The organism is Rhizobium sp. BK251 (assembly GCF_004345245.1).
In the GTDB taxonomy this organism is placed as follows: Bacteria; Pseudomonadota; Alphaproteobacteria; order Rhizobiales; family Rhizobiaceae; genus Rhizobium.
In genome coordinates this window covers 1-113,525 of record NZ_SLUQ01000013.1, presented here as the reverse complement: position 1 = coordinate 113,525, position 113,525 = coordinate 1, and the positions used below count along the sequence as shown (strand labels likewise).

The 113,525-nt window shown below is 62.8% G+C and carries 106 protein-coding genes (1 of these 106 running past the window's edge); 44 read left to right on the top strand and 62 right to left on the bottom strand.

From position 1 onward, the window contains the following. From EV286_RS28200 to EV286_RS28075, 26 genes are all read right to left on the bottom strand, one after another. Positions 1-183, bottom strand: partial view of an SDR family oxidoreductase gene (locus EV286_RS28200; protein ID WP_132960567.1) — the 5' end (the start) only. It extends 585 nt beyond the left edge of the window; 183 of the gene's 768 nt are visible here — the first part of the coding sequence; its start codon is at positions 181-183; the stop codon falls past the left edge of the window. Positions 184-307: 124 nt separating this feature from the next. Then, the gene (locus tag EV286_RS28195; RefSeq protein ID WP_132960566.1) at positions 308-1,420 is read right to left on the bottom strand and encodes an NADH:flavin oxidoreductase/NADH oxidase; all 1,113 of its coding nucleotides are present in this window, start codon (positions 1,418-1,420) and stop codon (positions 308-310) included. 191 nt (positions 1,421-1,611) lie between these two features. Next, positions 1,612-1,941 carry a cytochrome C oxidase subunit IV family protein gene (locus EV286_RS28190; protein ID WP_132960565.1) on the bottom strand — a complete coding sequence of 110 codons (330 nt, stop codon included), beginning with the start codon at positions 1,939-1,941 and terminating at the stop codon, positions 1,612-1,614. 9 nt (positions 1,942-1,950) lie between these two features. Next, entirely contained in the window at positions 1,951-2,619 is a 669-nt protein-coding gene (locus EV286_RS28185) for a heme-copper oxidase subunit III family protein (RefSeq protein ID WP_245500862.1), read from the bottom strand. A 72-nt stretch (positions 2,620-2,691) separates the two neighbouring features. Beyond that, complete coding sequence (locus tag EV286_RS28180) at positions 2,692-3,396, bottom strand: cytochrome c oxidase subunit 3 (RefSeq protein WP_132960563.1); 705 nt, start codon at positions 3,394-3,396, stop codon at positions 2,692-2,694. Continuing rightward, positions 3,393-5,177, bottom strand: coding sequence for a cbb3-type cytochrome c oxidase subunit I (locus EV286_RS28175; RefSeq protein WP_132960562.1), 1,785 nt, complete (start codon positions 5,175-5,177; stop codon positions 3,393-3,395). Before EV286_RS28175 ends, EV286_RS28180 begins: the two co-directional genes overlap by 4 nt. Positions 5,178-5,231: 54 nt before the next feature. Beyond that, positions 5,232-6,047: a cytochrome c oxidase subunit II gene (gene coxB, locus EV286_RS28170; protein WP_132960610.1), complete on the bottom strand. Its 816-nt coding sequence runs from the start codon at positions 6,045-6,047 to the stop codon at positions 5,232-5,234. 203 nt (positions 6,048-6,250) lie between these two features. Next, complete coding sequence (locus EV286_RS28165) at positions 6,251-6,637, bottom strand: cytochrome c family protein (RefSeq protein ID WP_132960561.1); 387 nt, start codon at positions 6,635-6,637, stop codon at positions 6,251-6,253. Between the two features lie 212 nt (positions 6,638-6,849). Further along, positions 6,850-7,881, bottom strand: coding sequence for a LacI family DNA-binding transcriptional regulator (locus EV286_RS28160; RefSeq protein ID WP_132960560.1), 1,032 nt, complete (start codon positions 7,879-7,881; stop codon positions 6,850-6,852). Between the two features lie 207 nt (positions 7,882-8,088). Then, positions 8,089-8,871 carry an SDR family NAD(P)-dependent oxidoreductase gene (locus EV286_RS28155; RefSeq protein ID WP_132960559.1) on the bottom strand — a complete coding sequence of 261 codons (783 nt, stop codon included), beginning with the start codon at positions 8,869-8,871 and terminating at the stop codon, positions 8,089-8,091. 195 nt (positions 8,872-9,066) lie between these two features. After that, entirely contained in the window at positions 9,067-10,062 is a 996-nt protein-coding gene (gene dhaK, locus EV286_RS28150) for a dihydroxyacetone kinase subunit DhaK (protein WP_132960558.1), read from the bottom strand. 97 nt (positions 10,063-10,159) lie between these two features. Next, the gene (locus EV286_RS28145; protein WP_132960557.1) at positions 10,160-10,570 is read right to left on the bottom strand and encodes a hypothetical protein; all 411 of its coding nucleotides are present in this window, start codon (positions 10,568-10,570) and stop codon (positions 10,160-10,162) included. 1 nt (position 10,571) lies between these two features. Continuing rightward, positions 10,572-12,182, bottom strand: coding sequence for a putative PEP-binding protein (locus tag EV286_RS28140; protein ID WP_245500858.1), 1,611 nt, complete (start codon positions 12,180-12,182; stop codon positions 10,572-10,574). Then, positions 12,166-12,510 carry an HPr family phosphocarrier protein gene (locus EV286_RS28135; RefSeq protein ID WP_132960556.1) on the bottom strand — a complete coding sequence of 115 codons (345 nt, stop codon included), beginning with the start codon at positions 12,508-12,510 and terminating at the stop codon, positions 12,166-12,168. Before EV286_RS28135 ends, EV286_RS28140 begins: the two co-directional genes overlap by 17 nt. Continuing rightward, positions 12,510-12,908, bottom strand: coding sequence for a dihydroxyacetone kinase phosphoryl donor subunit DhaM (gene dhaM, locus EV286_RS28130; protein ID WP_132960555.1), 399 nt, complete (start codon positions 12,906-12,908; stop codon positions 12,510-12,512). The genes EV286_RS28135 and dhaM overlap by 1 nt, the downstream gene beginning before the upstream one ends. Then, positions 12,905-13,519 (bottom strand): dihydroxyacetone kinase subunit DhaL, encoded by a 615-nt coding sequence (dhaL, locus tag EV286_RS28125; protein WP_132960554.1) that lies wholly within the window; start codon positions 13,517-13,519, stop codon positions 12,905-12,907. Before dhaL ends, dhaM begins: the two co-directional genes overlap by 4 nt. Before the next feature lie 27 nt (positions 13,520-13,546). Beyond that, the gene (locus EV286_RS28120) at positions 13,547-15,187 is read right to left on the bottom strand and encodes a dihydroxyacetone kinase subunit DhaK (RefSeq protein WP_132960553.1); all 1,641 of its coding nucleotides are present in this window, start codon (positions 15,185-15,187) and stop codon (positions 13,547-13,549) included. A gap of 52 nt (positions 15,188-15,239) precedes the next feature. Further along, positions 15,240-16,247, bottom strand: coding sequence for an ABC transporter ATP-binding protein (locus EV286_RS28115; protein ID WP_132960552.1), 1,008 nt, complete (start codon positions 16,245-16,247; stop codon positions 15,240-15,242). Continuing rightward, complete coding sequence (locus tag EV286_RS28110; protein ID WP_132960551.1) at positions 16,240-17,337, bottom strand: ABC transporter ATP-binding protein; 1,098 nt, start codon at positions 17,335-17,337, stop codon at positions 16,240-16,242. The genes EV286_RS28115 and EV286_RS28110 overlap by 8 nt, the downstream gene beginning before the upstream one ends. A gap of 3 nt (positions 17,338-17,340) precedes the next feature. Then, positions 17,341-17,550, bottom strand: a complete 210-nt coding sequence (locus EV286_RS28105; RefSeq protein WP_132960550.1) for a hypothetical protein — start codon at positions 17,548-17,550, stop codon at positions 17,341-17,343. Next, positions 17,547-18,500, bottom strand: a complete 954-nt coding sequence (locus tag EV286_RS28100) for a carbohydrate ABC transporter permease (RefSeq protein WP_132960549.1) — start codon at positions 18,498-18,500, stop codon at positions 17,547-17,549. The genes EV286_RS28105 and EV286_RS28100 overlap by 4 nt, the downstream gene beginning before the upstream one ends. Continuing rightward, on the bottom strand, positions 18,497-19,465 hold the full coding sequence (locus EV286_RS28095) for a sugar ABC transporter permease (protein WP_165932967.1): 969 nt from the start codon (positions 19,463-19,465) through the stop codon (positions 18,497-18,499). Before EV286_RS28095 ends, EV286_RS28100 begins: the two co-directional genes overlap by 4 nt. 104 nt (positions 19,466-19,569) lie before the next feature. After that, entirely contained in the window at positions 19,570-20,895 is a 1,326-nt protein-coding gene (locus tag EV286_RS28090) for an extracellular solute-binding protein (RefSeq protein ID WP_132960547.1), read from the bottom strand. A 315-nt stretch (positions 20,896-21,210) separates the two neighbouring features. Then, positions 21,211-21,852 carry a ThuA domain-containing protein gene (locus tag EV286_RS28085; protein WP_132960546.1) on the bottom strand — a complete coding sequence of 214 codons (642 nt, stop codon included), beginning with the start codon at positions 21,850-21,852 and terminating at the stop codon, positions 21,211-21,213. Between the two features lie 20 nt (positions 21,853-21,872). Beyond that, positions 21,873-22,973: a Gfo/Idh/MocA family oxidoreductase gene (locus EV286_RS28080; RefSeq protein WP_132960545.1), complete on the bottom strand. Its 1,101-nt coding sequence runs from the start codon at positions 22,971-22,973 to the stop codon at positions 21,873-21,875. A 35-nt stretch (positions 22,974-23,008) separates the two neighbouring features. Continuing rightward, positions 23,009-24,208 (bottom strand): ROK family transcriptional regulator, encoded by a 1,200-nt coding sequence (locus EV286_RS28075; protein WP_132960544.1) that lies wholly within the window; start codon positions 24,206-24,208, stop codon positions 23,009-23,011. Between the two features lie 212 nt (positions 24,209-24,420). Here EV286_RS28075 and EV286_RS28070 point away from each other — a divergent pair, with 212 nt between their 5' ends. The 4 genes from EV286_RS28070 (at position 24,421) to ugpC (ending at position 28,685) form a co-directional block, all read left to right on the top strand. After that, positions 24,421-25,728 (top strand): ABC transporter substrate-binding protein, encoded by a 1,308-nt coding sequence (locus EV286_RS28070; RefSeq protein WP_132960543.1) that lies wholly within the window; start codon positions 24,421-24,423, stop codon positions 25,726-25,728. 79 nt (positions 25,729-25,807) lie between these two features. Then, positions 25,808-26,746 (top strand): sugar ABC transporter permease, encoded by a 939-nt coding sequence (locus EV286_RS28065; RefSeq protein WP_132960542.1) that lies wholly within the window; start codon positions 25,808-25,810, stop codon positions 26,744-26,746. Continuing rightward, the gene (locus EV286_RS28060) at positions 26,739-27,587 is read left to right on the top strand and encodes a carbohydrate ABC transporter permease (RefSeq protein ID WP_132960541.1); all 849 of its coding nucleotides are present in this window, start codon (positions 26,739-26,741) and stop codon (positions 27,585-27,587) included. Before EV286_RS28065 ends, EV286_RS28060 begins: the two co-directional genes overlap by 8 nt. Before the next feature lie 24 nt (positions 27,588-27,611). Continuing rightward, positions 27,612-28,685, top strand: a complete 1,074-nt coding sequence (ugpC, locus tag EV286_RS28055; RefSeq protein ID WP_132960540.1) for a sn-glycerol-3-phosphate ABC transporter ATP-binding protein UgpC — start codon at positions 27,612-27,614, stop codon at positions 28,683-28,685. Positions 28,686-28,698: 13 nt separating this feature from the next. Here ugpC and EV286_RS28050 read toward each other — a convergent pair whose 3' ends face one another. Next, a complete protein-coding gene (locus tag EV286_RS28050) occupies positions 28,699-28,998 on the bottom strand; it encodes an antibiotic biosynthesis monooxygenase (RefSeq protein WP_132960539.1) in 300 nt (99 codons plus the stop codon). Positions 28,999-29,085: 87 nt separating this feature from the next. Beyond that, positions 29,086-29,541, bottom strand: a complete 456-nt coding sequence (locus EV286_RS28045) for a flavin reductase family protein (RefSeq protein ID WP_348633588.1) — start codon at positions 29,539-29,541, stop codon at positions 29,086-29,088. Between EV286_RS28045 and EV286_RS32155 the strand changes: the two genes are divergently transcribed. The 4 genes from EV286_RS32155 (at position 29,531) to EV286_RS28030 (ending at position 33,161) form a co-directional block, all read left to right on the top strand. After that, a complete protein-coding gene (locus tag EV286_RS32155) occupies positions 29,531-29,812 on the top strand; it encodes a hypothetical protein (RefSeq protein WP_165932964.1) in 282 nt (93 codons plus the stop codon). The genes EV286_RS28045 and EV286_RS32155 overlap by 11 nt on opposite strands. After that, positions 29,809-31,224 carry an FAD/NAD(P)-binding protein gene (locus tag EV286_RS28040; RefSeq protein ID WP_132960537.1) on the top strand — a complete coding sequence of 472 codons (1,416 nt, stop codon included), beginning with the start codon at positions 29,809-29,811 and terminating at the stop codon, positions 31,222-31,224. The genes EV286_RS32155 and EV286_RS28040 overlap by 4 nt, the downstream gene beginning before the upstream one ends. A 79-nt stretch (positions 31,225-31,303) precedes the next feature. Next, positions 31,304-32,662, top strand: a complete 1,359-nt coding sequence (locus tag EV286_RS28035) for an LLM class flavin-dependent oxidoreductase (RefSeq protein WP_132960536.1) — start codon at positions 31,304-31,306, stop codon at positions 32,660-32,662. A gap of 70 nt (positions 32,663-32,732) precedes the next feature. Then, a complete protein-coding gene (locus tag EV286_RS28030; protein ID WP_132960535.1) occupies positions 32,733-33,161 on the top strand; it encodes an OsmC family protein in 429 nt (142 codons plus the stop codon). A 15-nt stretch (positions 33,162-33,176) separates the two neighbouring features. Here the strand turns inward: EV286_RS28030 and cysG are convergent, their stop codons facing one another. From cysG to EV286_RS27985, 9 genes are all read right to left on the bottom strand, one after another. Beyond that, on the bottom strand, positions 33,177-34,664 hold the full coding sequence (cysG, locus tag EV286_RS28025) for a siroheme synthase CysG (RefSeq protein ID WP_132960534.1): 1,488 nt from the start codon (positions 34,662-34,664) through the stop codon (positions 33,177-33,179). Next, positions 34,636-37,290 (bottom strand): nitrate reductase, encoded by a 2,655-nt coding sequence (locus EV286_RS28020; protein WP_132960533.1) that lies wholly within the window; start codon positions 37,288-37,290, stop codon positions 34,636-34,638. Before EV286_RS28020 ends, cysG begins: the two co-directional genes overlap by 29 nt. Continuing rightward, positions 37,291-37,629: a nitrite reductase small subunit NirD gene (gene nirD / locus EV286_RS28015; protein WP_132960532.1), complete on the bottom strand. Its 339-nt coding sequence runs from the start codon at positions 37,627-37,629 to the stop codon at positions 37,291-37,293. 4 nt (positions 37,630-37,633) lie between these two features. Beyond that, positions 37,634-40,084 carry a nitrite reductase large subunit NirB gene (nirB, locus tag EV286_RS28010; protein ID WP_132960531.1) on the bottom strand — a complete coding sequence of 817 codons (2,451 nt, stop codon included), beginning with the start codon at positions 40,082-40,084 and terminating at the stop codon, positions 37,634-37,636. A 4-nt stretch (positions 40,085-40,088) separates the two neighbouring features. Then, positions 40,089-40,886 carry an ABC transporter ATP-binding protein gene (locus tag EV286_RS28005; protein ID WP_132960530.1) on the bottom strand — a complete coding sequence of 266 codons (798 nt, stop codon included), beginning with the start codon at positions 40,884-40,886 and terminating at the stop codon, positions 40,089-40,091. An 11-nt stretch (positions 40,887-40,897) separates the two neighbouring features. Continuing rightward, positions 40,898-41,788: a nitrate ABC transporter permease gene (gene ntrB, locus EV286_RS28000; RefSeq protein ID WP_132960529.1), complete on the bottom strand. Its 891-nt coding sequence runs from the start codon at positions 41,786-41,788 to the stop codon at positions 40,898-40,900. Positions 41,789-41,847: 59 nt separating this feature from the next. Then, entirely contained in the window at positions 41,848-43,146 is a 1,299-nt protein-coding gene (locus EV286_RS27995; protein ID WP_132960528.1) for a CmpA/NrtA family ABC transporter substrate-binding protein, read from the bottom strand. A 367-nt stretch (positions 43,147-43,513) separates the two neighbouring features. Continuing rightward, positions 43,514-44,797, bottom strand: a complete 1,284-nt coding sequence (locus tag EV286_RS27990; protein ID WP_207909938.1) for a CmpA/NrtA family ABC transporter substrate-binding protein — start codon at positions 44,795-44,797, stop codon at positions 43,514-43,516. Positions 44,798-44,837: 40 nt separating this feature from the next. Next, positions 44,838-45,425, bottom strand: a complete 588-nt coding sequence (locus EV286_RS27985) for an ANTAR domain-containing response regulator (protein WP_132960526.1) — start codon at positions 45,423-45,425, stop codon at positions 44,838-44,840. Positions 45,426-45,595: 170 nt separating this feature from the next. Here EV286_RS27985 and EV286_RS27980 point away from each other — a divergent pair, with 170 nt between their 5' ends. Next, on the top strand, positions 45,596-46,531 hold the full coding sequence (locus EV286_RS27980) for an alpha/beta hydrolase (protein WP_245500857.1): 936 nt from the start codon (positions 45,596-45,598) through the stop codon (positions 46,529-46,531). Further along, positions 46,528-46,932 carry an ACT domain-containing protein gene (locus tag EV286_RS27975; RefSeq protein WP_132960525.1) on the top strand — a complete coding sequence of 135 codons (405 nt, stop codon included), beginning with the start codon at positions 46,528-46,530 and terminating at the stop codon, positions 46,930-46,932. Before EV286_RS27980 ends, EV286_RS27975 begins: the two co-directional genes overlap by 4 nt. 28 nt (positions 46,933-46,960) lie before the next feature. On the opposite strand, the gene EV286_RS27970 is transcribed toward EV286_RS27975, so the two are convergent. The 5 genes from EV286_RS27970 to EV286_RS27950 all read right to left on the bottom strand — a co-directional run bounded on the left by EV286_RS27970 (position 46,961) and on the right by EV286_RS27950 (position 53,458). Beyond that, positions 46,961-47,743 (bottom strand): carnitinyl-CoA dehydratase, encoded by a 783-nt coding sequence (locus EV286_RS27970; RefSeq protein ID WP_132960524.1) that lies wholly within the window; start codon positions 47,741-47,743, stop codon positions 46,961-46,963. A gap of 6 nt (positions 47,744-47,749) precedes the next feature. Beyond that, positions 47,750-49,807, bottom strand: a complete 2,058-nt coding sequence (locus EV286_RS27965; protein WP_132960523.1) for an acetate--CoA ligase family protein — start codon at positions 49,805-49,807, stop codon at positions 47,750-47,752. 4 nt (positions 49,808-49,811) lie between these two features. Then, positions 49,812-50,972, bottom strand: a complete 1,161-nt coding sequence (locus tag EV286_RS27960; protein ID WP_132960522.1) for an acyl-CoA dehydrogenase family protein — start codon at positions 50,970-50,972, stop codon at positions 49,812-49,814. 9 nt (positions 50,973-50,981) lie between these two features. After that, a complete protein-coding gene (locus tag EV286_RS27955) occupies positions 50,982-52,472 on the bottom strand; it encodes a carnitine 3-dehydrogenase (protein WP_132960521.1) in 1,491 nt (496 codons plus the stop codon). Between the two features lie 83 nt (positions 52,473-52,555). Beyond that, the gene (locus EV286_RS27950; RefSeq protein ID WP_132960520.1) at positions 52,556-53,458 is read right to left on the bottom strand and encodes a 3-keto-5-aminohexanoate cleavage protein; all 903 of its coding nucleotides are present in this window, start codon (positions 53,456-53,458) and stop codon (positions 52,556-52,558) included. 101 nt (positions 53,459-53,559) lie between these two features. Between EV286_RS27950 and EV286_RS27945 the strand changes: the two genes are divergently transcribed. Continuing rightward, entirely contained in the window at positions 53,560-54,537 is a 978-nt protein-coding gene (locus tag EV286_RS27945; protein WP_132960519.1) for a GlxA family transcriptional regulator, read from the top strand. A 48-nt stretch (positions 54,538-54,585) separates the two neighbouring features. On the opposite strand, the gene EV286_RS27940 is transcribed toward EV286_RS27945, so the two are convergent. Then, the gene (locus EV286_RS27940; protein ID WP_132960518.1) at positions 54,586-57,771 is read right to left on the bottom strand and encodes a multidrug efflux RND transporter permease subunit; all 3,186 of its coding nucleotides are present in this window, start codon (positions 57,769-57,771) and stop codon (positions 54,586-54,588) included. Further along, positions 57,768-58,946: an efflux RND transporter periplasmic adaptor subunit gene (locus tag EV286_RS27935; RefSeq protein WP_132960517.1), complete on the bottom strand. Its 1,179-nt coding sequence runs from the start codon at positions 58,944-58,946 to the stop codon at positions 57,768-57,770. The genes EV286_RS27940 and EV286_RS27935 overlap by 4 nt, the downstream gene beginning before the upstream one ends. A 741-nt stretch (positions 58,947-59,687) precedes the next feature. Between EV286_RS27935 and EV286_RS27930 the strand changes: the two genes are divergently transcribed. The 5 genes from EV286_RS27930 (at position 59,688) to EV286_RS27910 (ending at position 65,219) form a co-directional block, all read left to right on the top strand. Continuing rightward, entirely contained in the window at positions 59,688-60,908 is a 1,221-nt protein-coding gene (locus EV286_RS27930; RefSeq protein WP_132960516.1) for an oxalate decarboxylase family bicupin, read from the top strand. Between the two features lie 39 nt (positions 60,909-60,947). Continuing rightward, positions 60,948-61,775 (top strand): formate/nitrite transporter family protein, encoded by an 828-nt coding sequence (locus EV286_RS27925; protein ID WP_132960515.1) that lies wholly within the window; start codon positions 60,948-60,950, stop codon positions 61,773-61,775. Between the two features lie 226 nt (positions 61,776-62,001). Beyond that, complete coding sequence (locus tag EV286_RS27920) at positions 62,002-62,466, top strand: MarR family transcriptional regulator (protein WP_132960514.1); 465 nt, start codon at positions 62,002-62,004, stop codon at positions 62,464-62,466. Then, entirely contained in the window at positions 62,459-63,685 is a 1,227-nt protein-coding gene (locus EV286_RS27915) for an HlyD family secretion protein (protein WP_132960513.1), read from the top strand. The genes EV286_RS27920 and EV286_RS27915 overlap by 8 nt, the downstream gene beginning before the upstream one ends. Beyond that, the gene (locus tag EV286_RS27910; protein WP_132960512.1) at positions 63,678-65,219 is read left to right on the top strand and encodes a DHA2 family efflux MFS transporter permease subunit; all 1,542 of its coding nucleotides are present in this window, start codon (positions 63,678-63,680) and stop codon (positions 65,217-65,219) included. The genes EV286_RS27915 and EV286_RS27910 overlap by 8 nt, the downstream gene beginning before the upstream one ends. Positions 65,220-65,225: 6 nt before the next feature. On the opposite strand, the gene EV286_RS27905 is transcribed toward EV286_RS27910, so the two are convergent. From EV286_RS27905 to EV286_RS27895, 3 genes are all read right to left on the bottom strand, one after another. Further along, positions 65,226-65,834, bottom strand: a complete 609-nt coding sequence (locus tag EV286_RS27905) for a DNA-3-methyladenine glycosylase (protein ID WP_132960607.1) — start codon at positions 65,832-65,834, stop codon at positions 65,226-65,228. A gap of 25 nt (positions 65,835-65,859) precedes the next feature. Then, positions 65,860-66,204, bottom strand: coding sequence for a hypothetical protein (locus EV286_RS27900; RefSeq protein ID WP_132960511.1), 345 nt, complete (start codon positions 66,202-66,204; stop codon positions 65,860-65,862). Positions 66,205-66,288: 84 nt separating this feature from the next. Continuing rightward, entirely contained in the window at positions 66,289-67,191 is a 903-nt protein-coding gene (locus tag EV286_RS27895) for a LysR family transcriptional regulator (RefSeq protein ID WP_132960510.1), read from the bottom strand. 116 nt (positions 67,192-67,307) lie between these two features. Between EV286_RS27895 and EV286_RS27890 the strand changes: the two genes are divergently transcribed. Together EV286_RS27890 and EV286_RS27885 are read left to right on the top strand one after the other, a co-directional pair. After that, positions 67,308-68,048, top strand: coding sequence for an SDR family oxidoreductase (locus tag EV286_RS27890; protein WP_132960509.1), 741 nt, complete (start codon positions 67,308-67,310; stop codon positions 68,046-68,048). Between the two features lie 97 nt (positions 68,049-68,145). Next, positions 68,146-69,048: an SDR family oxidoreductase gene (locus EV286_RS27885; protein WP_132960508.1), complete on the top strand. Its 903-nt coding sequence runs from the start codon at positions 68,146-68,148 to the stop codon at positions 69,046-69,048. A 50-nt stretch (positions 69,049-69,098) separates the two neighbouring features. Here EV286_RS27885 and guaD read toward each other — a convergent pair whose 3' ends face one another. From guaD to EV286_RS27855, 6 genes are all read right to left on the bottom strand, one after another. Then, a complete protein-coding gene (guaD, locus tag EV286_RS27880) occupies positions 69,099-70,460 on the bottom strand; it encodes a guanine deaminase (RefSeq protein ID WP_132960507.1) in 1,362 nt (453 codons plus the stop codon). 49 nt (positions 70,461-70,509) lie between these two features. Continuing rightward, the gene (locus EV286_RS27875; RefSeq protein WP_132960506.1) at positions 70,510-71,367 is read right to left on the bottom strand and encodes an aromatic ring-hydroxylating dioxygenase subunit alpha; all 858 of its coding nucleotides are present in this window, start codon (positions 71,365-71,367) and stop codon (positions 70,510-70,512) included. Between the two features lie 76 nt (positions 71,368-71,443). Beyond that, entirely contained in the window at positions 71,444-72,379 is a 936-nt protein-coding gene (locus EV286_RS27870) for an ABC transporter permease (RefSeq protein ID WP_132960505.1), read from the bottom strand. Between the two features lie 13 nt (positions 72,380-72,392). Beyond that, positions 72,393-73,436, bottom strand: coding sequence for an ABC transporter permease (locus EV286_RS27865; protein ID WP_132960504.1), 1,044 nt, complete (start codon positions 73,434-73,436; stop codon positions 72,393-72,395). Between the two features lies 1 nt (position 73,437). After that, on the bottom strand, positions 73,438-75,012 hold the full coding sequence (locus EV286_RS27860; RefSeq protein WP_132960503.1) for an ABC transporter ATP-binding protein: 1,575 nt from the start codon (positions 75,010-75,012) through the stop codon (positions 73,438-73,440). A gap of 94 nt (positions 75,013-75,106) precedes the next feature. Then, a complete protein-coding gene (locus EV286_RS27855) occupies positions 75,107-76,228 on the bottom strand; it encodes a BMP family ABC transporter substrate-binding protein (protein WP_132960502.1) in 1,122 nt (373 codons plus the stop codon). A 508-nt stretch (positions 76,229-76,736) separates the two neighbouring features. Between EV286_RS27855 and EV286_RS27850 the strand changes: the two genes are divergently transcribed. The 5 genes from EV286_RS27850 to EV286_RS27830 all read left to right on the top strand — a co-directional run bounded on the left by EV286_RS27850 (position 76,737) and on the right by EV286_RS27830 (position 80,604). Next, the gene (locus tag EV286_RS27850) at positions 76,737-76,973 is read left to right on the top strand and encodes a hypothetical protein (RefSeq protein ID WP_245500856.1); all 237 of its coding nucleotides are present in this window, start codon (positions 76,737-76,739) and stop codon (positions 76,971-76,973) included. A gap of 34 nt (positions 76,974-77,007) precedes the next feature. After that, on the top strand, positions 77,008-77,688 hold the full coding sequence (locus tag EV286_RS27845; protein ID WP_132960501.1) for a Rieske (2Fe-2S) protein: 681 nt from the start codon (positions 77,008-77,010) through the stop codon (positions 77,686-77,688). Further along, a complete protein-coding gene (locus EV286_RS27840; RefSeq protein ID WP_132960500.1) occupies positions 77,688-78,320 on the top strand; it encodes a glutathione S-transferase family protein in 633 nt (210 codons plus the stop codon). Before EV286_RS27845 ends, EV286_RS27840 begins: the two co-directional genes overlap by 1 nt. A gap of 17 nt (positions 78,321-78,337) precedes the next feature. Continuing rightward, positions 78,338-80,140, top strand: coding sequence for an adenine deaminase C-terminal domain-containing protein (locus EV286_RS27835; RefSeq protein ID WP_132960499.1), 1,803 nt, complete (start codon positions 78,338-78,340; stop codon positions 80,138-80,140). 194 nt (positions 80,141-80,334) lie between these two features. After that, a complete protein-coding gene (locus tag EV286_RS27830) occupies positions 80,335-80,604 on the top strand; it encodes a hypothetical protein (protein WP_132960498.1) in 270 nt (89 codons plus the stop codon). A gap of 140 nt (positions 80,605-80,744) precedes the next feature. Here EV286_RS27830 and EV286_RS27825 read toward each other — a convergent pair whose 3' ends face one another. Further along, on the bottom strand, positions 80,745-81,656 hold the full coding sequence (locus EV286_RS27825) for a LysR family transcriptional regulator (RefSeq protein ID WP_132960497.1): 912 nt from the start codon (positions 81,654-81,656) through the stop codon (positions 80,745-80,747). Between the two features lie 161 nt (positions 81,657-81,817). Here EV286_RS27825 and EV286_RS27820 point away from each other — a divergent pair, with 161 nt between their 5' ends. From EV286_RS27820 to EV286_RS27800, 5 genes are all read left to right on the top strand, one after another. Further along, positions 81,818-82,630 (top strand): alpha/beta hydrolase, encoded by an 813-nt coding sequence (locus tag EV286_RS27820; protein ID WP_132960496.1) that lies wholly within the window; start codon positions 81,818-81,820, stop codon positions 82,628-82,630. 47 nt (positions 82,631-82,677) lie between these two features. Beyond that, on the top strand, positions 82,678-83,862 hold the full coding sequence (locus EV286_RS27815) for an efflux RND transporter periplasmic adaptor subunit (protein ID WP_132960495.1): 1,185 nt from the start codon (positions 82,678-82,680) through the stop codon (positions 83,860-83,862). Between the two features lie 130 nt (positions 83,863-83,992). Continuing rightward, positions 83,993-87,193 carry an efflux RND transporter permease subunit gene (locus tag EV286_RS27810; RefSeq protein WP_132960494.1) on the top strand — a complete coding sequence of 1,067 codons (3,201 nt, stop codon included), beginning with the start codon at positions 83,993-83,995 and terminating at the stop codon, positions 87,191-87,193. 308 nt (positions 87,194-87,501) lie between these two features. Beyond that, on the top strand, positions 87,502-88,413 hold the full coding sequence (locus EV286_RS27805; RefSeq protein ID WP_132960493.1) for an NAD(P)-dependent oxidoreductase: 912 nt from the start codon (positions 87,502-87,504) through the stop codon (positions 88,411-88,413). Between the two features lie 2 nt (positions 88,414-88,415). Continuing rightward, positions 88,416-90,200, top strand: coding sequence for an IlvD/Edd family dehydratase (locus tag EV286_RS27800; RefSeq protein WP_132960492.1), 1,785 nt, complete (start codon positions 88,416-88,418; stop codon positions 90,198-90,200). A 58-nt stretch (positions 90,201-90,258) separates the two neighbouring features. On the opposite strand, the gene EV286_RS27795 is transcribed toward EV286_RS27800, so the two are convergent. The 3 genes from EV286_RS27795 to EV286_RS27785 all read right to left on the bottom strand — a co-directional run bounded on the left by EV286_RS27795 (position 90,259) and on the right by EV286_RS27785 (position 94,395). Continuing rightward, positions 90,259-91,287 carry an NAD-dependent epimerase gene (locus EV286_RS27795; protein WP_132960491.1) on the bottom strand — a complete coding sequence of 343 codons (1,029 nt, stop codon included), beginning with the start codon at positions 91,285-91,287 and terminating at the stop codon, positions 90,259-90,261. Positions 91,288-91,493: 206 nt separating this feature from the next. Beyond that, entirely contained in the window at positions 91,494-92,921 is a 1,428-nt protein-coding gene (locus tag EV286_RS27790) for a mannose-1-phosphate guanylyltransferase/mannose-6-phosphate isomerase (protein ID WP_132960490.1), read from the bottom strand. A 49-nt stretch (positions 92,922-92,970) separates the two neighbouring features. After that, positions 92,971-94,395, bottom strand: coding sequence for a phosphomannomutase (locus EV286_RS27785; RefSeq protein WP_132960489.1), 1,425 nt, complete (start codon positions 94,393-94,395; stop codon positions 92,971-92,973). 365 nt (positions 94,396-94,760) lie between these two features. Between EV286_RS27785 and ung the strand changes: the two genes are divergently transcribed. The 6 genes from ung (at position 94,761) to EV286_RS27755 (ending at position 99,897) form a co-directional block, all read left to right on the top strand. Continuing rightward, positions 94,761-95,462, top strand: a complete 702-nt coding sequence (gene ung, locus EV286_RS27780; protein WP_132960488.1) for a uracil-DNA glycosylase — start codon at positions 94,761-94,763, stop codon at positions 95,460-95,462. 156 nt (positions 95,463-95,618) lie between these two features. Then, positions 95,619-96,551, top strand: a complete 933-nt coding sequence (locus tag EV286_RS27775; RefSeq protein ID WP_132960487.1) for a VOC family protein — start codon at positions 95,619-95,621, stop codon at positions 96,549-96,551. A gap of 15 nt (positions 96,552-96,566) precedes the next feature. Continuing rightward, positions 96,567-97,178 carry an alpha/beta hydrolase gene (locus EV286_RS27770; RefSeq protein WP_132960486.1) on the top strand — a complete coding sequence of 204 codons (612 nt, stop codon included), beginning with the start codon at positions 96,567-96,569 and terminating at the stop codon, positions 97,176-97,178. 208 nt (positions 97,179-97,386) lie between these two features. After that, entirely contained in the window at positions 97,387-98,280 is an 894-nt protein-coding gene (locus EV286_RS27765) for a DMT family transporter (RefSeq protein WP_132960485.1), read from the top strand. Between the two features lie 194 nt (positions 98,281-98,474). Beyond that, a complete protein-coding gene (locus EV286_RS27760; protein WP_132960484.1) occupies positions 98,475-98,813 on the top strand; it encodes a hypothetical protein in 339 nt (112 codons plus the stop codon). Positions 98,814-99,048: 235 nt separating this feature from the next. Next, a complete protein-coding gene (locus EV286_RS27755; protein ID WP_132960483.1) occupies positions 99,049-99,897 on the top strand; it encodes a GNAT family N-acetyltransferase in 849 nt (282 codons plus the stop codon). Positions 99,898-99,903: 6 nt separating this feature from the next. On the opposite strand, the gene EV286_RS27750 is transcribed toward EV286_RS27755, so the two are convergent. Further along, on the bottom strand, positions 99,904-100,818 hold the full coding sequence (locus EV286_RS27750; protein ID WP_132960482.1) for a DMT family transporter: 915 nt from the start codon (positions 100,816-100,818) through the stop codon (positions 99,904-99,906). A gap of 198 nt (positions 100,819-101,016) precedes the next feature. Here EV286_RS27750 and EV286_RS27745 point away from each other — a divergent pair, with 198 nt between their 5' ends. Both EV286_RS27745 and EV286_RS27740 read left to right on the top strand, forming a co-directional pair. Continuing rightward, positions 101,017-102,315, top strand: a complete 1,299-nt coding sequence (locus tag EV286_RS27745; protein ID WP_132960481.1) for an adenylosuccinate synthase — start codon at positions 101,017-101,019, stop codon at positions 102,313-102,315. Positions 102,316-102,375: 60 nt separating this feature from the next. Next, positions 102,376-104,676, top strand: a complete 2,301-nt coding sequence (locus tag EV286_RS27740) for a hypothetical protein (RefSeq protein ID WP_132960480.1) — start codon at positions 102,376-102,378, stop codon at positions 104,674-104,676. Positions 104,677-104,758: 82 nt separating this feature from the next. Here EV286_RS27740 and rpoH read toward each other — a convergent pair whose 3' ends face one another. Then, positions 104,759-105,667, bottom strand: coding sequence for an RNA polymerase sigma factor RpoH (gene rpoH, locus EV286_RS27735; RefSeq protein WP_132960479.1), 909 nt, complete (start codon positions 105,665-105,667; stop codon positions 104,759-104,761). Between the two features lie 165 nt (positions 105,668-105,832). Next, positions 105,833-106,861: an RluA family pseudouridine synthase gene (locus EV286_RS27730; protein WP_132960478.1), complete on the bottom strand. Its 1,029-nt coding sequence runs from the start codon at positions 106,859-106,861 to the stop codon at positions 105,833-105,835. A gap of 41 nt (positions 106,862-106,902) precedes the next feature. Between EV286_RS27730 and EV286_RS27725 the strand changes: the two genes are divergently transcribed. Next, positions 106,903-107,289, top strand: coding sequence for a hypothetical protein (locus EV286_RS27725; RefSeq protein ID WP_132960477.1), 387 nt, complete (start codon positions 106,903-106,905; stop codon positions 107,287-107,289). Positions 107,290-107,300: 11 nt separating this feature from the next. Then, positions 107,301-108,131, top strand: coding sequence for an RNA methyltransferase (locus tag EV286_RS27720; protein ID WP_132960476.1), 831 nt, complete (start codon positions 107,301-107,303; stop codon positions 108,129-108,131). A 6-nt stretch (positions 108,132-108,137) separates the two neighbouring features. Here the strand turns inward: EV286_RS27720 and EV286_RS27715 are convergent, their stop codons facing one another. Then, positions 108,138-109,343, bottom strand: a complete 1,206-nt coding sequence (locus EV286_RS27715; protein WP_132960475.1) for a hypothetical protein — start codon at positions 109,341-109,343, stop codon at positions 108,138-108,140. Between the two features lie 127 nt (positions 109,344-109,470). After that, positions 109,471-110,013 carry an EipA family protein gene (locus tag EV286_RS27710; protein ID WP_245500855.1) on the bottom strand — a complete coding sequence of 181 codons (543 nt, stop codon included), beginning with the start codon at positions 110,011-110,013 and terminating at the stop codon, positions 109,471-109,473. Positions 110,014-110,354: 341 nt separating this feature from the next. Here EV286_RS27710 and EV286_RS27705 point away from each other — a divergent pair, with 341 nt between their 5' ends. The 6 genes from EV286_RS27705 to EV286_RS27680 all read left to right on the top strand — a co-directional run bounded on the left by EV286_RS27705 (position 110,355) and on the right by EV286_RS27680 (position 113,471). Next, on the top strand, positions 110,355-110,600 hold the full coding sequence (locus EV286_RS27705) for a hypothetical protein (RefSeq protein ID WP_132960474.1): 246 nt from the start codon (positions 110,355-110,357) through the stop codon (positions 110,598-110,600). Then, the gene (locus tag EV286_RS27700; RefSeq protein ID WP_132960473.1) at positions 110,590-110,787 is read left to right on the top strand and encodes a hypothetical protein; all 198 of its coding nucleotides are present in this window, start codon (positions 110,590-110,592) and stop codon (positions 110,785-110,787) included. The genes EV286_RS27705 and EV286_RS27700 overlap by 11 nt, the downstream gene beginning before the upstream one ends. A 97-nt stretch (positions 110,788-110,884) precedes the next feature. Further along, entirely contained in the window at positions 110,885-111,094 is a 210-nt protein-coding gene (locus tag EV286_RS27695) for a helix-turn-helix domain-containing protein (RefSeq protein ID WP_132960472.1), read from the top strand. Between the two features lie 166 nt (positions 111,095-111,260). Continuing rightward, positions 111,261-111,728 (top strand): hypothetical protein, encoded by a 468-nt coding sequence (locus EV286_RS27690; protein ID WP_132960471.1) that lies wholly within the window; start codon positions 111,261-111,263, stop codon positions 111,726-111,728. Between the two features lie 187 nt (positions 111,729-111,915). Further along, positions 111,916-112,881 carry a bifunctional DNA primase/polymerase gene (locus EV286_RS27685; RefSeq protein ID WP_165932965.1) on the top strand — a complete coding sequence of 322 codons (966 nt, stop codon included), beginning with the start codon at positions 111,916-111,918 and terminating at the stop codon, positions 112,879-112,881. Then, entirely contained in the window at positions 112,878-113,471 is a 594-nt protein-coding gene (locus EV286_RS27680; RefSeq protein ID WP_132960469.1) for a hypothetical protein, read from the top strand. The genes EV286_RS27685 and EV286_RS27680 overlap by 4 nt, the downstream gene beginning before the upstream one ends. Positions 113,472-113,525: the final 54 nt, after the last annotated feature.

The window sequence follows — 113,525 nt, the reverse complement described above, 5'->3', positions numbered from 1 at the left end:
TACGCGGTAGCCCTGGTCTAGGAGCTGCTGTGCGGCGGCGACAAGCTTCCCCTCGTCGCGCCCGTTCATCACGACTTCCGCCCCGTGCTCGGCCAGTCCCTGCGCAATCGCAAGGCCGATGCCCTGGCTCGATCCGGTCACCAGCGCCCGCCTGCCGGTCAGGTCGAAGAGAGAGGATGTCATGGTCTTTCTTTCCGTCGTCATCGATAAGGGCCGCCTACGATATGTCGCCAATGCTTCATTGACGACATATCGCAGTTTCCTCGATTGCGCGATGGTGTGTTGCGGTTCAGACGGGCGGGGAAGCTCAGCGTCCGCCGAAGCTTGCATTGCGGAAGAGATCGCCATGCTCGCGGGGAAGCGCACGCCAGTAGGAGGGAGGCGCGTCGACGGCTGCGCCCAGCAGCGCCGCGGCGTGCCAGGGCCAGCGCGGGTCGTAGAGGATCGCGCGAGCCAGCGCGATGAAGTCGGCCTTGCCCGTGGCGATGATGTCTTCCGCCTGGCGCGGTTCGGTGATGAGGCCGACCGAAATCGTCGTCACGCCGGTTTCCTTCCTGATCGCCTCGGCGAAAGGCACCTGATAGCCCGGGCCGACCGCTATCTTCTGAAGCGGCGAGATGCCGCCCGAGGAGGCATCGATCCAGTCGACGCCGCGCTTCTGCAGTTCCTTTACGAAGATGAGGGTCTGGGCGATATCCCACCCGCCTTCCATCCAGTCACTCGCGGAGACCCTGACGCCGACCGGCTTGTCGGCCGGGAAGGCGGCACGAACGGCATCGAAAACCTCGAGCGGGAAACGCATCCGGTTTTCCAGCGAGCCGCCATATTCATCGGTGCGATGATTGGAGATCGGCGAGAGAAACTCGTGCAGCAGATAGCCATGGGCGGCGTGGATCTCGACGCCGTCGACCCCGAGCCGGGCTGCGCGGTGCGCCGTCGCCACAAAGGCGTCCCGGACGCGGGCAAGACCAGCGCTGTCCAGCGCCTTGGGTGCGCGCTCGCCTTCCTTCTGCGGCACGGCGGAGGGCGCATAGGTTTCCCAGCCGCCTTCGCCGAAGGGGATGAGTTGGCCCGTCTCCCAGGGGACATGGCTCGATGCCTTGCGGCCGGCATGGGCAAGCTGCATGACGACGGCCGCCTTGGAGACGGTGTGCACCGCCTCCAGCACAGGACGAAGCGCCGCTTCGGTCTCGTCGTTGTAGAGGCCGAGATCACCGGGCGTGATCCGGCCGCTTGGCTCGACCGCCGTCGCCTCGATGAAAACCATGCTTGCGCCTGAAAGAGCGAGATTGCCGAGGTGGACGACGTGCCAAGGCGTCGCCTTGCCGTTGTCGGCGACATACTGACACATCGGCGAAACGACGATGCGATTGGGGAGATTGAGATTGCGCAGGGTAAAAGGGGAAAAGAGGCTGCTCATGAGCGCTTGTCCGTGCTGGGCTATGGAGATCGGTTATGCGAAGTGGCTGATGCCATGACGACAATAGTGAGGAATACTCTATATTGCCTTCCCGCAGCCCGAACTCAATGGCCGGTCACGCGATTGTTGCTGCGCCGCGATCCGTGTGTGCACCGCGGCAAACGACGATCACATCGCCGGAATGCGCTCGCTCAGGGCCCCGTGCCGAAGAAGACGAGGCGGGTGAACAGCGTATAGTTCGATTCCGAAACCATCATCGCGACGAAGACGAGGACGAGGATCGGTGGCAGCAGCATGGCGTAGACAAGCGCCAGTCTCTCCCAGGCCATGTGCATGAAGATCGCAACGATCAGCCCGGCCTTCAGGACCATGAAGATGAGGATCAGCGACCATCGTAGGTATCCCTGCAGGCCCACATAGTCGACGAGATAGGAGCACGCGCTGAGAACGAAGAGCAGGGCCCATATCACCAGGTAGAGTTTGATCGGGTGCTGCTGGGTATGCGAAGCCGCTTGTGCCATGGGATGACCTCACCACAGATAGAAGAACGCGAAGATGAAGACCCAGACCAGGTCGACGAAGTGCCAGTAGAGGCCGGTGATCTCGACGATTTCGTAGCGACCCTTCCTGCTGGTGAAGAAGCCTCGTCGCTCCTGGTCGAAATCCCCACGCCATACCTTGCGGGCAATGATCAGCAGGAAGATCACGCCGATCGTGACGTGAGTCCCGTGAAAGCCGGTGATCATGAAGAAGCTCGAGCCGAACTGCGCGGCGCCCCATGGATTGCCCCAGGGCCGCACGCCCTCGGAGATGAGCTTGCTCCATTCAAATGCCTGCATCCCGACGAATGTCGCGCCGAAGAAGGCCGTCACCAGCATCAGGATGGCGGTCATGCGGCGGTCGCGCCGGTATCCGTAGTTGACGGCCATCGCCATCGTGCCGCTGCTCGATATCAGCACGAAGGTCATGATCGCGATCAGGATCAGGGGAATGTGGTGGCCCGCTATGGTGAGGGCAAAGACCTCGCTGGGGTTCGGCCAGGGTACTGTCGTCGACATGCGCGCCGTCATGTAGGCAAGCAGGAAGCACCCGAAGACGAAGGTGTCGCTGAGGAGGAATATCCACATCATCGCCTTGCCCCAGGAGACGTTCTTGAACGCCCGCTGATCGGATGCCCAGTCGGCGGCAAAGCCGCTCATGCCGGGCTTGAGCGGCAACGGTTCGGAAATCTGCGTCTGCGTCTGGGTGCTCTGATGCATCTTCGGTTTCCCTTAGGTCAGCAGTTGACGGCAGATGTCGATGAGATTGTTGGCCCAGCCGCCAAAGAAGGCGAACAGCACGAGCCAGACAAGCAGCATGAAGTGCCAGTAGATGGCGCAGAGCTCCACCCCGAGGTGGGTCTTCGCAGCGCTCGTTCCGCCGATGCTCCGACGAATCGTGCGCCCGAGGGCGAACAGGCCGCCGAGAATATGCAGGCCATGCATTCCCGTGATGAGGTAGAAAAAGCTGTTTGCCGGGTTGTCGGCAAGCACATAGCCTTCGGAGACGAGCTGCCGCCACGCGAGGATCTGTCCTACCAGAAAGACGATGCCTAAGGTGAATGCGGCAAGGAGGCTGATCCGCATGAGGTCGTCCCGGCCGCGCTTGGCATCGACGCTCGCCCAATGCAGCGCCGCGCTGCTTGCCGCCAGCACGCCGGTATTGACCCAGAGCAGGCGCGGCATCGGAAGCGACCACCAGTCCGAGCCCTGCATGCGCATGAAATAGGCGCTGATGAACAGCGAGAACAGCGCGCCTACGACCGCCAGGAAGACGCCAAGCCCGATCTTTGCCGTCGGCGCCGGGGAACGGTTCGCGAAGGAGGTGTCGGCTGCCGTTCCGACCTCGAGCCAGGGCTTGGAGAGCAGCCGCTGCTTCGCCATCCACCAGATGATGATCGCGGCAAGGGCAGCCATGAAGACCAGGATGACACTCACGCCACTGCCTCCCCGGAGCGTCCGGCGATGCCCGGCTGGTTCTGCGGAATGAAGTCCTCGGGCGCGCCGGGCACGCTGTAGTCATAGGCCCAGCGATAGACGATGGGCAGTTCCTTGCCCCAGTTGCCGTGCGCCGGCGGCGTCTGCGGCGTCTGCCACTCCAGCGTCGTGGCCCGCCATGGGTTGCCGCCGGCGAGCTTGCCCTTCGTCAGGCTCCAGGCGAGATTGAAGAGGAAGAGCACCTGTGCGGCGCCGACGATAAGCGCCATGACGGTGATGAACTCGTTCAGCGTATGTGCCGATGGCGGGACGAAGGCCGTGTCGCCAAGCTCGAAATAGCGGCGGGGCACGCCGATCAGCCCGACATAGTGCATCGGGAAGAAGATCAGGTAGGCGCCGAGGAAGGTGACCCAGAAGTGTATCTTGCCCATGGTTTCGTTGAGCAGCCGGCCTGTCACCTTCGGATACCAGTGATAGATTGCTCCGAAGATCACCATGATCGGGGCAACGCCCATGACCATGTGGAAATGCGCGACGACGAACATGGTATCTGACAGCGGCACGTCGACGACGACATTGCCGAGGAAGAGTCCGGTCAGCCCGCCATTGACGAAGGTGACGATGAAGCCGAGAGCGAAAAGCATCGGCAGCGTCAGGTGAATGTCGCCGCGCCAGAGCGTCAGGACCCAGTTGTAGACCTTGATCGCGGTCGGCACTGCGATGATCAGCGTCGTGGTCGCAAAGAAGAACCCGAAGGCCGGGTTCATGCCGCTGACATACATGTGGTGCGCCCAGACGACGAAGCTCAGTGCGCCGATGATGACGATCGCCCAGACCATCATGCGATAGCCGAAGATGTTCTTGCGGGCGTGCGTGCTGATGAGGTCGGAGACGATACCGAAGGCGGGCAGCGCGACGATATAGACCTCCGGATGGCCGAAGAACCAGAAGAGGTGCTGGAAGAGGATCGGGCTGCCGCCACTGTGCTGGAGTTGCTCGCCCATCTCGACGATCGCCGGCATGAAGAAGCTGGTCCCGAGCACCCGGTCGAAAAGCATCATGACACAGGCGACGAAGAGGGCGGGGAAGGCGAGAAGCGCCATCACCGTCGCGGTGAAGATGCCCCAAACGGTCAAGGGCAGGCGCATCAGCGTCATGCCGCGGGTGCGACCCTGCAGCACCGTCACGACATAGTTCAATCCACCCATCGTGAAGCCGATGATGAACAGGATGAGCGACGACAGCATCAGCAGGATGCCCCATTCGCTTCCGCCGGGCGTGCCAGAAAGCACGGCCTGTGGCGGGTAGAGCGTCCACCCGGCGCCGGTCGGGCCGCCGGGCGCGAAGAAACCGGCGACGAGGACGAGGACGGCCACCAGATAGAGCCAGTAACTCAGCATGTTGGCATAGGGAAAGACCATGTCGCGAGCGCCAACCATCAGTGGGATCAGATAGTTGCCGAAGCCGCCGAGGAAGAGGGCGGTCAGAAGGTAGATCACCATGATCATGCCGTGCATGGTGATGAACTGGTAGTAGCGGTCGGCGTCTATGAAATCGAAATACCCCGGAAAGCCGAGCTGCAGCCGTATCATCCAGGAGAGCACGAGTGCGACCATGCCGATCGCGATCGCGGTCATGGAGTATTGGATCGCAATGACCTTGGCATCCTGGCTGAAGACGTATTTCGTCCACCAGCTTCTCGGATGGTAGAGGTCAACATCCTCCACCTCGGCTGGTGGGACAGGGACGCCAATACCCCTGCCTGTTCCGATATCGACCATGGTTCTTCCTCCCACATGGTTCGGCGATGCTTCCCTCCTCAAAGAAGCATCAGGTCATTTTGCTGCCACGGCCTTTCCTGACTCCAGCAATTGGGCAAAGGTCTGCTGCTGCTCCAGCCAGGCCTGGTAGTCCTGTTCGCTGTCGACGACGACGGTGCCGCGCATCTGCGGGTGGCCGACGCCGCAGAGTTCGGCGCAAAGGATCTCGAAAGTGCCGGTGCGCGTCGGGGTGAACCAGAAATAGGTCACCATGCCCGGAACCATGTCCATCTTGGCGCGGAATTCCGGCACGTAGAAATCATGCAGTACGTCGATGGAACGAAGCAGCATCTTGACGGGCTTACCAACCGGAAGATGTAATTCCCCGCCTTCGACGATCACGTCGTCGAGATTGTTGGGATCGTTCTTGTTGAGGCCGAGCGGATTGTCGGGATCGACATCACGCGTCTCGGACGTGCCGAGCTTGCCGTTGGCGCCGGGCAGGCGGAAGCTCCAGAGCCACTGCTGGCCGACGACCTCGACTTCGGTCGCCTCCTTCGGGACGGTGACGAACTGGTGCCATACGAAGAGGCCCGGTGTGAGCATCGCGACGACGCCGACGGCCGTGACGATCGCGAGCCACCACTCCAGTCGCCGGTTCTCAGGCTCGTAGGCAGCCCGATTGCCGGGCCGATGCCGAAAGCGAAGAACGCAGTAGGCCATGAAGACCACGACCGCGACAAAGACGACACCGGTGATCCAGAACGTGATGATCAGGGTATTGTCGATATAGCTCCAGTTCGACGCTATCGGTGTCCACCACCACGGGCTGAACAGGTGGAACAGCACGGAGCCCACCGCCAGCAGAACGAGAATCACCGCTACCGCCATTTCCTGCCCCTCCCTGCCGCGATCGGCTGTGGACATGAACCCGCATGCGTCGAAATCTGCTTCTTATTATCGCACCAACAATAAAAACAAGCAATTAGCCCGGTCTGTGAACTAGAAGCATCCAATCGGACAAAGCGATGCTCCTCATCTTCTGCGGACGGACCCCTGCCATGCTGCCGTAAGGCGAGGCACTGCGAGGGTTCCTATTGGGAATACTGCTTCAGGTAGGCGATGAGGTTGGTAATGTCGGTATCTTCCTTGAGGCCGGCGAATGCCATCTTGGTTCCCTTAACCTTGGCCTTGGGATCATGCAGGTAGTCGCGCAGCGTCGTATCGTCCCAGACAAGGCCGTTCTTACCGGCATCGACCATCGCGTTCGAATATTTGAAGTCAGGGTGAGTCCCCGCCGTTCGGCCGAAGACGTGGTTGAGCGATGGCCCCACCTTGTTCTTGTCCGAGTCGGCGATATGACAGAGTGCGCATTTCTTGAAGACGGTTCCACCTGCGGCAACATCCCCCTCCTGTGCGGAAGCTCCGGATGCGCAAAGCAGGGCAAAAGCCGCGGCAGTCAAAGGGACACGGTAAAGCATGGTTCCTCCCCATTTTTGCAAGATGGCCTACCAGTAGCCGCTCACCTCCTTCCAGAGGTGGCGTCGGCCCACGGGGCTGTCATCTTATTCCTCGTCCCAAAGGCGAAAATATATTAGTTGATTCAGAAATACTAGACGGTGCGACGACGTCGTCCACCGACCTTTCCGCGCCGGGCGCAACGGCCGTGAAGCGGGGCCGGGACGCTGGGAAATTATTGCTCTGCCAGCTTCAAAGTTCGTGAAAGCCAGCCCTTTTCCGCCGCGGGTCCGATGGATTCCCGCTTTACGATTTCGGAGAGGAGTGCCACGCGCAAGGGTGGCCGTTCCCTGGCCTCGGCGTCGAACAGCCGATCGGCGATGCGGCGAACCATCTCGGCTCCCATCTCAACCTGCGGTGTACGGACGGTCGTGAGCGGCGGCGACATTTCGGAAGCCAGGGCGAAGTCATTGAAGCCGACGACGGATATGTCTTCGGGAATGCGGATGCCGAGGCCGACAAGCTCGAAGATCACCGATGCGGCGAGCCCGTCATGGGCGCAGAAGAGGGCGGTCGGCGCCCGTCCCGAGCGAAGGTAGGTGAAGAACGCGTCGCGGAACCCATCCCTGGCATCCATCGCCACGTCGTCGATCATGGCCCCGGTCATCGCCAGCGCGCCATCGCGAAAGCCACGAAAGCGCTCGGATCGGCGAAGCGGGGTGATGTCGCGATGAACATATGCCATGTCGACGTGGCCGAGTTCGGCAAGCATTCCCGCCACCGCATAACCGGATTCCCAATCGGCGCCGACGACCTGGTCAATGGACTGCATCGGGCTGACGTGGCCGGCGCAGACCACGGGCAGGCCGGTGCCCATCGCGAGCGTTGCCCAGTCCGAGGGGTGGGGAACGGCAAGGATCAGGCCGACGACGGAGTCTTCGATGTGGTCCGTGTCCTGGAGGTAGCGGGCTTGCCGAGGAACGATAGCGAGCCCCAGTTTCTCGCCCTCCCGCTCCGCTCCATGCATGACGTTCAGCCAGACCTCGTTGCTGGCGGTGTCGATCTCGTCGCGGATGAAGAGGACCTGGCTCGTCGCCGCGCTCGCGTCCTGGGTGAGCGGATAGCCCATGGCCTGGGCGGTGCACAGGACGAGGTTGCGGGTCGCCTCTCCGACACCCCTCTGGCCGGAAAGGGCGCGCGATACCGAGAATTTAGAAAGACCAAGTTTATCGGCAATATCCTGGATCGTGACCTTCGTTCGGGCCATCAATTTCGCGCTTTCTCAGGAGAACTCGTCCGGATCGCCTGCAATCGCTCTTTCCATGCGACGGGCGGGATCTGCGAATGTCTCTCTGCTATCTGCGTGTGAGTATAGCAAACACATACGTATGGTTGAAGATAGCAACCTGTAGCCTCTTTGGTACTGCGCCGTGCTACTACGGCAGAGGTTGCGGCGACGAGCGGGGTTGACGGGTTAGCGTAGCAGGCTCTGGCCACCATCGATCCAGATCGGACTGCCGGTTATGTGCCGCGACCGGTCGGAGGCAAGGAAGGCGACGAGGGCTGCCACGTCCTCGCTCTTGCCACCCTTTCCGCCGGTGATGGGGATGTCACCTTCCGGCCAGATGACGGGGATACCTGCTATCTCCTCCTTTCTCTTGACGGTGCTGTCAGCGATTTCGGTTTCGATGAACCCTGGGCAGACGGCGTTGACGCGAACGCGATGCCGTCCGAGTTCCAACGCAAGCTGCTGGACCATGGCGACCTGCCCGGCCTTCGTAGCCGCATAGGCGGTGGCGCCGGGCGTGGTGAAGGTCCGCGTGCCGTTGATGGAGGAGATCACGATCACCGAGCCACCGCCCGCCGCCTTCAGGTGCGGAACGGTCAGATGCAGGGTCAGATAGGTACCCCGCAAGTTGACGGCGATCGTGTTGTCCCACTCCTCGGGCAACAGGTCGTCTACCGGCGCCCAGACGCCGTTGATCCCGGCATTGACGACTACGATATCCAGTCGTGAAAAGCGGTGGATCAGCGCGGCGACGGCGCTTCGCATGTCGCTCTCCTCGGAGACGTCGGCCGTCAGTGAAATTGCCTGGCCCCCGGCAGCTTCGATTTCGTCCCGGGTGCGATCGACCTCGTCAGCGGTGCGGCTCAGCACGGCGACCGCGGCACCGTTGGCCGCCAATTGAAGCGCCGATGCCTTTCCGATACCGGAGCCTGCACCGGTGACAAGAGCGACTTTGCCGGACAAATCCATTCGCGCGCCTCCGCAGGGTGGATTGGGCAGCGCCGGTCGTGATCGGGAATTTGCAACCGGGCCTCTCGGGTTTTAACTCCGTAACAGGCGCTCAGTTCCGGAAAACAAGGCATATTGTGAATGGACCGCGCATCAAAGCCGTCAAAAGTCGCGTAAAGCGCGAGATATCGCGTTGGAATTGGCCCAATGGCGAAGCTACGCTCCCCAGCGGAGCGCCGCGGTAGCCACGGGATCGTCCCATAGCTTGAGTTCCCGCTCGTCGAGAAGTGCAAGCGTCACCGAGAGGCCCGCCATGTCAAGCGAGGTGACATAGGTGCCGACAAGCGAGCGGGCGATCCGGAAATCCGCCGCTTCGCACAGGCGCCGTGCGATGCCGTAGGCAAGGTAGAGCTCGGCCGGTGGCGTTCCCCCGAGGCCGTTGACGAAGAGGAGGGCATTCTGACGGCCCTGCGACGGCAGGTCAGCAATGACGTTCTCGCACAGGCGCGCGACAATATCGTCCGCCGGGGTGAAAGCCTCGCGCATATGGCCGGGCTCGCCATGGATGCCGACACCCAGTTCCATCTCGCCGTCGGCCAGCGAGAAGGTGATGCGCTGCGTATCTGGCACGGTAACGCCGCGAAGAGCCACGCCCATCGTGCGGATTCGTGGGCTCAGGGCCTCGCCGAGCAGCTTCAGTTCGCCGAGACCCATTCCGCTTTCGGCTGCCGCGCCCAGCAGTTTCTCGATGACGACCGTGCCCGAAACGCCGCGGCGGCCGTGACTGCGGGTCGCGCCGTCCGTATCGATATCGTCGCGGACGATGATGGTTTCGATCCGGTGCGTGCCGGCGGCCATTTCGGCCGCCATCTCGAAGTTCATCACGTCGCCGTCGTAGTTCTTGACGATCAGAAGACAGCCCGCGCCTGTATCGGTCTCCTCGATCGCATTGACGATCTGGTCGGGAGTTGGCGAGGTGAAGACATGTCCAGTGCAGGCGGCATCGAGCATGCCGCGGCCGACGAAGCCGACGTGCATGGGCTCATGCCCGGCTCCGCCGCCCGAAATGACGGCAACCTTGCCGCGGGCGAGGTCTTTCCGGCGCACGCATTTGCGCTCGGCGCTGAACACGACCAATTCCTCATGGGCGCGCACGAAACCATCCAGGCTTTCGGCGACCATCGATTCAGCCGTGTTCATGAATTTCTTCATCGTGCCCCTCCCAGGCAGCGATCCTATTTAAGACGGCGATCGTTTGCCAGTGCGTTCCCCGAGTGCGCGGAATGCGGCGACAGGCCTTGCCGGGGCATCACTCGCCATCTCCCGAAATCGCGACGATCTTTACGACCAGATCGGCGATCGCCTCCTCCAGAAGACGGTTTTTCTTCTCGTCGCCGAAATCCGGCACCATCAGCGAGAGCTGCCGCAGCTTCTCGGAATTGCCGAGGTCGGGGAGCTTTCCGGGGTGGGCGGCCTGGTAGGCTTCGAGGAAACGTTCCTGTTCGGCCGGGCTGAAGTGGCAGACCCTGAAGATCGCCGCAAGGTGGCGCGCGGGAAGCGGGGTCGAATAGGCGGGGCTCGTAACCTGGGTGACAAAACTGCGATGCTTGCCCAGTGCGGTCGCAAGGCGCTGGCGCGTGCCGGAGGGACGGTTGTCGATGATCTGTGCCAGGATCGACTTGTAGGCGATGATAGCATCCTCGGTGGTTTCGCGCGCCATCCTATTCTCCCGCCACCGGGTCGCCATCGGCTCTCAGGGCTGCAATCCCGTCCAGCGTCGCTTCGAGCCGCGCAGGCGGCACCGAAATGTGCCGGAGCCCTGTCGCGAGCAGATCGGGGAGGCAACGCGGATCGGCTGCCATGTCTCCGCAGATGCTGACCGCCTTGCCCATTGCCGTTGCGTGGTCCACCGCAATGCGGATCAGGCGGAGCAGGGCCGGTCGGGCCTGCACATAGATCGGAGCGACCAGCGGGTTGTCGCGGGCGGCGGCGGTGACATACTGGGCAAGGTCGTTCGTCCCGATGGAGAAGAAGTCGGCCTCGCCGAAACTGTCCAGCATCAGGGCGGTGGCGGGGACCTCGACCATGATGCCGATCGGCGGAAACCGATGTGCAACGCCCTTTCCAGCTAGGTCCAGGGCCTCCTGGCGGAAGATCGCTACCATCTCCTCGACTTCGGAAGCCAGCGTCACCATGGGCAGCAGGACCCTGATGTCGCCTTGGGCCGCGGCCCGCAGGAGCGCGCGCGCCTGAGGCCGGGCAAGCTCGGTCCGAGCAAGCAGGAGCCGGATGCCGCGCATGCCGAGGAAGGGATTGCGCGTCTCCTGCGCAAGACCGGGGAGCGGTTTATCGCCTCCGAGGTCGAGCATGCGGATGATGACAGGCTTTTTGCCGGCGTGTTCGAGGATGCCGCGGTAGACCACGAATTGCCGATCCTCATTCGCGGCATCGGCTGGCGAGGGCAGCACGAATTCCGAGCGGACAAGGCCAATGCCTTCGACGGCCCCGAGGCTGGCATAGGCCGCCTCGGCCAGGTCGTTGACGTTGATGGAGACGCCGATCGGCACACCGTCGGCGGTCAGTGGCCGGCCGGTCTTCGAAAGCCTTTCGGTGGGTCCCGGCCGACGGTCGATCGCCGCGCGCGCCCTCGCAACATCTTCCCGATCCGGCTGCAGGAGGACCGTTCCGGCATCGCCGTCGACCAGAACGGAGGCGAGCTCCGCTACCGAAAAGGAGCCCGTACCGACCACCATCGGTACCGACTTCGCCTGTGCAAGCATGGTGACGTGGCTCGCCGTGCTGCCGCTGAAGAGCGCTATCCCGCCGCCCGAAGACCAGTCATGTGCGAGAAACCTGCTCGGCTCGAGTTCGCGCCCCACGAAGACGGAGCCCGCGGGAAAATCCTCTACCGGATTGCCGGCGATGGCGCCGAGAACGCGGTTCCTGATGTCGGCGACGTCGACCGCCCGCGCGCGCACCTGCTCGTCGTCGGCATCCTCCATGTCGCGAATATAGCTGTCGAGCGTGCTGCGCCAGGCGAAGGCGGCGGCCTCTCCGGCTTCGATTTGCTCGGTCACCATATCCGTCAGCGCCGGATCGGAGAGCATCTCGATCTGAAACTCGAGGATCGCCGCGCTGTCATGGTCCGACCGCCCGATCAATTCGGTGAGGGTGTCGATCGAGGTGCGGATCGCCTCGGCAAGCTCGCGCCGTTCGGCACCCGTGTCTCCTCGCGGCCACGGGCATTCCTCGATCTCGCCAGCCAGATGCGCAGGCCCGATGGCAATGCCTGGCGAGGCAGCCGTGCCTCGCACCTCATGCGCTCCGGCCATGCCGCTTTTCCTCATCAAAGTTGCGCTCCACCAGTTCCTTGAGCGCGACGATCGCCTCCTCCGCGCGGAACCCCTCGGCCCTGATCCTCAGGATGGATCCGCGACGGATGCGGGCGCCCATGATCTTGATGATGCTCTTGCCGTTCAGCCAGACGTCGCTGCCGTTCACCTCGATCTCGATCGTGCATGGAAAGGTTTTGGCAAGGCGCGTGAAGACGACCGACGGGCGGGCATGCAGCCCGATGCCGTGCGTGACTTCGATCTCGGTCTGGCAGTGCGCATGCACGTCGGATGCCTCCTGTGCTCCTGGTAGCGGCTTGTCGCTCATCAGGGCGAAAGTTCCTCGGCGGTAGCGACCACCCGGGCGAGCGAAGCACCTCCCGAAGCCTCCGCCGCCGCGATGACCGCCCCTTCGACAAGCGGCGCATTGCAGATGGAAACGAGCCCGGAGCGTGGCGGCCCCAGCATCTCGATCGCCATCTCGCTGTTGGTCTCAGCGCCGCCGAGATCAACGAAGACGGCGACGCCGGCGTTGGACCAGGCCGCCTCGATTGCAGCCATGATGCCGGCCGGATGGGTGCCAAGGCCGCCGTCCGCATTTCCGCCGGACCAGGAAAGCGGCACGCAGTCCCCCACCATCTGGCGCACCATGTCCGCGATGCCGCGCGCCACCAGCGGCGAATGCGACACGACTACGATACCCACATTGGCAGCCTTCCCGTTCATGCGGCGCGATGCTCCCCCAGATACCGGCAGATTGCGGCCGTCAGCAAAGCGCAGCTCGACGCGCCCGGATCAACATGACCGATCGACCGGTCGCCGAGATAGGCGGCTCGCCCGCGCATCGCCCTCATGGGCGCGGTGCGATCCGCCGACAGGCGCGCCCTTTCGGCAATATCGGCAAGTGCGGCACGCCGGGTGAGTTCGGCATGGATCGGATAGAGCACGTCGAGAAGCGTCTTGTCGCCCGAACGCGAGCGTCCGCGGCGGGCGACGGCATCGACGGCGCGCTCGAAGGCGGTCGCGAAATCCGAGGTCTTGTCCCGATCGCGCAACTCCCTGCCGATTTCCATCAGCAGGGTGCCATAGAGCGGTCCGGCGGCGCCGCCGATGTTCATGACGAGCGTGATGCCGATCTTTTCGACGGCCTCCGGAAAGGACAGGCCCGAGAGGTTCTGGCGCTCGGCGCAGACGGCGTCGCAGCCGCGCCGCATGTTGGTGCCGTGGTCGCCGTCACCGATCGCGCTGTCGAGCTCGCACAGGTGCTCGGCGTTCTGCGCGATCGCCTCGCGGCACGCTTCAATCAGCCCGGCAATGAGCGCCTGATCCGACTGCACTGCATCTCCCTCCCGACCCCGCTCTGTTCAGGCAAGGCCTGCCACGACCTGGAACACATTTGCGACTGCGACTGCGCCGGGGTCTGCTACGCCGTCAAGATTGCTTTCGCCGACGTAGGAGGCACGCCCGGCCCGCGCCTTCCTCATGGATTTCGTCGATTCCGCACCTGCACCGGCCGCAGCGGCGGCAGCCGTCGGGCCGGCGGAGGCCAGCGAGTTCAGGGCAGGGGCGAGCGCATCGACCATGGTGCGGTCGCCGACCTTGGCCCCGCCGTAGAACGTCATCCGATCGAGGCCGGCGAGCAGGGCCTTTCGCACATCTTGCCCCTCGCTCATGGCCTTGCCCGTCGAGGTGAAGAAGATCGACAGCAGGACGCCGCTCGATCCACCCATGCTCGTGCTCAGGATGTCGCCGATGGCCGCCATCGTGGCGGCGGGGTCGGCAAGCGGCAACGTGTCAATTCGCGAGAGGATGCTGCGTGCGCCGGTTGCGACCGTCGAGCCGGTATCGCCGTCGCCCACTCGTGCGTCGAGGCGGTTCAACTCCTCTTCGAGTGAAACGAGGCGCTCGCAGACGGCGCGCAGCAGCGCATCCACCTGGCGATCATGGCTCGCGCGCGCTGTCTCTCTCGAAGCCGCCGGCGCGGCGGGTGCGGCGACAATCTCAGGCTTGTGACGCGTGACGGGCGGCACCCATGCATGGACTGCAACCACCGAGGAGAGAGCCGCCTCCCGCACTGGGTCGAGGCGGATCAGCGATAGCGAAAAGCCGTTCATGTTGAGCGCCGTCATCATCGGCGCCGGGCCGACGATGAGTTTCACTCGTTTCGAGAGCGACGAGGCAAGCACGGCATTGGCGATCACTCCCATCTCGAGCGGCGGCACGGCGCCGAGATTGTTGATGAGGAGAGCGTGATCGGCCGATGCCGTCAGGGCAGGGGCCAATCTTTCGGCCATCTTGTCGATGATGGCGCCCACCTCCTGGATGGCGATCCGCTCCGCGCCGGGCTCGCCGTGGATTCCGAGGCCAAGCTCGCCTTCATTGCTGCCGAGCCGGTCCTCGAAAGCCTGGCCTGGAATGGAGACGGAAGAAAGCGAGACGCCGAGCGAGACGATCTCCCTGGCCGCGGCAGCCGCATGGAAAGCGACTGTCTTGAGATCTTCGCCGGCTTCGGCGAAATGCCCGGCGATCTTGTGCACGAAGAGCGTACCGGCAACGCCGCGCGGCTGGGTGATCTCGGGCAGGGCGATGTCGTCAGCGACGATAACCATCTCGACGGCGAAGCCCTCGGCCCTTGCCTTCTCGGCGGCGAGGCCGAAGTTCAGGCGGTCCCCCGTATAGTTCTTGACGATGAGCAGGCAGCCCTTGGGCCCGGCCACCGCGCGGATCGCCGTCAGGACGGCATCGACGCTCGGCGAGGCGAAGATTTCGCCCGATACGGCCGCAGTCAGCATGCCCTTGCCGACGAAGCCCGCGTGGGAAGGCTCGTGGCCGGCGCCGCCGCCCGAGATTACCGCAACCTTCGACTTGTCCCAGTCCGCCCGCAGGATCACCTTGATGTCGGGATAGGTGTCCAGCCGGGCAAGCGATCCCGCCGGGCTTGTCTGTAACAAGCCGTCCAGCGCTTCGGTGACGATGTTTTCCCTGCGGTTGAAGAAGTGTTTCATCGATCGATTCCAGTTGGTTGCATTGTCCGCTGGCCGATTTGCTGCCGAAACCTCAGCCCATCCGCCGGCCATCGGCGTTGAAATAGAGTGGATCCTTCAAGGTAAGACTGATGCGATCGCCGGGCTTGACGGTCAGGTACGGGTCGGCAAGCGTGACGAGCTTGTGGTCGCGGACGCGGATATGCAGATGGTTCTGGTCTCCGAGGTGTTCGATCCAGTCTATTTCGGCATTGGTCTCGCCGCCAAGAGCGATTTCGAGATGTTCGGTACGGGCGCCGATCGTCTGCGCGCCGGCAGGCATGTTCCCGCCGGGCAGCAGGCCCTCCGGAATGAGGTTGATATGCGGCTGGCCGAGGCGGGCGGCGACGTGGAGGTTGGCGGGATTTGCGTAGATTTCCTTTGGCGTTCCGATTTGTACCAGCCGGCCTTCGGCGAGAATTCCGATACGGTCCGCCATGGTCATCGCCTCGATCTGGTCATGGGTGACGTAGAGCAAGGTCGAGCCAAGTTCCTTCTGGATGCGCTTCAGTTCGAGCCGGAGTTCGGCGCGCAGCTTTGCGTCTAGCGAAGAGAGCGGCTCGTCCATCAGATAGATCGCCGGTCGGCGCACCAGCGCACGCCCGATCGCCACGCGCTGCATCTCCCCGCCCGAGAGGCGCGTCGACCGGTTCTCCAGCTTGTGGTCGATGCGGACCATCTTGGCGACCTCGCGGACGCGTCGGTCGATCTCCTCGGCGCTGAGCTTGCGCACTGGCGCCTTCAGGGGAAAGGCGAGGTTTTCGTAGACCGTCATGTGCGGGTAGAGCGAATATTGCTGGAAGACGAAGGCAACGTCTCGTTCGGCCGGGGCCTCGCCGGCGACATTGCGGCCACCAATCGTGACATGCCCGCTGTCGGGCCGCTCGAGCCCCGCGATCAGCCGCAGCGTCGTCGTCTTTCCTGCGCCCGTCGGGCCGAGAAGCACGATGAATTCTCCGTCGCGGATGGCAAGGTCGAGATCGCGGATCGCCTGCGTCTCGCCGAACGCCTTGTTTAGCCGATGGAGGACGATATCAGCCATGGAGGGCCTCCGAGTAGAGCGAGGAGGGAACGGCCCGGCCCGACTTGCAATCGAACAGTGCGAGCTTCGCCTGATTGAATTCAAGGCCCACCGTCTCGCCGATGCGGAAGTTCCTGTTGGCCGGCAGCCGCGCCTTGATGAGGCCGTTGGCCGTCTCGACCGCTACGATCTGGTTGGTGCCGAGATACTCGCTGCCATAGACCGAGCCACGCAGCGCCGAAGCATCGCTGAAGCGGATATGTTCGGGGCGCACGCCCAGCGCCAGTTCGCCGACGGCCATGTCCTCGCGCACTTCCGGTACGCCGACCTCGACATCTCCGAGCGAGACGGAATGCGCGCCTTTCTGAAGGCCGGAGGTGAAGCGCAGGAAGTTCATTGGCGGCGAGCCGATGAAATCGGCGACATACATGGTTGCCGGGCGGCTGTAGATTTCCTGCGGCGTGCCGAACTGCTCGATGATGCCGTGGTTCATCACCGCGATCTTGTCGGCCATCGCCATGGCCTCGTGCTGGTCGTGGGTGACGTAGACCGTGGTAGCGTGGATACGGTTGTGCAGTTCGCGCAGCTCATGCACCATGACCTCGCGGAATTCCGCGTCCAGCGTGCCGAGCGGCTCGTCCATCAGGAAGCATTTCGGTCGCCGGACGATGGCACGGCCGAGCGCGACGCGCTGGCGATCGCCGCCTGCAAGCCCGGACACCGACCGGTCGAGAATATGGTTGATCTGCAGCAGTCTCGCCGTCTCCTCGACGCGCTCGCGGATTTCGGCCTTCGGCACCCCTTGGGAAAGCAGCGGGAAGCCGATGTTCTTGCGGACGTTCATGTGGGGGTAGAGCGCGAACAGCTGGAACACGAAGGCGATGTCGCGAGCGCTCGCACGGTTGAAGGTGACATCCTCGCCGTCGAGGTAGATCTTGCCGCTCGTCGGCAGCTCGAGGCCGGCGATCATCCGCAGCGTCGTCGTCTTGCCGCAGCCGGAGGGACCGAGCAGGGCAAGGAACTCGCCGTCATGCGTGACGAATGTCGAATTCTCGACCGCGGCGAAATCGCCGAATTGCTTGCGCAGGTTTTCGATCCTGATCTCGGCCACGGCTCACTCCGGAAATTTCGAGACGATGATGTACATGGCCGTTCCCGCCAGCAGCGTCGCCAGCGAATAGGTGTAGAGCACCAGCAGGAAGGGCTGGAACAGCATCAGGAAGCCGGCCGCGATGATGGCCGTGGCAATGTTTTCCATCGGTCCGCGCCGCAGGAAGAAGGGTCGCTTTGGCCGCGCCGGAGGTGTGTCGAGAAGGTTCGTCATTTGCGCACCGCTCCGAAGGTGATGCCGCGCAGCAGCTGCTTGCGCAACAGGATGGTGAAGACGAGGATCGGGATCAGGAAGATCGTCGTTCCTGCGGCGACCGCCGGCCAGTCCTGTCCGCCTTCGCCGATGATCGTCGGGATGAAGGAGGGTGCGGTCTGCGCCTCGCCGGAGGTGAGGAGCACCGCGAAGGCATATTCGTTCCAGGCGAAGATCAGGCAGAAGATCGCAGTCGCGGCGATGCCCGTCGTCGCTTGCGGCAGGACCACCCGCCAGAAGGCCTGTAGGCGGGTATAGCCGTCGATCATCGCCGCCTCCTCGTATTCGCGCGGGATCTCGTCGATGAAGCCCTTGAGCAGCCAGACCGCGAGCGACACGTTCACGGCCGTGTAGAGCAGGATCATGCCCATCGCCGTGTCGGAGAGGCCGAGCTGCCGGTACATCAGGTAGATCGGGATCGCTACGGCAATCGGCGGCATCATGCGCGTGGACAGGATGAAGAAGAGCAGGTCGTCCGCAAGCGGCACCCGGAAGCGCGAGAAGCCATAGGCGGCGAGCGTGCCGAGCAGAACCGCGAGGAAGGTCGAGCCGAAGGCGATCACCAGGGAATTCTGGAAACGCGGCCAGTAGTTCGACGGACCGGCGATGACCATGTTGCGCTTGCGGGTGATTGCGTCGCAAGTCGTCGTCGGTTCGCCCAGCGAGGCGATATAATCAGGTGTCTGGCGCGTGCGGGTGGTGAAGAGGTTGCAGTAGCCCTCAAGCGTCGGCGAGAAGACGAGCTTCGGCGGATAGCTGATCGAATCCGGCGGCGACTTGAAGCTCGTGAGAAAGATCCAGCCGAGCGGGATCATCGTGACCAGCGCGTAGAGAATGACGATCGCGCCGGCAATGCGCTTGCTGGTGAGGCTGGGCTCGACGACGGAATGGGCGGCGTTGGCGGAGCTCATCGTTGTTTCACCCTGTTGAGCGTCTTGACGTAGATGTTGGCGAGGCCGAACACCGCGACGAAGAGGACGATGGCGAAGGCCGACGAGCGCCCCGTCAGCCAGCTTTCGAAGGCCTGGCGCTTGAGCGTGATCGAGGCGACCTCGGTGGTCGAGCCGGGACCGCCGCCGGTAAGCAGCATCACCATGTCGAACATCTTGAAGTTCTCGATGCCGCGGAAGAGCACGGCCAGCATTATGAAAGGTAGCGCCATCGGAATGGTGATCGACCAGAACTGCCGCCAGCCCGAGGCGCGGTCGACTTCCGCGGCCTCGTAGATGTAGTCCGGGATCGACCTGAGACCCGCAAGGCAGATCAGCATCACATAGGGCGTCCACATCCAGGTATCGACGATGATGATCGCCCAGGGTGCCAGCGGCACGCTGCCCAGCATCTCGAATGAGGAGGGTGGTATGCCGGTGAAGAAGGAGACGATGTAGTTGAAGAGGCCGATCTGCGGCTGGTAGAGGAAGCGCCAGAAGTTTCCGACGACGGCCGGCGAGAGCATCATCGGGATGAGGATCACCGTCGTCCAGAAGGCATGGCCGCGGAACTTCCGGTCGATGAGATAGGCCAGAGTAAAGCCGATCAGCGTCTGCAGCAGGATCGTCCAGAAGACGAAATGCGCGGTCGTCTGCATCGCCTGCCATATGTCGACGTCGGTCAGGACACGCTCGTAATTCCGCGTGCCCACGCTCTCGACCACCGCGTTTGGCCGGTTGGCACGGTAATTCGTGAAGGAAAGGTAGATTGCCCAGATAAGCGGAAAGATGTTGATTGCCAGAAGGAGAACGATCGTCGGAGCGATGAAGAGCCATGCGATCGAGCGATCTGAAAGGCCCCTTATGCGCATGGCAACCGGCTCCGGCGTGGCGTGGGCGGCCGTCTTGAGCGCCCTTTCCACCAAAGAAGAATTCGTATCTGTCACTGGCATCACCCGCATACGAGAACGACTGGTTTTTCGGCTGAGCAGCCCGGCACTCTTCCATGCCGGGCCGTCATCACGGGAACTGGTTCCCGGGGCGGTTGCCCTTACAGTTTCCCGTCGTCTTCGAAGACGCCTGTCCAGTCCTTGACGAGGTTATCCAATGCCTCCTGGGCAGTGCCCTGGTCGGCGACCACGTAGTCGTGGAGCCGCTTCTGCATGGCCTGCAACAGGATGGCGTAGGATGGTTCCTGCCAGAAGTCCTGCACCTGGTTCATGGCCACGAGGAAGTCGGCCGCAAAGGGCTGGCTGTCCTTGAAGCTCGGATCATTCAGAACCGCATTGTGGACAGAATAGCCGCCGAGCGACCACCACTTCTTCTGGACCTCGGGATCGGCGAACCATTTGATGTAGGCAAGGGCGCCGTCCATGTTGTCGGTGTTGGCGACGACTGAAATCCCCTGTCCGCCAAGGGTGGAGGCAGCAGTCGTTTCCTTCGGATTGACGAAGAAGCCGATCTTATCGCCGCCGACGTTCTCATCCTTCACGAGGCCCGGGAAGAAGGCGAACCAGTTCATCGCCATCGCCGCCTGGCCGGATTTGAAGGCGTCGAGTGACTCCGTCATGTAGGCGTCGGTATAGCCGGGCGGGGTGCAGCACTTGTAGAGCTCTTTGTAGGCCTCGAGCCCCTTTACGGCGCCTGGCGAGTTCACGGCCCCGTCCATGTCGTATTTTCCGGGCGTCTTCTCGTACTTGAAGCCGTACGGGTACAGCGCCTGCGTCGCGCCCATGGTGATGCCTTCAGAGGCGCGCTCGGTGAAGATCGCGGCACCGTAGACCTTCTTGCCGTCGATCTCCTTGCCGTTGAAGAATTTCGCGGTCTCGAGCAGTTCGTCCCAGGTCGCGGGCACGGTCAGGTCACGGCCGTATTTCTCCTTGAACTCGGCCTGGAGTTCGGGCTTTGCAAACCAGTCCTTGCGATAGAACCAGGCATTGGCATCGCCCATGGCCGGCAGCGCCCAGTAGTTCGGCGTGCCCTTCGGCCAGGTCGAATAGGCATAGACCGCCGCGTCCGCGAAGTCGGTCATCTTGATTCCTTCCTTGTCGAAGAAATCATTGAGCTTGATGTAGTAGCCGTTCTCGGCGGAGCCGCCGATCCACTGGCTGTCGCCGATCAGCAGGTCGCAAAGCTTGCCGCCGGAATTGAGCTCGTTGAGAATGCGGTCGGCAAAATTCGGCCAGGGCACAAACTCGAACTTCATCTGCGTGCCGGTCTTGGCCGTGAAATCCTTCGACAGCTCGACGAGCGCGTTCGCCGGGTCCCAGGCGGCCCAGCAAAGGGTCAGTTCATCGGCTTTTGCGAGATTGGGTGCCGCCGTCGACAGCAGAAGCGCCGAGGCTATGCCAAGCAGGGTCTTCGTCTTCATTTGCATGCGTTCCTCCCCAGAACCGAAAGCCGGCCCGAAGGCCAGCCGTGCAAAATCTTCCACTCCCGGAAATGCTCCCCACGACCTCACTCCTGTCATGTTTAGCATTATGTTTAGTAAATCCGACAATGCTAAACAATGCAAGTGTCATTCGTTGTTGCGGCGCACAACGAAAAGCCCGCGTGCGCACGGCATTGCGGCATTCTCTGCAAGTCGGGGGATTGTTTAGGAAGAAGTCGGGAATGAGAGCTGGCGAGGCGATGAGGCGTCGGCCGGGTAGGGAGCAGCGGGCGACAAAGCCCGCCACTCCGTATCTTTTCGTCAGCGGGCGGCCCAGTTGGCGCCGCGGCGGAAGATCGTCTTCATCTGCGGAACGTCGAATTCCTTCGCCTGGTGGCCGAGCGCGGAATAGAAGACGCGGCCCTTGCCATGCTTGCGCTTCCAGACGACGGGCATGACGACGCCATCGATCCAGTAGGCATGGTCGCCGTTGAAGGTCGTCGTCGCCAGCACCTCGTTTGAGGGGTCGACATGCATGTAATACTGCTCGGAGGTATAGGGAAAATCCGTGATGCCTTCCATGACCGGGTCATCCGAGCGGGTGATGTTCACCTTGTAGTCGATGATGTTGCCGGGATGGGCAACCCATTGCCCGCCGATGATGAACTGATACTCGACGGATTCGCGGAAGGCGTCGCCCGCGCCGCCATGGTATCCGGCAATGCCGACCCCGTTCTGGACCGCTTCGGCGAGGTTCTTCACCTCTTCCTTCTCGATCTTCGACATGGTCATGATGGGCACGACGAGGCTGAGGTCATGGACCGAGGGGTCGGCGAAGGCCTCCGTGCTGTGCTCGACATAGACCTTGAAGCCGTCTTCCTCCAGCATGTCCTTGATGATGACGGCGCATTCCTGCGGCTCGTGGCCGCTCCATCCGCCCCAGACGATCAGTGCTTCGCGCATGAATACTCCTCCTTATTGCTTTATCTGGCCAATCGTCCGTCGACGATGGATTCCGAGAGCGGGGCAGGGCGCTCCGTCGCGGTGGTGATTGTCACCGTCCTGCCGGTATCCGAGGCCGTCTGGAACGCCTCCATCACCTCGAGGACGTGCAGCGCCAGGCTGCCGTTCGCCCGATGCGGCCGGTTGGAACGGATCGCGTGGGCGAGGTCGGCCACCCCGAGCGACCGGTAGTTGCCGTCGGCATAGGGCGCGGTCACCTCGCGCTCCTCGAACTGGCCGCCCTTCTTCAGATATTCCACCGGCCCGCCGAAACGGTTCGGGTCGGGCACAACAAGCGTGCCTTCTGTCCCGTAAACCTCGATCGGCACATGCTTGTGCCCGGCGACGTCGAAGCTCATGCCGATCTGAACGACGGCGCCATTCGCGAAGGCCATGACGCCGGCGACATGGGTCGGCACGTGGACGGGGATGCGTTCGCCGTTGCGCGGCTCGCTGGTGATGACGCGCTCCTTGCGGGGGGTGACGGCAAAGCCCGCGACCTGCGCGACCGGGCCCAGCAGGTTCACGAGGTCGGTGATGTAATAGGGGCCCATGTCGAGCATCGGACCACCGCCGACCTCGTAGTAGAAGGCCGGATTAGGATGCCAGCGCTCATGGCCGGGGCACATGAAGGTCGCGGTGCCGCCGACCGGCTGGCCGATGGCGCCCGTGTCGATGAGTGCTCGCGCCGTCTGGTGGCCGCCGCCAAGGAAGGTGTCAGGTGCTGCGCCGATCCTTAGCCCCTTCCCCTTTGCGGCCTCCGCGAGCTTCTTGCCCTCGGTGAAGTTGATGCCGAGCGGCTTTTCCGAATAGGCGTGCTTGCCGGCCTCGAGCGCCTGCAGGCCGACGGCCACGTGGGCCTTGGGGATCGTGAGGTTGACGATGATCTCGACCTTTGGATCGGCCAGAAGCTGCTCGACGGTCGCGAAGGGGACGTTGAACTCGGAGGCCTTCGCCCTGGCGAGATCACTGTTGAGGTCGGCAACGCCGCGGATATCGAGAACCGGGAAGGACGCCATCGCGGTGAGATAGGCGCCCGAGATGTTGCCGCAGCCGATTATGCCAATGCCAACTTTGTCCATTCATTCCTCCCAAATGGATTTTGTGCCGTTTGTTGCTAAAGCGCGGGGCCCGTCGTGCTCCACGGCGACTCGTAGAGCTCCCATAAGGCGACGGCAGCGGCACCCTGGGCCCAGATCTCGTCGGTCGACTGGTCGAAGACGAGCTCGGCGACGCCCTTGATCGATGGCGGGATGGCCGCTTCATAGGCATCGCGCAGGCTGTTGAGGAAGGGTTCCCCGAGCGCCAGGCTGGAGCCGACAATGATGACGCGCGGCGGCGCGAAGAGGGTCACGATATTGGCAAGGGCAAGGCCGACCGCCTCGCCAGCGCGTGTTGCTGCGCTCAGGAGCGTGTTGTCCTCGGCCTCGATGAGCGCCTGTGCGTGGGCCATGCCGCGGCCGAGCCTTATCGCCTCCGCGAAGCGTCCATCGGGCGGCTGGTTGGCCAGGATGGCGCTTTCGCCTGCGAGGCTCGACAGTCGCACCATGCCCTGCGGCGTAACGCCCAACACGAGATCGCCGAGATTGTGGCTGAGCCCGCCAGCACCGCGAAAGAGTTGATTGCCGTGCAGCACGCCGAGACCGATGGTCTGCTCCAGCGAAATCAGCACCATGTCCTGCAGGTCTCGCGCCTTGCCGAACCAGTGATGGGCGAGGGTGACGGCCTCGGCATCGCTTTCGACGATGGCGCGCACGCCGAGGCGATCAGACATTTCTCTAGCGAAATCAACATTCTGCTCGCGGAAGATCGGGCTGCTTCTTACGCGGCCGGTGCGGTGCTCGATGACGCCGGGAAGGCCGAGGCAGACCGAATCCACGTCCTCGAGCGACAGGCCGGCATCGACGACGCAGCGGCGCACACCATCCTCGATGAGATCGGCGATGACGGCAATCGGCTGGCGGTCGACGCGGATGGGCAGGGTGAGCTTCGAAAGCATGTCGCCGCGGAAATTCGTGACGACGAAGACCATGCGGCTTGCCGCGATCTTGGCACCGACGACCCGGGCAGCATCCGGATTGATCTCCAGCATGACGCGCGGGCGCCCTCTGGAGGCCTCGTTGCGCAGGTCGCCTTCATGGCGCGGCAGGATCAGGCCATCGTCAAGCAGGGAGGCCGTGATCGCCGAGACGGTCGTCGTCGAAAGCTCCGTCCGCTCGCTGATTTCCACCCTGGCAATGGGGCCATGCCGCCGGATGGTGTCCAGCACGTTGAAGCGATTGATCGCTCGCATCAGTTCAGGATCTGCGGTCTTCATGAGGTTCCAGCCGACGGTCGCCTATCGTATCCAGGGCTAGGATCGGAATATTTTTGACGGGATGCGAATTAAATAACAAGATGTTCGACGGCCATGTCAAGGAACTTGGCGAAAAATATATCGAATGAGGTTGACATTCGGCGGAAGCTTCGTTGAATTAATCCGCATAGGGGAAAAATTGGTGAGGAAATTGCCCCTGGGAGGAGATAGTCATGACTGATGTGCACAAGGGCTCGGCCCTTCGTGGCAAGCGCGCTGCCGTATTTGCCGCGGCGGCAGGACTTTCCATGTTGACGGGTGCAGGTGCCGCTTCGGCGACCACCGTGGTGAAGTGGATGCATCTGGAGCTCGACCCGAAGTTCGTGGCTGTCTGGGAGGACATCGCCAAGAAATACGAGGCCCAGCATCCGGACGTGGACGTCCAGCTTCAATTTCTCGAAAACGAAGCCTTCAAGGCCAAGCTTCCGACGCTTCTGCAGTCGAACGACGTGCCCGACTTCTTCTACAGCTGGGGTGGCGGCGTCCTGAAGCAGCAGTCGGAAACCGGCGCGCTGCAGGACGTCACAGAAGCGCTCGACGCCGATAGCGGCAAGCTGCGCAATGCCTACAACCCGGCTGCGGTGACCGGCCTTACCTTCGACGGCAAGGTCTGGGCCATGCCCTACAAGGTGAGCCTCGTCAGCTTCTTCTACAACAAGGACCTCTTCGCCAAGGCCGGCGTAAAGGCTGAAGACATCAAGACATGGCCGAATTTGCTCGATGCGGTCGGCAAGCTCAAGGCAGCAGGGATCGTGCCAATCGCCGGCGGCGGCGGTGAGAAGTGGCCGATCCACTTCTACTGGAGCTATCTCGTGATGCGCGAGGGCGGCCAGAAGGTGTTCGATGCGGCCAAGAACGGCAAGGGAGAGGGCTTCCTCGACCCCACCATCATCAAGGCCGGTGACGACCTTATCGAACTCGGCAAGCTGGAGCCGTTCCAGCCCGGTTATCTCGCCACGACCTGGCCACAGGCGCTCGGCGTCTTCGGCGACGGCAAGGCTGCCATGATCCTCGGTTTCGAGAATACGGAAGCCAACCAGCGCAAGAACGCCGGCGACGGCAAGGGGCTCGATCCGGCGAATATCGGCCGCTTCGCGTTCCCGGTCGTCGAGGGCGGCGCGGGCAAGGCGACCGATACGCTCGGCGGCCTCAACGGTTGGGCCGTGACCAAGAACGCCTCCAAGGAAGCGATCGATTTCCTCGCCTTCCTAACCAATGCGGACAACGAGCGCGAGATGGCAAAGGCCGGAATGATCCTTCCGGTCGCGGTCGGCGCCTCCGACGGCGTGACGAACCCGCTGCTTGCCGAATCCGCCAAGCAGCTTGCAGCCTCGACCTGGCACCAGAACTATTTCGACCAGGATCTCGGGGCAGCCGTCGGTCGCGTCGTCAATGACGTCGCCGTGGAGATCGTCTCGGGGCAGATGACCTCGCAGGATGGCGCCCAGCAGATCCAGGATGCCTTCGAGCTGGAGCAATAGTCGCATCGCATCCGCGGCCCCGGCGCAACGGCTCGACCTCGCCGGGGCTTACCGCCCTGAATCCAAAGGTCAGGACTAGATGACGAATATCTCCGTACCCACTTCGCTCGGCACGACGCGCCCAAGCGCACGATCCGCCCGGAAGCGGAGCTCGATCGCGCACGATCGCGGTGCCGTGCTGCTGCTCTTCCTTCCGCCCGCGCTCGTCCTCTTCACGCTCTTCGTCATTCTGCCGATGGGCGAGGCAGCCTGGTACAGCCTTTACAAGTGGAACGGCTACGGCACGCCGACCGAATTCATCGGCTTTCGCAACTTCGAGGTCCTGTTCCGCAACGGTGCCTTCACGCAGGCGCTGGTCAATAACGGCCTCATCATCCTGATCTCGATCGGCATACAGGTCCCGCTGGCGATCTGGCTCTCGACGATGCTTGCACACCGCATTCCCGGCGTCGTCGCCTTCCGGCTGATCTTCTTCCTGCCCTATGTGCTCGCCGACGTTGCGGCCGGCCTCATCTGGCGCTTCGTCTATGACGGCGACTACGGCCTCTTCGCGGCGATCTCGAACTTCTTCGGCTTCGCCAATCCTTACGTGCTGGCGGACAAGGACGTCGCGATCTACGCCGTTCTCGGCGTCATTGTGTGGAAGTATTTCGGCTTCCACATGATGCTCTTCATCGCGGGCCTCCAGGCCGTCGACAAGAGCGTGCTCGAGGCCGCCGAGATCGACGGCGCCACCGGCTGGCAGAAGTTTCGCTACGTGACGCTTCCCTTGCTCGGCTCCACGCTCAGGCTTTCCATCTTCTTCGCGGTCATCGGCTCGCTGCAGCTCTTCGACATGATCATGCCGCTCACCGGGGGAGGGCCGTCGAACTCGACCCAGACGATGGTGACCTTCCTCTACACCTACGGCGTGATGCGCATGCAGGTCGGTCTCGGCAGCGCCGTCGGCGTGGTGCTGTTCGTCATCTGCGTGACGCTCGCCTTCGGCTACAAAAGGATATTCATGCGCAATGACTGACACGACCTCCTCCATCCGCATGAACGTGCAGACACGGGTCTATCTCTACGTGTCGCTCGGGCTCATCGCCGCGATCGTCCTCGTGCCGCTCATCACCACCGCGCTCGGCGGGTTCAAGACGCTCGGCGATCTCAGGACCAATCCGTTCGGCCTGCCTTCCGTATGGCAGTGGTCGAACTACACCGACATCCTGTTCGGCGAGCGCTATTGGCTGCAGATCGCCAATTCGCTGATCATCGCGGTGCTGACGGTGTTCCTGACGCTCATCGTCTCCTCGATGGCGGCCTTCACCTTTGCGCATGTGAGGTTTTTCGGCTCGTCCTTCCTGCTGAACTACTTCCTGCTGGGGCTGATGTTCCCGGCGGCAACGGCGATCCTGCCGCTCTTTATCCGTATCCGCGATCTCGGCCTGCTCGACACCTATTGGGGCGTCGTGCTGCCTCAGGTCGCCTTCGGCCTCGGCATGAGCATCCTTCTCTTCCGCAACTATTTCCGCAACCTGCCGGAGGAGTTGTTCCAGGCCGCCTTCGTCGACGGCTGCGGCTACATGCGCTTCTTCTGGCACATATCCCTGCCGCTTTCGCGGCCGATCGTGGCGACCGTCAGCATCATCTCCTTCGTCGGTAGTTGGAACAGTTACATCCTGCCGCTGATCATGCTGAACTCGGAATCGAAGTATCCCTGGCCGCTCGGCATCATGGTCTATCGCGGCGAATTCGGAACCGAGTGGCAGCTGGTGCTCGCGTTCATCACGCTCACCATCCTGCCCACCGTCATCGTTTTCTTCCTGGCGCAGAAACACATCATCGCGGGCCTGACGGCCGGTGCGGTGAAGTCCTGACGCCGCAATATCGGAGTTGCAATCATGGCATCCGTCGAACTCAGAAACATCCGCAAGTCCTACGGGGCGCATGGCGTCATCCACGGGGTGTCCCTTTCCGTTCCGGACGGCGAGTTCATCGCGTTGGTCGGTCCTTCCGGCTGCGGGAAATCGACCTTGCTGCGGATGATCGCCGGCCTGGAAGAGATTACCGAGGGCGAAATCGCGATCGGCGGGATCGTCGTCAACGGCATGACGCCGCGCGAGCGCAACATCGCGATGGTGTTCCAGTCCTATGCGCTCTATCCGCACATGACCGTCGCGGAGAACATGGGCTTCAACCTGAAGCTCGCCGGCGAGACCAAACCGGCGATCGCCGCGCGTGTGGCGGAAGCGGCCCGCATGCTCGACCTGACGGCACTTCTCGATCGCAAGCCGTCGCAGCTTTCCGGCGGCCAGCGCCAGCGCGTCGCCATGGGGCGGGCCGTCGTGCGGAACCCAGCCGTTTTCCTCTTCGACGAGCCGCTTTCCAATCTCGACGCAAAGCTGCGCGTGCAGATGCGCTCCGAGATCAAGACGCTGCACCAGAAGGTGGGAACGACGTCGATCTATGTCACGCACGACCAGATCGAGGCGATGACGCTCGCCGACCGCATCGTCGTCCTGAACCAGGGCAAGGTCGAACAGGAGGGCACGCCGATCGAGCTCTACAAGAAGCCAGCCAATCTCTTCGTCGCCGCTTTCATCGGATCGCCCGCCATGAACCTGCTCGAGGGCATCATCGACGGAGAACAGGGCCAGCCGGCCGCACGCCTCAGCGACGGCACGGCGATCCGCATCGCGCCTGATCGCAAGGTGCGGCCGGGGCAGGCGATCACCGTCGGTCTCAGGCCGGAGCACTTCAATCCGGCGGGCAACGGCGGCACCGCGCTTGCAGGGCAGACCCTGCTGGTGGAGCCGACGGGTGCGCAGACGCATGTCGTCTTTGACCTTGCCGGACAGCCGGTGACGGCCGTCGTCGACGGCGAATTTCCGGCGCGATACGGCGCCCGCTTCGAGGCGAGCGTCAGCATCGACCAGGTCCATGTCTTCGACCGTGGCACAGGTCTCGCTCTCTAAAGAGCGACATCGCTCAGGGCAGGACGTCCGCAAGCACCTCGGGCTTCTTGATCTCGGGCGGCGTCTCGAACAGTTCGGCGGCGCGCGCCATCAGGGCGGCCGCGACCTTGCCGTTCAGGTGCGCCTGACGCCCGCCGTCGGTGTCGAAGGCGTCGAAGATCGCGAAGGTGCGGCTGTCGAAGCGGACTGCGAACCAGGCCACCGTTTCCGCCTCCTGCTTTACGAGGCTGCGGGCGCCCGCGAGAAATTCCGCGACTTCGGCTTCCTTGCCGGGCTTGGCCTTCAGTTCCACATAGAGCGCAAGCTTGGTCATGACAGTTTCTCCTCTTGTGGAGAAACCAGATAGGGCCGTGCTGAAGGCGTTAAAGACTGCGACGCCGCCGCAGACCGTCGCCTGACATCAAAGCTCAGTGAACGTGCCGTATTTGCCGTTCGCGTAGGTGAGCGGCTCGCCGCCGCCCGTCACGACAGACACGACACGGCCGAGGATGATGCCATGGCTGTATCGCTCGATGAGCTCCTCGACCTCGCAATCGATGACCGCAAGCGCATCCTTGAGGGCAGGCGCGCCGCTCGCAAGCGTGGTCCACGAAGCGCCCTGGTAGCGATGCGGTCCCTTGAGCCCATCCGCGCCGGAGAAACGGCGGGCCACGAGATGCTGCTCGGCGGAGAGTATGTTGACGCAGAAGTGCCGGTAGCGGCTGATGATCGGCCAGGACGAGGAATTGCGGTTGATGTTGACGATCATCGTCGGCGGGTCCATCGAGAGCGCAGTCGCCGACGTTACGGTCGCGCCCGTACGCTCGTCGCCTTCGCCGGCGGTGATCACCGAAATGCCTCCGGCCATGTTCCGCATAGCAGCCTTCACCTCGGCGGCACTGGCGGCGAAAGCGGCATCATCAGTCACTTTTTCAAAGCCGGTGACGGCTCTGGCAATCGACATTGGCGGCTCCGTGATGTCTCATGGGCGGCACGGCCCGGAGTTCGTTCGGCGTGTCGCGCAAAAGTGGGGGGCTGCATCGCTATTGTCAATAAAAATTGTAGACTATAATGATGCGCGGGCGGATTTGCCGAAGATTGATCAGGAAATTGCTGATATTTCATCAGCATCAGGAATGCAGGCATGAGTGACAGAGACGGCAGACCCGTTATTGCGATCATCGGCGGCGGGGTCTCCGGGGCCGGTGTTGCCTTCAATCTGGCACGGGCGGCCGATCCTTGCATCGGGCAGATCATCGTCTTCGAGCCTAGAGAAAAGCTAGGGGCGGGCCTCGCCTACGACACGGCCGATCTTGCGCATCGCATAAACGTGCCGGCCGCGCGCATGAGCCTGGTTCCTGCCGAACCCGAACAGTTCGAACGGTGGATTGCCGATCATCACGCGATCGACGACGATCCGAAAGCGCGCAGGCCGGATGGCCAGCTTTTCCCGCGCCGGCGTGTCTTCGGCGAATACGTCGATTCCAAGCTGCAGCCGCTCGTGAGAAGCGGGCGTATTCGCCATGTCAGATCAATAGTGACGGATGTCAGCCGGCATGGCGGGCGCTGGCGCCTCGCCTCGGACAGCGGCGCGGTTCTGGAGGCCGATATCGTGGTGATCGCGACGAGCCATCCGCCGCCCACCGCGCCGGAACCGCTTGCCTCCGTGCTTAGGGATCATCCGCGCTTCGTGGCCGACCCGACGACGCTGAAGGCGCTGGACAGGGTTCGCGCGGACGACAGCGTTCTCGTCGTCGGCAACGGGCTGACTTCGGCCGATGTGATCGCCTCGCTCACGGCGCGCGGACATAAGGGGAGGATAACGGCGATTTCCCGCCGTGGCCTGCGTTCGCGGGGCCATGCTCCGTTTCCGCAGGAGCCTTATAGCGACTTTCTCGATCCGCCCGCGAAAAGCGCGGTGAAGCTTCTGGGAAGGGTGAGGCGCGCCATCCGTGAGGCGGAGGCAGCGGGATTGACGTGGCACCCGGTCATCGACCAGGTGCGGGGACAAGGCCAGGATATCTGGGCCGGCTTGCCGCTCGCGGAGCGGCGCCGCATCGTCCGGCATCTGCGGCCCTATTGGGACGTACACCGTTTTCGCGTCGCGCCACAGGTCGAGGAGGTCCTAGACGAGGCGCTCGCCGAGGGCCGCCTGGAGCTGCTGGCCGCCTCCGTGGTGGATACCTCCATTGAAGGAGAGCGGATCAGGTGCATTCTGCGGACACGGGGCAGGGGCGGGCTATTGGAACGGCTCTATGACGCGGTGGTCATCACCACCGGGCCGGGCCATCGTGGCATATTGGTCAGCCAGAAATGGATCGCGAGGCTTGCCGACGAGGGCTATCTGGCGCTCGATGCGGCCGGCCTCGGCTTTTCCTGCGATCGCGAGTCACGCGCGCTCGGCGCCGCGGGGCAGGTTTCGCCATCGCTCTTTATCTCCGGGCCGCTGGCGAGGGGCACGTTCGGCGAGCTGATGGGGCTGCCCCAGGTAACCGAACATGCGGTCTTCGTGGCCGAACAGGTTCTTGCCCATGTTCGCGGGGCCACGACCAAGGCTTGACGGAATGGTTCTAGCAATTGAATGACGCGATCGAGCGGGTGGGGCTGCTCGCCAGATTGAAGCAGTCGAAGGATATTTGATGACCAAGATGCAGATCTATGCGTTCGACATGAATTGCGTCGGCCATATCAACCACGGCATGTGGACGCACCCGCGCGACGCTTCGCTCCGCTATACCGACCTCGACTATTGGACCGATCTTGCGCGCACCGCCGAACGCGGCATGCTCGACGGCATATTCCTGGCTGACATCGTCGGGGTTTACGACGTCTACAAGGGCAGTCCGGCAACGACGATCGAGACCGCAGCGCAGATACCGGTCAACGACCCCGTCATCCCGATCTCGGCCATGGCCTATGTGACGAAGCACCTCGGCTTCGGCGTGACGGTGAACACGACCTACGAACCGCCCTTCCTGCTCGCACGGCGGATGTCGACGCTCGACCATCTGACGAGAGGGCGGATCGGCTGGAACATTGTCACCGGCTATCTTGACAGCGCGGCGCGCTCCATGGGCTTTGAACGCTTGCCTGAGCACGATGCGCGCTACGATGCCGCCGAGGAATACATGGAGATCCTCTACAAGCTCTGGGAGGGCAGCTGGGACGACGACGCTGTCCTGAAAGACAAAGAGCGTGGGATATTCGCCGATCCTTCGAAGGTGCGCGCGGTGCGCCACGGAGGGCGGCACTACCGCATGGAGGGCATCCATCTCAGCGAGCCTTCCCCGCAGCGCACGCCTCTGCTTTTCCAGGCCGGAGCCTCGGCGCGCGGGCAGGACTTTGCCGCACGGCATGCCGAATGCGTCTTCATTGCAAGTGCTGCGCCTCAGGCGGCGCAGCCGATCGTCGGGGGTCTGCGTGCAAGGGCGGCGGAATTCGGCCGCGGTGCGGATGCCCTTCGAATCCTGAACCTCATGACGGTTGTCGTCGGCCGCACGGAGAAGGAAGCCCGCGACAAGCTGGAGGAGTATCGCCGCCATGCCAGCGTCGAGGCATCGCTTGCGCACTACTCCAGCTCGATAGGCATCGATCTCTCCAGGTATGGGCTCGATGAACCGATCCTGCAGACCTCCACCAACGCCAACCAGTCTGCGCTCGCGGCGATCACCAAGCAGGCGGCAAAGCCGGTCACCCCACGCGAGATCATCGACCAGATGGTGCTCGGAAGCCGGATGAAACCGGTTGTCGGCTCGCCCGAGCAGGTTGCCGACCATATGCAGGAGTGGGTGGAAAAGGGAGGCGTCGACGGCTTCAACCTGGCCCGGACGGTAGCACCCGAGAGCCTTCGGGACTTCGTCGATCTCGTCATTCCGGTGCTGCAGGAGCGGGGGCTGTTCAAAACGGAATATGAGGAGGGGCCGCTGCGCCGGAAACTCTTCGGCGGGAGGGATGGCCGGTTGCCCGCGACGCATCCGGCGGCTGCCTTCCGCGCGTGATTGCGCACGGGGCGGGAAATGCCTATGTGAATGAAAATGTCCTTCGGACAACAGGATTGCGAGGTTCGAGATGGTGGAGTTGAAGGTGAAGTTGCGCCCCGTGGGAGCGACGGCGGTCTTGGGGCGCACGGGCTTTCCGCATGTGACGTCCGCGACAGGGGGCGAGATCGACATCGTTACCGGCGCCTCTCAGCCGGGCTTCAATCCGCTCGACCTGCTTTACTGCTCACTGTCGGCATGTCTGGTGCTGAGCGCGCGCATGGCGGCAAGCCAGATGGGCGTGCTCGACAGGCTGACCGAGGTGACGGCCCAGGTGACCGGCGAAAAGGCGGCCGAGGGGCTCTCCCGCGTGGTCAAGTTCAACATCGCCTTCACGGTCAAGGGCGATCTCGACGAAGAAACCCGCGAGGCGATCGTCAGGGCGGCCGAGGACGAAATCTGCACGGTCAGCAACACGATCCGCGGCAATCCCGAATTCGTTACGACGATATCGGGCTGAGGCGGAAGCGGCCGATCACGCCGACCGCTTCCGTGGCATTTGCGGCGCGTCCTGCATGACGGCTTCTTTTCTGCTGAAGACCGCGCCGATGCCGATGATGACAGGGTCGTGGTAGCCAATCTCGGCGATGCCTTCCTGCAGCCGGGCAAGCGTGCCGAACCAGCGCCGCTCGTTCTCCCGGCTGACATTGGCGCAGATAGCGACCGGAGTGGTTTCCGGCATGCCCTCCGCGATCAGCCGACGGGCGATCGCCGGTGCCGTCCGGCCGCCCATGTAGAAGATTGTCGTCGTCCGCCTGTCTGCGAGTGCCGGCCAGTCGATATCCGCGGGCAGGGTGCCGTGCCGCGAATGGCCGGTGACGAAGCGGACGGACTGGGAATGGTCCCGATGGGTGAGGGAGACGCCGAGGCGCGCTGCCATGGCGCTTGCGGTCGTGATGCCGGGCACGACATCGACGGGTATGCCTTCCTGCTCCAGCCTGGCGATTTCTTCCCCTGCACGGCCGAAGATCATCGGGTCGCCGGATTTCAGCCGGACGACGCGTTTTCCCGCTCGCGCGAAGGTGACCATCATATCGTTGATGTCTTCCTGCCGGCAGCTTTCGCGCCCGCCACGCTTGCCGACGAGCATGCGCTTTGCCTCACGACGGGCGAGCTCCAGCACTTCATCCGATACAAGATCGTCGAAGAGGATCACATCTGCCGCCTGAAGCGCGCGGACCGCCTTCAGTGTCAGGAATTCCGCATCGCCGGGGCCGGCGCCGACCAGGGTGACGCGGCCATGTCCAGAAGAGTTGGCGGGCGCTTCCAGGAGCCTTTCGGCTTCATCCAGAAGCGACCCGCCGGCGCCCTCCTCCGGCGTATGGGAAGCGGCAAAGGCATGATCGACGAAACGCTCCCAGAAGGCGCGCCGCAGCGGGCCGGGGGCAAGACGTGCGTTGATCTTCTCCCGCAGAGACTGGGCAAGCTCCGCCCAGGCCTTCAGCGATTGCGGCAACAGGGTCTCGATGCGCCTGCGGATCGCCTGGGCAAGGATCGGGGCGGCGCCGTCCGTCGAGATCGAGACAACCACGGGCGAGCGATTGACGATCGAACCGAACTGGAACTGGCAGAAGGCGGGCTTGTCGATGACGTTGACCGGTACGCCTGCCGCCCGCGCCGCATCGAAGAAGGCTTTTGCCTCCTCCTCTTCCTCGCAATCCGCGATGGCCAGTGTGGCGCCGCAAAGGAGGGCAGGGCTCCAGTTCTCAGGATGATGAGTGAACCTGCCTTGCGGATGCTCGGCGCCCCGCATGATGCGCTTTTCGAAGGTATCGGAGAGCTCTTCCGCATAGACGTGCACCTCGGCGCCGCAGGCGGCCAGGAGCTCGGCTTTCCAGGCGGAGGCATCCGAGCCGCCGACGACAACCACGCGCTTGCCTTCGAGCGCCCAGAAGACGGGAAGCTTGGCGAGCGGCGCCATGCGGGCGGGCGCTTCATTCCGCGGCTGCAGCAAGACATCCATCGATGATCCCCCTGATCTCGGCACGGCAGGAGCCGCAATTGGTGCCGGCACTGGTTTCCCTGCCGACGGCTTCGACGCTGCGGCAGCCATTGCGCACGGCGGCAAGGATCTGGTTTGAACCGACGCCGTAGCAGGAGCAGACGGTGGCGCCCGGATCCGGCTTGTCGGCACCTGGCCTGCCGGCAACGATCGCGAAGCGCTTGCGCAGGTCGGAATGTTCGGCGGTGAGTTGGCCGATTGCCCAGTTGCGGGCAACGGCCACCGGCTCGCGTGCGAGAAAAAGTACTGCGAGCAATTTTTCGCCGTCGAAGAAGGCAAGCCGCAGGTCGCCGGACTGGTGATCGGCATAGCCTAAGGGCTCGATCGTCGGCGGGATTGAGAAGGTTTCGCGGCACCAGTCCGTCCAATCTTCGACTGGTTCCTTGAAGGCCAGCTCGACCCGCCAGCCGCCTTCGGCGCGGGCAAGAGCCCAATAAGTAGAATCTGTTGCGACGGGTTTTTGAGACGAGACGGCAAAGCCATAAAGCGAAACTTCAAGTCTGCGGGCGGCGACCGCGACATTCTTGGAAGCGGGCTGGCCCGAGAATGGATCGGTAACGGGCGCGACGAGTGCGTCGATGCGGGCCTGCGCCGCGAACTGGTCGTTCCAGTGCATCGGCACGAAGATGTTGCCCGGCATCTGCCGCTCGGTGACAAGCGCCCGCACGACAGCGGTGCCATGCGGACTTTCGAGTTCCACGAGGCTTGCGCCTCGAATGCCAAGCTCCATGGCGTCGCGCGGGTGGATTTCGGCAAAGGGTTCGGCGATATGGCCGGAGAGGCGGGCGCTCTTTCCGGTCCGGGTCATGGTGTGCCAGTGGTCGCGGATACGGCCGGTGTTCAGCGTGAATGGGTAGGCGGAGCTGGTGCGATCCGTGGCGGCGGCCTGGACGGGGATGAAGCGCGCCCTGCGATCAGCGTGATAGAAACGGCCTTCAGCAAAGAAGCGGGTCAGGCGAGGCCCGGTGCCTGCCGGCTGCGGCCATTGGAAAGGTTTCATCGCGTCGTAGGCGTCGCCGTCGACCTCAGCGTGTGCGCCGATGTCAAAATCGCGGCTGCCGCTGTTCTCGAAGGCCGAAAGCGCGGCGTGTTCGGCGAAGATGTCTGCCGCGTTGCGGTAGTCGAAGCCGGTAAAGCCCATTCGCCGTGCGACCTGGGCAAGCTGCCACCAATCGGCCCTCGCTTCGCCGGGTGGGCCAAGAAACGGGCGCTGGCGGGAGATGCGCCGCTCGGAATTGGTGACCGTGCCGTCCTTCTCGCCCCAGCCGAGCGAGGGGAGGAGAACATGGGCGTGGCGGGCCGTGTCGGTTTCCTTGAGAACATCGGAGACGACGACGAAGGGACAGGCGGCAATCGCCGCCTCGACAGCATTCGCATCGGGCATAGAGACGACGGGATTGGTGGCCATGATCCAGAGCGCCTTGATGCGCCCGTCGGCAACGGCGCGGAACATGTCCACCGCCTTCAGCCCCGGCTTCGGCGTGATCCCGGGTGAGGCCCAGAAGCGCTGCACGCGGTTGCGATCTTCAGGATTTTCGATCGCCATATGGGCGGCGAGCATGTTGGCAAGCCCGCCGACCTCACGGCCGCCCATGGCGTTCGGCTGGCCGGTCAGCGAGAAAGGCCCCATGCCGGGGCGGCCGAGGCGCCCGGTTGCCAGGTGGCAGTTGATGATGGCGTTGACCTTGTCGGTACCGGAGGAGGACTGGTTGACGCCCTGGCTGTAGCAGGTCACGACCTTTTCCGTGGTCTCGAACAGGCGGTAGAACTCCCGCAGTTGCGCGACCGGAACGCCTGTCTGCTCGAGGAGGTCGCCGGCACTGAGCGAGGACGCTGCAAGGAAGGCCTCGGCGAAGCCGTTCGTGTGCCGGGCAACGAAGTTCTGTTCGATAGCGTTACTGGTTGCGAGATGGGCCAGAAGACCCATGAACAGGGCGACGTCTCCATCCGGACGGATCGCCAGATGCAGGTCGGCGATATCGCATGTCATCGTCCGGCGCGGATCGATGACGACGATCTTCATATCCGGCCTTGCTGCCTTTGCGGCCGCAAGACGCTGGTAGATCACCGGATGGCACCAGGCGAGGTTCGACCCGGTGAGGATGACGAGATCGGCAAGCTCGATATCCTCGTAGGTACCGGGCACCGTGTCGGAGCCGAAGGCGCGGCGATGGCCGGCGACGGAGGATGACATGCAGAGCCGCGAATTGGTGTCGATATTGGCCGAGCCGATGAAGCCCTTCATCAGCTTGTTGGCGACATAGTAGTCCTCGGTCAGGAGCTGTCCTGAAACATAGAAGGCGACCGAATCCGGACCGTGCTCTGCGATTGTCTCCGAAAATTTCCGCGCCACGAGATCGAGCGCTTCGTCCCAGCCGGCGCGCCGGCCGCCGATTTCCGGGTGGATCAGCCGGCCGTCCAGATCGATGGTTTCGGCGAGCGCAGAACCCTTTGAACAGAGCCGGCCGAAATTGGCCGGATGCTCCGGGTCTCCCCTGACGCTGACAGCTCCATCGTCAGCTACCTTGGCGATGATGCCGCAGCCGACGCCGCAATAGGGGCAGGTTGTCTTGACCTCGCTCCCCATCTATTCCGCTGCCGCCAACATCAGGCTTTCCAACGCGATGAACAACGCGCCGTCCTCGTTCTTCAGCGGGATGGTGCGCACCTCGCCCTCATCGGCGCCGAGCGCCTTTCCGGTTTCGAGCGAGATCACCCAGTTGTGCAGCGGGCAGGTGACGGCCTTGGCGTGGACGATACCCTGGCTGAGCGGGCCGCCCTTGTGCGGGCAGTGATCCTCGATGGCGAAGACTTCGTTTTCGGCCGTGCGGAAGACGGCGATCTTGCCCTGGGGCGTCTTCACGCAGCGTGCGCCGCGCAGCGGGATATCAGAGATGTTGCCGATCGGATGCCAGTTCATATCCATCTCCTTACTCAGCGGCCTGCGGGTAACCGACGGTCGCCATCGGCTTGAACTCATGCTTGTCTTTGCCGGAGACGCGCTCCGACCAGGGATCGACCTGGGCGAATTTCTGGGAGAAGACGAAACGCTCGTAGTAGGCTTGGCGCTTTTCCGTATCCTCCATGATCTGCCGGCGGATTTCGTCGAGGCCGATGCGTTTGGCCCATTTGTAGATGCGCTCGAGATAGCGCCCCTGTTCGCGATACATCTGGGTCAGCGCCACGATATGCTCGAGCGCCTCGTCTTCGGTCTTCACGAGGCCGAGCACTTCAGTGCCCTTGATATCGAGGCCCGCGGCACCCGCGAAATGGATCTCGAAGCCTGAGTCCACACATATGACGCCGATGTCCTTGCAGGTGGCTTCGGCGCAGTTTCGCGGACAACCCGACACCGCCATCTTCAGCTTCGCCGGCGTCCAGGAACCCCACATGAACTTTTCGATGCGGATGCCGAGGCCGGTCGAATCCTGTGTGCCGAAGCGGCACCAGTCGGAGCCGACGCAGGTCTTTACGGTACGCAGGCCCTTGGCATAGGCCTGGCCGGAGACGAAGCCCGCCTTGCCGAGATCGGCCCAGACGGCCGGCAGGTCTTCCTTCTCGATGCCGAGGAGGTCGATGCGCTGTCCGCCCGTCACCTTCACCATAGGGATTTCGAACTTGTCGACGACATCGGCGATGGCGCGCAGTTCGCTGGAGTTGGTGACGCCGCCCCACATGCGCGGCACGACCGAATAGGTGCCGTCCTTCTGGATGTTGGCGTGGACACGCTCGTTGATGAAGCGCGACTGGTAGTCGTCGGCATATTCGTCCGGCCAGTCGCAGACGAGGTAATAGTTCAGTGCCGGGCGACATTTGGCGCAGCCGCAGGAGGTCTTCCACTCGAGTTCCTGCATGACCGCGGGGATGGTCTTCAGACCTTTGGCCTTGATCAGGCGGCGCACGTCGTCATGGCCGAGCTCGCTGCAGTTGCACATCGGCTGCACGGCCTTGGGGTTATAGGTATCGCCGAGCGTCAGCGCCATCAGCTGTTCGACGAGGCCGGTGCAGGAGCCGCAGGAGGCGGATGCCTTGGTGTGGGCGCGCACGTCGTCCAGCGACGTCAGGCCCTTGCCCGAAATCGTCGAGGTGATCTTGCCCTTGCAGACGCCGTTGCAGCCGCAGATTTCCGCATCATCCGGCAAGGCTGCAACGGCCGCCATAGGGTCCAGCGGAGACCCTCCCTGGTAGGCCTGTCCGAAGATCAGCGTCTCGCGCATCTGTGAGATATCGGTCGCCTTCTTCTTGAGATCGTTGAACCAGGCGCCATCGGCCGTCTCGCCGTAGAGCACGGTGCCGATGATCCGGTTGTCCTTGAGCACGAGGCGCTTGTAGACGCCGGCTGTCGCATCGCGAAGCACGATCTCCTCGCGGTCGTCGCCATCGGCGAAATCGCCGAGCGAGTAGAGCTCGATGCCCGTGACCTTCAGCTTGGTCGGCGTGTCCGAATGGACGAAGGCGGCGGATGCCTCGCCGGAGAGATGCGAGGCGGCAACGCGGGCCATTTCATAGAGCGGCGCTACAAGGCCATAGACCTGTCCGCCTACTTCGGCGCATTCGCCGAGAGCCATGATGCTGCCGTCCGAGGTCTGCATGCCCGCATCGACGACGATGCCGCGGTTGACGGCGATGCCGGCTTCCTTGGCGAGTCCGACATTGGGGCGGATGCCGACGGCCATGACGACAAGCGTCGCCGGGATCATGCGGCCATCATCGAGCTCGATGCCCTCGACCTTGCCATTGCCGACGATCGCCTTGGTATTGGCCTTGGTGATGACCTTGATGCCACGCTCTTCGACCGCCTTCTGCAGCAGATAGCCGGCAGCCGGATCGAGCTGTCGCTCCATCAGCGTCGGCATGACATGCAGCACGGTCACGTCCATGCCACGTTGGGCAAGGCCGGCCGCGGCTTCGAGGCCGAGCAGGCCGCCGCCGATGACAATCGCCTTTTCGCGCGACTGGGCGGCCAGCAGCATGGCCTGGACGTCGTCAAGGTCGCGGTAGGTGATGACGCCGGGCAGGTCCTTGCCGGGAACCGGAATGATGAAGGGCACGGAGCCGGTGGCGATCACGAGCTTGTCGTAGCTTTCGGTGACGCCGTGATCCGATGTCACGGTCTTCGCGTGCCGGTCGATCGCGACGATCTTGTGGCCCTTGTAGAGCGTGATGCCGTTATCGATGTACCAGCCGTCGCCGTGGATGACGATCTGCTCGTAGGTCTTTTCGCCTGACAGAACCGGCGAAAGCATGATGCGGTCGTAGTTGACGCGCGGCTCAGCGTTGAAGATCGTGACCTGGTACTGGCCGGGCGCCTTCTCGAAGAGGTGTTCCAGCATGCGCCCCGGCGCCATGCCATTGCCGATGATGACGAGTTTTTCGGTCATGGTCTTACTCCGCGGCTTCGACGAAGCGGTGGCGTTCGTAGAGGAACTTCAACACGGCCTCGCGGCATTTGAGGTAGGTGCGGTCGGAGGCGAGCTCGATGCGATTGCGCGGCCTTGCGATCGGCACATCGAGGACCTCGCCGATCTTCGCGGCCGGGCCGTTGGTCATCATCACGATGCGATCGGAGAGCAGCACGGCCTCGTCGACATCGTGGGTGATCATCACCATCGTGTTGCCGAGGCGGGCGTGGATCTCCATCACGGCATCCTGCAGGTGGGCGCGGGTGAGGGCGTCGAGCGCGCCAAAAGGTTCGTCGAGCAGCAGGATCTTCGGCTCCATCGACAGCGCACGGGCGATGCCGACGCGCTGCTTCATGCCGCCGGAGATTTCGGCAGGGCGCTTGTCCTTGGCGTGCGCCATCTGGACGAGATCGAGATTAGTCATGACCCAATCGTGGCGTTCGGACTTCGTCTTGGAGCCGCTGAAGACCTTGGATACGGCGAGATTGACGTTTTCATAGACTGTCAGCCACGGCAGCAGGCTGTGGTTCTGGAAAACGACGGCGCGTTCGGGGCCTGGTGCGTTGACCTCCCGGTTTTCCAGCAGGACGGCTCCAGCCGAGACCGGCGTCAGGCCGGCGATCAGGTTCAGCAGGGTGGACTTGCCGCAGCCGGAATGGCCGATGATCGAGACGAATTCGCCCTTGTCGATCGTCAGGCTGATGCCTTTCAGCACCTCGGCGCGCGTTCCTGCCCGGTCGAAGTATTTGTCGATATGGTCGAGTTTCAGATAGGCGGTCATGATGGATCCCCTCAATTGGCCGAAGCGCCGCGGGTGACGAGCTTGCCGATGGCCGCCACCAGCTTGTCGAGGGCGAAACCGACGACGCCGATATAGGCAAGGGCCACGATGATGTCGGGCAGGCGCGACGAGTTCCACGCATCCCAGATGAAGAAGCCGATGCCGACGCCGCCCGTCAGCATCTCGGCGGCAACGATCGCGAGCCAGGAGAGGCCGACGCCGATGCGAAGACCGGTGAAGATGTAAGGGGCTGCCGAGGGCAGCATGATCTTGAAGAAGAATTCGATCTGGTTGAGACGCAGCACCTGGGCGACGTTGCGGTAGTCCTGCGGGATATTCCGGACGCCGACGGCGGTGTTGATGATGACCGGCCAGACCGAGGTGATGAAGATCACGAAGATCGCCGAGGGATTCGAGTCCTGGAAGGCGGCAAGCGACAGCGGCAGCCAGGCGAGCGGCGGCACTGTGCGCAACACCTGGAAGATCGGGTCGAGGCCGCGCATGGCCCAGACCGATTGGCCGATGACCGCGCCGATCACGATGCCCGCGACTGCGGCAAGACCGAAGCCGTAGGCGACGCGCTGCAGCGACACCAGCACGCGCCAGCCGAGGCCGATATCCTGCGAGCCATAGTTGAAGAAGGGATAGGCGATCAGATCATAACTCTCCTGCCAGACCTGATGCGGCGAGGGCAGGGAGGCCGTGGGCGACGAACAGAGCACCTGCCAGACTGCAAGAAGGATCGCGAGGACCACCAGCGGCGGAACGACGTTGCGTGCAGCGGACATGGCAAGGTTGTGGACATCGATCCGGCGCGCCGGCTGTCTTGCAAGGCGGACGACGTTTGCGGCTTTCGGCGCAATCTTCGCCGGTAGGGTTTTATTCTTGGCCAGGGCGGACATGAGGCGCTCCTCGTGTTGAATAAAAAGCCGGCACGCCTGACGCGCGCCGGAGGTGGGGATCAGGATGCGGCCTTGATCGCGAGGCTATCGAGATAGGCGGAAGGATTTTCCGGATCGAAGACCTTGCCGTCGAAGAAGGTCTCCTTGCCGCGGGAGGACGATGCCGGGATATCGGCCGCTGCAACGCCGAGTTCCTTGGCGGCCTCGCGCCAGATATCCTCGCGGTTGACCTTGTCGACCAGCGACTTGATGTCGGTATCGGGCGCGAACTTGCCCCAACGGATGTTCTCGGCGATGAACCAGGTGTCGTGGCTCTTGAAGGGGTAGGAGACACCTCCGGCCCAGAACTTCATGTAGAGGTCGGTGCCCTTTGCCTCTCGGCCGTTGCCGTAGTTGATGTCGCCCTTCAGGCGGCCGAGCACGTCCTTCGGCGGCACGTTGAACCACTGACGCTTGCCGAGAATGGCCGACATCTCCTCCTTGTTGTCCATGCTCTCGCACCATTGCTGGGCTTCCATCACGGCCATCAGGAGCGCCTTGGCGGCGTTCGGGTTCTTCTCGATCCAGTCGGCCCGCATGCCGAGCGCCTTTTCGGGATGGCCCTTCCAGAGCTCGCCTGTTGTCGCCGCAGTGAAGCCGATGCCTTGGTTGACGAGCTGCTCGTTCCAGGGTTCGCCGACACAGAAGACGTCCATGTTGCCGACCTTCATGTTCGCGACCATCTGCGGCGGTGGCACGACGATGGTCGAAACGTCCTTGTCAGGGTCGATGCCGCCGGCGGCGAGCCAGTAGCGGATCCAGAGATCATGGGTGCCGCCCGGGAAGGTCATGGCGGCCTTCACCTCCTTGCCGTCCGCCTTCTTCTTCTCGAAGGCGGCCTTAAGCTTGGAGGAATCGAGCTCGACGCCGGTGTCGGCGTATTCCTTGGCGACCGAGATGCCCTGGCTGTCGTAGTTCAGGCGGGCGAGGATTGCCATCGGCACCGGCTGGTTGTTCTGGGTGACCTTGCCCGTCTCCATCAGATAGGGCAGGGGCGAGAGGATATGGGCGCCGTCAATGCCGTTCGATGCGCCGCCGAGGACCAGGTTGTCGCGCGTTGCACCCCAGGAGGCCTGCTTCAGCACTTCGACCTCCGGCAGGCCATGCTTTTCGAAGAGGCCCTTCTCCTTCGCGACGACAAGCGGCGCGGCATCCGTCAGGGCGATGAAACCGAGCTTGGCACCGGTGACTTCGGGACCGGCCGAGGCAGCGAAGGCGCCGGAGGGGAATGCGGTGCGGATGGCACCGATCAGAGCGGCTGTGGCGGTCGTCTTCAGCATGCCGCGACGGGTGATGCCGCTCGTCGAAATCTTGTTCATGCGCAGGTTCCCTCTGCTGGTGCTCGAAATTCTGGACATAAAAAAACGCCGCTCGGGATTTGCGTCTGCGGGATAAGGAGGAATCCCGGACAGCAAAAACCTTGCGACGTCGATGTCTCTTGCGAACGCTTATCGCGCGTTCGGCTTCGCCCCGGTCGCCGTTGACCGCAGCGCAAATAGCCACGCAAGCGGCGTGCCAGATTGCATTCGTTTATTTAGGTAATTGAAATTTATCGGAAAAACAGATGAAATGTGAGGGTGCACATATTCAGGGCAATTGGCCTGTGTGGTGATATTTTGTGCTTTTGCTTGCGGCGCAGCAAATTGCGATGCGTGAAATCTGAGCAGCGGCCTGCCTGCAACGAGGCTAGAAATCGTCGCCTGGGGAGGATGTCCGCTCGCGGGTTCTGACCTCGAAACCCTCGACATAGCCCTGCATCTGCGACGGAACGAAGACGTGGCCGTCCATGAAATGGTCGCCATCGGCCGCACCTTCGATGCGGACGTCATCATCCGAGGGCGCGGCATCGGCGCCAAGCGCAGCGCGGTAGAGGTCGGGACGAAACGCAGATGCGGCGGCCTGCATGGACGCCGGGGAGAAAGTGCTCTGCCCCCAGCGGATCATCTGGCTGTAGATCCAGAGCGCCTGGCTCGGCCGCGGATAGTTCGCAAAGCCGGAATGGAAGGTGAAGTAGTTGTCGATGATGCGACGGTTACCCTTGGCGTCGAGGCTGAACTCTCCCGCCAGGACGCGACGAATGATCTCGACTGGCGCGGAAATATACCTTGCCTCGGCAAGCACCTCAGCGAGAGCATCATGGTTGTCCGGGCGATCGCACCAGCGGGCGGCGGCATCGAGCGCGACGATCAGGCGCGAGACGGTCTCCGCATTGGCTTCCGCCCATTCGGGCCGCATGCCGATCACCTTCTCCGGTGCGGAGGGCCAGATATCCTGCTTGGTAGCGACGATGCGGCCGACGCCGCGCTCGGAGGCGACCATGTTCCACGGCGCGCCGACGCAGAAACCGTCTATCGCACCTGCCGCGAGCGCGTCCGAGGTCAAGGGCGGAGGGACGACCACGAGCTTGACGTCCCCGTCCGGATCGATGCCGCCGGCAGCGAGCCAGTAGCGGAATTCGTAGTTGTGGGACGAGAAGGGGTAGGTCATGCCGAGCGTAAGCAAAGGCTCGCCGTGCTGGCGCATGCTGCGCGCGACTTTGGCAAGGGCGCGGGCACTTTCCATTGCGCTCGCCGTTTCGGCCAGTTTGCCTTCCTCCTGCATCCGGGCATAAAGCCGTGTCGAGAGCGTGATGGCATTGCCGCCACGCCCGAGCGAGAAGGGTGTGATGGTCGGCGAGGGGTTGGAGCCGAGGCCGAGCATCGAGGCGACCGGCATCGGCGAGAGCATGTGAGCGATGTCGAACTGGCGGAAGGCGAGCCGGTCGCGGACATTGGCCCAGGAGACGTCCTTGACGAGATCGAGCGTCAATCCTTCCTTACGGGCAAAGCCGAATTCTGCAGCGGCGATCAGCACCGAGGCATCGACAAGGGGAATGAAGCCGGCGCGCAGTACCTTCGATCCCTCTCCCGCAAGACGGGACGAGGAGGCGAGGTTGCTTCCTGAGGTGCTGCTGCTCATCGTCATATCCACTCCGGTTTCCTCCGGATCGTCGTTGCCGCATGTTCCCGCATCACATCAGCAGCCCTGCTGCTGTTACGACGCTCTGCGCGATGTCGGACATCTTCTTCTTCTCGTTCATCGCGGTCTGGCGAAGCAGCGCGAAGGCTTCCTCTTCGGAAAGGCCGCGCAACTTCATCAAGATGCCTTTGGCGCGCTCGATCACCTTTCTCTCCTCCAGCGCCGACTTGGCGTCGGCGAGTTCGCGCTGAAGGCGGCTGAAAGCGTTGAAGCGGCTGACGGCCATGTCGAGGATCGGCTTCACCCGCTCCTTCTTCAGTCCGTCGACGATATAGGCCGAGACGCCCGCTTCTACAGCGGCCTCGATCGAGGCCGTATCGGAGCGGTCGACGAACATGGCGATCGGCCGCCCGACCGTCCGCGTCAGCTGGAACAGATGCTCCATCATGTCGCGGTTCGGGTTTTCGATATCGATGACGATGACGTCGGGGCGCAGTGTGTCGATGATGCGCGCGACGCCATGGACCTCGTGGATAACAGTGACGTTGCCGTGGCCGGCCTCGCGCAGACCCTCCTCGATGATCGAGGCACGGATCGCGTTCTCATCGATGACAAGAATGGTCAGGTCACGGTGCGGCATAGACGCATTCTTGCAGCAGCATGGCAGGGTTTGCAATGCAGCAATTCGCGAGGTGTCGGCCCGCAAGACCTAGCTGGGCGTTTTCTTCCGGACTGTCGGAATATAAGGTGAGTCGACCGCGGTTCGTGAATCGGCGGATTGACGACCGGCATGAAGCCGAGGAGGGAGCCATGTCCGCAGCGATTGACACCCCAGCAGGGCCTATGCCGGACGAAGGCGGAATCCTGGAATTCCTCGCAGTCTGTGAATCCTTTTATCCGCCCGATGCTGTGAGCGCATCGATCGAGCAGCAGCGGCAATGGTATGACGCGCTCTGCGCCCGGTTCGACCGCCCGCCGCCGGAAGGAATGGCGGTGGTCGACGAAACCATCGGCACGATCCCGACACGTCGCTATCAGCCGAAGGAACTGCGCACCGGAACGCGGCTCCTCTACCTGCATGGTGGGGGCTATGTAGTCGGTTCGTTGCAAAGCCATCACGCGATCTGCGCAGAGATTGCAGACCATGCCGGCGCCCAGTTGATATCAGTCGATTATCGCCTGGCGCCCGAGCATGTCTGGCCGGCCCAGAGCGATGATTGCTTCACCGTGCTGAAGCTGCTCCTGGGAGATGGGAAGAAGGTCGTGCTCATCGGCGACAGCGCAGGGGGTAATCTCGCCGCTGGACTGGCATTGCGGGTACGCGACGAAGGCCTGCACGGCATTGCGGGGCAGGCGCTCGTTTACCCCGTCCTCGGCGGCGATCTCGTCTCCGGATCCTACGTGGAGATGGCCGATGCCCCGGGGCTGACGACCGCCGACGTCTGCTATTACAAGGCGATCCTTCGGGCACCCTCAGACGAGCCGGTCGCCCATCCGCTTCTTTCCAAGTCCTTCTCCGACCTGCCGCCGACTTACGTCAGTGTCGCGCATTTCGACCCGCTGCGCGATGATGGCAGGGCCTATGCCGCGCGCCTTGCCGAGGCCGGTGTCCAGGTCTCGTTCCGCGAGGAGCCCCAGATGGTGCATGCATGGCTGCGTGCCCGCCACATGAGCGACGGCGCCCGGGAAGGCTTTGGGGCGCTCTGCGCTGCAGTGAGCCGGATGGCAGGCAGCGAAGCGCGATGACCGGGATTACCGACCTTTCGGTGCTGCTCGCCAGCATGGAGCCGAGCCTCGTTGAGGGCGAATTCGTCTATTGCACGGTGCCGGCGGGCAGCCTGGATCAATATCTGCAACTCCAGCCAATCGGTATCTTCCATGAGGTCGAGGGGGTGACGCTCATCCTACCGATAGAGGCAGCCGGCAATGCGGGCCTCGGCGCCGGGATTGCGATGCGCTGCATCACGCTGAACGTGCATTCTTCACTGGAGGCCGTCGGGCTGACGGCTGCGGTATCTGCCGCGCTGACGAAGGAGGGCATCAGCGCCAACGTCGTTGCGGGTTACTATCACGATCACATCTTTGTCCCCACGGCGGATGCCGAAAGGGCCGTGGCAGCGTTGAGGTCGCTTTCGGCCTCTCACTGAGAGGAGGTCGTACTCCCGCAGCCTGCGCTCATTTGCCCTTCCAGACCGGGTCGCGCTTCTCGGCGAAGGCACGAGCGCCCTCGAGCTGGTCCTCGCTCGAATAGAGCACGTCCACGGTCGCGAATTGCCGCTTGGTGATCTTGTTCAGCGCCGTCTGGAAGTTCATGGCCTCCGCCTCGCGCACGATCTCCTTGATGGCGGCGTAGACGAGCGGTGGACCGTTCTCCAGAAGATGCGCGAGCTCCCAGGCGCGGGGCATCAGCCGTTCTGCCGGGTGCAGTTCGTTGACGAAGCCCCAGCGGCTTGCCTCTTCGGCATCGAGCCAGCGGCCGGTCAGGAGCATGTCCATGGCGATGTGATAGGGGATGCGTTTCGGCAGCTTGATCGAGGCGGCGTCGGCAACCGTGCCCGAGCGGATTTCCGGCAGGGCGAAGGTCGCGTGGTTGGCGGCGAGGATGAGATCGGCGGAGAGTGCGATCTCGAGCCCGCCTCCGCAGCAGATGCCGTTGACGGCGGCAATCACCGGCTTGTTGAGGTCACGCAGTTCCTGCAGGCCCCCAAAGCCGCCGATGCCATAGTCGCCGTCGACAGCATCGCCCGCTGCGGCGGCTTTCAGGTCCCACCCTGCCGAGAAGAATTTTTCGCCTGCGCCTGTGATGATCGCCACGCGCAAATCGGGGTCGTCACGGAAATCGCGGAAGATATCGCCCATGAGGCGGCTTGTCTCGAGATCTATGGCATTTGCCTTGGGGCGGTCGATGGTGACCTCGAAAATGCCGCCGACGCGTCTGGTACAGATGGGGCCGCTCAACTCCTGCTATCTCCTTCGCTTGACAAGCGCATCCGCCGCGACGACGCCCTTGCCTTCGGGCAGGACCATCAACGGATTGACGTCGAGTTCCTCCAGCCTCGAGGCATTTGCGACGACATAATTCGCGACCGCTGCAATGGCTTCGACCAACGCCTTCAGATCCCCCTTCGGCGCACCACGATACCCCTCGATCAGCTTCCTTGCCTTGAGGCTGGAAACAGCTCTTAAAATATCATTCTTCGTGGTGGGAAGCATTAGAATTGCAGAGTCGTCGAGGAGCTCAACCAAGACGCCGCCGGCGCCGATCGTCAGCACCAGCCCGGCCACCGGATCGCGTACCGCGCCGACGATGAACTCCGCCACCGGCCTCTCGACCATGCGCTCCACAAGATAGCCATCGGCGACACCGCGCATGGCAACCGCGGCCTCCATGACGTCCTCCCCGGATCGGAGATTGAGCCTGACGGCGCCCGCCTCGGTCTTGTGGGCAACGCCCGTACCCTTGAGCGCGACGGGGAAGCCGATGTCGGCGGCAACACGCATGGCTTCTTCAGGCGTCGGTGCGCTGCGGCCCAGCGGAACCGGGATGTCAAAGGCAGCCAGTTCGCCCTTGGAGCTCGCCTCGCTGAGGATCGTGCTTTCGCCCGCTTCCAGCGCGGCATCGAGAAGCGGGGCAGGTGGTGCGCGTTCCCAGGCCGCGCCGATCGTGGCTGCCACCTCGGCTGCGGCGAGCGCTTCGCTGATGCCGCAGAAGGGAACGACGCCTGCCGCGAGCAGGCGCAAGGCGACCTGTTCAGGCATGTTCTCGCCGAGCGTTGCGACGATGCCCGCCGCGGCGCCGGTCGCCTTTGCGGCTGCCGTCACCGCGTCCATTGTTGTAACCCAGTCCGCTCCGTTGCAGCGGTCGGCACGGGGGAAATCGAGAATGAGCAGATTGAGGGCGTAGCCACCTGCGAACATGGCCGAAAAAGCCTCCGTCTGGCGAACGAGGTCGCCCCAGACGAAGGTGTGGTAGTCGAGCGGGTTCGAAAGCGTGACCATCGCGCCGAGCGTTTCGCGCAGCGGCGGCAGCTGTTCCGGCAGCAGTGTGCGGAAGTTTACCCGGCGTCCGACGGCGGCATCCGAGATCAGTGATGCCTCGCCGCCGGAGCAGCTCATCGAGGAGATGTCGAAGCTTTTCAGCGGCCCGTGCGTGTGGAGCAGCTTCAGCGTCTCGATCATTTCCGGCAGCGTCTCGACGCGGCCGATACCGAGGCGGTCGAGGATCGCTATGGAAACCGCGTTGCTGCCCGCGAGCGAGGCGGTGTGCGAAACCGTTGCCTTTTGGGCGGCCTCCGACTTGCCGACCTTGAGCGCCACTACCGGCTTGCGGAGTTCCCGGGCGCGGGCTGCGAGGCGCTGGAGTGCCGCAAGGCTGTCGAAGCCCTCGATGTGGAGGCCGACCGCGGTGACGCGAGGATCCTCCAGCACGGCGCAGGCAAGATCGGAAAGCCCCGTCTGCGCCTGGTTGCCCGCCGTCATGAGATAGGCGAGCGGCAGGCCGCGGGTCTGCATGGAGAGGTTGATCGCGATGTTCGACGACTGGGTGAGGATGGCGACGCCACCCTCGGCGCGCTGCATGCCGTGCTGGTCCGGCCAGAGGAGCGCGCCGTCCAGCGCGTTGATGAGGCCGTAGCAGTTCGGCCCGATGATTGGCATGTCGCCGGCCGCCGAGACCAGGGCCTCCTGCAGGTCGCTTCCGTCGGCAAGTTCCGCGACGGCCTCGCGAAAGCCGGAGGCATAGCAGACTGCGCCGCCGGCGCCGCGTGCGGCAAGTTCTTGGACGATGTCGATCGTGAGCGTGCGGTTGACGCCGACAAAGGCGGCATCCGGCGCGGCCGGCAAATCGGCGACCGAGCGATAGCACCGCCTTCCAAGCACTTCTTCAAGTTTCGGATGAACCGGCCATATCTCGCCTGCAAATCCCATCCGGTCACATTGCTCGATGACGCGCCGCGCCTCCTTGCCGCCGAAGACGGCGATCGATTTCGGTCTTATCAGGCGATCGAGCGAGTGCGTCGGCATAAGTTTACGCTCCGAACGGCCGCAGCAGGTCGCGGCTGATGATGTGGCGCTGGATCTCCGAGGTTCCGTCCCAGATGCGCTCGACGCGGGCGTCGCGCCAGAGGCGTGCGAGCGGCAGGTCGTCCATCAGGCCCATGCCGCCGAAGATCTGGATCGCCTCGTCGGTGACGCGGGCCAGCATCTCGGAGGCATAGAGCTTGGCGGAAGCGATCTCGCGATTTGCGGGCAGGCCCTGGTCGAGGCGCCAGGCGGCGGCCAGCGTCAGCCAGTCGGCAGCGTCGATCTCGGTCACCATGTCGGCGAGCTTGAAGGAGACGCCCTGGTTGGTGCCGATCGGTTTGCCGAACTGCTTGCGCTCGGCAGCATAGGGCAGGGCAAGGTCGAAGGCGCGGCGCGCCCGGCCGACACAGGTGGCGGCGACCGTCAGCCTCGTGCCGTACAGCCACTGATTTGCGATGTCGAAGCCGCCGTGGACCTCACCCAACACCTGAGCCGCGGGCAGGCGGCAATCGGAGAAGTTCAGGATGCAGTTGTGATAGCCGCGGTGCGAGACTGACTCGTAGCCCCTGTTGATCTCGAAGCCGGGTGTGCCGCGATCGACAAGAAAGGCGGTGATCTTCTTCTTGAGGCCCTTCGGCGTTTCCTCTTCGCCGGTTGCGGCGAAAACGATAACGAAGTCAGCCACATCTGCGTGAGAGATAAAGTGCTTGGTGCCGTTGAGGATCCAGTCGGGGCCGTCCGGCCGAGCGGCGCATTTCATGCCGCGCATGTCGGAACCGGCGTCCGGTTCCGTGATTGCCAGCGCATCGATCTTCTCGCCACGCACGGCCGGCAGGAGATATCGCTCGCGCTGCTCGCCCTCGCAGGCCATCAGGATTCCGGAGGGCCGGCCGAAGAAGACAGTGAGCCCCATCGACCCGCGGCCAAGCTCACGCTCGACAAGCGTGAAGGTCAGGTGATCGAGGCCGGCGCCGCCGACCTCTTCGGGGAAGCCGCAGGCGTAGAAGCCGAGATCGACGCACTTGCGCGCGATCTCCTGGCCGAGTTCACGCGGCACGATGCCGGTCTTCTCGACTTCGGCCTCATGCGGGTAGATCTCCGTCTCGACGAAGTCCCGCACCGTCTTGACGATCATTTCCTGCTCTTCGGTCAGACCGAAATTCATTGCCCCCTCCTATCGTTTCTGCCCCACATGTCTGCCGATCCCCTCGGGCTGGGCCAGTCTTGCGTGGGCCTCGGCAATCTTTCTCCCCTTACCCAGTACCTCCTCCGGTGCGGGCACGGCCTTGCCGGCCTTCGTGTCTACGTGCAGCAGCATATGCTCGGCCGTCGCGATCGTCTCACCGCTCGCCGTGTCGTGGATCGTGTGGAAGACATGCAGCCGCTTCTCGTCCAGCGACAGGACCTGGCAGGTCGAATGGATCGCCTGGCCGAGCTTTGCCTCACCGAGATTTCGAATATGCGTTTCGACTGTGTAGTAGCTGTTGCCCGCCTCCACATAGGCGAGGTCGACGCCGATGAGGCGCAGCAGCGCGTCGGACGTATCGCCAAAGACCTGCAGGTAGCGGTGTTCGGTCATATGGCCATTGTAGTCGACCCAGGCCGGGCTGACCTTCGTCTCGATGAGGCGCAGCGGTGCGGAAGTGTCGACAGGCGCCGCGTCCTTGCCTGCTTCGCGCCAGAGGCCCGCCTCGAAATCCTTGAGCAGCTTGCCCGCCCCCCAGCCCTTGCCGCCGTCGCCGCCCTTCAGCGCCTGCAGAATGCCGGCGAGGTTTTCGTCGCGGATGCGCTCCAGCTCGCGAATGGAGAGGCCGGCGGCCTGCTCGTCCGACTGCTGGCCGATCTTTTCCACGAGCGCATCGTCGAGATCGACGACATCAGTGAGCTTAGTCCACGGCCAGGCGAGGCAGGGACCGAACTGGGCAAGGAAGTGGCGCATGCCCGCTTCACCGCCGGCGATCCGGTAGGTCTGGAACAGGCCCATTTGTGCCCAGCGCAGCCCGAAGGAGTAGCGGATAACGTCGTCCAGCGTCTCGACGGTGCAGATGTCGTCATGGATCAGCCAGAGCGCCTCGCGCCAGAGCGCCTCGAGAAGACGGTCGCCGACGAAGGCCTCGATCTCCTTGGCGATATGGACCCCCTTCATGCCGATCGGCGGCAACCGGTCCATTGCCGCAGCGACGGTCTCGGGCGAGGTTTTTGCGCCGCCGACGATCTCCACCAGCGGCAGGAGGTATACCGGATTATAGGGATGGGCGACGAAGAGGCGCTCGGGGTGCTTCATGTCGCGCTGGAGATCCGTCGGCAGCAGGCCCGACGTCGAAGAGCCGATCAGCGCGTCAGGCCGTGCGAAGGCGTCGATCTCGGTCAAGACATTACGTTTCAGGTCAAGGCGTTCAGGTACGCTTTCCTGAATCCAGTCAGAATCTTGAACGGCTTCCTGAATGCTTTTGCAGAAGATGAGCTTGCCGCGCGGCGGCAGCGGCGCGCCCGTCAGAAGGGCGTAGGCGCGTTCCGCATTGGCCAGAACTTCGCCGATGATGCGCTGAGATTCCGGATGCGGGTCATAGACGTTCACGTCGATGCCGGCAAGCAGGAAACGAGCGACCCAGCCGCCGCCGATGACGCCGCCGCCGATGCAGGCTGCCTTGCTGATCTTGGTCATGATGTTGTCCGCCTCGAATTCTTTCCTGTCGTTTTTTGCTCGTCCCAAGGCTCCCGCCGGAAGGAGCGGCCGCGCCGATCGGCTTACCGCTTCGTCAGCTTGAGCTTCTCGCGGACTTCCCGGGGCCCGATGATACGGGCGCCCATACCCTCGATGACGGTCACGGCCTTCTCGACGAGCTGGGCGTTGGTCGCGAGCTGGCCCTTGCCGGCATAGAGATTGTCTTCCAGCCCGACGCGGACATTGCCGCCGGCGAGCACTGCTGCCGCTGGATAGGCAAGCGCGTTGCGACCGATCGAGAATGCCGAGAAGGTCCAGCTTGCCGGCACGTTGTTGACCATCGCCATGAAGGTGTTGAGGTCATCAGGTGCACCCCACGGTATGCCCATGCAGAGCTGGATCAGCACGGGGTCCTCGATCAAACCCTCCTCGACCAGTTGCTTGGCAAACCAGAGATGGCCGGTATCAAAGGCCTCGATCTCGGGCCGCACACCGAGATCGGTCATCTTCTTCGCCATCGCGCGCAGCATGGCCGGCGTGTTCGTCATGACGTAGTCGCCGAGATTGAAGTTCATCGTGCCGCAGTCGAGCGTGCAGATTTCCGGCAGGCATTCCGCGACGTGGCTGACGCGCTCGGTGGCGCCCGCCATGTCCGTGCCTTTCGGGTTCAGCGGCAGCGGCTTTTCCACATCGCCGAAGATCAGGTCGCCGCCCATGCCGGCGGTGAGGTTGAGGACGACGTCGATATCGGCGGAGCGGATGCGGTCGGTCACTTCCTTGTAAAGGTCGTTGCGGCGGCTGGCTGCACCCGTCTCGGGATCGCGGACATGGCAGTGAACGACCGCCGCACCGGCCCTCGCCGCATCGATGGCGGATTCGGCGATCTGCTTCGGCGTGACCGGCACATGGCTGGATCTCGAAACCGTATCGCCGGCACCGGTTACGGCGCAGGTGATGAAGACGTCGCGGTTCATCGCAAGAGGCATCGTGTTCTCCCTCATTTTTGCGACATTACGCGGCATAGATGGCGATCATGCTTTGCCTTTTCAGAGGTATATTATACATTCCCGGAAACGAGAATTGACCCATGCTGGCGCCTTCGAATGATCCGCTCGATATCGACCTTCTGGTATTGCCAGACACGACGCTCATTCTCATCGCTTCCGTGATCGAGCCATTGCGCGGCGCCAACCGCATCGCCGGCCGCGAAATCTATCGCTGGCGTATCTTCACGCCGGATGGCAGCCCGGCACGAACGACGAGTGGCATTCCCGTTCCCGCCCATGGTGCATTCCGTCCGGGCAGGGAGGAGGTGCCGCTCTTCGTGCTGGCAAGCTACAATTGGCGCGAGAGCGCCACGTCGGCGTTGAAGATGCAGCTCTCCCATACGGCCCGGCACCGCTCGACGATCGCCGGCATCGAATCAGGAACCTGGCTTCTTGCCGAGGCCTCGTTGCTCGACGAGTTTTCGGCCACTGCCCACTGGGAAGATTTCGAGGACTTCGCCACGGCCTATCCGCAGGTGAATGCCGTGCAGGAGCGCTTCGTCATCGACGGCAAGCGCATCACGACCGGTGGCGCGCTGCCGACGCTCGACCTGATGCTGGAGATCATCCGCCGCCGGCAGGGCTACTCGTTGGCGCTGGAGGTGAGCCGCCTCTTCATCTACGAGCAGGCGGGCTATCGCGGCGAAGGGCAGGTGACGCCGTCGACGGTGAGCCTGCGCATGAACGATCCGCGTCTTGCCCAGGCCGTGCGGCTGATGGAAGACAACGTGGAGCAGCCGATGCTGCTCGCGCGGCTCGCAAAACGCATCGGAGTCAGCGCGCGTCATCTCCAGGCGCTGTTCCAGGAGGGCATGGGTGTGGCGCCCCACGTCCACTACATGGCGCTGCGTCTCAACGCGGCGCGGCGCAGGGTGATCGAAACCAAGGCGAGTTTTGCGGAAATTGCTGCCGCGACGGGATTCAACTCCGCCTCTGCCTTTGCGCGCAGCTACCGCGCGCACTTCAAGGAAAGCGCATCGGAGACCCGCAGGCGGCTTCGCCGCCGCCCGCAGATCTGAGCATCGGGCTCTCCGTCCCTGTTGGTCGGGGAGGCCGGAGGGTGGGCGTCAGGATGCCGCCCGCTTGTCGTCCTCGGTCGCCTCGGTCTCCGCTTCCTTGCGCTTGCGTCGGCCGGATCGCAGGGCGACGTAGAAGACGGGCGTCAGGAACAGGCCGAAGAAGGTCACGCCGAGCATGCCTGAGAAGACGGCCGTGCCGAGCGACTGGCGCATTTCCGAGCCGGGCCCGGTCGCGATCATCAGCGGCACGACGCCGAAGATGAAGGCGAAGGCGGTCATGAGGATCGGCCTGAGGCGCAGGTGACTTGCCTCGATTGCAGCCTCGATAGCGTTCTTGCCTTCCTGTTGCGCCTGCCGGGCGAATTCCACGATCAGGATCGCGTTCTTCGCCGCGAGGCCGATCAACACGATGAGGCCGATCTGCGTCAGGATATTGTTGTCCATTCCGCGCAGATGCACGCCTATGAGGGCGGCAAGCACCGCCAGCGGCACGATCAGGATGATCGCCAGCGGCAGTACCCAGCTCTCATACTGGGCGGCAAGCGCCAGGAACACGAATATGACCGACAGCGCAAAGATGTAGATCGCGGTGTTTCCGGTGTTGCGTTCCTGGAAGGCGAGTTCCGTCCATTCGAAGCCGGTTCCGGGCGGCAGGGTTTCGGCCGCTATGGCTTCCATCTTGTCGAGGGCGGTGCCGGTCGAGGTGCCCGGCGCCGGGTTGCCCTGAAGGGGAACGGAGACATACATGTTGTAGCGCTGGACGAGCGCCGGACCGCTCCTGTCCTGGATGTCGACGAGCGTGCCGAGCGGTACCAGAGCGCCTGTAGCTGATCGGACCTTCAGCGCCAGGATGTCATCGCGCTCGATGCGGTACTGCTGATCCGCCTGGGCGCGCACCTGGTAGACGCGGCCATATGCGTTGAAGTCGTTGACGTAGGACGTGCCGAGGTTGATCGACAGCGTATCGAAGATATTCGGTATCGGCACGTTCAGCGCACGCGCCTTGTCGCGGTCGATTGCCAGGAAGAATTGCGGGCTCGAGGCGGAGAAGGTGGTGAACACGCCCGTCAGGCCCGGCGTCTGCGCTGCGGTTCCCATCATCTGAAAGGCAAGGCCCAGCACCCGGCGCATATCGGCGCTCTCACGATCGAGAAGCTGCATCTTGAAGCCGCCGGAATTACCGATGCCGCGCACGGACGGAGGCGGGATCGCGATGATGAACGCTTCCTGGATACTCTGTAGACTGCTGTAGAGCTGTCCGATGATCTGGGTGGCGCTCTGGTTGTTTGCCAGCCGATGTTCGAACGTGTCGAAAGGCGCGAAAATGACGCCGGCATTGGAGGCATTGGTGAAGGTAGCGCCGCTGAAGCCCGCGAAGGTAACGGAGTGGGAGACGCCGGGAGTATTGCGGATGATCTCGGAGGCCCTCCTGACGACCGCATCTGTGCGGTCGAGCGAAGCGCCTTCCGGCAGTTGCACGACCACGATCGCATAACCCTGGTCCATGTTGGGGATGAAGCCCGCGGGCACGATCCGTCCCATGTAATAGGTCGCACCAAGCAGGCCGAGAAAGACGAGGAGCGAGGCGCCGACCGCGATCCGCGTTCCGACAAGGGCGCGGATGATGCGTGAATAGCCGTTGCTCAGCTTGTCGAAGCCGGTGTTGAAGCCATTGGCAAGCGCACGACCGAAACGGGCTAGGGGATTGCGGCTCTCCCTGTGATGCTCATGCGGCCGCAAGAGAATACCGGCCAGCGCCGGTGACAAGGTCAGCGAGTTGAGCGCGGAAATCGCCGTCGCGACGGAGATCGTAACCGCGAACTGGCGGTAGAACTGCCCCGAAATACCGGGAATGAAGGCGGTCGGCACAAAGACGGCGATCAGCACGAGCGAGATCGCCATCACGGCCGTGCCGACCTCGTCCATGGTGACATGCGCCGCCTCCTTCGGCGTCATGCCGCGGGCGAGATTGCGCTCCACGTTCTCGACGACGACGATCGCATCGTCGACGACGATGCCGATCGCAAGCACGAGGCCGAAGAGCGTCAGCATGTTCAGGGAGAAGCCGAAGGCCAGCAGCAAGGCGAAGGTGCCGATCAGCGAAACAGGAATGGCCACGATCGGGATGATCGCCGTGCGCCAGGATTGCAGGAAGATCAGCACGACGATGGCGACCAGGATCGCCGCCTCGATGATCGTCTTGTAGACCTCGTAGATCGATTCCGAGATGAATTCCGTCGGATTGTAGACGATCTCATAGGCAAGGCCCGGCGGGAAATCCTTGGAGAGTTCCTGCATGGTCTTCGTGATCGATTCTGCTGCCGCAAGGGCGTTCGTGCCCGGCCGTGCGAAGATGCCGAGTGCCACGGCAGGCTTGCCGTCGAGATAGCTGTTCGTCACGTAGTCGCGCGCGCCGAGCTCGATGCGGGCGACGTCCTGGAGCTGGACCAATCGGCCGGTATCCGTCGCCTTGACGATCACGTAGCGGAACTGGCGGGCGTCGGAGAAACGCCCCTCGGTCGTCACCGTGTACTGGAATGCGTTCGTGCCTGCCGACGGCGGACCGCCGATCGAGCCGCCGGAGACCTGTACGTTCTGGTCGCGCAGCGCATTGACGACGTCGCTGGAGGTCATGCCGTAGGCGGAGAGCTTCTGAGGATCGAGCCAGATACGCAGCGCATATTCGCGCTCGCCGAAGATGGTCACGTCGCCCACGCCGTCGAGACGAACGATGACGTCGCGCAGACGGCTGCGGGCATAGTTCGAGACATAGAGCTGGTCGTAGCGATCGTTCGGCGAGAGGATGTGAACGACCATCATCAGGTCCGGCGAGCTCTTCACCGTGGTGATGCCGATGCGGCGCACTTCGTCCGGCAGGCGCGGTTCGGCAATCGAGACGCGATTCTGGACAAGCACCTGTGCCTGGTCGAGATCGGTGCCGAGCTTGAAGGTGATCGTCAGCGACATGGAGCCGTCGGCCGTCGAATAGGAGGACATGTACAGCATGTCCTCGACACCGTTGATCTCCTGCTCAAGCGGAGTGGCCACGGTGTTGGCGACCGTCTCTGCGTCGGCGCCGGGATAGGAGGCGCGCACCACGATGGTGGGCGGCGCGATTTCGGGATATTGGGCGATCGGCAGCTGGAAATAGGCGATGCTGCCGACGATCAACAAAACGATGGACAGGACCGAGGCGAAGATCGGCCGATCTACAAAGAAATGCGCAAATCTCATTGGCCTTCCTCCGCCGAACCTGCGACATCCGGCGGCGGATCAGCGCGTTCCTGCGGTAGCTCTTCCAGCTGTGGCGTTACCTTGCCACCCGGCCTGATGCGCATAAGGCCGTTGATGGCGATCGTCTCCGTGCCATCTATCCCGTCGCGGATGACGCGATAGCCGTAAAGGCGGGGTCCTGTCCGCACCGGCTTCGTCGTCACGGAGCCGTCGTCGCCGACGACGTAGACCACGCGCTGGTTCTGGTCGGAGCCGATCGCCTCGTCAGGAACGAGCACGGCCTGGTAGCTGTTGGAGCCGGCAATGTGGATCCGGCCGAAGAGGCCTGGCTGGAGGACGTAATCGGGGTTGGGAAAACGCGCGCGCAGGCGCATCGTGCCACTCGCGCTGTCGACGCGGTTTTCCGAGAAGTCGAGTTTGCCCTTGAAGGGCGGGGCGGTCGGGTCGGCGATCGTGACGGTGACATCCAGTCCGCCGCCGCCCAGTTGAAGCTCGCTGCCACGCTCACGGGCGGTGCGGGCATAGTTGAGGAGCCGCCGCTCGTCGACATCGAAGTAGAAATCGATCGGGTCGAGCGAAACGATCGTCGTCAGCACGGTCTGATCCGCCTGGACCAGGTTGCCGACCGACACGAGCCGCCGATCGATGCGGCCGCTCTGCGGGGCGGTGATCTTCGTGTATTCCATGTCGAGCGTCGCGCGATCGACGGCCGCGGTGGCGCCACGGACGTTGGCCTGTGCGGCGATCAGGTCGCGCCGGCGGTCGTCAAGGTTGGAGGCGGACTGGCTGCCTGTCGTCGCCAGCGACTCCGTGCGCTTGAACTGCGCGTCGGCCAAGGTCAGCGTCGACTTGGCGACCTCAAGCGAAGCCGTCGACTCGTTGAGCGCGGTTATGAAGGGGCGCTGGTCGATGACGAAGAGCAGGTCGCCGCTCTTGACCATGGCGCCGTCCTGGAAATGAATCTCTTGCAGATAGCCGCCGATGCGTGAACGGACAGCGACTTCGTCGACGGCCTGAAAGCGGCCGATGAACTCGTCATTGTCCACAACTTCGCGGACAACTGGCTTGGCGACGGTGACAGGGGGAGGGGCGGCGTTCTGCTGTGCGAGGGCGGGCGAAAGAGAAAGACCGAAGAAAGAGGCAAGTACGAACGGAACGCGAAGGTGTCTCAGCATGCGAACCCCCATGTAACCGGCTGACAAATGTCGCCGCCTGACTTGTCTAATAAGCAATTCCCCAATGCATAAAATGTCATTCTGCCGATGCCGGGCGAGGGCGCCCGAGGCTGGCAACGCTATACGATGTTTTCATAGGTTTCGTCATTCGCAAAGGCTTTATTTCAGCTCGCTTTAGTTTGATGAGCGGTTCGCGCTGCTTCGACTGCCCTGACTCGCGGCGTGGTTGAGACGGGGGCTGCGATGGGGAGCGGTCGCTACGCGCGGCGCCGGATGAACCTTGAAACAAAGTCCCTCTTGAATTTTCGCTGCACTGCAGCAAGTAATAACCTGGTGGTAGGAAATAAGTGTTCGGATTTTTGTAGAAAATCACCTTCTTGCGAGTTTTATACAAATTTACGTGTAGTGAAATCCGCCATCCATGCGCAATCATTACCCGATGTATACGTAAGTATAGCTGAAATTGCGGCCTATGGGTCTAATTCTATATTCGTATGACAGAGAACAGGGAGGTAAGGCGCTGCTTGCCGCATCGCTTTCCCCAGCGCCGCGCTGAGCGGCCATTTTGCGATGTTCAAGTAGTTTTCAGGCTTCAGAACCTGCGCTTCCAAAGGAGGCGAGCCCGTCCGGGATCGCCCAGCCAGCAACCAGCGCATTCTCGAAAGTTGCAGCGCGTCGCGGTCGGCGCCCTGCAACGAAGGAGGCCTGCGTTCCTCCCAAACCGCAGGATGGAGATTCGCAATGACCATGTTTACACGCCGAGACGCCCTGTTGACCATAACTGCCGGTGGGGTCGCCGCTGCGGCTGCCACGCAAGCCCTGGCGGCGGACGTACCGCAGCCCATGAGGGGACCGGGTTTTGGCGGTACGGATCCGGGTCCTCGGAACGTGGCTCTCGACATAGCAAACCCAGACATTCTCAACCCGCCACCGACTGATTCCGGAACGCTGCCCAATCTGCGCTTTGCCTTCAGCGATGCGCCCATGAAGCAATACACCGGCGGTTGGACGAGGCAGGTAACAATCCGCGAACTCGCCGTCTCCAAGCCCATCGCCGGCGTCAACATGAGGCTCAATGCCGGCGGCGTGCGCGAGTTGCATTGGCACAAGGAGGCCGAATGGTCCTTCATGCTTTCCGGAAGGGCGCGCATCACCGCAGTCGACGCGCAGGGGCGCAATTTCGTCGATGACGTCGGCCCCGGAGATCTCTGGTACTTTCCCTCCGGCATTCCGCACTCCATCCAGGGCCTCGGTGACGACGGTTGCGAGTTCCTGCTGATCTTCGATGACGGTTCCTTCGACGAGGACAGCACGTTCCTCCTCAGCGACTGGTTCAAGCATATCCCGCCCGAGGTGATGGCAAAGAACTTCGGCGTGCCGGCCGACACCTTCAACAAACTGCCGGATCCGAGCAAACTCTATATCTTCCCGGCGCCGATGCCAGCCAGCCTTGCCGCCGACAAGGCCGTTGGCGTCGAAGACGTGCCGCAGATCTTCAGCCACCACATGACGGCGCAGGACCCGATCAAGACAAGCGGCGGTCGCGCCTGGATTACAGACTCCTCGATCTTCCCGATCTCGAAGACCGTCTCCGCGGCACTGGTCGAAGTCGATCCCGGCGCAATGCGCGAACTGCACTGGCATCCCAACGCGGACGAATGGCAGTACTACATCGAAGGCAAGGCTCGCATGGGTGTCTTTGCGGCGCACGGCCAATCGCGCACCTTCGATTTCTCTGCCGGCGACGTCGGATACGTTCCCTTTGCCATGGGCCACTACATCGAGAACATCGGCGACACGCCGATGCGTTTCCTCGAAGTTTTCAAGAGCAGCTACTTCGCCGATGTCTCGCTGGACCAGTGGCTCGCGCTGACCCCGCCCGAACTCGTCGAGGCCCATCTCGGCTTCAGCCAGGACTTCATGAAGGCCCTTCGTAAGAAAAAAGAGCCGGTCGTTGGCTGACCGGCGCCCCTAATCGCCAACTCTCCAGGATGTCAATCGATGTACAGCGATACGATAGACAAATTTGCCGACAACGGAATGCACAAGGCGGAGACACTTCGTCGCCGCCCTTTGGCTTTCCTGGTCGGCTCTGCCCTTGCCGGCGCCTATATCGGCTTCGGTGATATTATTCTGTTCACCGTGGGTGCCCATGCCGATCCGGCGTGGGCTCACCTCGTCATGGGCTCCGTCTTCGCCGCTGCGCTGACGATCGTCATCTTTGCCGGTTCGGAACTCTTCACCGGCATGACCATGTATATGCCGCTCGCCGTCATGCGAGGATCCTCGACGGTCACAAGCCTTCTCCTGGTCTGGATCGTATGCTGGATCGGCAATCTCGTCGGTGCAGCGGTACTCGCGCTGCTGCTGCATCTTGCCGGTGGAGGCGTGCTGCTGACCGACGGCAGCACCACCTTCTATGCAATCGTCACAGCGAAGATGAACGCTCCCAGCCTGGCACTGTTTGCCCGCGGCATTCTCTGCAACTGGCTTGTCTGCCTTGCCATCTGGATGTGTGGGCGCACGGAAAACGACACGGCGAAGGTGTTCCTGATCTTCTGGCCGATCATGATCTTCGTCGCGAGCGGCTTCGAGCACTGTGTCGCCAACATGTTCGCCTTCACCATGGCCCTGTTCGGGCCTCATCCCGATACGATCACCTGGTACGGAGCTTTCCATAACCTGCTCTGGGTGACGCTCGGCAATGTTGTCGGTGGCGGCGTGTTCGTGGCGTTCGCCTACTGGACGCAGGATTCAAGATTGGTCCGCTCTGCAGCTCCTGCCGCGAAGGCTGCCTCCTCCGTCGGGGCGCGCGGCTCGTCGCACTGAAGGCAACTGACTGACCGGCCGGTCGCGCTGATCGCGGCCGGCCAGTTCCCCTTCGATCCGTTGCAGGCTCTGCCTGCCTTTGCCGCCCGCTGCCGGAACCATCCGGCGGCGGGTGCGGCATATTTGCACGCCTTGTCATTTTGTATCCCGAAGCCCCTTGCGTGGTTCATAGGCACACTATATGTGAAGACATAATTAGTATGCTTATGAATAGTAGGCTTCTGTTATGTCCCGTACGCCCTCGCTCGGCTTCCTTCTTCATGATGTGGCCCGGCTCCTTCGCAAACGCTTTGAACAGCGTGCGCGATGCCATGGGCTGACGCGTGCGCAGTGGCAGGCGCTGGCCTGCCTCGCCGAAAATGACGGGATACAGCAGAGCTGGCTCGCCGAAATGCTCGAGATCGAGCCGATCACCCTCGTACGCATCATCGACAGGCTTGCAGAGCGCGGCCTTGTGGAGCGTCGCCAGCATCCGACCGACCGCCGCGCATGGCTCATCCACATCCGCGAGGCGGCGCTGCCGCTGCTGGACACCATGCACGATGTCGGAGATTCGACTCGCGGCGAGGCGTTCAAAGGAATTCCGGCCGCCGAACGCGAGCGGCTCTTCCATATTCTGACCCTAATGAAATCAAACCTGAGCCGGGCCTGTACGCTGCCGGCCGGCGCCGAAGAGATAAATCATGGCTGACGGACCTTCTTCCCTTCGCATTCCTGCAAACACCAGCACAGCGGCCAAGAGTCCTGTCGAAGAGCTGGAAAAGGCCGAGAGCGAGCGTGAAACGGCCGAGTCCCAATCGAGTGCGCCCGCATCGGTAATCGCGCTTGCTCCGGCCCCGAAGCCGCCGCGTCGTCGCAACCTCAAGCGGCCGATCCTCTTTGCGCTCTTGCCGGTCGCCCTTGTCGCCGGCGGCTACTACTACGTCACCGGCGGCCAGGTCATGTCGACCGACAACGCCTATATCCAGGCCGACATGGTGGGCGTGACGACCGATGTTTCCGGCATCGTTTCCGAGATCGACGTGCACGAGAACGATGCGGTCAAGGCAGGGCAGGTGCTCTTCCGTCTCGACCCGCAGCCGTTCCAGATCGCGCTCGACGGCGCCAAGGCGCAGCTTGGCGTGGTCCGCAACCAGATCCTCAATCTCGAAGCGAGCTACAGGCAATCGCTCGCCGAGATTACCCAGGCCGAAGCCGATCTTCCCTATTTCCAGAGCGAGTTCGACAGGCAGCAGAACCTGGCCAACAACTCCGCAGCCACGAAGGCTGCCTTCGACGAAGCAAGGCACAATCTCGAGGCGGCACAGCAGAAGGTCGCCGTGGCCAAGGCCGAAGCGCGGGCGACGCTCGCCCAACTCGGCGGTGATGCCGACCAGCCGGTCGAGCAGAACCCGCTCTATCTCCAGGCCCAGTCAAACGTCGACAACGCCCAGCGCCAGCTCGACCACAGCGTCGTGAAGGCATCCTTCGACGGCATCGTCACCAATGTCGATGCGCTTCAGGTTGGCTCCTACCTGCAGGCTTCGCAGCAGGGCTTCTCGCTGGTTGCGACCGATCACCTGTGGATCGCCGCGAGCCCGAAGGAGACGGAACTGACCTATGTGAAGCCCGGCCAGCCGGTCGACATCTATGTCGACACCTATCCGGGCGTCGTCTGGAAGGGCAAGGTCGCCAGCATCAGCCCGGCCTCGGGTTCCAGTTTCGCGCTGCTGCCCGCCCAGAACACCACCGGCAACTGGGTCAAGGTTGTCCAGCGCATTCCGATGCGCGTCAGCATCGACGATGCGCAGGGCAAGCCACCGCTGCGCGTCGGCATGAGCACGGTCGTCGAGGTCGATACGGGCCACGCCCGCGGCCTGCCCGACTTCATTGCGAAGCTCTTCGGTGGTTCGGACAAGGTCCATGGCTAGCGCGTCTTCCGCATCGCCTGCTGTCGTCGCCAATCGAGGCGCGATCACGGCCTGCGTCATCCTGGCCGTCATCATGCAGGCGCTGGACACGACGATCGCCAACGTCGCGCTGCCCTATATCCAGGGCAGCGTCTCGGCGAGCGCCGACCAGATCAACTGGGTCCTGACGTCGTATATCGTGGCCGCCGCGATCATGACGCCACCCTCCGGCTTCCTTGCCGCGAAGTTCGGACGCAAGCGCGTCCTCCTGACTGCCATCGCAGGCTTCGTCGTTGCGTCGGTCCTGTGCGGTCTGGCGCAATCGCTCAACCAGATCGTTGCCTTCCGTCTCCTGCAGGGGCTCTTCGGCGCGGCTCTCGTTCCTCTTTCCCAGGGCATACTTCTCGACATTTACACTGTCGAGGAGCGCGGCTCGGCCATGGCCTTGTTTGGCGTCTCGGTCATGGTCGGGCCAGTGCTGGGACCGGTCATCGGCGGCTGGCTGACCGACAACATCAGCTGGCGGTGGGTGTTCTACATCAACGTTCCGATCGGAGCTCTGGCCTTCATGGGTATCGTGGTCTTCGTTACGGAGACGAAGCGCGACCTGCTCGCGAAGCTCGACTGGTTCGGATTCGGCATGCTGAGCCTTGCGATCGCGTCGTTGCAGCTCTTCCTGGATCGGGGCGAGCAGCTGGACTGGTTTTCCTCCGGCGAGATCGTCGTCGAGGCGCTGGTCTGCGCGGCGGCCTTCTATCTTCTGATCGTCCATACGCTTACGAGGGAGAAGTCGTTCATCAATCCGCGGCTGTTCCTCGACCAGAACTTTGCCGTCAGCATGCTCTTCATCTTCGTCGTGGGCGTCACCTATCTCGCCTCGCTTGCCCTGATGACGCCGTACCTGCAGACGCTGATGGGTTATCCGGTGATAACGGCCGGCATCGTCATGGGGCCGCGCGGCCTCGGAACGATGCTCTGCATGTTCATCGTCGGTCGCCTTATCGGCAAGGTCGACACGCGCATATTGCTCGCCTTCGGCTTGGCGCTGACGGCCTGGGCGATGTACGACATGACCGGCTGGACGCCGGACGTCTCGCAGTGGACGATCGTGTCCGTCGGCTTCGTGCAGGGGGCCGGGCTCGGCTTCCTCTTCGTACCGTTGACGACGATCGCCTTCGCGACGCTGCCCGCCCATATGCGCGGTGACGGAACCGGTCTCTACAATCTGTCGCGAAACATCGGCTCCAGCGTCGGCATTTCCGTCGTCTCGGCCCTGATCGTCGAGAACACGCAGAGCAACCATGAATCGATCTCGGCCTACGTGACGCCGTTCAACCATGCCTTCAATGCCGTGGCGGCGCAGGGGCTCAGCCCTCTGACGGCCGCCGGACGGGCCTCCCTGAACGAGATGATCACGCTGCAATCGACGATCATCGCTTATATGGACGACTTCAAGCTCCTGATGCTGATGTCGCTTGCCGTCATCCCGCTCGTGCTGTTCTTGCGCAAGCCAAGTGCACCGCCGAAGGTCGATCACAGCGCTGCCATGGAATAGCAGGCTCTATCTCATCGGCTTGCTCAGATATCGCGATCCCTGAACACCGAAGCGCCACGGCGCTTCGGTGTTTTTCGTTATGCCGATGCGTCGTCCCGCAACGGCCTCCACCGGGGCTGCGGGCGTCAGCGAAAAAGGCGCATAGTCGAGCGGCCTGTCATTGAGACCGATATCGATGCCGAGCGCCTGGCAGAGCCTGCCCGGACCGCTGCAAAGCAGCGTCAGCGTTTCCATGCTGCGGCGCTCGATCATCGTTGCAAGACCGTTCTCCGGTTCGACGGCCCGGATCAGCACAGCCGACCCGGGCTTGCAGACGAAATTCACGCACCAATGGATGCCGTAGGAGCGGTAGACATAGACATTGCCGGGCGGGCCGAACATTGCTCCGTTTCGTGGCGTCGGACCGCGGAAGGCGTGCGACGCCTCGTCGTCAGGTCTATAGGCCTCGGTCTCGACGATCCGTCCTCCGGTCTCGCCGACCATGAAGTGAAAGCCCAGGAGATCGCGTGCGACATGGACGGCGTCGCGGTCGAAGAACTGTATCAGCCGGTTCCCGACTAGCGCTGCGGTTCCGATCGCACCTGCCGGTTCCGATCCATCGCCGCGTTCCCGCATGGCAGCGGTCGCGCGTGCAGGATGCTCATTTTCCGGCATTGGGATCCCGTTTTGGCGTGGAGGAGATGGTGATCGAGACCGGATCGCTTGCCGGGAAAGTGTCTTCCAGCCCTTCCTGCAGTTCTTCTTCTATCGTCGCGGGGTCAGCAGGCCTGTCGGCCGAGTGCGGCCCTTCTTTTTCCGGCAATATGTCGGCAATGTTTGAAAGAAAGGCCTTGGCCTTCGCGACTGCAGTGCCGCGCGTCAATCCGCGAAAGGCTGCACCGCGCGGGGTTACGGAAATGACGCTGCCGTCTTCGGCCACGAATTCCACGGTGAAGTTGCCGCTCTGCCCGCCGGCGGTAAGAACTCTCGCATCGAACTTCGACATTCGTCACGTCTCCTCTCCTTATCTTGCCAGCGACTTTGACCTTCCGGATAGCCGAGCACAAGGGTCAAGGAAGCGCGCCGCCCTTCACGGCTGCTCTTCGTTGCTGCGCGCAAAGACACGGATAAGCCAGTCGATGAAGACCCTGACGCGCGGCGAGAGCTGGCGATTGCGCGGATAGAGCAGCGAAACCGGCGTTTCCGTCAGCGGAAAATCCGGCAGAATGTGGACGAGCGTGCCTCGCGCAAGGTCGTGCTCCGCGTGATAGCGGGGCATCTGTATGATGCCGAGGCCGAGCCTGGCTGCAGCGATGTAGCTTTCGGCCGCATTCACGGCGACGGTCGTCGGCAGCGTGATGTTGCGAAGGTTTCCCTCGACCAGGAATTCCAGCGGCAGGACGCCACCGGTCGCGGTCGAGCGAAAGCCCACCATGTGATGCCGCTCCAGGTCGCGTGGATGCGTCGGCAGGCCGAACCGCTCGATATAGGCCGGCGAGGCGACCGTGACTTCCTCGAGCATGGCGACACGCCGCGCGATCATGTCGCTGTCCTGTAGGACACCGACGCGCAGGACGCAATCGATCCCCTCGCGCACGAGATCGACGAGCCGGTCGCCTTCGCTCATGTGGAATTCGATGCCGGGATAGGTCTCCAGGAAGGACGGAAGACTCGGCAGGACGAAGTGGCGGGCAAGCGTCCCGTGGACGTCGACGCGAAGCAGGCCCTTCGGCTTGGTACCGGCAAAGGCGCCTTCTGCGTCCTCGATATCCGAGAGGATGCGCAGGCACCGCTGGTAATAGGCCTCACCATCCAAGGTTGGGCTGACATGGCGCGTCGTGCGCTGCAGGAGCTGGACGCCCAGGCGTTGCTCCAGCTGCTTGACCGCATCGGTCACTGTCGATCGCGGTAGGCCGGTGTCATCTGCCGCAAGCGTAAAGCTCCGGCGCTCCAGAACGCGGGTGAAGACCCGCATGGCTTCCAATCTGTCCATCTTTTTGTTCGGCGTTTCCGGATAGTGATGGCGGATAATGCCCGATTATCCGCATCCGGAAAAGAGCGATCTTAGGCCCATCGAAACGCGCTACGGCGCAAGCATGGAGAAGAGCAATGTCAGAGAATGCCAAGAAAGTCGCAATCATAACCGGCGCCTCGAAGGGCATCGGCGCTGAAATCGCCGAACGGCTCGCTTCCGAAGGCTTTGTCGTTGTCATCAACTATGCCGGCGATACCGCACTCGCCGAGGAACTTGCCCGCAAGATCGAGGAGAAAGGCGGCCGCGCACTGACCGCCAAGGCCGATGTCAGCAATCCGGAGGACGTGCGCCGGATGTTCGAGGCGACTGAAACGGCATTTGGCGGCGTCGACGTCCTCGTCAACAATGCCGGTGTCATGCAGCTGTCGCCGATCCGCGATGTCGACGACGCGCAATTCGACCGCCATGTGGCCGTGAACCTGAAAGGTACCTTCAACACGCTCCGCGAGGCGGCAAAACGCATGCGCGACGGTGGCCGCATTGTCAATTTCTCGACCAGCGTCGTTGGTACCAGGCTCGAAACCTATGGCGTCTATACCGCCACGAAGGCTGCGGTCGAAACGCTGACCATGATCATGGCCAAGGAAATGCGCGGTCGCTCGATCACCGTCAACGCCGTGGCTCCCGGTCCGACGGGTACGGATCTCTTCCTGCATGGCAAGTCCGATGAACTGATTGCACGCTTTGCCAAGGGCAATCCGCTGGAACGGCTCGGCACGCCTGACGACATCGCCTCCGTTGTCTCCTTCCTTGTCAGCCCGCAGGGCGGCTGGATCAACGGCCAGACGATACGCGCCAACGGCGGCCTCGTCTGACCCACGGCTCGAAGACCGCTGCTGGCCTCTGCACTTTCGAAGAAAGTCGCATCCAAACCCTCAACCCAGTCAATTCCCGAACACAAGGACCACGATCATGAGCAAGCAAGTTATCGTCATCACCGGTGCCTCCAGTGGCTTCGGCGCTCTCGCCGCCCGCGCTCTCGCCTGGGCCGGCCACACCGTGTACGCCTCCATGCGCGAAACCGAGGGGCACAACAGGCCACAGGTCGAAGCCGTCGAGGCCTTCTCGAAAGAAAACGGCGTAGAACTGAAGGCCGTGGAACTCGATGTCACCTCGGAGGCCTCGGTTGAGGCCGGGATTGCCAAGGTGATCGAGCAGGAAGGTCACATCGACACGATCATCCACAATGCCGGCCACATGTCCTTCGGCCCGGCTGAAGCCTTCACGCCGGAGCAGTATGCCGAGCTCTTCGATATCAACGTACTCTCGACCCAGCGCGTGAACCGGGCCGTGCTGCCGCATCTGCGCAAGCAGGGCAGGGGTCTTCTTGTCTGGGTCTCTTCCTCAAGCACCCGCGGCGGCACGCCTCCCTACCTTGCACCGTACTTTGCCGCCAAGGCGGCGATGGACTCGGTCGCCGTCTCCTATGCCAGCGAACTGGCGAGGTGGGGCATCGAGACCGCCATCATCGTCCCGGGCGCCTTCACCAAGGGCACCAACCACTTCGTCCATTCCGGCGCGCCGGCCGATATCGCTCGCGCTGCCGAATATAACGAAGGTCCGTACAAGGGCGTCCCTGAAAAGTCGCTTAAGGGCCTGGCCGCCCTGGAGCCTGCCGATGCCGACGCGGCAAGTGTTGCCACCGCCATCGTGGACGTCGTCAACATGCCCTTCGGCACCCGGCCGTTCCGCACGCACATCGATCCCTCGCAGGACGGTGCGGAAATCGTCAATGGCGTCGCCGACCGTGTCCGCGCCGAACTGTTCTGGCGCATCGGCCTCGACGACCTGCTAAAGCCGACAATCAAGGCATAGACCGGATCATTGCCAACAAGGCCCCGCGGGCGATGCTCGCGGGGCCGATTTCATGCGACGCTGCGGCCGCTGACCCAGACGGCACCGATGTTGGCGCGAGACGCGGTGTAGATGATCTTCTGCAGGATATCCTCGCCGCGGTCCAACTCCTCCCACAGGCGGATCGTGCCTTTCTCCGCCGTGGTGTCGACCACGAAGGCATCGAACTGGTATCCGGGTGAGAACTGCCCGACCGGCAGGTCGAGGGCAATCCCGCCGCCAGCGGTTGCCACGTAGAAAGCGTCGCGGAAATCGATGCGGGCGGTGCCGAAGGTGCCACGCTCTTCCGGAGGCAGTCCCGGGTCTACGCCACTTTCAAGCAGCCGCGAGGCGAGCATCGCGCCACGGCAATTCTCGAACATCGAGACGCTCGGCCCGCCGGAAACATCCGTTCCCAAGCCGACATGGATACCCTTCTCGAGCGCAGCACGCAGGGGGAAGACCGCTCCGGCGAAATAGACGTTCGAGATCGGGCAATGGGCGACCGCCGACTCTCGCGTCCGGATCGTTTCCATATCCGCCTCGGTGAGGAAATTGGAGTGGGCAAGCACCGTGCGCCGACCGAGCAGGCCGAAGCGGTCTAGGCTCTGTGCATCCGTCATGCCATGACGCGAGAGCACGTATTGATGCGCCCAGTCGCTTTCCGAGCAATGGGTCTGGACATGGCAGCCGCACTCCCTGACGATCGCGCCGAGCTCGGCGAGTGTCGCATCGGTGCAGGAGGGAATGAAGCGCGGCGTCACGACGGGCAGCACGTGACCCTCGCCGTTACCCGGATGCCCTCGGACATAATCGATGAATTCGCGCGTGCCCTTCACGGCTGCGTCCGGCGAGGCGTCGCGGTAGTAGTCAGGACATTCGGCCTCGTTGTCCATGACGACCTTACCGACCAGCGCGCGCTGGCCCTTCTCCAGGCAGATGTCGACCAGGGCGCGGCTGGCTTCCTGATGCACGGTCGCGAAATAGAGCGCGGTCGTCGTGCCGTTCGACAGGAGATCCTCGACAAGCGGCTGATAACTCTGCCGCGCGAAGCCGAGGTCCTCGTATCGCGCTTCCAGCGGGAAGGTATATTTGTGCAGCCACACCTCGAGCGGTACGTCGAGCGCGCTGCCGAGCTGCGGATATTGCGGCGCATGCACATGCAGGTCTACGAAGCCGGGCAGCAGGTAAGCGCCCGCGGGCAGTGTCAGAAGTTCGCCGGATGCCTCGCGGGCATCGCGGATCGTGCGGTAGTTCGGTTCGCCGTGGCGATGGATCGCGGCAATTGCACCATCGCCGCCGATCTCGATCAGTGCGTCGTCGAGCACATCGATCCTGCCGCGCTCCGGCGCGTGAAAACCCGACGCGCAGATCGTCTTGTTGCGCAGGTCCATGATGTCTCCAATCGTCCGTCAATTCCGGCGTAGGTACGGGGCAGTCAAATCAGGCGACCATTGCCGTCGTGCCGTAGGTGATGCCCTTTTCCTTCAGCCAGCGGCGATAGGCGATCGAGGAGGCATCGGCCCGCGTCGGGATCTCGGCGCGCGCCTCCATCGGCAGCAGCACGGGCCGCTGGTTTTCCAGGATGATGCGGTCCTGCAGGAAGATCAGCTGCTGGAAGTGCACGAGTTCCGTCGTCGTGGAGACATCGTCGATCAGGAACATCACCGGGTGGGCGCGGCAGCGGTCGGGGTCGAGCGGCTGCACGAAGAGGCAGATGACGTCCCAGCGGTTAGCGGCGTTCGGGCAGGTCTTGTAGAGCAGCGTCGCGAACGGCGTCATGACGCGGTAGATGTAATCCGTCATGATGCCCTCGGTCGCCGAGAGCGCTGCCTGTGGCTGGAAGAACTGGCAGTTCGTCGCCCAGACCTCGTCCACATCGCGGCGGATCTCGACGTTATAATGGTTGACCTCGGTGTGCGGTTCCGAGCCGAGGATGTCCGTGTGGACGAAGGGAAAATGCGCCATGTCGAGGAAGTTCTCGATGATGCGCAACCCGGAGGCGCGGACCGAGACGGTGCCGCAATTGACGATCCTGCGGTCGGGTTCGTCCGCTTCAGGCAGATCGAAAAGGCCGCCCGCCGGTTGCCCGAGCGTTGCCCAGACACGGCCGAAGCGTTTGATGAGGGGCAGGGGTGCGATTCGGCCGTCCGCTTTCACCGCTATCGTACCGTCGGCCTCGCGCGTCACCTCCAGATCGGTACCGAGGAGACGATTGCTCGACGTTCCCAAGGGGATCTCGGTTTCGGTGTCGAGCGGATACCACTGGTCAAGCGCGGCCTTGTCGGAACACTGGCTCATGAAACGCTTCCTTTCCGTCTATTCCTGATTCTCGTCGTCACCTTGCTCGTTCTGCTAGAGGTATCGGCCACAGTCCTTACCGTACATCCCTGTAATAGGGCACGCCGATTGCCGCAGGTGCGGCCATGATGCGGCGCATGCGCTGCCAGGCAAGCACCGGGACAATGATGAAGGCCATCGTGCCGAGATAGGGCAGCATAGACAGGAAGGCCGGCGCAATCGGCCAGCCGCGTGCCTGGCCGACGAAACCGATCGCGGTGATGAGGCCGAAGAGCAGGCCGGACAGGACGGCCGGGATGGGGCGATAGCCTGCGAAAATGACCAGCGCGACGGCAATCCAGCCGCGTCCGGCCACCACGCCGTCCGACCAGGATGGAACGAAGGCGAGCGTCAGATAGGCGCCCGAACCGGCTGCAAGCGCGGAACCGGCGGTCACATAGGCGAAGCGGATGAGATTGACCGGGATTCCGGCCGCGTCGGCTGCGGCCGGGTTTTCGCCGACAGCGCGCAGGTTGAGACCGTGCCGGGTGCGGAACATCAGGTAGCTCAGCGTGACCGGCAGGATGATGTAGATCAGGTAGACGAGGATGTTCTGCGAGAAGAAGGCGCGGCCCAGGATCGGGATGCTGCTGAGGATCGGGACCTCGATGCCTTCGAAGACCGCGCGGGCCGGCATGCCGGAATAGGCGCGTCCGATCGTTGACGCGATGCCGTTGCCCATCAGCGTCAGCGCCAATCCGCAAAGAACCTGGTTTGCCCGCAGGATCACCGTCGCGAGGGCAAAGACCATGCCGAAGAGCGCACCGACCACCAGCGCCGCCAGGAAGCCAAGGCTCGGCGAGGGGAAAGCAGCGACTGTCGCGATCGCCGTCAGCGCACCCATCGCCATGAGGCCCTCGACACCGAGATTGACGACGCCGACCCTCTCGGAGAGCACTTCGCCAAGCGCAGCGAGCGCAAGTACGCCGCCTGCGAGGAAGGCTGTGGTGAGGAGGCCGGTCAGAAGGTCCATGAGCTGTCTTTCTTCAGGCTCTCTCGCGGGCGATGCGGTAGTGGGCGAGCTCGTCGCCGATGGCAGTGAGGAACAGGATGAGACCGGTGATCGCAAGCACCGTCGAGGTGGTCAGCCCCTGCGTCTGCAGGATGATCCCGGAATTGAGGATGAAGGCCATCAGTGCCGCCGAGAATATGACGCCGACGGCCGAGCTTCTGGCGAGTACGGCGACCATGATGCCGAGATAGCCGTAATTGTTGGAGATGCCGCCCTGCAGGCGATGCACGGTGCCTGCGATCTCCAGCATGCCGGCAAGCCCGGCGATCGCGCCGGAAAGCAGCATCACCGTGATCAGGTGGCGGCGCACCGGCATGCCGGCATATTTCGCTGCCGAGGGATTCGAGCCGACGAGGCGCACCTCATATCCCCATTTCGAGAAGGCAAGGGCAGCGGCCACTGCAAGCGCGACAAGCACCGCGATCGGCAGGCCCCAGTGGATCGAACCCCAGAATTCCGGGATTTCAGCGGAAAGGCGCGGTGTCGCGGAGTTCGCCATGCGGTCGCGCCAGGCATTGGTCGAGACGTAATAGACCAGCAGGATGGCGACGAAGTTCAAGAGCAGCGTGGTGATCAGCTCGTTGACGTTGGCGTAGGCCCGCGCGAGCGTCGGGACGAGGATCCAGGCGGCACCGCCAAAGAGGCCCGCGACGAACATCAGGGCCAGGATGATCGAGGGCGGACCGGGAACGAAAAGGCCGACGGCGGCCGCGCAGAAGGCACCGGCATAAAATTGGCCTTCGGCACCGATGTTCCAGGCGCCGATCTGCTGCGCGACGGCGACGGAGAGCCCCGTCAGGATCAGCGGAATGACGAGAACGCCCAAATCCTCCATGCCGAAGCTGGAGCCGAAGCTCGCATCGACCACCTCATAGCCGAGCTCCAGCGGATTGGCGCCGGTGAGGGCGAGAACGATGCCGGCGAAAGCGAGTGCAAGCACGATCGCGACGGCACGGGCGGCAAGCGCAATCCCGGGAGAGGCGGAAGGCAGGCGTTGGAACCGCCATGCTTGAGCCATGTCAGGCGACCTCCCTGTGCTGCTGCCGGCCGCCCATCAAGAGGCCGATTTCGTCCACATCCGCCCTGTCGCTCTCCACGATGCCCATGATCCGCCCCTCGTAGAGCACGGCGATTCGGTCCGACAGATTGAGCAGTTCTTCCAGTTCTTCCGAAATGAGGATGATGCCGGCGCCGGCATCGCGAAGCTCGACGATGTAGCGCAGCATCGTGTTGATCGCGCCGACATCGAGGCCGCGGCTCGGATAGGCGGCTATCAGGACCTTGTCGGCGATGCGCATCTCGCGGCGGGCGACGAGGCGCTGCTGGTTGCCGCCGGAGAGGTTACGGATCGGTATGGCGAAATCGGGAATGGCGACGTCGGCGGCGGCCGCGATGTCCTTTGCGAGCGCTGTCGCAGCACTCGGCCGGTAGATGCCGCGCGATGTCACAGGCGCGTTTTTGTATTCGCGCATCACGGCATTGGCGGTGACGCTGAGGGCGGGTGCAAGGCCGCTATGCAGTCGGTCCTCGGGAATATGACCGATGCCAAGCTCGGCAAAGGCTGCCGCGTGACTGCGGGCCACGGGCTCGCCGTCGATCAGGATGCGGCCGGCGCTGGCGGGTCGCATGCCGCTCAGCACCTGGCTCAGCTCCCGCTGCCCGTTGCCGGCTACGCCGGCAATGCCGACGATCTCGCCGGCATGAACATGGAGGGTGATGTCGTGAAGCGCCTCGGCGCCGGTGTCGTCGAGGGCCGAGACATTATCGAGGCTCATGACCGGGCGGGCCGAAATCGGGGCTGCGCCCGCCGGCCGCCTGCGCATGTCGGCAAGCACGATGTCGCGCCCGACCATCAGCTTCGCCAGCATGCGCGGATTGCAGTCCGAAGTGTTCTCGGTTGCGATCCTGCGTCCGCTGCGCAGGATCGTGATGCGGTCGGAAATTTCCAGCACTTCGTCCAGCTTGTGGCTGATGAAGATCACGGCGTTGCCCTGCGCCGCGAAATTTCGGAGCGCCTTGAAGAGTTCGCGCGCTTCCGCAGGTGTCAGGACAGCGGTCGGTTCGTCGAGGATCAGCACGCGCGCCTGCCGGGCAAGGACGCGCAGGATCTCGACGCGCTGCTGCTCGCCTGTCGAAAGGTCGCTGACACGGGCGCCGGGGCGCGTTTCGAGGTTGAATTTCCTCGCGAGTTCGGCGGTGCGCGCCTCAAGCACCGGCGCGGAGGCCCGGCGCGGGGTGTCCGACCAGCCGAGATGGATATTCTCCGCGACCGTGAAGGCCTGCACGAGCTTGAAATGCTGGTGAACCATGCCGATGCCGGCGGCAATCGCCTGTAGCGGGGTCGCAAACTGCGTCGCGTAGCCGTCGATGATGATCTCGCCTGCATCGGGCTGGTAGATGCCCGTCAGGATGTTCATCAGGGTGGACTTCCCCGCGCCGTTCTCGCCAAGCAGGGCGTGGATCTCGCCGGGCATGACATCGAGATCGACATTCTCGTTGGCGACGACACCGGGGAAATACTTGGCAATACCCGTCAACTGGACGAGAGGCGGAGTACCCGCCGGGGGCGTATGGCGTTTGGTCTTCTCACTCATGCATGCACCGGCGGCTCGGTATGAAAGGCGGGCTTTGCCCGAGGGGACCCGGCCGGCTGACCAGCCAGGTTCCAGCCTTGGGAGGCCTTGTCGATTACGCGGTCAGGCCGGCGACACCTTCGACCGACCAATCCCAGTTGTAGAGTTCCACCTCGGTCATCTTCTGGCCCGCGGGTACACGAACCGTGCCGGTCGCGTCCTTGAGTTCGCCGACGAAGGGCGACCAGCCGCCCATGATCTTTTCGCGAACGGCATCGGCAGCTGCGCCCACTTCGGCCGGAACCTTCTCGCCCCACTTGTCGCGGTCGACGCCGGCGCCCATGGCAAAGAGGGTTTCGCTCGGCGTCCATGTCCCGGCGAGACGCTTTCCGACCTGATCGACGTAGAATTTGTTGAAGTCGATGAGGACGGAGGAGACGTAGGAGTTCGGGCCGTAGCGACGAATGTCGGTATTCCACATGGCGGCCCAGACGCCGCGCTTTTCGGCCACCTGCAGATATCCGGCCTCGTCCATGATGCCGAAGAGGAAGTCGCAGCCGTTGTCGATCAGCGCCGTGCCGGCCTGGGTGGCGGCCTGCGGATCGAACCAGGAGTTGATGACGATGGTCTGCACCGTCGCATTCGGGTTCACGGTGCGCGCACCCATCAGGAAGGCATTGGTGGAGGCATAGACCGAGGCGACCGGGAAGGAGGCGACATAGCCGAGCTTGCCCGACTTCGAAAGGTGGCCGGCGGCCACGCCGATAACATAGGTCGGATACCAGTGGGCAAGATAGTACCAGCCGAGATTGTCCATGGTCACATGGCCGTTGCACTCGAGGAAGGCGACCTCGGGCGCACGCTTGACGACCTCATGCAGGAAGTCGCCGTTCGAGGAGGTGTCGAAGATGATGTCCGCGTCTTCGCTGACGAACTGGCGATAGGTGCGCGTCGCGTCCGCGGAGTAGGGGATGTTTTCGACCTCGAGGATCTTCTTTAGCTTGGGATAGGCCTCCTTGACGGCAAGCAGGCCCTGATGGTGAGCCCAGGTCCAGCCCTCGTCGGAAATCGGGCCGACGTGACCGAAGCCGACCACCGCGTCCTCTTCCTTGATCGCCGGCAGCGGCTCGGCGGCGCGGGCCGTGCGCACGAGGCCGGCGGGCAGCATCATCGAGGCGGCACCGGCGGCGGTCATATTCAGAAATCCGCGGCGGGAAAGAGTACGCAGGTCGATCATGGAAACCCCTTTTGTGTTTATCGTCCAGTGCGGCGGCTATTCATCGCTTCGGCTCCGGAACTCCCATGTTATCGACGCAACAATTATGCCAGTTCCAGCCGCCGCGGTCTCTGCGACAACACGCGCCGGGGCACGCACCGGCGGAACATGAGACCATATGCAAAGCGCCCTTGAGAGATCGGACCGCGGTGGTTTGCGGCACCCATTGCACAGGGAGCGGCCGGGAGCCCGAGAAATTTTCGACTGCGGACAAATATTGAAATTGCGTATTTTTTTCATGGCGATAGTGAAGATTTCACCACTCGGGCATCAATCGAGCCTCTTGAATTTCACCGCGCGGAGTGCCTAAGATGCCTAAATGTGAAGCATGTTCAAAATTTATGCATGTCGCCTAAGTTGACGGCAGGGAGCGGGCAGTGGTCATCGCCGAGATATTTGATCCATCGGGTTCAGGACGCGGTCGGCGTCTGCGCTTTGGTGGGCGATGCGGAGCCGAGGCGCGTCCTCGATGATCGATACGGCGCGCTTCACTTTCAGCGGCAGGATCGTCTGCGACAGCTTTGCCGAGTTCGCATCGCATCGCGCCCTGCGGCTGGACCTCGAACTCGATATCGGCAACTGCAGCGACAGCTCGGTCAGCCTTTCGGTACGCGGACCGGAGGCATTGGTCGAAGCCTTCGAGATGGCCTGCAGTCTCGGGCCTTATGATTGCATCGTGCTGGATGTGGCCCGTGACGGATCGTAGGCCGCGCGGGTAGGCAAAGGAGCAGGAGCGGAAGATGAGAATGGAAACAGGGTGGGTTCCGGTTGCTTTGTCATCAACGCTGGAGCCGGGGACTTCAACCGGCGCCATCGTCGTCGGGCGGGAAATCGTCGTCTGGCGCGACAGTTCGGGCGCGGCGCATGTCTGGGAGGACCGCTGTCCGCACCGCGGCATGCGGATGAGCTTCGGCTTCGTGCGCGGCGATCACATCGCCTGCCTCTATCACGGCTGGCAGTATGATGCCGCCGGGCAATGCCGCTATATCCCCGCCCATCCCGATCTCGAGGTTCCGAAGACCATCAAGGTCCCGACCTATCTTTCGGAGGAAAGGCACGGCATCGTCTGGACGACGCTCTCGTCCGAGGCGACCTGTCCGGAAATACCCGGCGTCGCGGAGGTTACGCCGGTGCGCAGCATCTATATCAATGCATCTCTGGAGCGCGTATTCTTGGTACTCGAGCATTACGGGGCCGAATTCTCCATGACGGGCAGGAGTACGGGCATCCTTTTCACGGGCGGCGATCGGCTGCTGATCGCTTTCCAGGTGGTTTCGGCGGAGAAGACGGCGCTCCATATCGTCATCCTCGGTGCGCCGTCCGACAATGCCGGGCCCAAGCAGAAGCAATATGCGCAGTGGGCACAGGCCTTGCGGCTGAGGCTCGAGAGCCCTGTGCCTGTCGAGGCGGAGGTCGCCTGATGGCGGAGATCGCGCTGTATAATTACGAGCTCGACGAAAGCTCTTATCGCGCGCGCCTGCTGCTCTCCATGCTCGAGGTCGAATACAAGACGATCGCGGTCGACATGTTTCCCGGGCAGGAACAGACGAAGCCGCCGATGCTGGCACTCAATCCGCTCGGAACGCTGCCGGTCGTCACGGACGGCGAGCTCGTGCTTTACGGCACGGAGGCGGTGCTGCTCTATCTCGCCAAGGCCTACGACCCCGCGCGCGAATGGCTGCCACAGGATGCCGGAAAATTCGGGCAGGTGGCGACATGGCTCGGATTTGCGGCCTCCGCGCTGGCCCCGGCGATCGCGGCACGGCTGAAGGCACTCTTTGACACGCCGGGCGAGGAGGCCGCGCTTCGCGCCGGCGCCCGCAAGGCCTTCCGCATCATGGACGACCATATGACCCTGCGCCAGTTCGACGGCGCGGAATGGTTCGTGGGAAGCGCGGCGACGCTTGCCGATCTTGCGCTCTTCCCTAGCTTTGCGCTCAGTCGCGACTATGGTGTCGATCACGACGAGTATCCGGCGTTGCGCCGCTGGATCCGTCGCTTCCGCTCGCTCAAGGGCTTCAAGACGATGCCCGGCATCCCCGACTATCATTGATTTCGATTGGAATTCCGATGACACGGCTGACCCGCTTTTCCGTCAAACCCCTTTACACGATGACGCGGACGCTTGCCGATGTCGCCTCGGCGCGCCGGGAGCCCGACCTGGTCATCCAGGGTGCGCGAGCGCTTTCGACCTATTCCGAACGCATCCTCGAGGGCAGGGAGATCTGGATTTCCGGCGGTCGCATCGCCGCCGTCAAACCCGCAGGAAGCTATCGTGGCGGCAGTGCCAAGCTCTACGAAGCCCGCGGCGGCATAATCGCGCCGGGATTGGTCGATCCGCATATCCATATCGAATCGAGCATGGTCACGGCCTGCGCCTACGCGGAGGCGGCTCTTCTCAACGGCACGACGACGATCTTCTGCGACAGCCATGAGATCGGCAACGTCATGGACGTCGCCGGCGTCGAGGCCATGCTGGAGGACGCGCGGCAGGCGCCGCTTTCGATCTTCCTGACCGTGCCGAGCACCGTGCCGGCGACATCGGCGGCGCTGGAAACGGCCGGCGGCGACCTGACGCCGGACAAGATCGCGGCACTTTTCGACAAATGGCCGGAAGCCGTCGCTCTCGGCGAGAAGATGGATTTCGTGCAGGTGGCGATGGGCGACGAGCGCAGCCATGCCATTCTCGCCGCGGCGCTGCAGCGCGGGCGCCCCGTCTCCGGCCACGTCTATGGCCGCGAATTCGTTGCAGCCTATGCGGCATCGGGGGTGACCGACACGCACGAGGCGATCGACCGCGAGATCGCCGACGACCTGCTCGAGGCGGGCATCTGGCTTTTCCTGCGCGGTGGCCCGCCGACGACGCCCTGGCACAGCCTGCCGCATGCCATCAAGACGGTTACGGAACTCGGCGCCTCGCATAAGCGCATCGCGGTCTGTACGGACGACCGCGATGCCGAGGACCTGCTGCTCTTCGGGCTCGATTGGGTCACGCGGGAGGCGGTCGAAGCCGGCGTAAAGCCGGAGCGGGCCTGGGCCATGGGCTCGCTGCACGGCGCGACGCGCTTCGGCATGGAAGGCGAGATCGGCGGCCTCGGTGGTGGCCGACGCGCCGACCTTGTCCTGTTGACCGATGATCTCCGCCCCGTTTCCACATGGTATGGCGGCGAGCTCGTCGTCGACGATCGCCGCATCACGCCGCTGCTGGATGAAGCGCTTTCCAAGCCCTATCGCTATCCGGAAGCGGCTTACCATACGGTGAAGCTGCCCAGGAACCTGAAGCTGACCCCGGAACTGCCGACCGAGGCCGTCATTGCCCATACGATCAAGACCGAGCTGCCCGGAATCACCCTGGGCCACGTGAAGCTGACGCTCGAGCCTGCAAACGACTGGCAGACGCATTTCGATCGCCATGGTTTGTGCTTCGTCACCGTCGTCGAGCGCCATGGGAAGTCCTCCGGCAACGTTGCGCACGGTCTTCTCAACAGCTTCGGACTAAAAAAGGGAGCTGTTGCATCCTCAGTCGGCCATGACAGCCATAACATTATCGTCGCCGGCACGAACGAGGCCGACATGCAGGTGGCGCTCGATGCAATCGAGGCAAGCCAGGGCGGCGTCTGCGTCGTCATGGACGGCAAGGTGACGGCGATGGTGCCGTTGCCGATCGCGGGGCTGCTCTCCGACAAGCGCGTGCACGAGGTCGCGGAAGAGGTGAAAAAGCTGAAGGTCGAGTGGGAAAAGGCCGGATGCACCATCGCCTATATGGGCTTCAACCTTATCCCGCTTTCCGTCATCCCCGAGATCCGCATCACCGACAAGGGCCTTGTGCTGGTCCCGGAAATGGAGATCGCGCCGCTTTTCGAACGCGCCTGACGGAGCCTCTTCCTCTCCTGGAATCGGCTGGCACGGCCAATTTCACTTGAAATTATTCATGCTTTTCGAACAGTGCTATCATGGCGCTGGCTATTATCTCGTCGGGCGCAGCTTATTACATTCGATAGGTAAGCAGCCGACGGGTAGTGAGGCCTTGTCTGCGCGATATGTGAAAACTCCGAGGAGTGTTGAAGATGTCCAGATATACGATTTCAGCGCTGGGCGGACTGATTGCCGCTGCAGTCGTAGCGGTCAGCCCCGCTTTGGCTTCCAATGATGGCGACTACTACCAGGGCGCCAGCAGAGATTCTTACCAGCGCTACAGCAACACGCAAAGGTATCAGGCTCCGCGCCGTACCCGGACCTATGTTGACCGCATGCCTGTCAACAGCATCTTTGGCAGCCATAAAAATGTCCGGAACGGGGGTGAGGGTGAGTACTTCCAGGGACCCAACCGGAATTGAAATCCCTGAAGAACCAGCTTCCCTGATGGTTCGACGGGCGTAGTACCTCACAATTCAAAGTATCGAGCTGCGGTCCGAAGGTTTCCCTGGCCTCCCGGACCGCAGTGCGTTTCGGGCGATCGCGCCGCCTCACGCCTTGCCTATTGCTGATTGAGCTGGGCGCCCGCCAGAAGTTTTGCAAGCCAGTCGACGAAGACGCGGACCTTGTTGCTGAGGTGCCTGTTGGGCGGGTAGACGATGTAAATGGGCATGGCTTCCACGTGCCAGTCGTCGAGCACCCGAACCAGCCGACCGTCTGCGAGTTCATTGCGGATCATGAACACCGGCGCCTGGACGATGCCGAGGCCCGTCATCGCAGCCGTCATGTAGGTCCGGATGTCGTTAACGGACACGATGTAGCGCGGATTGATCTCGAAGCTCTCGTCGTCCTTCTTGAATTCGAAGGGTATGGTGCGCCCGGTCTGTGCGCGGAAATAGCTGATGGCATAGTGGTCCGTTTCCAGCTCCGTCGGCCGCTGCGGCACGCCGAATTTCTCGATGTAGGCTGGCGCCGCGCAGGTGATGAGGCTGATCTCCGAAATGCGGCGGGCGATCAGCGATTGATCGCTCGGCGTTCCCGCGCGCAATGCGCAGTCGACGTTTTCGGCGATGTAGTCGACCGGTCGGTCGCCAACGCCGAGGTCGACTCGTATGTCCGGATAGCGTTCGTAGAAATCGCAGAGTGCGGGCACGACGATGGTGTCGGCAAAGCCGCCGGACATTTCCACGCGCAGGCGGCCGGTCGGCAGGCTCTGCGAATTGGAGAGGCTGCCGTCCAGCTCGTCGAGCTCGGAGAGGAGTTGAACGGCTCGCTCGTAGTAGAGCGCGCCGTCGGTGGTCACCATGACGCGGCGTGTCGTGCGGTTGAGGAGCTTGGTGCGCAGATGTGCCTCCAGGCCCTGGATGAGATTGGTCACCGTCGCCTTCGGCATCGACAATGTATCGGCTGCACGGGTGAAGTTACCGGTCTCGACCACGCGAAGGAAGACGCGCATAGCTGAGAGTTGGTCCATGAATTTTCCCCGCGATGTGCGGCGCAACATTATTCGAGATACGGAACAGTGTTATCGCTTTGGCGCGACTTATGCCCGGAATTGAATAACAATATCTTTTTGAGGAGTTTTGCAAGCTGCCATTCTGCGCGTCCATGGATGCGTGTGAAAGGAGATCAAGTATGAACGTGCAGTGGAAAGATGTGATGCTGGAGAAGGTGGCTCTCGGGCCCGTTTCCGCACGCGTATACCACGGCGCGGATTGCAGCAAGGCGCCGCCTGTGGTGCTCTACCTGCACGGCGGTGCGTTCCTGGATACGGATGCCGAGACTGACCGGCCGGTGGCGATGAGCCTTGCCGGTACCGGAGCGGTGGTGGTTGCCGCCGATTACGGCAGCTGCTCGAAGAACGCGTTTCCCAAGGTTCTCGAGTGCGCCTATTCGATCCTGGCCTATCTCAGCAACAAGCGCATGGATCTTGGGAGCAAGAAATCGCTCCTGTTCGTCGCGGGCGAGGAGGCAGGCGGCAATATCGCGGCCGGCGTCGCGCTGAAGGCGAGGGACCTCATGCCGGGCTCGCTCGATGGGCAGCTCCTGATCTCGCCGCTCCTCGATCCCTTCATGGGCACTACCTCCTTCCGGCGCGCGGACGAAGTCGGCATGCGCCAGCGCTGGAGCGAAGGCTGGAACCATTATCTCGGCTTCAGCGGCGGCGTCTGCCACCCGTATGCCGCCCCTTGTTACTGTTCGCGTCTCGCCGGGGTTGCCCCGGCGCTCATCCTGACGGCAGAGGACGATCCGCTGCGCGATGAGGCGTTCGAGTACGGCTCTCGGCTCAAGAAGTCGGGAGTTTCAGTTCGCCAGCACGTCTTTCCCGCCGGGGCAGGCTGGCCGTCGATTTACGGCGGGCGATCCGAGAGCAGCCCGAAATGGCCAGGCGAAATAGCCCGCCAGTTCGAAAGCTTCGTTCAAGAGATGAGTGTGCGACACGCATGAGATTGCAACCGACATTGATTATGGCCTGAGGCCGCAAGGAGAATAGGATGACGTCGAAAAACAGGCGCTGGGCCCTATGGGGCACCGGCATAGGCCTTGCTGCGTCGATTGGCGCCGCGGCCATCTATCTGGATGTACCCCGCGGTGCGACCGCAGCGCCGGCTCCCGCACAGGCTCCCGCTGTGCCGGTGACGGTTTCTGTCGTCGAACCGCACGATATTACGGCATGGGAAGATTTCTCGGGCCGGCTCGAGGCAATCGACCGGGTGGAAGTGCGGCCTCGCGTTGCCGGTGCCATCCTGTCCGTACATTTCCGTGAAGGCGCCCTCGTGAAGAAGGGCAGTTCGCTGTTCACGATCGACCCGGCTCCCTATCAGGCGCTCGTCGATCAGGCTCAAGCGCAGGTGGGCGCCGCAAAGGCGCGGGTCAGCGTGACCAAGATCGAAGTCGATCGCGGTCAGCGACTCGTAGACAACCACACGATCCCGCAGAGCGACTTCGACCAGCGCGTAAGCGCCTATGACGAGGCCCAGGCCAACCTCAAGGCCGCCGAGGCAGCGCTCCAGACGGCGCAGCTGAACTTGGATTACACCGAAGTTCTTGCGCCGATCGACGGTCGCGCAAGCAAGATCGAAGTGACTGTCGGTAACCTGGTTGCCGCGGGCTCCGGTTCCCAGGAGCTGACGACGCTCGTCTCCGTAAGCCCAATCTATGCAAGCTTCGATGCGAGCGAAGAATCGGTCACGCGGGCGCTTGCCGCCTTGCCGCGCACGGATGCCGCCATCCCGCCGCTCGAGCAGATTCCTGTCGAGGTGGGCACGCTGACCGATGAGGGTACCCCGATCAAGGGTAACCTCCAGCTGGTCGACAACGAGGTGGATGCAGCAAGCGGCACGGTGCATGTTCGCGCGGTGTTCGACAACCCGGACGGCCATCTGCTGCCGGGTCAGTTCGTTCGCGTCCGGATGGGCCAGCCCAAGCCGGAGAGCAAGCTGGTCATCAGCGAGCGCGCGATCGGCACCGACCAGGACAAGAAGTTCGTCTTCGTCGTCGATGCCGACAACAAGGTCGCCTACCGCCAGGTCCAGCTCGGTGACACGGTCGATGGCATGAGGATCGTCGATAGCGGCCTCAACGCCGGCGATCGTGTCGTTGTCAACGGCCTGCAGCGGGTTCGCCCCGGTGCGCTCGTCCAGCCGCAGGTCGAAGACAAGGTCGCCGCTGCAAAGTAATGCCGACCGTGCGGGCGGGAGTGAATCCTCCGCCCGCCGTTTTTTCATCCGTTTCGCAATGCTTCCGACGCCCATCCGCCGCCGGCCCTAGTTTCTGCGTCCATCGTTCAACCCCGGAGAGGGATTTGACATGAACATCTCAAGATTTTTCGTCGACCGCCCAGTCTTCGCCGGCGTGCTGTCGGTCCTGATCCTGGTCGCGGGCCTGATCGGCCTGCGGTTGTTGCCGATTTCCGAATATCCGGAAGTCGTGCCGCCCTCGATCGTCGTCACGGCGCAATATCCCGGCGCCAACCCGAAGGTCATCGCCGAAACCGTCGCGACCCCGCTCGAAGAGCAGATAAACGGCGTCGACGGCATGCTCTACATGAACAGCCAGGCGACTTCCGACGGCCTGCTGACGCTGACGGTCACCTTCAAGCTCGGCACCGATCCGGACCAGGCGCAGCAGCTCGTGCAGAACCGCGTGTCCCAGGCCGAGCCGCGCCTGCCGCAGAACGTGCGCGATCTCGGCATAACCACGGTCAAGAGCTCGCCCGACCTGATGATGGTCGTGAACCTGATTTCGCCCGACAATCGCTATGACATCACCTATCTGCGCAACTACGCCACGCTGAACGTCAAGGACAGGCTCGCCCGCATCGAGGGCGTCGGGCAGGTTCAGGTCTTCGGCTCGGGCGACTATTCCATGCGCGTTTGGGTGGATCCGCAGAAGGCGGCTGAGCGCGGCCTTGCGGCGAGCGACATTGCCAATGCCGTGCGCCAACAGAACGTCCAGGCCGCTGCCGGCATCATCGGCGCTTCGCCGAACCTTCCGGGTCTCGACGTGCAGCTGAACGTCAACGCCCAGGGCCGCCTGCAGACGCCGGAGGAATTCGGCAACATCATCGTCAAGAGTGGCGCCAACGGCCAGATCACGCGTCTGCGCGACGTCGCCCGCGTCGAACTGGGTGCTGCCGACTACTCGCTGCGTTCGCTGCTGGACGGCAAGGCCGCTGTTGCGGTGCCGGTCTTCCAGGCGCCGGGCTCCAACGCCATCACCATCTCGGACGAGGTCGTCAAGACCATGAACGAGCTGCAGAAGGCGATGCCAGAGGGCGTGAAGTACGAGATCGTCTATGACACGACGCAGTTCGTGCGTGCCTCGATCGAGAAGGTCGTCGACACGCTGCTCGAAGCCATCGCGCTCGTCGTCATCGTCGTCATCCTGTTCCTGCAGACGTGGCGTGCGTCGATCATTCCGCTGATCGCCGTTCCGGTCTCCATCATCGGCACCTTCGCCGTGATGTACGTCTTCGGCTTCTCGATCAACGCGCTCAGCCTGTTCGGCCTGGTTCTCGCGATCGGTATCGTCGTCGACGACGCGATCGTGGTGGTGGAGAACGTGGAGCGAAATATCGAAAACGGCCTCAGTCCGAGGGATGCGACCTATCGCGCCATGCGGGAAGTGTCCGGACCGATCATCGCGATCGCGCTGGTGCTCGTTGCTGTGTTCGTGCCGCTCGCCTTCATCTCCGGCCTGTCCGGCCAGTTCTACCGCCAGTTCGCGCTGACGATCGCCATCTCGACGGTCATCTCCGCGTTCAACTCGCTGACGCTTTCGCCGGCGCTGGCGGCTCTGCTGCTGAAGGGCCAGCATGAGCCGAAGGATCTGGTGACGCGGGTGATGGATCGCACGCTCGGCTGGTTCTTCCGCGGCTTCAACTGGGTCTTCCACCGCGGCTCCGAGGGCTACGGCCGCGGCGTTGGCGGCATCCTTTCGCTGAAGAGCCTGGTCATGGTGGTCTACATCGCCTTGATCGGTGCGACTTACTACATGTTCCAGGTCGTTCCCGGCGGTTTCGTTCCGGCCCAGGACAAGCAGTACCTGATCGGCTTCGCGCAGCTTCCGGATGCCGCAAACCTCGACCGTACCGAGGACGTGATCAAGCGCATGAGCGAAATCGCCATGGCGCAGCCGGGCGTCGACCACGCTATCGCCTTCCCGGGCCTGTCGATCAACGGTTTCACGAACTCGTCCAATGCCGGCATCGTCTTCGTGAAGCTCAAGTCCTTTGAAGAGCGGAAGACGCCCGACCTGTCGGGCGGCGCGATCGCCATGCAGCTGAACCAGAAGTTCGCTGCGATCCAGGATGCCTTCATCGCCATGTTCCCGCCGCCGCCCGTTCAGGGCCTCGGCACGACCGGCGGCTTCAAGATGCAGATCGAGGATCGCGCCGGCCTCGGCTATCAGGCCCTCGACGAAGCCAACAAGGCATTCCTCGCCAAGGCCTACCAGGCGCCCGAGCTGGCCGGTCTCTTCTCGAGCTACCAGATCAACGTGCCGCAGCTCTACGCGGACCTTGATCGCTCCAAGGCCGAACAGCTGGGCGTCTCGGTGACGGATGTCTTCGATACGCTGCAGATCTATCTCGGCTCGCTCTATGTGAACGACTTCAACGCCTTCGGACGCACATACAGCGTGCGTGTGCAGGCCGACGCCAAGTTCCGCGCCCATGCCGACGATATCGGCGCGCTCAAGGTGAAGTCGCAGTCCGGTCAGATGATCCCGCTTTCGGCGCTGCTCAAGGTCGAGCCGACGACGGGACCGGAACGCACCACCCGGTACAACGGCTTCCTCGCCGCCGATATCAACGGCGGTCCTGCACCCGGCTTTTCGTCGGGCCAGGCACAGGCAGCCGTCGAGCGCATCGCCAATGAAACCCTGCCGCCCGGCATCTCGTTCGAGTGGACGGATCTGACATACCAGCAGATCCTGGCTGGCAGCTCGGGCTTCATCATCTTCCCGCTGGCACTGCTGCTCGTCTACCTCGTGCTGGCAGCCCAGTATGAAAGCCTGGCCCTGCCGCTCGCGATCGTCATGATCGTCCCGATGGGTGTGTTCGCGGCGCTTGTCGGCGTGTGGTTCACCGGTGGCGACAACAACATCTTCACCCAGATCGGGTTGATGGTGCTGGTGGGGCTGTCGGCGAAGAACGCGATCCTGATCGTGGAATTCGCCCGAGAGCTGGAATTCGAGGGACGAACTCCGGTCCAGGCGGCGGTCGAGGCCAGCCGGCTGCGCCTGCGTCCGATCTTGATGACGTCGATGGCCTTCATCATGGGTGTCGTTCCGCTGGTGACGTCCACCGGCGCCGGCGCGGAAATGCGCGCGGCCATGGGCATCGCGGTGTTCTCGGGCATGATCGGCGTGACCTTCTTCGGCATCTTCATGACGCCGGTGTTCTACGTCATCATCCGCAAGCTCTCGCGCAACCGTCCGCTGATCCAGCACAAGGAAGAGGAGCACGAGCACAAGGGTGCCGAGGTGATCCGCCTCGCGGCTGAATAGGCAGCGGGCTTTCCGGAAAAACGAGGGCGGAACCATGGTCCCGCCCTTTTTCGTTCGGCATCACGCCCGACGTGCGGTTCGCGCAAAATGGCCCTTGCGGAAAAGGAGTTTTTCCATTTGCCTTGGCCCCATTTCCGGCAAGCCTCTATGCAAGTCAAGGCAAGGGGCTTATCTGACAAGTTCATGGGGGTGACGTTGCGTGAGGAGCGCGCGTTCCCACCATGTAGGCAGTCGATCGGATTCGTGGCGGCAAGCTGTTCAGGCAAGATCGCCCGTGTCCCAAGCGGCGACAAGCTGGGAGGCAACCGATGACAGGAACGGCAGGCGCCGGAGGAACACGGCGGATCGCCTTTCTCGGGACCGGGCTCATGGGAGCCCCGATGGCGCGGCGGCTGCTCGGCGCAGGTTTTTCACTCAGTGCCTGGAACCGCGATCCAAGGAAGGCCGAGCCTCTGGCTGGCGATGGAGCGACCATTGCGGCGAGCGCCGTCGAGGCTGCCCGAGGCGCCCCTGTCGTCGTCACCATGCTGACAAACGCAGCCGCCGTGGGAGAGGTGCTTTTCGATCATGGCGTAGCGGATGAGCTGGAACGCGGGGCGGTCATCATCGACATGAGCTCGATCCCGCCGGCTGTAGCGCAGTCACATTCGGAGCGATTGTCGCAGCTCGGGATCCGCCATATCGACGCACCGGTCTCGGGCGGCGTGGTCGGCGCAACGGCTGGAACGCTCGCCATCATGGCCGGAGGCAATGCAGCGGACGTCGAGGAGCTTGCGGATGTCTTCGCGGCAATGGGCCGCGTCACCCATGTCGGTCCCAGCGGATCCGGCCAGCTTGCCAAGCTCGGTAACCAGCAAATTGTCGCCGTCACCATCGGCGCGGTCGCGGAGGCGATGATGCTGATCGAAGCGGGCGGCGGCTCGCCGGAGGCGTTTCGCAACGCCATCCGCGGAGGCTTCGCGGAGAGCCGTATCCTTGAGCTGCATGGCAAGAGGATGGTTGATCGCGAATTCACGCCAGGCGGATCGTCGAACAACCAGCTCAAGGACCTCAACGCCGTGCTCGCCGTCGCCGAAGCCCTCTCGCTGACACTGCCGCTCACCGAGACGGTCCAGAAAGCGTTCTCCGACTTCGTTGCGGACGGAGGCGGAGAGAGGGACCACAGCGGCCTGCTGCTGCATCTCGAATCCATGAATTCCCGCAAAAAGGAACAGCCGTAGTCATGACCGAAGCAAAGAAGCCGGGGCGTCGTCTGCGTTCACAGGACTGGTTCGACAATCCGGATCATATCGATCTGACGGCGCTCTATCTGGAGCGCTTCATGAACTACGGCATCACGCCGGAGGAACTGCGTTCCGGAAAACCGGTCATCGGCATTGCCCAGAGCGGCAGCGACCTCAATCCGTGCAATCGGCACCACCTCGACCTCGCCAAGCGCGTTCGTGACGGCATCCGTGACGCCGGTGGAATTCCGATCGAGTTTCCGACGCATCCGATGTTCGAGAACTGCAAGCGGCCGACCGCCGCACTCGACCGAAACCTCGCCTACCTCGGCCTAGTCGAGATACTCTACGGCTACCCTATCGATGGCGTGGTGCTCACCACCGGCTGCGACAAGACCACGCCCTCGGCCCTGATGGCAGCCTCGACCGTCGACATCCCGGCGATCGTTTTCTCCGGTGGGCCGATGCTCGACGGCTGGCACAATGGCGAGCTGGTCGGTTCGGCGACCGTGATCTGGCGTTCGCGGCGCAAGCTCGCCGCCGGCACGATCAACGAGCAGGAGTTCTTCGAGGCGGCGCTCGATTCCGCGCCGTCCGTCGGCCATTGCAACACGATGGGCACGGCTTCGACGATGAACGCCATGGCCGAGGCTCTCGGCATGTCACTGACCGGCTGCGCCGCGATTCCCGGCGCCTATCGCGAGCGCGGGCAGATGGCCTACCGCACTGGCCGGCGTGCCGTGGAGCTGGTGCTCGAGGACATCAAGCCCTCCGACATCCTGACGCGCAACGCTTTCCTGAATGCGATCCGCGTCAACTCCGCGATCGGCGGCTCTACAAATGCCCAGCCGCATCTGGCGGCAATGGCGAAGCACGCCGGCGTCGAGCTGTATCCCGACGACTGGCAGGTGCATGGCTATGACATTCCGTTGCTCGCCAATGTCCAGCCGGCCGGCGCCTATCTCGGCGAGCGGTTCCATCGCGCCGGCGGCGTGCCCGCGATCATGTGGGAGTTGTTGCAGGTGGGCAAGCTCGATGGCGACTGTCCGACGGTCACCGGCAAGACGATGGCGGAGAACCTGGAGGGCCGTGAATCGATCGACCGCGAGGTCATCCGCCCCTTCGCCGAGCCTCTAAGGGAACGCGCCGGCTTTCTCGTGCTCAAGGGAAACCTCTTTGATTTCGCCATCATGAAGATGAGCGTCGTCTCGGACGAGTTTCGGCGCCGCTATCTGCAGGAGCCCGGCCATGAAGGCGTCTTTGAGGGCAAGGCCGTGGTCTTCGATGGCTCGGAGGACTACCACGCGCGCATCAACGATCCGGCGCTCGGCATCGACGAGAATACCATCCTGTGCATTCGCGGCGCCGGCCCGCTCGGCTGGCCCGGCTCCGCCGAGGTCGTCAACATGCAGCCGCCGGACGCGCTCCTGAAGCGGGGCATCACCAGCCTGCCGACGATCGGTGACGGACGCCAATCGGGGACGGCCGACAGCCCTTCGATCCTCAATGCGTCGCCCGAGAGTGCTGCGGGCGGAGGCCTTGCATGGCTCCGCACCGGCGACAGGATTCGCATCGACTTCAACAAAGGACGCTGCGACATGCTGGTGGAGGAGGCGGAAATCGAGAGGCGGAAGGCAGACGGCATCCCGCCCGTGCCGGCCGACGCGACACCCTGGCAGCAAATTTACCGCCGCTCGGTGACGCAGCTTTCCGATGGCGCAGTGCTGGAAGGCGCGACGGAATTCCGCAAGATCGCCCAGCGGCCGCCCAGGCACAATCACTGACGGCTGCGATGCGAGGCTTGTTGCCTGCCGAGGTCGCGATGCGGTCCGTCGAGCCGTTTCAGGCCGGACTGGACTCGATCTCGGGCCGGGCCTCGAGATACCAGTCCACGAAAGCCTTGACGCCCGTCGCAAGGCCCGTCCCGGGTTTGTATCCCGTCAGGTTTTCGAGGAGCGCGGGGCTCGCAAAAGTGCGCGGCACGTCGCCCTTCTGCATGGGCAGCATCTTGCGCTGTGCCCGCCTGCCGAGCGCGGCCTCCACTGTCTCGACGAAATCGAGAAGGCTGATGGGCTGCCCGCCGCCGATGTTGACGACGCGGAACGGTGCCTGGTGCGACAGGCTGTCGGCCACCCCCTCGGCGATAACCCGGTTTTCCTCCGACGGCACAATGGCAGAAAGCCGGACGATCCCTTCGACGAGATCGTCGATATAGGTGAAGTCGCGGCTCATCTTGCCCTCGCCATAGATCTCGATCGGCTCGTCGTCGAGCATGGCTTTCACGAACTTGAAGAGCGCCATGTCCGGGCGGCCCCAGGGACCATAGACGGTGAAGAAGCGAAATGCGGTGACGGGGAGCTTGTAGAGATGCGAATGGCTGTGGGCCATCAGCTCCATGGCCTTCTTCGTGGCAGCGTAGATCGTGAGCGGTTCGTCCGTCCTGTCGATCTCGCGGAAGGGCACGTCAGGATTTGCGCCGTAGATCGACGACGTGGATGCCATCATGAGATGGCGCACATTTGCGCGCTGCGCCAGTTCCAGGACGTTCCAGGATCCCATGACGTTCGAGTCCAGGTAGGCTTTGGGATTTTCCAGGCTATAGCGGACGCCCGCCTGCGCTGCGAGATGAACGACGATGTCCGGTTGTGCGATCTCGAATGCCACTTCGACAGCGCCGCGGTCCTCCAGCATGGCGATAACGGGGCGAAAGGACGGAAACTGCGAGAGAGCGGCGTGCCGCATCTGCTTCAGCTTGACGTTGTAGTAGGGCGTCAGGCCGTCAAAGCCCACCACGTCATGCCCATCCTGCAGCAGCCTGCGGGCCAGGTGGAAGCCGATGAAACCCGCAGTGCCGGTGATAAAATAGCGCATTCCCGTTTCCTTCAGCCTTCCTGCCGACCAAAAGACGACGGAGGGCCCACGCGAGGAGCCTTATCCGATTCGCGACAGTTATCATGGCTTCGGTGCGTTCGGCTATCGCCCGGAGACGGATTGCGTCATTTGTTCCTGCAGGCATCGAAAGGGCGCGCCATATCAGGCGATCACCCTTCTATCCGACCTGGCCGGCGCCGCCCGCGTCAGTGTCTGCCGAATTCGTCGACGATGCGGATGATATCGTCTTCACCGAGGTAAGAACCGGTCTGGACCTCGATGAGTTCCAGCATGATCTTGCCCGGATTGGCAAGGCGATGGATCTCGCCGAGCGGGATATAGACGGATTCGTTCTCGCGCAGCATCTGTACGTTCTCGCCGATCGTCACCTCGGCCGTTCCCTTGACGACGATCCAATGTTCCGAACGGTGGTGATGCTTCTGCAGGGACAGCTTCTTGCCGGGGAGCACGAAGATGCGCTTCACCTGGAAACGGTCGCCGTTGAGGATCGATGTGTAGCCGCCCCAGGGGCGATACGAAGTCGGATGCGTTTCCGTCAGCTTCGAGGTGGCGGGAGCGTTGGCGAGCAGCTTGACCAGCTTGCCCACATCCTGGCTGTCCTTGAGGTGGCCGACATAGACAGCGTCTTCGCTGGCGATGACCGCGACATCGTCGAGGCCCTGGACCGCGAGATGCACGCCATGGGACATCACAAGCGAGTTCCTGGTGTTGACCAGCGTGGTGCTGCCGGTCGCGACGTTGCCGCTCTCATCGCGCGTGCCCGTCTTCCAGACGGAATCCCAGCTTCCGAGATCCGACCACTTGAACGGCGAGGGGACGATGGCCGCGTTCGGCGTCTTTTCCATGAGCGCATAGTCGATCGAGATGTCCGGGCACTTGGCAAAGGCGTCGGCGTCGAGCCTGATGAAATCGAGGTCCCGCACGGCCTTGGAGACGGACTTGCCCACGGCCTTGAGCACATTCGGCGCATATTCGGTCAGTTCGCTGACGAGCTGCGGGATGGAGAACATGAACATGCCGGAGTTCCAGTAGAAGTCGCCGGCTTCGAGCATCTTCTGCGCCTTCTCCAGCGCGGGCTTTTCGATGAAGCGCTTCACCGCGTGGGCGCCCTCAGGCAGTTTGTCGCCGATCTCGATGTAGCCGTAGCCGGTCGCGGGCTCGGTGGGGCTGATGCCGAAGGTCACCAGCTTGCCCTTGGCGGCTGTGTCGCGGGCAATGCGGATACAGTCGTAGTAGCTTTTGTCGGCAACGATCTCGTGGTCGGAGGCCAGAACCTGGATGATTGCCTTGTCGCCGAAGAGATCGGAAGCGAGAGTAGCCGCGGCGGCAACGGCAGGCGCGGTGTTGCGGGCGACCGGCTCAAGCAGCATTGCGGAGAGCTTTACGCCAACCTCGCGGGCCTGCTCGGCAACGAGGAACCGGAACTCCTCGTTGGTAACCACGATCGGGGCTTCGTAAAGCTCCGGATCGGCCAGACGGGAAAGCGTCTCCTGGAAGAGCGTCTTGTCGCCGATGAACTGGATGAACTGCTTCGGCGCCGTTGCGCGCGAAAGCGGCCAAAGACGCGTTCCCTTGCCGCCAGCCATGATTACCGGAACTATCTTTGACGTCATCTTGGTCCCTTTGTCTGAAATCGTTTGAGTCGCGGGGGCGCTGGCCGGCCTAGTTGGCCTTCGCCCAGTCCTTTATCGTGTCCAGCCCCTGCCGCAAGAGGCTTCTTGCGCCTTCTTCCGTTTCGGCCTCGACATAGCAGCGCATCTCGGGTGCGTTGCCGGAGGGGCGGAAATGGATGATGCGCCGGTCGGCGAGCGTGACCCTAAGTCCGTCGATGTCGCTCTTTGCGGCAACCTGGCCGATCGGGTCGAGGAAAGCTGCAAGATTGGTGTCGGATTGGCGCAGATGGGTCATGAGCCGCGCGCTCGTTTCGACCGGGAAGTTTTCCAGCCGGTCTGCCGCTGCGACAGGCATGCGATAGGCGGCGGCGACGGCGGAAAGCGGCTTCTTCTGGGTGGCGGCAAGATAAAGCGTGGAAAGTATCGGCAGGAAGCTGTCGCGGGTCGGCAGCGGAAGCGCCTCTTGACCGTTGATCGTGAAGGGCGTCGCGGTGAGAAGTCCGCCGTTTGCCTCGAAGCCCATGACCTGGTTCTTGCCTCCGGCGACAGCCTCGTCCATGCCCGCAATGACGTAGGGCGATCCGACGCGTGTGCGCACGACGGCGAAGGACCCGGCGGCCTCGATGCCCGAGTTTGATGTGACCGGGGTGACGACCACCTTCGCTTCCAGGAAATTCGCAGCGATCAGGCCAAGCAGGTCGCCGCGCAGCGGCTCGCCCGTTTCGTTGGAAACCAGCGGTCGGTCGCCGTCGCCGTCGGCGGAAACGATGGTGTCGAGCCTGTGCTCTGCTGTCCAGCCGCGCAGCAGCGCGATCGTGTCCTCGGAGACAGCCTCGGTATCCACCGGAATGAACGTTTCGGACCTGCCGAGCGGCACGACATCGGCGCCGTAGTGCAGTAGCACCCGTACAAGAAGGTCGCGTGCAACGGTGCTGTGCTGGTAGACGCCCACCTTCAGGCCAGAGAGCGCGCCGCCGGGCAGCAGGGCGGCGTTGCGCTCGAAGAAGAGTTCCTCGCAGGGGCCGGACTGATCCTCGGCGGTGCCTCGAGCCTCGTCGATCGCCTGATCGGCTCCTCCGATGGCGTCGGCAAAGCTGCTGATCGCCGTCTCGTCCTGTTTGGCGATCTCGCCGTCCGGCCGGTAGAACTTGATGCCGTTGCGATCCGCCGGGATATGCGATCCGGTGATCATCAGCGAGGCGGCCCCGTGCTGCAGGCTGTAGAGGGCAAGTGCCGGTGTCGGAAGGGTCCCGCAATCGACCGGGCGAAAGCCGGCGCGTGCGAGCGCGCCAATGCAGGTTGCCGAAATTTCCGGGCTCGAGTCGCGGAAGTCGCGGCCGATGAAAATCGGATCTCCCGCCTTTGCCTGCCCGCTTTCCAGCAGGTGGCGCGCGAAGGCCGTGGCGTAGAGCGCGGAGGCTCGCCCCTTCAAATCGACGGAAAGGCCGCGAAGGCCGCTAGTTCCAAATTTCATCTTTAAATATATCCCGGCAGTTCTGTCGGCCGCAAAGCAAGGAAGTCCTATCAATCGCTCCGAGCCATGTAAATATTATCGCGAGCACATAGTTAAGGCCACGAGCGACTATGCTTTTCATTCCAAGAATTGGGATGCTCTTGCATTTCGTTTCCTCCGTATCGCCGAAGCGTGTCCCGTTCATGAAACTGCGGCGCGTTTCATCTTTCGACCCTTGCGCGGGGCTGCAGTCGGTCGATCTCATGTAAACCGAGCGGCAAAGAGTGGAAAACAGTTTTTTGAGTTCTTCAGCGCCATGTCGACCCTTCCGGGGCGAGGGGGCTGGGCCTATGAAGGACTGACGAGCGGCAACGATCGAGGCGGGCATGTCTGAAAGCAAAGTGAATCTCGAAGAAAGCTGGCGAGCAGCCCTTCTCCCCGAATTTGCCAGCCCGTACATGCAGCAGCTCAGGACCTTCCTGATCGGAGAGAAAGAGCAGGGCAAGGTCGTCTTTCCAAAGGGCGCCGAATATTTCCGGGCGCTCGATCTTACGCCGCTCTCAAGCGTCAAGGTCGTTATCCTGGGGCAGGATCCCTATCACGGACTTGGCCAGGCGCATGGGCTCTGCTTCAGCGTTCGCCCCGGCGTGCGCATTCCGCCGTCGCTGGTGAACATCTACAAGGAGATGGAGGCGGATCTCGGCATTCCCCCGGCCCGCCATGGCTTTCTTGAAAGCTGGGCTCGCCAGGGCGTGCTGCTCTTGAACAGCGTCCTGACGGTCGAGGAGGCGCGTGCTGCGTCACACCAGGGCAAGGGTTGGGAGCGCTTCACGGATGCTGTCATCCGCGTCGTCAATGACGAATGCGACTCCGTCGTCTTCATGCTCTGGGGCTCCTATGCGCAGCGCAAGGCTGCCTTCGTCGATACATCGCGGCATCTCGTCCTGAAGACGGTGCACCCTTCGCCGCTTTCCGCGCATAACGGGTTCTTCGGCTGCAGGCACTTTTCGAAGGCGAACGAGTTCCTGAAGTCACGCGGCCGCGAGCCGATCGACTGGCAATTACCCGCCAATCCACAATCCAGCTGAAGGATGAATTCGCTCGCCTTTTTGAACGGCTCCGCTCTGTCGTTCAAAAATAGGAGACAATGCGTTCTGGTATTGGGGGCTATGCCCGAGCCGGCCAACGAACCATCTTTGGGTCAAGCAAATGCCCGCCGCTTGCGGGCAAGAAAGGGTTCCAAAATGCTCGACCAGATCAAAGGCCTGCACCACGTCACGTCCATGGCGGAGGATGCCCGCACCAACAACCAGTTCTTTACCCATGCGCTCGGACTGCGCCGCGTAAAGAAGACAGTGAACTTCGACGCTCCGGATGTCTATCACCTCTACTACGGCGACGAGACGGGTGCGCCGGGCACGATCATGACCTATTTCCCGTTCCCGAAGATGCCGCGCGGCCGTCCTGGCACCGGCGAAGTCGGTACGACCGTCTTCTCCGTTCCGGAAGGTTCCGCCGGTTTCTGGACCGAGCGTCTCGCCGGCCTCGGCGTTACCGGCCTCAAGACGGACGAAGCCTTCGGCCAGAAGCGCCTGCATTTTGCCGGTCCTGACGGCGACGGCTTTGCGCTTGTCGAAGTCAAGGACGACGACCGCCAGCCCTGGACGCATGGCGGCATCGACGCTGATCACGCCATTCGCGGATTCCACTCGGTCTCCATGCGGCTGCGCGACGAAGGCGCGACCGCCGAACTGTTGAAATACATGGGCTATCAGCTCCTCGATACCAAGGATGGCGTGAAGCGCTTCATAGTGCCCGGCGGGAACGGTGCCGACATCGTCGACATCGAAACGATGCCGAACATCAATCGCGCACTGCCGGGTGCCGGTTCCGTTCACCATGTCGCTTTCTCCGTCGAGAACCGCGCGAAGCAGCTCGAAGTTCGCAAGGCGCTGATGGATACCGGACACCAGGTCACGCCCGTCATCGACCGCGACTACTTCTGGGCGATCTATTTCCGCACGCCGGGTGGTGTGCTGTTCGAAATCGCCACGAACGAGCCGGGCTTTAACCGCGACGAGGACACCGCCCATCTCGGCGAGGCTCTGAAACTGCCCGAACAGCATGCCCATCTGCGCCAGCTCATCGAACAGCATCTCGAGCCGCTGGAAGCCTAAGCGGGAGCCATGACCATGACCGACAACAGCTATGTGCACCGGCTTAGGGCCGGTGCACCCGGAAAGCCCATTCTCTTCGTCTTCCACGGTACGGGCGGCGACGAGAACCAGTTCTTCGATTTCGGTAGCCGCCTCCTGCCCGAGGCGACGATCGTATCGCCACGCGGCGACGTTTCGGAATATGGCGCTGCGCGCTTCTTCCGTCGTACCGGCGAGGGGGTCTATGACATGGCCGACCTCGAGCGGGCGACTGCCAAGATGGCGGCCTATGTGAAGGCTCTTGCGAGCGAGCACGGGGCAAGCAAGGTGCTCGGCCTCGGCTTTTCCAACGGCGCGAACATCCTGGCGAACGTCGTCATCGAGCATGGCGATCTCTTCGACGCTTCGGTGCTGATGCATCCGCTCATTCCCTTCCGACCGAAGGACAATGCTGCCCTCGAAGGGCGCCAGGTGCTGATCACTGCGGGTGAACGCGATCCAATCTGCCCGGTGCCCTTGACGCAGGCTCTCGCGGATTATTTCGAGCACCAGAAGGCCGATGTCTCGGTCGAATGGCATCCCGGCGGCCATGACATACGGCCCAATGAAATAGAGGCAGTCCGCAAGCTGTTCGCGCCCTACGCGTGAAGTAGATTCCTTGCCTCGCCGATCGGAGCTTCCCCCCTTCGCTTCCCTCGGCAGGCGCCGGCGCGGTGTGCCCTTCGCGCCGGCGTTTTCGTGGCCGGATTGCAACCGTGGCGACATTTATGAATTCCGACGCCAAAGGGCGTTGGAACGCCTTGTGAGCGGTTCTCGCCGGCGATAACGATCTGCTTCGAATGGGGGAAGATTCGCAGTGACGCTCACCGAGCAGAAGCAATATCGCCTCGGTGTCGCATATGTGGCGCTGTCGGCACTCGCCTGGTCTTCATCCGGCATCTTCGTGCGCTCGATCAACGCCGACCTGATGACGATCCTCTTCTGGCGCGGCCTGGTCTCCGGCAGCGGCGTCTTTCTGCTGTTTTTCTATCTTGAACGTGATCGTGCCTGGCGGATCATCCGGCGGATGCGAGGCCCGTCTTTCGCGGTAACCGTGCTATCCACGGCGAGCATGATCAGCGGCATCGGCTCCATCTACTACACCTCCGTCGCGGATGCGCTGATGATCTATGCGACGGTGCCTTTCGTCACGGCGGGCGTCGCCTATCTGATGATCGGAGAGCGGCCAGGCCGAACGACGCTCATTGCCAGCGCCGTGGCTTTTGCCGGCGTTCTGGTGATGCTGACGGGAGAGCAGAGCGGCGGCGGCTGGCTCGGCAAGGGGCTTGCGGTCGTCATGACGCTGACGGTGGCCGGCCTTGCGACGGTGATGCGGCAGCACCGCGAGGTGCCCATGCTGCCGGCGATGGCGGCCTCTGCCTGGCTCTGTTCGCTCGTGACTTTCTGGTTTGCCGCGCCGATGGAGGTGTCGGGAAGAGACATCGGCCTCATCCTTGCCTTCGGCATCGTCCAGAACGCGATGGGCCTCAGCCTCTACACCTTCGGTTCGCGGCTGATCCCGGCTGCCGAGGCGAGCCTGATCACGGCTCTCGAGGTGCCGCTGACGCCGCTCTGGGTCTGGCTCTTCATCAACGAGCAACCGGCGCCCGCGACCTTGGTCGGCGGGCCGATCGTGCTTGCCGCTCTCTTCGGCCACATCCTTCTCGAGTTCCGCAAGAACCGCGCCCCCGCTGCAACGGAGGCCATTTGAATGGGCCGGGAAGAAAATCGTACTTTGCTAAAATTGTATCCATCGACTTAAAAGCCCTGAAAACCCTGTCGTGTAGCGTGTGATCCATTGGCGAGCGTGGTCGGACAGGGCTGCTGATCTCGTCAGGCCCTAAAGAGGATCGCAAGCGGACGCCGTTCGAAATGCGGCGCCAAGGACAGAGACGGGACAGGGACATGACCGCAAAATCGATCAAGGCCATTCTGATGGCGCTTGCAGCCATGGCAGGCGCGCAGCCGGCGCTCGCTTTCGGACCCGGTGGCTATGCGCGGGAATTCGCCGCGCTCGCAGTCGAGATGCCGGAGGACGAGGCAGAGCTGACACGCATCGGCTTTGTGCGACCGGAGATGCCGGTTCTTCTGCGACGCGAGAGCGATGCAGAAAAGGCGATCCTGGATCTCACATTCGAGAAGCACAGCTTGCTTCTTTCCATCGGTGCGGCAGTCAGCGACGGTCTTTGCAGCTTCGGCGACGACGCAAACCGTGCGAGAACCGCCGAGCTCGCGAGCGACTGAAGTCCTCTTGCGGCAGCATCTTCGACCGTCGCAATGGACCTGGCTCGCGTGATAACGCTTGAGATTGCTGCATCGCCGTTTCATGATCGATGATTGTGACGCGCGGTCTGCTAGAGAATTTCCTCTGGCGCGCTCGCCCGGCTCATTGCCGGCGTCAACTCCGCGTGCAGCCTGTCCAGATGCTTTGCTCACCCATGATGTATTCCCGCAAGTGCGGCTAAATCAGGAAGTCTGCATGAATTCGGCACTTTCCATCCGCACCATGCGTCCGGGCGAACTCGAACTCGCGCTGGAATGGGCAAGGCAGGAGGGCTGGAATCCCGGCCTCGACGACGCGCACGCCTTTCATGCGGCAGATCCCTCGGGCTTCCTTGTCGGCACGATCGGCGAGGTGCCGGTCGCCTGCATATCCGTTGTCAAATATGGCGACAGCTTTGCCTTTGTCGGGCTCTACATCGTCCACCCGGAGTTTCGCGGCAAGGGCCATGGCAAGGCGGTCTGGGACGCCGGAATGGCTTCGGCTGCAGGGCGGACGGTTGGTCTCGATGGAGTGGTGGAGCGGCAGTCCGACTACCGGCGGGCCGGCTTCGAGGTGGCGTACCGAACCATGCGCTATGGAGGCATTGTCGCCAACCCGTCGCAGGCCGGAGCCGATGTGCTGCCGGTCTCGGCTGAGCTGCTCGACGAGATCAGCCACTACGATGCCGGCATATTCCCGGCGATGCGTGCATCGTTTCTTACTGAGTGGTGCGGGTCGCAGGAAAAGCGCCGCACCTTCGTCGTGCGGGGCGAGGCCGGCATTCGCGGCTATGGAACGATCCGGCGATGCTTCGAAGGCTTCAAGATCGGCCCGCTTTTCGCCGATGACAGGCAGGCTGCGGAAGCGCTGATCGGAACGCTGCTGCGGGAGGCAAAAGGCCAGCGGGTCTACATCGACGTGCCTGCAGAGAATGACGAAGCGGTCCGGTTGGTGGCGGCACTCGGTCTCGAGCCCGGTTTCGAGACTGCCCGCATGTATCGGGGACCGGCGCCGGCTATTCCGCTCGAACGGGTTTTCGGCACTACCACGCTGGAACTGGGCTGAAGCTCTCTATTCGGCCGCGGCCGGCTTCTTCACCGCCACGACCGGCGGCCGGCCCTTCTCGGCGATGGCGATGCCGCCGAGGGTCAGGGCGAGCGCGACAATGTGGAAGACATGCAGCGTTTCGCCGATGAGGATAACCGAAAGCAGTGTGCCGAACACGGGGACGAGGTTGATAAAGAGGCCGGCCCGGTTCGCGCCGATGATCTCGACGCCGCGGATATAGAGGATCTGGGCGACGAGCGATGGGAAAAGCGCCGTGAAGAGCGTGATCGTCCAGCCGTAGCTGTCCGGCCAGATCAAGGCGTCATTCGATGCTTCCCAGAAGACGAGCGGGATCGAACCGAGAAGCGCGCCCAGCGCGGGAATCGCCATCAGGCTCTTCCAGTGAATCGCCGGCTTCCAGCGCAGCGAAATCGTGTAGACCGAATAGGCGATGACGGCGAGCAGCATCAGGCCGTCGCCGAAGTTGAGCGTCAACTGCAGGAGGGTCGCGAAATCCCCGTGGGCCGCGGTCAGCGCGACGCCGACGAGCGTCAGCGAAAAGCCGACCATCTGCGCCAACGAGACGCCCGCGCGGAAGAGCAGGAAATTGAGGAGGAATATGAGCATGGGAATGCCTGCCTGCTCGATCGCCGCGTTGATGGCGCTCGTGTATTGCAGTGCCGAATAAAGCATCGCATTGAAGCCGGTATAGCCGACGACGCCGAAGAATAAGAGGATGGGCAGGTGCTTGCGCACCACCGGCCAGTCTTTTTTCAGCTGCGGCAGGGAAATGACCACAATGATCGCGACCGCGAAGAACCATCGCCAGAAGGTGAGGAACATCGGGCTCACGTGACCCACCGCGAGCTTGCCGGCAACAGCGTTGCCGCCCCAGCAAAGAGTGGCGATGATGAGGGAGATATAGGCTGTCATCTGCAAGGCTGGATACTCGTACTGCGGCGGCCTGGAGGGGGCTGTGGCGTCTCTCCTCCGCCCAATAGCGCTGCGCAACCCGATCTGTCACGCAAAAAGCCGAATCTGGAGTGACAACAGGGTCGATTTCCAAAAAACAAACCATTATAGATGCGCGGGTTTGTGAACAGCGCGGGCAGTCTGCGCAAGAACGGGAATACTGAGATGACGAATGTCGTAGTGGTCGGTTCGCAGTGGGGCGATGAAGGCAAGGGCAAGATTGTCGACTGGCTTTCGGAACGCGCCGATATCGTGGTTCGCTTCCAGGGCGGACACAATGCCGGCCATACGCTTGTCATTGATGGAACCAGCTACAAGCTGTCGTTGCTGCCTTCGGGCGTCGTGCGCCCCGGCAAGATGGCGGTGATCGGCAACGGCGTCGTCGTCGATCCGCATGCGCTGATCGCCGAGATCGACAAGCTTGGGGGTCAGGGAGTCGTCATCTCGCCGGAGAACCTGCGAATCGCCGACAACGCGACTCTCATCCTGTCGCTGCACCGGGAGCTCGACGCGTTGCGCGAGGACGCTGCCTCCAACAGCGGCACCAAGATCGGCACCACGCGCCGCGGTATCGGTCCGGCCTATGAGGACAAGGTCGGCCGCCGTGCGATCCGCGTCATGGACCTCGCCGACCTGGACACGCTGCCGGGCAAGGTCGACCGCATCCTTACGCACCACAACGCACTGCGCCGCGGCCTGGGCGTCAACGAAGTGTCCCACGATGCGATCATGCAGGAACTGACATCGGTTGCCGATCGCGTTCTGCCTTTCCGCGAGACGGTCTGGGAACTGCTCGACAAGGAGCGCCGCAAGGGCGCGCGCATCCTCTTCGAGGGCGCGCAGGGCTCGCTGCTCGATATCGACCACGGCACCTATCCCTTCGTGACCTCGTCCAACACGGTGGCCGGACAGGCATCCGCCGGCTCCGGCATGGGCCCGGGCACGCTCGGCTACATCCTGGGGATCACCAAGGCCTACACCACCCGCGTCGGCGAAGGCCCGTTCCCCACCGAGCTCAAGGACGAGATCGGCCAGTTCCTCGGCGAGAAGGGCCATGAGTTTGGCACGGTGACAGGTCGCAAGCGTCGCTGCGGCTGGTTCGACGCGGCACTAGTGCGCCAGTCGGTCGCGACCAACGGGATAACCGGCATCGCGCTCACCAAGCTTGACGTGCTCGATGGCCTCGATGAACTGAAGATCTGCGTCGGCTACAAGCTCGACGGCGAGGAGATCGATCATCTTCCTGCCAGCCAGGGTGCGCAGGCTCGTGTCGAGCCGATATATGTGACGCTGGAAGGGTGGAAGGAATCGACGGTAGGCGCGCGGCGCTGGGCCGATCTGCCAGCCCAGGCGATCAAGTATGTGCGTCAGGTGGAGGAGCTGATTGGCGCCCCTGTGGCCCTTCTTTCCACAAGCCCTGAGCGCGACGACACCATACTTGTGACCGACCCTTTTGAGGACTAATGTCGCTCACCACCAAAAGGATGCGGCCCGAGTGATTCCGGGCGCCAAGAGAAAGTACTGATGGCGGATTTTGTTGCAGTCATCCGGCGGGCCGTAGATGGCTTGTCCGAAAATACGCCCGAGATGCGGGTGAAGGTGTACGAGCGTGCGCGCGGTGCCGTCCAGCGCCAGCTCGAGAGCATGAAGCCGCGTCCGCCGGAGCACATGCTGCAGCGCCAGCTGGAAAAGCTGGAAGCCGCGATCCGGGAGGTCGAAGGCGAACACGCCGAAGCCTTGCCGCCGATGGCGGATGCTGGGGCCGAAGTGCCGGCCGCCGTGCCGGATGAAGAGGCCCATGCCGCTCCTTATGAGCCGGTAGAGGAATACGCGCCGGCCAACGAGGCGCCTGAACATGTAGAGCCGGCGCCAGAAGAGGTTTACGAGGAGCACGCGACTGTCCGCGCCCATGGCGAGGATACCGAATCGGTCGAGGCGTACCCTGTCCATCATGAAGAGGCTGCTTCGCATGCAGTCGCTCCCGCCGACGAGGCCGCGGAGGACTGGCGCCACGCCGAGGCTCATCAGCCCGAAGAGCCGGTGGCATATGCACCGGCCGAGCCGGTTGCCGCTTCGCCCAGCCAGCACCCCGAAGCGGAAGCCGTCGAGGAAGAGGCCGAGATTCGCTATCCCTTTGACGGGCCTGCGCATCACGGCGTGGAGCCGGTCGCCTACGAGGGATCCGGCGACGCGTTCATCGAGCGGACGCAGGACGAGCCGCTGCAGACCGACGGGTCGGCTCACTTCAAGCAGCCCTGGTTCGAGCCGGCGCCGGAAACGCCTGTCGAACCGCAGTCCAGCTGGGAACCCGCCCAGCCCGAGGAGCCCCGGAAGCCTGCCGCTACTGTTGCGCTCGCCGCGGAACCTGCGAACGACATCCCGCCAGCTGACGAGCAGGTGGCCGCGAAGATGCCGGCGGCGACGGAGAACTTTGGCTGGGAAGCCGCGGCCTTCGACGACCTTCCGCCCGTTGAGCCCGTTCCCGCGAAGAAAGCTTCGGCTTCCGCGCAGTTCGGGGATGATGATCTCTTCGCCGACGTTCACGGAAAAGCCGATGCGTCGAAATCCAAGGAAGGTTCGACAGGCGACTGGCGCCACGTCGAGGAACTGACCGGATTCGGCAAGGCCGACATGGGTGCGGCCGAAACGAAGGAAGGCGCTTCCACGCAGCCGGATCTCGACCAGCTCGTCGCAGCAAAGCTTCAGGGCAAGAGCTTCCGCATGGAACCGAAGCGGCGGCGCTTCGGCATCGGGACGATTTTGACGATCCTCGTCGTTCTCGCCATCCTCGGCGGGAGCGGATATGCCGCATGGCTGAACCGCGATGCCCTGAATGACATGCTGGCTGGTCTCGTAAGCTCGGCACGCCAGGCGACGAACGTCGACACGCCACCAGCGGAGGAGCAGGCAGCAGCCCCGCCGGCCGCAACTACGCCCGCGCCCCAGACGCCAGCACCTGCAACGCCGGCGCCCACGGCGGCTGCGCCTAGCGCACCTGCGGCAACTACCCCGCCGCGGGATACGGCCGCGCTCGACAACAATGCCAGCGACACGAAGTTCACGCAGCGCCTGCTTGCGGATGGCACGGAAATAGACAACGGCCCGGCCGCTGTGCCCGGGCAGCCTGCAGTCGAAGGCAGGTCTGTCTCCGAGCAGAACGTGGCAGCCGCCGATGTACCGCCGGCGCAGGGCGATACGACTGCTCCGGCGGCGACGAACGGCTCCGATCTTCCGCAGACCACGGCTTCGGCCGCGACGAACGGCGCGGTGCAGAAGATGTTCCTCTACGAGGAGCGCCTCGGCCAGTCCTCGCCGACGGCGATCGAAGGCTCGGTCACATGGTCCGTACAGCAGGAAGCCGATGACGACGGCCGGACGGCACCGACCGTCCAGGGCAAGGTCAGCGTGCCCGAGCGCAATCTGTCCGCCCTGATCACGTTCAAGCGGAATGGCGATCCGTCTCTGCCCGCAAGCCATCTCGTCGAGATCGTCTTCTCGCTTCCGCCAAACTTCGAAGGCGGCAGCATCGACAGCGTCCAGCGGATCGCGATGAAGCAGACCGAGCAGGATCGCGGTGACGCTCTGATCGCCGTGCCGGCCAAGATCACCGACGACTTCTACATGGTGGCGCTCAACGACTATCCGGATGCCCGCAAGGCCAATCTCGATCTTCTCGGCACGAGAAACTGGATCGACATTCCGGTGACGTACCGCAATGGCCGCCGCGCGCTGCTGACGATGGAGAAGGGTCCAGCCGGGGTCGAAGCATTCAATACGGCGATCAAGGCGTGGACGGCACTCGGCGACACTTCTACCAGCCAGTAGCTCTCCGCTGGCAACTGACATGAAAAAGGCGGGCCGCGATGAGCGGCCCGCCTTTTGACTGTTCAGGAGCGGATATCAGAGCTCAAGGCGTCGCTTCGACGACCCTTACGGCCTTGGCGCGCTCGCGCGCTTCCTGGCGCACTGCTTCCTGTACCTTCTCGAAGGCACGGACCTCAATCTGGCGGACGCGCTCGCGGCTGATGTCGAACTCGGCCGAAAGGTCCTCGAGCGTCACCGGCTCGTCGGACAGGCGGCGAGCTTCGAAGATGCGACGCTCGCGTTCGTTCAGCACGGACAGCGCCTTTGCCAACATGCGACGGCGCGTGTCGAGTTCGTCCTGCTCGATGAGGACTTCTTCCTGGCTGTCATGGGTATCCACGAGCCAATCCTGCCACTGGCCGGAATCGCCCTCGGAAGCCTTGATCGGCGCGTTCAGCGATGCATCGCCGGAGAGGCGGCGGTTCATCGACACGACCTCCTCCTCGGAAACGTTCAGGCGCCGCGCGATCTCGGCCACCTGATCGGGCTTCAGATCGCCATCATCGATCGCCTGAATACGGCCCTTGAGGCGGCGCAGGTTGAAGAACAGCCGCTTCTGGTTGGCTGTCGTGCCCATTTTCACGAGCGACCAGGACCGAAGGATATATTCCTGGATCGAGGCCTTGATCCACCACATGGCATAGGTTGCCAGGCGGAAGCCACGTTCCGGATCGAACTTCTTGACGGCCTGCATCAGGCCGACGTTACCTTCGGACACGACTTCGCCGATCGGCAGCCCGTAGCCGCGATAGCCCATCGCGATCTTCGCGACGAGGCGCAGGTGGCTGGTGACGAGCTTATGCGCGGCCTGACGGTCGCCATGCTCTGCATACCGCTTGGCGAGCATGTACTCTTCCTGCGGCTCGAGCATCGGAAATTTGCGGATTTCGTCGAGATAACGGTTGAGACCGGCTTCGCCGGCGGTAATGGACGGCAAGGTATTTCGGGTCATCTAGCACCCTCCTATATATAACTCCGGCTCCCCGATAGATGCTTCGCATCGAAGGCGAACCAGGCCGTGCGGCTCCATTGAGCCCGCACTAAACCAATATACAAATAAGTACGGCGAAACAGTGATTCAAGGCACAAGGCCGGGTCACGATGCCGTTATTACCTGTCAGCCATTTCGCAGTGCTTCGGCGAGTTTTTCCATGTCTTCGGGCAGCGGAGCTTCGAAATGCATGACCTCGCCCGTACGCGGATGCTCGAACTGCAGCAGGTAGGCATGGAGGGCCTGGCGCGGGAAGCGGCTGACCAGCTTGCGGGCCTCGTCCGGAAGGAGATTGGCCTTGGTCTTGAAGCCGGCGCCGTAGACGGTGTCTCCAAGAAGCGGGTGTCCGATATGGGCCATGTGGACGCGGATCTGGTGGGTCCGGCCTGTCTCCAGGTGGCAGTCGATCAGCGAGGCGAGCGCCGTCGCGTCCGGGGCCTCGTGGAAGCGCTCAAGCACCTCGTAGTGGGTGATCGCCTCATCGGCATCCGGATTGTCGTCGCGCTTCACTGCACGCTTCGTCCGGTCGCCTACGGAACGGCCGAGCGGAGCGTCGATCGTGCCGGTGAGCGCCCTCGGTCTTCCCCAGACGATCGCACGGTAGGCGCGTTCGAGGGGCGTGGTCCTGCCGTGATCAGCAAACTGCTGCGAGAGATGGCGGTGGGCGATGTCGTTCTTTGCGACGACCATCACGCCCGTCGTATCCTTGTCCAGCCGATGAACGATGCCCGGGCGGCGGACGCCGCCGATGCCCGAGAGGCTCTCGCCGCAATGATGGATCAGTGCGTTGACGAGCGTGCCTGTCCAGTTGCCTGCCGCAGGATGCACGACAAGGCCAGCGGGCTTGGAGATGACGATGAGATCATCGTCTTCGTAGAGCACATCGAGCGGGATGTCCTCGCCTTTCGGCGTCGGGTCCTCGGGCGGGGGCAGGGTGATCTCGAAGCTCTCACCGGCACGCACCTTGCGATGCGGATCGGTCATGGCCGCGCCGTTCAGAAGCACGGCGCCCTCCTTGATGAGTGACTTGACGCGGCTGCGGGAGAACTCCTCGCCGAGCTTTGCGGTGATCCATGCATCGAGCCGGCCTTCGGCGCTTTCATCGGCGGTCAGGACTTTCCTATTGTCCGTCGCTTGTTTAAAGGGGTCGCTCAAGACGCTTATTCTCCGGCAGATATGAAACAGGGACGCCATCGATGACGAATTTCGAGCCAGACGATAAGGAAGAAAAGCCCCTCGATCCGGCGATGGAAAATGTCCGGCGCAAGATGGTGCGTCTCCAGATCGTCTCCGGCGCCATCATGGTCGTCAGCCTTATGGCGGTCTTCGGCGCGATTGTCTACAAGACGACCCACAACGCGACCAAGCAAGAAGTCGCACCGACCGCCGGCATCTCGGTGCCCGCGGATGCGCCGCGTGCGGCCACGGCCGCGCTGCCTGACGGTTTCAGCGTCCAGTCGGTCGCGTTTTCGGGCAGCCAGATCCTCTTCTACGGCATGCTGCAGGGTGGCCAACGCAAGGCGATCGTCTTCGATATCGGCGTCGGCCGTATCGTCGCCGACGTTTCCATCACCGGCAATTGAGACCCGAACCGATGGCCGGGCGCCGCCTCATTGCCATCGAAAGCGCCGAGGATCCGCGGATTGCTGAGTTTCGCGATATCCGCGAGCGCGACCTGATAGGACGCCAGAGCCGTTTCATCGCGGAAGGCACGGTCGTCCTGCGGGTGCTGGCTGCCGCCCAGGAACGGGGTCGGGGCTTTGCGGCCGAAAAGATCCTGCTTCTCAAGAACCGGGTGGAAGGCGTCGGTGACGTCCTGGACGCATTTCCGGCGGAAGTGCCTGTCTATGTGGCCGAGGCGAACGTGCTGGACGGCATCGTCGGATTCAACCTGCACCGCGGCGTGCTCGCGCTCGGCTGCCGCAGTGAGGAGGGCGGTCTCGAGGGCCTCGTGGGAAGCCTGCCGGAACGGTCCCTGGTTCTGGTCGGCAGCGGTATTTCCAACCATGACAATGTCGGCTCGATGTTCCGCAATGCGGCGGCGTTCGGCGCGGATGCACTCCTGCTCGACGCCACGTGCTGCGATCCTCTCTATCGCAAGGCGCTTCGGGTATCGGTCGGCTCGGTGCTGACGGTTCCCTATCACCGCGGCGGCAGCGCGATGGAACTGCTCGGTGTTCTCGCTTCGCATGGCTTTGCGATCTGGAGCCTTTCGCCTCGCGGCGAGGCTGACATCCGGAAACTGCCGGTTTCGGACAGGATGGCGCTGGTTGTCGGGACGGAAGGCGATGGGTTGCCGGAAGCTATTCTCTCGGCCTTCGGAAGTGCCCGCATTCCCCAGTCCCCCGGCCTCGACAGCCTGAACGTGGCGACCGCGACCGGTATCGCGCTCTTCGCCATGTCTTCGGCGATGGGAAAGACCTGAAGAGCCCTATCCCCGCTGTTCGGAAAGGATCTTTGCGGCTCTCGCGGCGAGGCTCAGCCGCTCGCCGCTTGTGTCTGCATTTTCCGGCAGGAGATCATAGATCGGCGACGTCCGGCCTTCCTGCAATGCAGTGAGGGCAACCATCTCGGCGCCAATGGCGGCGATCTCCTCGCGCAACGCCTGCTCGTGTCCGGGCGTGCCGGCATTCATGAGTCGCTCGGAAAGTGCCGTGCTGCGGTTGCGCGCATCGTCCGAGAGATGCGCGATTTCCACCTCCACCGGCCGCTCGGGCAGTGCGGCGAGGGAGGGAGGCGTGTCGTGGTCGCTGACGTTTTCTTCGCCGGCGGGAAGTGCGCTGGGGGAGCCGTTGATCTGCCGAAGCGAGGGAGCAGGCTTGGCGCTTGCGGCGCGGAGAGTCCTTGCGGCTTCGCGCGCTTCCGCATTTGCGGCCTTCAGCTTCTCCTTGAGCTTGGCGATTTCCTGCATGCGGCGTTCGATGAGACTGTCCTTGTCGGCGCTGCCTGCGGCTTCGCGATTGAGCTTGTCCTGCAGGCGCAGCACGTTGTGCTCCTCCTGGGTCAGGCGCGCCTCGGCGTCCTTGGCGCGTGTCGTGAGAAGGCTTGCTTCCCGCTGCAGCGCATCGCGCTCCTCGCGGAGCGACTTAGCGCGGAACTTCAGGCTCTCGATCTCCGTCTCGCGCGTTGCGATGTCGATCTTCAGATTGTCCGTATCGGCGGCGATCTTGAGCAGGCGCTTCTGAAGGGCCTCGATGTCGGCATCCTTGGCCGTGCTCGCCTGTTCAGCTGCGTGCAGGCTCACCTTCAACTGCCCGATATGGCCTTCCTCCCGGCGCAAGCGTGAACGGAGATCGCCGGCGTCGACGTTCATTTCGTTCATTTGTGCCTGCATGTCGCTGTTTTCGGCGGCCAGGCGGGCAGCCTCTTTTGCAAGAGTGTCATGACGAAGCTGCAGCGAGACGCCCTTTTCGCGTTCGCGCGTCAGGTCCTGGGCTGTCTTGGCATTCTCGGCGGCGTAAAGCGCGCGGACCATATCCTTCTGCGCCCGCACTTCCTGCGGGCTCAGCGGCATAGTCGCCTTCATGCGGTGCTCGGTATACGAGACGATGCGCCGGTGGACGGCCGGGGCGACGAGAAAGCCGAGGAAGGCTGCCGTCAGAAAACCCAGCCCGAACAACAATGCGAATTCGATCACGGCAGGGCCATCACCTGGGTTTGATATCGTCTAGAGATGGATGATTAAACACGGCCCATGCCGAGGGGCAAGTAGCATGTTCGCGAGGCCGGCGCATGCCGGCTCTCGCCAAGGGCGTTCGCTGACCTCAGAAAGGGTTCCAGGTCGGAGTGGGGGTAACTTTCAGGTAGCCTACGTTTATGCCGAGGCGTGCGCCGACGCCGGTGCGGATCGGGACGATCAGCACGTTGTCGTTCTTCAGCACTGTCATGCCGACGCCGGCGACGACGAAGGCAGATCCGCTGACGCCGCCGAAGCGGGCATAGACGCTTTGGGTCGATGGCAAATCATAGACCAGCATCATGACGCGCGTGCCCTGGCCACCATAGTCGAGGCCGAGGGATGGGCCTTGCCAGAAGAGCGGATAGTTGCCGGCATTCTTGGTGTTGAGCTGGCCTTCGCCGTAGGTCAGGCCCGCGATGAATGCACCTGAGCCCTCCTGGCCGAGAATGTAGCCGTTCGGCAGCCCGTAGCGTTCGAAGGCGGCCTCGATCACCTTTGCGAGTCCGCCGCTGGTTGAGCCGAAGAAGTTGTGTCCGGCGTCGACCATTTCCTGCATCGTGTACTGTTCATTGCCCGCTGCGACGGCAGTCTGCGTGACAGGCGACGCGAAAGCTACCGTCGCTGTCATTGCTGCAATCATGCAGAATCGAGCAATTTTTCGCATGGACAGAAAGCGCATGATGTCATCCGTTCATTTGCGGTTCGTTCGATTCATTTTGCTCCGATCGTCTTAACAATCGGTTAAGCATTACCGTTAAGCTTAAGTCATTGTTAATACTATAGTTTAGAAAATACGAATACTAGGAATACTTGCATTTGCGCAGCCATGACTTGTATTCCGTGAGTTTGACTTTTTCTGTGGATCGCTGAATCATACAGAAACTACGACCGCTATCGATACCTCCCATATCACTACGATTTCGGCAAAAGCGCGGCCCGCCACGGGTCCGCCAATGGGAGAACTTTGTCATGCTGAGCAAACGGCGACTGACCGGGACGATCTCTAACTACCGTTTTTATGCGCAATCGCTAGCGACGGCGAGCAACAGCTTGCTGGGGGAGCTAAACGATTGGGAGACCGACGGCGATCTGACTACCAAAATAGGTAAATCGCTCGCCGCGATTATCACATCACTAGACGCACTCCAACACTTCAAGGCCGAGATGAAACGATCGCCACTGATGCCGAAAAGGAGGAACGCAGATGCCGCGTGAAATCACGAGCAACGACGAACTGATCAGAACCCTTAACAATATGAGAGACGGAGTTGAAGGACTGGCCGAGTTTGTAGAAGGCGATAGGAGGTGGCTGGCGGGGGAGAGGGCGAGGGTCTTAGCTTACCTCGGCATCCCTGATGACGGTACATTGCCAAAAACAGATGACGAGAACTCAAGCCCTTGAATTCATGAGACATTCCGCAAGATAAGGCTTTGTGGAACCTTGGGTTGCCTGTTACTATTACCGTGCAATCACGGGTAAGGAGTTACAGGAGGACAGCATGGAATTTCCTGACGATCTGCTGACGGTCGAAGAAACCGCCGCGTTCGCCCAACGCTCCATTTGGACGGTCTATATTTGGTGCAGCGAGCGGCGAATCGACAGCTGGAAAATTCGCGGACGACGCTACTTCAGTCGCGCTGATGTCGAGCGCTACATCTTCAAGTTTGATCCGGCACGGACGGAACCGAAGACCGAACCAGCCGAATAAAGCAGCGCCGCCTCCCGGCAAGGAGACGGCGCTTTTTCTGTGTTGGCGAACACTGAAACCATAGGAGGTGAAGGCCTATGTTCGCAAATATTAGCAAAGTCTCAGCGGGCACCACAAGTTGTTTGTTTGGTGTCTTTACACGTCACCTGAACCAAGGGGGCGTGTCATGCGACGAGTAGCCGAACGCCCGCGCGGCGATGAAATTGCGTGCACGGTGATCGAGCATCGCGGACTGTCTGCACTGGCGCAGGATTTCCCTGTCTCGCTCATATGGGGACTTCCGCCTGCACTCAGCCACCATCGCACTGAAGAGGACTGGCGGTTGAAACGGCTGCGCAGCGTACATCGCACCATGGACAAGCTGCTAGCCAGTACCGGCGTCTACCCATGGGTGCTCGGCTTGCACGACCGCAAGGGCTGCTTGATCGTCATCATCGATGACATGGCCTCGCCGGTACATGCAGATACCTGCCTGCAAGCGGCATGCGTTGCTTGGGCCTCTCTGAACGAATGTGAGGTGGCCGTGGTACGCCGCGACGTTGGCAGGAGGCGACCCGCGAATGCTCGGATACGCGGAGGCGGTATTGCCATCGATGGTGAGTGGTACGTCGTGACTGACTATGAAGAAGCCTGAAATGAAAACGCCCCCGTTCTGGGACGGGGGCGCTTCAGAGAACCGTCAGGCCCGCTAAAACCTTCTGGTGCAATTATGATACACACATATCCCGCAGATTGCAATTATCACCCACCTTAGCCCAGCCAATGCGCCCTACCACGAGGCCATGGGCGGATGCCTCCTCACTTCAACATGGGAGGGCGGCATGGCCGAAGACAAACATGGCTATTGGGATTTCGAAAAGTACCAAGAAGGCGATTTGAGCGGTGAGGGTTATCTTCCAGATGACCAAGGGCGCTACTATCACCTAGCCCGCCGCGCCAGGGACAACGGTTGGCGCAACCTCATTCCGATCAGCCCCGGAAGCAAAGCTTGCTATGTTACGGGTTGGGATAGGTGGGGACGGGAAGAGCCGACGGATGCAGAAATCCGCGACTGGATTGAGGGCAGTCGGCGCAAGGGACTAGGGGAGCATATCGGGTTTGGGTTTGCCCACAATGGAACCCTCATCGTCATCGACCTCGATTATGAGGACGAGAATGACGTAAAGAGGCGGTTGCGGTATCTCTCGGAGAACGTCCCAGGCACTCCGATGATACGGATTGGCAAGTCTCCGGGCTGTCAAATCTACTACCGTGCTGGACCCACCGCCTATGGGCGGCAATGTGGCCCTGAAATCTTCCACCTGAACAAGCAAACTGTTTTGTTCGGCTGGCACGCCAGGGCGGAACGTTCCTACAGGTGGAAAGGTGGCTCACCCGCCTGCCGCAGGCTGATCGATGTCCCCAAAATTCATGGCAAGGACATCGACGGCTTCCTGATGAGGTTCGGGCATGACCGTATGCCAGGCAGGCAAGGCGGCATGGTTATGTCCATCCTCAAGGACTGGAAGGGTCTTGACCCGATGACGCTCAACGACATGGCAGCACGGCTTTCCTTGGCGACGAAAAGCATGCGCCATCCCACCTGCCAAGCCTTGGTGAGCTACGCCTATTTCTACATGTATTCGGTCGAGGATATCACCGCTGTCTTGCAGCCGGTCTTCTTAAGCCTGTTTGAGCGTGGGGAGCGGCGCGGCCTTGTCAGGGAGTTTGAGGGACTTATCAAATACGCCGTGGACGAGAACAACAGGGCTATTAAAGGCATCACTGTTCCGGGGGTGCCGCTATGACGAAGCCCATCGCCCCTTACCACCACAGCTTCTATGATGGCTACCGAGGACATGCGCTGGACCCGGAAGACTACTCCCTTGATGACTTGCCAGAGGACTTGCGCACGGCAATCGTTGAGGGCTGTCACCCTAACCGCAAGGTTGGCGTGGTACTGAACAGCACCGCTTTGTTCGCTGTGCTTATCCGCTTGGTAGACCTTGATTGGACAGACGGCGCCCTCGATGCCCTGATGACCAGCGAGCATTCAATCGCGCGGCTGAGCTGTCACCAGAAAGCGCGCTGGCGGCAGGCGATGATTAGTCAAGCGCGAACGCGCTACGCTATCACCAAGTCTGAACTGAAATGCTCCATGGTGAAGGTGCCCGGTACTGGCATCGTGTCAGGCGGCACTGTTATCCCGCCGCGATATGTTCGCGACAATACCAAACAGCCCTATCCATGGTTCGATAACGTCCGCTACCTGCTTTTCAACAACCTTGGCGTTGAGCGCATACGGCATGACATGGCGTGCGGTGAGATTGTCATCGACCATGACCATTCGGTGCTGAGTGTCAAGCGAATCGAGGAATTGACCCCTTTGCCGAATTGAAGAACTGACCCCTCATTGGTTTGCGGTTTCATTGGGTTCGAGCGTCGCTCCGGC

What these genes read in the sequence shown, in the direction of transcription:
- EV286_RS27840 (WP_132960500.1), top strand. Translation starts at nt 77,688, where the DNA reads ATGGCGGAGATCGCGCTGTATAATTACGAGCTCGACGAAAGCTCTTAT.
- EV286_RS32155 (WP_165932964.1), top strand. Translation starts at nt 29,531, where the DNA reads ATGTTCCGCATAGCAGCCTTCACCTCGGCGGCACTGGCGGCGAAAGCG.
- EV286_RS27810 (WP_132960494.1), top strand. Translation starts at nt 83,993, where the DNA reads ATGAACATCTCAAGATTTTTCGTCGACCGCCCAGTCTTCGCCGGCGTG.
- EV286_RS27795 (WP_132960491.1), bottom strand. Translation starts at nt 91,287, where the DNA reads ATGCGCTATTTTATCACCGGCACTGCGGGTTTCATCGGCTTCCACCTG.
- EV286_RS27945 (WP_132960519.1), top strand. Translation starts at nt 53,560, where the DNA reads ATGCTGGCGCCTTCGAATGATCCGCTCGATATCGACCTTCTGGTATTG.
- EV286_RS27745 (WP_132960481.1), top strand. Translation starts at nt 101,017, where the DNA reads ATGACGAATGTCGTAGTGGTCGGTTCGCAGTGGGGCGATGAAGGCAAG.
- EV286_RS28115 (WP_132960552.1), bottom strand. Translation starts at nt 16,247, where the DNA reads ATGGCTGATATCGTCCTCCATCGGCTAAACAAGGCGTTCGGCGAGACG.
- EV286_RS28075 (WP_132960544.1), bottom strand. Translation starts at nt 24,208, where the DNA reads ATGAAGACCGCAGATCCTGAACTGATGCGAGCGATCAATCGCTTCAAC.
- EV286_RS27685 (WP_165932965.1), top strand. Translation starts at nt 111,916, where the DNA reads ATGGCCGAAGACAAACATGGCTATTGGGATTTCGAAAAGTACCAAGAA.
- EV286_RS28035 (WP_132960536.1), top strand. Translation starts at nt 31,304, where the DNA reads ATGACCAAGATGCAGATCTATGCGTTCGACATGAATTGCGTCGGCCAT.
- EV286_RS28165 (WP_132960561.1), bottom strand. Translation starts at nt 6,637, where the DNA reads ATGCTTTACCGTGTCCCTTTGACTGCCGCGGCTTTTGCCCTGCTTTGC.
- EV286_RS28190 (WP_132960565.1), bottom strand. Translation starts at nt 1,941, where the DNA reads ATGGCACAAGCGGCTTCGCATACCCAGCAGCACCCGATCAAACTCTAC.
- EV286_RS27820 (WP_132960496.1), top strand. Translation starts at nt 81,818, where the DNA reads ATGAACGTGCAGTGGAAAGATGTGATGCTGGAGAAGGTGGCTCTCGGG.
- EV286_RS27885 (WP_132960508.1), top strand. Translation starts at nt 68,146, where the DNA reads ATGAGCAAGCAAGTTATCGTCATCACCGGTGCCTCCAGTGGCTTCGGC.
- EV286_RS27910 (WP_132960512.1), top strand. Translation starts at nt 63,678, where the DNA reads ATGGCTAGCGCGTCTTCCGCATCGCCTGCTGTCGTCGCCAATCGAGGC.
- EV286_RS27845 (WP_132960501.1), top strand. Translation starts at nt 77,008, where the DNA reads ATGAGAATGGAAACAGGGTGGGTTCCGGTTGCTTTGTCATCAACGCTG.
- nirD (WP_132960532.1), bottom strand. Translation starts at nt 37,629, where the DNA reads ATGGATATGAACTGGCATCCGATCGGCAACATCTCTGATATCCCGCTG.
- EV286_RS27890 (WP_132960509.1), top strand. Translation starts at nt 67,308, where the DNA reads ATGTCAGAGAATGCCAAGAAAGTCGCAATCATAACCGGCGCCTCGAAG.
- EV286_RS28100 (WP_132960549.1), bottom strand. Translation starts at nt 18,500, where the DNA reads ATGAGCTCCGCCAACGCCGCCCATTCCGTCGTCGAGCCCAGCCTCACC.
- EV286_RS27875 (WP_132960506.1), bottom strand. Translation starts at nt 71,367, where the DNA reads ATGAGCCAGTGTTCCGACAAGGCCGCGCTTGACCAGTGGTATCCGCTC.
- EV286_RS28160 (WP_132960560.1), bottom strand. Translation starts at nt 7,881, where the DNA reads ATGGCCCGAACGAAGGTCACGATCCAGGATATTGCCGATAAACTTGGT.
- EV286_RS27775 (WP_132960487.1), top strand. Translation starts at nt 95,619, where the DNA reads ATGCTCGACCAGATCAAAGGCCTGCACCACGTCACGTCCATGGCGGAG.
- EV286_RS28120 (WP_132960553.1), bottom strand. Translation starts at nt 15,187, where the DNA reads ATGAAACACTTCTTCAACCGCAGGGAAAACATCGTCACCGAAGCGCTG.
- EV286_RS27895 (WP_132960510.1), bottom strand. Translation starts at nt 67,191, where the DNA reads ATGGACAGATTGGAAGCCATGCGGGTCTTCACCCGCGTTCTGGAGCGC.
- coxB (WP_132960610.1), bottom strand. Translation starts at nt 6,047, where the DNA reads ATGGCGGTAGCGGTGATTCTCGTTCTGCTGGCGGTGGGCTCCGTGCTG.
- EV286_RS28040 (WP_132960537.1), top strand. Translation starts at nt 29,809, where the DNA reads ATGAGTGACAGAGACGGCAGACCCGTTATTGCGATCATCGGCGGCGGG.
- guaD (WP_132960507.1), bottom strand. Translation starts at nt 70,460, where the DNA reads ATGGACCTGCGCAACAAGACGATCTGCGCGTCGGGTTTTCACGCGCCG.
- EV286_RS28135 (WP_132960556.1), bottom strand. Translation starts at nt 12,510, where the DNA reads ATGAGCGACAAGCCGCTACCAGGAGCACAGGAGGCATCCGACGTGCAT.
- EV286_RS27720 (WP_132960476.1), top strand. Translation starts at nt 107,301, where the DNA reads ATGGCCGGGCGCCGCCTCATTGCCATCGAAAGCGCCGAGGATCCGCGG.
- EV286_RS27770 (WP_132960486.1), top strand. Translation starts at nt 96,567, where the DNA reads ATGACCGACAACAGCTATGTGCACCGGCTTAGGGCCGGTGCACCCGGA.
- EV286_RS27855 (WP_132960502.1), bottom strand. Translation starts at nt 76,228, where the DNA reads ATGATCGACCTGCGTACTCTTTCCCGCCGCGGATTTCTGAATATGACC.
- EV286_RS27860 (WP_132960503.1), bottom strand. Translation starts at nt 75,012, where the DNA reads ATGAGTGAGAAGACCAAACGCCATACGCCCCCGGCGGGTACTCCGCCT.
- nirB (WP_132960531.1), bottom strand. Translation starts at nt 40,084, where the DNA reads ATGACCGAAAAACTCGTCATCATCGGCAATGGCATGGCGCCGGGGCGC.
- ugpC (WP_132960540.1), top strand. Translation starts at nt 27,612, where the DNA reads ATGGCATCCGTCGAACTCAGAAACATCCGCAAGTCCTACGGGGCGCAT.
- EV286_RS27965 (WP_132960523.1), bottom strand. Translation starts at nt 49,807, where the DNA reads ATGCCGACGCACTCGCTCGATCGCCTGATAAGACCGAAATCGATCGCC.
- EV286_RS28080 (WP_132960545.1), bottom strand. Translation starts at nt 22,973, where the DNA reads ATGGACAAAGTTGGCATTGGCATAATCGGCTGCGGCAACATCTCGGGC.
- dhaM (WP_132960555.1), bottom strand. Translation starts at nt 12,908, where the DNA reads ATGAACGGGAAGGCTGCCAATGTGGGTATCGTAGTCGTGTCGCATTCG.
- EV286_RS27995 (WP_132960528.1), bottom strand. Translation starts at nt 43,146, where the DNA reads ATGAACAAGATTTCGACGAGCGGCATCACCCGTCGCGGCATGCTGAAG.
- EV286_RS28020 (WP_132960533.1), bottom strand. Translation starts at nt 37,290, where the DNA reads ATGGGGAGCGAGGTCAAGACAACCTGCCCCTATTGCGGCGTCGGCTGC.
- rpoH (WP_132960479.1), bottom strand. Translation starts at nt 105,667, where the DNA reads ATGACCCGAAATACCTTGCCGTCCATTACCGCCGGCGAAGCCGGTCTC.
- EV286_RS27790 (WP_132960490.1), bottom strand. Translation starts at nt 92,921, where the DNA reads ATGACGTCAAAGATAGTTCCGGTAATCATGGCTGGCGGCAAGGGAACG.
- EV286_RS27975 (WP_132960525.1), top strand. Translation starts at nt 46,528, where the DNA reads ATGACCGGGATTACCGACCTTTCGGTGCTGCTCGCCAGCATGGAGCCG.
- EV286_RS27950 (WP_132960520.1), bottom strand. Translation starts at nt 53,458, where the DNA reads ATGCCTCTTGCGATGAACCGCGACGTCTTCATCACCTGCGCCGTAACC.
- ntrB (WP_132960529.1), bottom strand. Translation starts at nt 41,788, where the DNA reads ATGTCCGCCCTGGCCAAGAATAAAACCCTACCGGCGAAGATTGCGCCG.
- EV286_RS28060 (WP_132960541.1), top strand. Translation starts at nt 26,739, where the DNA reads ATGACTGACACGACCTCCTCCATCCGCATGAACGTGCAGACACGGGTC.
- EV286_RS27920 (WP_132960514.1), top strand. Translation starts at nt 62,002, where the DNA reads ATGTCCCGTACGCCCTCGCTCGGCTTCCTTCTTCATGATGTGGCCCGG.
- EV286_RS28045 (WP_348633588.1), bottom strand. Translation starts at nt 29,541, where the DNA reads ATGCGGAACATGGCCGGAGGCATTTCGGTGATCACCGCCGGCGAAGGC.
- EV286_RS28145 (WP_132960557.1), bottom strand. Translation starts at nt 10,570, where the DNA reads ATGGCGCGCGAAACCACCGAGGATGCTATCATCGCCTACAAGTCGATC.
- EV286_RS27980 (WP_245500857.1), top strand. Translation starts at nt 45,596, where the DNA reads ATGTCCGCAGCGATTGACACCCCAGCAGGGCCTATGCCGGACGAAGGC.
- EV286_RS27835 (WP_132960499.1), top strand. Translation starts at nt 78,338, where the DNA reads ATGACACGGCTGACCCGCTTTTCCGTCAAACCCCTTTACACGATGACG.
- EV286_RS27755 (WP_132960483.1), top strand. Translation starts at nt 99,049, where the DNA reads ATGAATTCGGCACTTTCCATCCGCACCATGCGTCCGGGCGAACTCGAA.
- EV286_RS27935 (WP_132960517.1), bottom strand. Translation starts at nt 58,946, where the DNA reads ATGCTGAGACACCTTCGCGTTCCGTTCGTACTTGCCTCTTTCTTCGGT.
- EV286_RS28030 (WP_132960535.1), top strand. Translation starts at nt 32,733, where the DNA reads ATGGTGGAGTTGAAGGTGAAGTTGCGCCCCGTGGGAGCGACGGCGGTC.
- EV286_RS28005 (WP_132960530.1), bottom strand. Translation starts at nt 40,886, where the DNA reads ATGACCGCCTATCTGAAACTCGACCATATCGACAAATACTTCGACCGG.
- EV286_RS28175 (WP_132960562.1), bottom strand. Translation starts at nt 5,177, where the DNA reads ATGGTCGATATCGGAACAGGCAGGGGTATTGGCGTCCCTGTCCCACCA.
- EV286_RS28140 (WP_245500858.1), bottom strand. Translation starts at nt 12,182, where the DNA reads ATGGCCGGAGCGCATGAGGTGCGAGGCACGGCTGCCTCGCCAGGCATT.
- ung (WP_132960488.1), top strand. Translation starts at nt 94,761, where the DNA reads ATGTCTGAAAGCAAAGTGAATCTCGAAGAAAGCTGGCGAGCAGCCCTT.
- EV286_RS27985 (WP_132960526.1), bottom strand. Translation starts at nt 45,425, where the DNA reads ATGCCGCACCGTGACCTGACCATTCTTGTCATCGATGAGAACGCGATC.
- EV286_RS27710 (WP_245500855.1), bottom strand. Translation starts at nt 110,013, where the DNA reads ATGACAGCGACGGTAGCTTTCGCGTCGCCTGTCACGCAGACTGCCGTC.
- EV286_RS27940 (WP_132960518.1), bottom strand. Translation starts at nt 57,771, where the DNA reads ATGAGATTTGCGCATTTCTTTGTAGATCGGCCGATCTTCGCCTCGGTC.
- EV286_RS28070 (WP_132960543.1), top strand. Translation starts at nt 24,421, where the DNA reads ATGACTGATGTGCACAAGGGCTCGGCCCTTCGTGGCAAGCGCGCTGCC.
- EV286_RS27815 (WP_132960495.1), top strand. Translation starts at nt 82,678, where the DNA reads ATGACGTCGAAAAACAGGCGCTGGGCCCTATGGGGCACCGGCATAGGC.
- EV286_RS27725 (WP_132960477.1), top strand. Translation starts at nt 106,903, where the DNA reads ATGACGAATTTCGAGCCAGACGATAAGGAAGAAAAGCCCCTCGATCCG.
- EV286_RS27830 (WP_132960498.1), top strand. Translation starts at nt 80,335, where the DNA reads ATGTCCAGATATACGATTTCAGCGCTGGGCGGACTGATTGCCGCTGCA.
- EV286_RS27850 (WP_245500856.1), top strand. Translation starts at nt 76,737, where the DNA reads ATGATCGATACGGCGCGCTTCACTTTCAGCGGCAGGATCGTCTGCGAC.
- EV286_RS27825 (WP_132960497.1), bottom strand. Translation starts at nt 81,656, where the DNA reads ATGGACCAACTCTCAGCTATGCGCGTCTTCCTTCGCGTGGTCGAGACC.
- EV286_RS27905 (WP_132960607.1), bottom strand. Translation starts at nt 65,834, where the DNA reads ATGCGGGAACGCGGCGATGGATCGGAACCGGCAGGTGCGATCGGAACC.
- EV286_RS27915 (WP_132960513.1), top strand. Translation starts at nt 62,459, where the DNA reads ATGGCTGACGGACCTTCTTCCCTTCGCATTCCTGCAAACACCAGCACA.
- EV286_RS27695 (WP_132960472.1), top strand. Translation starts at nt 110,885, where the DNA reads ATGGAATTTCCTGACGATCTGCTGACGGTCGAAGAAACCGCCGCGTTC.
- EV286_RS27805 (WP_132960493.1), top strand. Translation starts at nt 87,502, where the DNA reads ATGACAGGAACGGCAGGCGCCGGAGGAACACGGCGGATCGCCTTTCTC.
- EV286_RS27870 (WP_132960505.1), bottom strand. Translation starts at nt 72,379, where the DNA reads ATGGACCTTCTGACCGGCCTCCTCACCACAGCCTTCCTCGCAGGCGGC.
- EV286_RS27740 (WP_132960480.1), top strand. Translation starts at nt 102,376, where the DNA reads ATGGCGGATTTTGTTGCAGTCATCCGGCGGGCCGTAGATGGCTTGTCC.
- EV286_RS27960 (WP_132960522.1), bottom strand. Translation starts at nt 50,972, where the DNA reads ATGAATTTCGGTCTGACCGAAGAGCAGGAAATGATCGTCAAGACGGTG.
- dhaK (WP_132960558.1), bottom strand. Translation starts at nt 10,062, where the DNA reads ATGAAGAAATTCATGAACACGGCTGAATCGATGGTCGCCGAAAGCCTG.
- EV286_RS28105 (WP_132960550.1), bottom strand. Translation starts at nt 17,550, where the DNA reads ATGACGAACCTTCTCGACACACCTCCGGCGCGGCCAAAGCGACCCTTC.
- EV286_RS27705 (WP_132960474.1), top strand. Translation starts at nt 110,355, where the DNA reads ATGCTGAGCAAACGGCGACTGACCGGGACGATCTCTAACTACCGTTTT.
- EV286_RS28050 (WP_132960539.1), bottom strand. Translation starts at nt 28,998, where the DNA reads ATGACCAAGCTTGCGCTCTATGTGGAACTGAAGGCCAAGCCCGGCAAG.
- EV286_RS27700 (WP_132960473.1), top strand. Translation starts at nt 110,590, where the DNA reads ATGCCGCGTGAAATCACGAGCAACGACGAACTGATCAGAACCCTTAAC.
- EV286_RS27955 (WP_132960521.1), bottom strand. Translation starts at nt 52,472, where the DNA reads ATGACCAAGATCAGCAAGGCAGCCTGCATCGGCGGCGGCGTCATCGGC.
- cysG (WP_132960534.1), bottom strand. Translation starts at nt 34,664, where the DNA reads ATGGATGTCTTGCTGCAGCCGCGGAATGAAGCGCCCGCCCGCATGGCG.
- EV286_RS27760 (WP_132960484.1), top strand. Translation starts at nt 98,475, where the DNA reads ATGACCGCAAAATCGATCAAGGCCATTCTGATGGCGCTTGCAGCCATG.
- EV286_RS27925 (WP_132960515.1), top strand. Translation starts at nt 60,948, where the DNA reads ATGTACAGCGATACGATAGACAAATTTGCCGACAACGGAATGCACAAG.
- EV286_RS27800 (WP_132960492.1), top strand. Translation starts at nt 88,416, where the DNA reads ATGACCGAAGCAAAGAAGCCGGGGCGTCGTCTGCGTTCACAGGACTGG.
- EV286_RS28065 (WP_132960542.1), top strand. Translation starts at nt 25,808, where the DNA reads ATGACGAATATCTCCGTACCCACTTCGCTCGGCACGACGCGCCCAAGC.
- EV286_RS28155 (WP_132960559.1), bottom strand. Translation starts at nt 8,871, where the DNA reads ATGGATTTGTCCGGCAAAGTCGCTCTTGTCACCGGTGCAGGCTCCGGT.
- EV286_RS27930 (WP_132960516.1), top strand. Translation starts at nt 59,688, where the DNA reads ATGACCATGTTTACACGCCGAGACGCCCTGTTGACCATAACTGCCGGT.
- EV286_RS28195 (WP_132960566.1), bottom strand. Translation starts at nt 1,420, where the DNA reads ATGAGCAGCCTCTTTTCCCCTTTTACCCTGCGCAATCTCAATCTCCCC.
- EV286_RS28185 (WP_245500862.1), bottom strand. Translation starts at nt 2,619, where the DNA reads ATGAGCGGCTTTGCCGCCGACTGGGCATCCGATCAGCGGGCGTTCAAG.
- EV286_RS28085 (WP_132960546.1), bottom strand. Translation starts at nt 21,852, where the DNA reads ATGCGCGAAGCACTGATCGTCTGGGGCGGATGGAGCGGCCACGAGCCG.
- EV286_RS27785 (WP_132960489.1), bottom strand. Translation starts at nt 94,395, where the DNA reads ATGAAATTTGGAACTAGCGGCCTTCGCGGCCTTTCCGTCGATTTGAAG.
- EV286_RS27680 (WP_132960469.1), top strand. Translation starts at nt 112,878, where the DNA reads ATGACGAAGCCCATCGCCCCTTACCACCACAGCTTCTATGATGGCTAC.
- EV286_RS27690 (WP_132960471.1), top strand. Translation starts at nt 111,261, where the DNA reads ATGCGACGAGTAGCCGAACGCCCGCGCGGCGATGAAATTGCGTGCACG.
- EV286_RS27865 (WP_132960504.1), bottom strand. Translation starts at nt 73,436, where the DNA reads ATGGCTCAAGCATGGCGGTTCCAACGCCTGCCTTCCGCCTCTCCCGGG.
- EV286_RS27900 (WP_132960511.1), bottom strand. Translation starts at nt 66,204, where the DNA reads ATGTCGAAGTTCGATGCGAGAGTTCTTACCGCCGGCGGGCAGAGCGGC.
- EV286_RS28090 (WP_132960547.1), bottom strand. Translation starts at nt 20,895, where the DNA reads ATGCAAATGAAGACGAAGACCCTGCTTGGCATAGCCTCGGCGCTTCTG.